The following is a 107,058-nucleotide window of genomic DNA, read 5'->3' as shown; positions in this document are numbered from 1 at the left end:
CAACAACACGTCCTCCGTGAAGACCTCTTCCGGGTACTCCAACGCGGCCGCGTAAATGGAACGAATCGCATCGGCCACGGCACCGCGCTCGACGCCGGCACCGGGCTTCGGGCCGGTCGCCGCGGCCCGGGGAGCGGCCTGGCCGGCGCCCTGGGCGCGCCCCGCGCGGAACTCCGCCAGCCGCTCCTTGCCGAGCCCGACGAGCTGGCCGCCGAAAGCGGCCCAGAACTCGGCGAACTCCGCCGCACCGGCGTCCGGGGCGAAGACGGCGGCGAGGGTCCGGGCCTTGCCCTCGTCGAGCTCCGCGGGGGTGCCGAGGTCCGCGAGCGCGGCGGTGAGGCCCAGCTTCCCGTCGCCGCCCAGGCTCAGCGTGGACCAGGTGGCCGGCCGGGCGCCGGAGCCGAGGACCTTGCCGACCAGCTTGGTCAGCACGGCCTTGCCGCCGACCTCGACGAACCGCTCGGCGCGGCCCTCGCCGTGCAGATGGCGCACGGCGGCGCTGAACCGCACCGGCTTGACGAAGTGCTCGGCCAGCAGCTCGCCGAGGGCGTCGTCGGGCTCGTAGTAGCGGCCGAGGACCGGGGAGTAGACCGGCGTCCGCAGCGGGCGCTGGTCCAGCTTGCCGACCAGACCGGCGAAGACCGGCACGGCCGGCGCGAGGATCGGGGTGTGGAACGGGAACGGCGAGCTGATGTCCGCCGTCGAGATCCCCAGCTGCCTGGACACGGCCAGGGCCTTCTCCATGGCGTCCCGCGGGCCGCTCACCACGGTCTGGGTGTCGTGGTTCTCGGTGGCGACGCTCAGCAGCTCGTCACCGATGAGGTCGATCAGGGCGCGCACCCGGTCGCCGTCGGCGCTCAGCGCGGCCATCCGGCCCGGTGCCAGGCCTTGCCGCTCGATGACCTGCACACGGTGGGCGACGATGCGGGCGCCGTCCGCCACGGAGAAGGCCTGCGCGGCGACCAGGGCGGCGATCTCGCCCAGGCTGTGGCCGACCAGGACGTCGGCCTCCGCGCCGCCGTCGGCCAGGATCTGCCAGGCCGCGAGACTGCTGCCGTAGATGGCCAGCTGCGACACCCAGGCGTCGTCCGCGAGCAGCTTCTCCATCTCCGGCGTCACATCACCGAAAAGCACCTTGCTGAGGTCACGGGAGAAGAATTCCCGGCTGACCGTGTCGATCTCATCGAAAACCCGCTTTATCTGCGGGTACTCACGATAGGCCGCGGCGAGTGCCGCGCCGTCAAATGCACCCTGGCCCGGAAAAAGGGCAATAACCTTGGCGCGCTCAACCATCGTACCGTCGCTCCCTCTTGGCTACCATGGTGTGTGGCGGAACTGAGTTCCAGGTTTCCGGAGGGCGGCATACGTATCCCACTGGCCGATATCTTGCCGATGACGAATTGCCGGAGTAATGAAACTCCGCGCCCCGCCAACGCCCCCTCACACAATCAGCTCGCCCGGGACGGAATACGAACGTTCCATCCCGCAGCATCGAAAAACTTAGCCAGAGCGGCCAGGAGCGTCAATTGTCCTTTGGGACACCGCAATACCCCCCGGGCGGCGGCGCGGGCGGCCGGTGCGCGGGCCCGCCATGGGATCCGACGGTTCGTGACCGATCGAACGTCAGTCAGAAAAACACACCGGCGGACCGGTTTTTTGTTCGGTGGGCCACGCGTTCCGGGATCCGGACCGGAGACCGGCCGAAGCCCTTGCGTGAACCGCCCCGCGGACGAGGTTGAATTTTTGAGGAGTGCCCGGAGCCGGACTTGAACCGGCACGGCCCGAAGGGCCAGCGAGGTTTAAGCTCGCCGTGTCTGCATTCCACCATCCGGGCAGGGCTCTCAAGCGCACAGTCGGAGAGAGGCGCGCGAGCCTCCCTTGTAAGGAGAGCAGGACGAGCCTAGCCCGGGAACGCCCCCCAAACAGCGGAACGAGGACCCGAGGTTGTCTTATTTTATGGGCAGCTGAGGGAACATCAGTACAGGTTCGGCGCCAAAGGCACATGCCACGGGCCGATACCCCCCGCTCATGGCCCCACCCGCTCACGACTGTGGAATTGTCGCAATCTCGCGCCTTCGGGACGGCCGGGGCGCCTGGGGGCTCCCCTCATACCAGAGGAGGAGACGGGGCCGGGCGGATACCTCCCGGGTCTCCCCCGGGAACGAGCACCAGGTCTGACACCCCCGCGCTCCGGGCCAGCGACGATGGAGGAAGTCCCCCTCGACCCCCGTCCCGACAGGAGCGCTCTCCCGTGACCACCACCCCCTTCGGCGTGCAGACCGCCGCCCCCCGCACCACCGCGGTGGCCGCCCGCGCCACGGAGCTCTCCAAGGTCTACGGGCAGGGCGAGACCCGGGTGGTCGCCCTGGACGCCGTCTCCGTGGAGTTCCGCCAGGCCGAGTTCACCGCGATCATGGGCCCCTCCGGCTCCGGCAAGTCGACCCTCACGCACTGCATGGCCGGCCTCGACAGCGTCTCCGGCGGCTCCGCCACCATCGGCGACACCGAGCTCACCGGCCTCACCGACAAGAAGCTCACCCGGCTCCGCCGCGACAAGATCGGCTTCATCTTCCAGGCGTTCAACCTGCTGCCGACCCTGACCGCCCTGGAGAACATCACCCTGCCGATGGACATCGCCGGCCGGAAGCCCGACAAGCAGTGGCTCGACATGGTCGTCGACACCGTCGGCCTCTCCGGGCGCCTCAAGCACCGCCCCAACCAGCTCTCCGGCGGCCAGCAGCAGCGCGTCGCCGTCGCCCGCGCCCTGGCCGGCAAGCCCGAGATCATGTTCGCCGACGAGCCCACCGGAAACCTCGACTCCCGCTCCGGCGCCGAGGTCCTCGGCTTCCTGCGCAACTCCGTCCGCGAGCTCGGCCAGACCGTCGTCATGGTCACCCACGACCCCGTCGCCGCCTCCTACGCCGACCGCGTCGTCTTCCTCGCCGACGGCCGCATCGTCGACGAGCTCCGCCGGCCCACCGCCGACGCCGTCCTCGACCGTATGAAGCGCTTCGACGCCAAGGGCCGTACGAGCTGACCCGCGCGGCCCCGCCCCGGGCCCGTACCGCATCCCCCGGACTCCTCCCCTCGCCCCGCGCTCGGCGGCGCGGGAACCCCACCCAGGACTGACATGTTCCGTACCGCCTTGCGCAATGTGCTCGCGCACAAGGCCCGGCTGCTGATGACCGTCCTCGCCGTCATGCTCGGCGTGGCCTTCGTCTCCGGCACCCTGGTCTTCACCAACACCATCTCGGACGCCTACCAGAAGAGCTCCCAGAAGGGCTTCACCGGCGTCGACGTCGCCGTCCAGCCGCACAAGCGGGACAGCGGCAAGAGCGACCCCGGCGCGGCCCCCCGGCTCTCCCAGGGCCTGCTCGACAAGATCGGCCAGGTTCCCGGCGCCGCGTCCGTCACCGGCTCGGTGCACGGCTTCGCCGCCGTCGCCGACAAGAAGGGCAAGCTCGCCGGCGAGGGCTTCAACTCCTCCGGCGCCAACTACTACCCCGGCACCGGCGGCAAGGACCCCCGCTACCCGCTCAAGAGCGGCCGCGCGCCCCACGGCGCCGGCGAGGTCGCGCTGGACGAGAAGACCGCCGAGCGCGCCGGGTACAAGGTCGGCGACACCGTCCGGATCTCCGTCGACGGCCCCGTCCTCCCGCACAAGGTCACCGGCGTCTTCACCACCGAGGACGGCAACGTCGCCGCCGGCGGCAGCCTCGCCCTCTTCGACACCGCCACCGCCCAGAAGCTCTACGGCATGCCGGGCGGATTCGACGAGATCGACGTCAAGGCCGCGGCCGGCACCTCGCAGGCCGCCCTGAAGTCCGCCGTCGAGAAGGTCCTGCCCAAGGACACCGAGGCCACCACCGGCAAGCAGCTCGCCGACGACGAGGCCAGGATCATCGCGCAGGGCATGGACGGCATGCGGACCAGCCTGCTGGTCTTCGCCGGCATCTCGCTGTTCGTCGGCGTCTTCATCATCGCCAACACCTTCACCATGCTGGTGGCCCAGCGCACCAAGGAGCTGGCGCTGATGCGCGCGGTCGGCGCCAGCCGCCGCCAGGTCACCCGCTCGGTGCTCATCGAGGCGTTCGTCGTGGGTGCCGTCGCCGGCGTCGCGGGCCTGCTCGCGGGCATCGGCATCGGCGCCGGTCTGCGCGCCCTCATCGGCGGCACCGGGGCCACCGTCCCCGACGGCCCGCTCGTCGTCTCCCCCGGCACGGTCGTCACCTCGCTGGTCGTCGGCATCGTCGTGACCATGCTCGCCGCCTGGCTGCCCGGCCGCCGCGCCGCGAAGATCCCGCCGGTCGCCGCGATGAACAGCGTCCACGCCGTGGCCACCACCAAGTCCCTGGTGGTCCGCAACTCCATCGGCGGCGTCCTCACCGCCCTCGGCGCCGCGGTCGTCCTGACCGCCTCCAGCTCGACCATGATGGGCCTCGGCGCGGGCCTCGTCCTCATCGGCGTGTTCGTGCTGACGCCGCTGCTGTCCCGCCCGGTGATCGCCGCCGCGGCGCCGCTCCTGCGCCCGTTCGGCATGCCCGGCAAGCTGGCCCGGCAGAACGCGGTCCGCAACCCGCGCCGCACCGCCGCCACCGCCTCCGCGCTGATGATCGGCCTCACCCTGATCACCGGCCTGACCGTGATCGCCGGCAGCGTGCAGCAGGCCCTCGACAAGATGGCCACGGGCTCCCTCAAGGCCGACTACGTCGTCTCCATGGCCGGCATGACCCCGCTGTCCACCGATGTGGAGAAGAAGCTCTCCGCCCACCCGGACGTCACCGCCACCAGCCCGCTGCGCGACTCCCCGTCCCGTATCGACGGCGACCACCAGCAGCTCAAGGGCGTCGACGGCCGGAACATCGGCAAGCTGACGAACCTCGAGTTCACCGCGGGCTCCTTCGGCGGCCTCACCGGCGACAAGGTCGTCGTCGACGACGCCACCGCCCGGGCGAAGCACTGGAAGCTCGGCACGTCCTTCCCCGTCACCTTCGAGGACGGCGAGCAGGGCAGGCTCACGGTCTCCGGCGTCTACAAGGGCAACGCCCTGATGGACGGCATCATGGTCGACACCAGGACCCTGACCCCGCATCAGAGCCAGGTCGACGACCGGCAGGTCATGGTCAAGACCAAGGGCGGCGTGAAGGAGACCACCGAGGACTCCCTGCGCAAGGCCCTCGGCGACAACCCCGCCATCCAGATCCAGACCAAGCAGGACATCTCCGACGGCATCTCCAAGATGATCGGACTGCTCCTGAACATGCTCTACGGCCTGCTGGCCATGGCCGTGGTCGTCGCCGTCCTCGGTGTCGTCAACACCCTGGCCATGTCGGTCTTCGAGCGCCAGCAGGAGATCGGCATGCTGCGCGCCATCGGCCTGGACCGCAAGGGCATCAAGCGGATGGTGCGCCTGGAGTCGCTGATCATCTCGCTCTTCGGCGGTGTGCTGGGCGTGGGCCTGGGCGTGTTCTTCGGCTGGGCCGCCGGTGACCTCATCAAGAAGGGCCTCAGCACCTACGAGCTGGTGCTCCCCTGGGGCCGGATGGGCGTCTTCCTGCTGCTGGCCGCCCTGGTCGGCGTGCTGGCCGCGCTGTGGCCGGCCCGCCGGGCGGCGAAGCTCAACATGCTCGCCGCGATCAAGGCCGAGTAGCCTCACCCCCTCCGATACGGGTCCGGCCCCGCAGCGCGTGCTGCGGGGCCGGACCCGTTTCCGTACCGGAAGGGGCGCGGGCCTCAGCGCCAGTCGCGCGGGCGCAGCGGCACCCCGGACTCCCCCGACACCGGGGTACGGACCGCGAGGACCTGGTTGACGCCGATCCGGTTGCGCTCGAAGGACAGCGCGGACGCCGCCATGTAGAGCCGCCAGACCCTGGCCCGGCCGGGCGAGGTGAGCTCGACGGCCTCGTCCCAGTGGGCCTCCAGGTTGGCCACCCAGCGGCGCAGGGTCAGCGCGTAGTGCTCGCGCAGCGCCTCCACGTCCCGGACCTCGAAGCCGGCCTCCTCCAGCTGGGCGGTGGTCCGGCCGACCGGGGCCAGCTCGCCGTCGGGGAAGACGTAGCGGTCGATGAACTCGTCGACCTCGTAGGCCTCCTCGTCCCGCAGCGGGCGGCGGGCGATCTGGTGGTTGAGCAGCCGGCCGCCGGGCTCCAGGAGGGCGTACAGGTCGGCGGCGTACTCGGCGTAGAGGGCGGAGCCCACGTGCTCGGCCATCCCGATCGAGGAGATGGCGTCGAAGGGCCCGTCGGCGATCTCGCGGTAGTCCTGGACCCGGATCTCCACACGGTCCGTCAGACCGGCTTCGGCGACGCGCTTACGGGCGTAGGCGGCCTGTTCCTCGGAGAGGGTGATGCCGACGGCGCTGACGCCGTACTCGCGGGCCGCGTGGAGCACCATCGAGCCCCAGCCGCAGCCCACGTCGAGCAGCCGCTGACCCGGCTCCAGGGCCAGCTTGCGGCAGACGAGGTCGAGCTTGGCCCGCTGGGCGTCCTCCAAGGTGCTCTGCGGACTCTCCCAGTAGGCGCAGGAGTAGACCATCGAGGGGCCGAGGACGCGCTCGTAGAAGGGGTTGCCGACGTCGTAGTGGTGGCTGATGGACGCCTTGTCGCGGCGCGGGGTGTGCAGCCGTCCGCCGGTCCTGCGGACCTCTTCGCGCGGGGGCCGGGGGCGGAGTCCGGGGCCGGAGAGCCTGACCAGCTCGCGGGCCGCGCCGCGCATCCGCGGGTCGCGCACGGCGGCCAGCAGGGCCGCGAGGCCCTTGGGGCCCGCGGTGTCCTCGTCGCGCTCCCAGAGGGAGCCGGCGAGCAGTTCGAGCGCCTCGTAGAGATCGCCCTCGACGTCGAGGTCACCCGCCACCCAGGCGCGGGCCAGGCCGAGTTCGCCGGGCTTCCACAGCAACCGGCGCAGGGCACGACGGCGGCGGACGACCAGGACGGGTGTGCCCGGGGGGCCGTACTCGCTGCGGTCCCAGGCGCGGAGCCGGATCGGGAGCGGAGCCCCCAGCACCTGTTCCGCGAGCGCGGTGAGCCGTCGAGCGGCGTCGGCCATGTCGCACACCTCCATGATGCAAGGTCAGGAGAAACGTTCAACTGACACCTAAACACCCGGAGTGGGTCCGGTAGTCCCGTTCCGTCAGACTAGATCGACTCTGCGCTTCCGAACACGCCGAAAGGCGCCCACCCCACGGATTGGTGGACGCCTTCCGGCTACGACGACCGCGGTAGCGCGAGCTCCGCGGATCGGACCAGCGGACTTCAGGAAGCCTTGGCCTTCTGCGAGGGCGCCGAGGCGTCCTGCGGCTTGGGGGCCGGCTTGGCCGCCTCGTAGAACTCCTCGCGGGGGTTCTCCATGGCGCCGAGCGAGACGACCTCGCGCTTGAGGAACATGCCGAGGGTCCAGTCCGCGAAGACGCGGATCTTGCGGTTCCAGGTCGGCATGGCCAGACCGTGGTAGCCACGGTGCATGTACCAGGCGAGACGGCCCTTGAGCTTGATCTTCATCTTGCCCATGACGATCATCGCGACGCCCTTGTGGAGGCCGAGGCCCGCCACCGCACCCTTGTTGGCGTGCTCGTACGTCTTCTGCGGGAAGCCGCGCATGCCCGAGATGACGTTGTCACCGAGGACCTTGGCCTGCCGCAGCGCGTGCTGGGCGTTCGGCGGGCACCAGGCGTTGGGGTTGCCGGCCTTGCGGCCGATCATGTCCGGGACCTGGGCGTTGTCGCCGGCGGCCCAGATGTAGTCGGTGCCCTGGACCTGGAGGGTCTCGGAGGTGTCGACGTGGCCGCGCGGGCCCAGCGGCAGGCCGAAGCGGGCCAGCGCCGGGTTGGGCTTGACGCCCGCGGTCCACACGATCGTGTTGGAGTCGACCTCGAGGCCGTTCTTCAGCACGACGTGGCCGTCGATGCAGGAGTCCATCGAGGTGGAGAGGTGGATCTCGACCCCACGGCTCTCCAGGTGCTCCTTGCCGTACGCGCCGAGCTTCGGCCCGACCTCGGGAAGGATCTTGTCCGCGGCGTCGACCAGGACGAAGCGCATGTCCTCGCGCTTGACGTTCGGGTAGTACTTCGCGGCGTCGCGGGCCATGTCCTCGACCTCGCCGACCGTCTCGGCGCCGGCGAAGCCGCCACCGATGAAGACGAAGGTGAGCGCCTTGCGGCGGATCTCCTCGTCGGTCGTGGAGTCGGCCTTGTCGAGCTGCTCGAGGACGTGGTTGCGCAGGCCGATGGCCTCCTCGATGCCCTTCATGCCGATGCCGTTCTCGGCCAGGCCGGGGATCGGGAAGGTACGGGAGACCGCGCCGAGCGCGATGACCAGGTAGTCGAAGGGCAGCTCATAGGCCTCGCCGACGAGCGGCGCGACCGTGGCGACCTTGCGGTCCTGATCGATGGTGGTGACGCGGCCGGTGAGGACCTCCGCCTTGGGGAGCACGCGTCGCAGCGGCACCACGACGTGGCGGGGGGAGATGCTGCCGGCAGCTGCTTCGGGCAGGAAGGGCTGGTAGGTCATGTACGAGCGCGGGTCGACGACTGTGACGGTCGCCTCCGCGTACCGCATCTTCTTCAGGATGCGGCGCGCCGCGTACAGGCCGACGTACCCGCCGCCTACTACGAGGATCCGTGGACGCTCCGTGGTGCTCATGTTTCGAGTATCCAGCACTCCCGACACGGGTGCTCGTGAGCCCCTTCACAAGGTGTGGGGGCCTGTCTGCTACACTCCGCCGCCTCCGTGACCCATGTCATGGTACGGAAAGGGAACCACCGCGTCCGGGCGTGCGTTGTGCACCCCCACTGAACTGGCCTTGTGGCGTGTGAGGCGACTGGACCACTGGTCCGGAGCCGCCTGCATAAACGTTCCTTTAACCCACCCGAAACCGGACCCATTCCGGTCGCGACAGCCCCCGGGACGGACAAAGGGGACCCAAAGGTCCCCTGCCGTGGCCCGTCGGCCATTTTTTCATGTGAAGGATTTCACGAACCTTTTTCCGCGGTGCCCGTCAGGCGACGCTCCAGGCGATCCCGTCGAGGATGTCGTGCTCGCTCACGACGACCTCCCGGGCCCCCGTCCGCTCCATGATCGAGCGCAGGACGAGCGCCCCGGCGGCGATCACGTCGACCCGGCCCGGGTGCATCACGGGGATCGCCGCACGCTGTTCGTGCGTCGACGTCAGCAGCTCGTCGGTGATCTCTTGCACCCGTTCCAGCGAGATACGGGAGTGGTGGATCACCGACCAGTCGTACTCCCGGAGGCCGAGGGCGATCGCGGCGACGGTGGTGACCGAGCCGGCCAGCCCCACGAGCGTCTTCGCCTCGCCCAGCGGAACGGTCTCCTCCGCGAGGTCGAGGGCGGCCTCTATGTCGGCCCTCATCGCGGCGATCCGGTCGGCCGCCGGCGGGTCGGACACCTCGCCGTCCACCACCAGATGACGCTCCGTCATCCGGACGCAGCCCACGTCCACGCTGCGCGCGGCCCGCACCCGGTCGTCGCCCACGACGAACTCCGTGGAGCCGCCGCCGATGTCGACCACCAGATACGGCTTCGCCAGGTCGTCGCGGCCGGTCAGCTCCTTGGTCGCGCCGGTGAAGGAGAACTCCGCCTCCTGGTCACCGCTGATCACCTCGGGCTCCACGCCCAGGATCTCCACGACCCCGCGCACGAAGTCCGCGCGGTTCTCCGCGTCGCGCGAGGCGGAGGTCGCCACGAAGCGGGTGCGCTCGGCCTTCAGCTCGCGGATGACCTCCGCGTACTCCCGGCAGGCGGCGAAGGTCCGCTCCAGGGCCTCGTCGGCCAGCCGGCCGGTGCGGTCCACGCCCTGGCCGAGCCGGACGATCGTCATCCGGCGGTCCAGCTCGGTGAGCTCCCCGGTGGCCGGGTCCAGGTCGGCGACCAGCAGCCGGATGGAGTTCGTGCCGCAGTCGACCGCGGCGACGCGGGTCACTTCTCGTCACCCCCGCAGGGGCTCACGCACGGACCCTTCGCCCACCACTCGGGCAGCATCGCGATCGCCTCGTCGCCCAGCGGGTTCACCCCCGGGCCGGCGGCCAGCGAGTGGCCGACGAGGACGTGCAGGCACTTCACGCGGTCCGGCATGCCGCCCGCGCTCGGGAAGCCCTCCAGCACCTCGATCGCGTCACGGCGGGTGATGTAGTCGTCGTGCGCGGCCTGGTAGGCGGCGGCCAGCTCCGGGTCGGTCTTGAGGCGCGCCGTCATCTCCTTCATGACGCCGTCCGCCTCCAGCGTGCCGATGGCGGAGGCCGCGCGCGGGCAGGTCAGGTAGTACAGCGTCGGGAACGGCGTACCGTCCTCAAGGCGCGGCTGGGTCTCGACGACATCGGGGTTGCCGCAGGGGCAGCGGTGGGCGATGGTGCGCAGCCCGCGCGGCGGGCGGCCCAGCTGCTCCTTGAACGCGGCGATGTCCGCGTCGGTGGGCTCGGTGGGCTCGGTCTTCGGAGGAGGGGTGTCCATGTGCTCGCTCGTGCTCGCTCGGTCTCGGATCGGGGTCGGGGGTGCGGCTCAGGGCGTGTCGGCGTCGGCGGTGTCCACGCCGTCCCAGAGGTTGCTGTACCAGGGGCGGTCCGCGGCGCCCTGGTCCTCGGGCCGCTTGGCGTCGCCGCTGCCGTCGACCACGCTGTAGCCGGTCTCGCCCTCGCGCACGTAGTGCAGGTGCTCGCGCGCCTGCTGCTCGACGTAGGCCGGGTCCTCCAGGCGCGCCTTGTGGTCCAGCAGCCGCTGCACCTGCTCGCGCGCCCGCTCGGACTGGCGCCGCTGGTCGGCGATGTCCGAGCGCTGGGTGACCCACTGGCGCATGGGGTAGGCGAGGGCGACGACCAGGGAGCAGACGACGAGCGCGAGGAGCGCGGCGCGGCCGGTGAGCCGGCTGCGGCGGGGCGGCTTGGCGCGGTAGGTCCGGGCCGAGGGCCCGTTGACGAGCACCGTGCCGAGCGCCTTGAGCTTGGTCGCGGTGGAGAACCGGTCAGCCACCACATCGCCTCCCCGTTACGAACGTACGTCCCCGGCCACGGTACGGGACCGTGGCCGGGGACGTAGTGAGGCTGTCGACTCTCCCGGGGGAGTTTCTCGGCTCCCCGGGGGAGATTCTCAGCCCTTGAAGCGCGGGAAGGCGCTGCGGCCCGCGTACACCGCGGCGTCGTCGAGGATCTCCTCGATGCGCAGCAGCTGGTTGTACTTGGCGACGCGCTCGGAGCGGGCCGGGGCACCGGTCTTGATCTGGCCGCAGTTGGTGGCGACGGCCAGGTCGGCGATGGTGACGTCCTCGGTCTCGCCGGAGCGGTGCGACATCATGCACTTGAAGCCGTTGCGCTGGGCCAGCTCGACGGCGTCCAGGGTCTCGGTCAGCGAACCGATCTGGTTGACCTTGACCAGCAGGGCGTTGGCGGCGCCCTCCTCGATGCCGCGGCCGAGGCGCTCGGGGTTGGTGACGAACAGGTCGTCACCGACGATCTGCACCTTGTCGCCGAGGCGCTCGGTGAGGGTCTGCCAGCCGGCCCAGTCGTCCTCGAACAGCGGGTCCTCGATGGAGACCAGCGGGTACGCGGCGACGAGCTCGGCGTAGTAGTCGGTCATCTCGGCGGCCGAGCGGGACTTGCCCTCGAACTCGTACGCGCCGTCCTTGTAGAACTCGGAGGCGGCGACGTCGAGCGCGAGCGCCACGTCCTGGCCGGGGGTGTAACCGGCCTCCTTGATGGCCTCGAGGATGAGGTCGAGGGCCTCGCGGTTGGAGCCCAGGTTCGGGGCGAAGCCGCCCTCGTCGCCGAGGCCGGTGGACAGGCCCTTGCGCTTCAGGACGGCCTTGAGGGTGTGGTAGACCTCGGTGCCCCAGCGCAGCGCCTCGGAGAAGGACTCGGCGCCGATCGGCGCGATCATGAACTCCTGGATGTCGACGTTGGAGTCGGCGTGCGACCCACCGTTGAGGATGTTCATCATCGGAACGGGCAGCAGGTGCGCGTTCGGGCCGCCGAGGTAGCGGAAGAGCGGCAGGTCGGAGGCCTCGGACGCGGCGTGCGCGACGGCGAGGGAGACGCCGAGGATGGCGTTGGCGCCGAGCGAGCCCTTGTTGTCGGTGGCGTCCAGGTCGAACATGGCCTGGTCGATCAGGCGCTGCTCGGTGGCGTCGTAGCCGACGAGCTCCGGGCCGATCTGCTCGATGACGGCCAGGACGGCCTTCTCGACGCCCTTGCCGAGGTAACGGTTCTTGTCACCGTCACGGAGCTCGATGGCCTCGAAGGCACCGGTCGAGGCACCGGACGGCACGGCGGCACGGCCCGTGGAGCCGTCGTCGAGGCCGACCTCGACCTCGACCGTGGGGTTGCCTCGCGAGTCGAGGATCTCGCGAGCTACGACGACGTCGATGGACGGCACGAGGGTCTCCTTCGTGTGTGTCTGGAGTTCTGGGCACGAGCCTAACGGGCTCCGGGGGCTCCCCCTGCCGTTGGACCGGTTTCCCGGGCCGGGAAGCCGGAAAAAACAACACAAACGCCGAGATCAGCGGACGAATGTCAAGGGTGTTCGCTCAGCGGTGAAGGGGTCGGGGAACTCCCCGGGGCCCGGAGGCAGCGGGCCGGGAAACGGCGGAAGCCCCGCTCCGGCCCGCGCCCGGGGGCGCGGCGGAGCGGGGCGACCGCTGCGTTCGGTGTCCGGGCCCCGGCCGGCAGGCGGTCGACGGGGGCCGGACGGCGGGGCGCGGTGCGCCCGCCGGGTCAGCGCAGGTGCAGCTGCTGACCGACGAAGATCAGGTCGGCGTCCTCGACGACGTCCTTGTTCAGCTTGTGGAGCTCCTGCCAGCCGCCCTTGACCTTCTGGGTCTCGGCGATCTTGGCGAGGGTGTCGCCTTCCTTGACCTGGTACTCGCCGTCGCCCTTCTTGAAGGAACCCGAGGCGGAGTGCTTCGGGGCGGCGGGCTTCGGCGCGGGGGCCTCGTCCTGGTCGTCGGCCTGCGGGGCGACGTACTTCGGGGCGCTCTGCTTCGGGGTGGTCCGCTTGGGCGCGGCCTGGCGCTCGCTGCGGTCGGCGTGCGACTTGGTGGAGGTGCCTCGCGAGGACTTGGTGGTGCTGCCGGAGCCGGACGTGTCCACGTCGGCCTTCGGGCCACCGGCGGTCAGGCCGCCCGGGCCGGCGCAGCCCCAGGCACCCGGGCCCTGCATGGCGAGCAGCTTCTCGGCGACGGCGATCTGCTGGCTCTTGGTGGCCTGGTGCGGGTACGCGGCGTACTGGCCGCCGCCCGCGGCGTCCCAGGAGGACTTCGAGAACTGGAGGCCGCCGTAGTAGCCGTTGCCGTTGTTGATGGACCAGTCGCCACTGGACTCGCACTGGGCGACCTTGTCCCAGGTGGAGACGGAGGCGGCGTTCGCGGAGGTGGCGATCATCAGCGGGGCGGCGACGGCCGCGCCGGTGACACCGGCGAGCGTGACGATACGGACGGCCTTGGACGGACGACGGTGCTTGCCCTTGGACATGAGTCGTTTCCTCACCGACGCCTACGAGGTGAGCTGTCGGGTTCGGGCTAGTGAGTTCGCCCGGCCGGTCGTGCGAGCACTCCCGGCTTCACCCCTAGCCGTTCCGGTCTCCCCCGGCCTTGGTCGACCGACGGAATCCGTCCCGGCACTTACCTGGTTCCCCCGCTCCTGCCTACGGCGCTCAACGCGACGACTCCGCCGGCCGCCGGCAGGATTCGGCGTGGCGACCGTGGTGCTCGCGGTGGCGAGCGGTCACGACGGTAAACACAGTCGGCCGGAGGGTTCAAACCCCTCTTTCCAGCCACAGTTGCCTCTAGTTACCCATGGGAACCCGACATTTCCGCAGGTGAGAGGCGGTGCGGAAAGTTCGGGAGGATGGCGTTCCGCCGAAAAGCAACGAGACCCATGTCTCACTTTCGACTGGGAACGGACATTCCCCCCGAACTGCCGCGCTATTTGCCCATCTCAAGCTTCTGACCAGGAAGGATCAGGTCCGGATCCTTGCCGACCACCTTCTCGTTGCGCTCGTAGAGCGAGTGCCAGCCACCCGTAACGGAGTGCTTCTCCGCTATCGCTGACAGATTGTCACCGGCTCGGACGGTGTAGTCGCCCGCCGCCGGCACCCCGGGGCGCGCCTCGTCGCCGCCGCGGGAGGGGCGCTCCCCGCCGTCCGAACGCGGCGGATCCGCGCGGTGCTTGCCGGTGCCCTCCCCGGCGGGGGTGCCGGGCGTACCGGAGTCCGCGGGGCCCGGGCTCGTGCCGGGGGTGCCCGTAGGCGGGTTGACGGGGCCCGGGGCGGACGGGCCGGAGCCCGTGGGGATTTCGGTGGGGTCGTCCGTGGGGGTGCCGCCGTGCCCGGCGTCCGGCCGCTCGCCCGCGGGGGCCGAGGGCGTATCGGAGGGCGTCCCAGACGGGGAGCCGGCGTCCTTGCCGGGCTTCGCGGAGCCGGAAGGGGTTCCGCTCGGGGCGGGTGCCGACGGGGACGGCGAGGAGGACGGTTCGGAGGGCTTCGCCGATCCGGACGGTTCCGCCGGCTTGGAGGGCTCCGTCGGACGCGCCGACGCGTCCGAATCCGGGCGGCCCGTCGACGGGGACGGGGAGTGCTCCGGCGCGCGCGGGGCGGAGGGCGCCTCCCGCGAGGGATCCTTCGTGCTGCCGGGGTTCACCTCCGGAGCCGGGCCGTTCTTGCCGAGCCCGGCCGACGTACCGCAGTTCCGCCAGGTGCCCGGGCCGCTGCCGTTGAGGATCTTCTCCGCGACGGCTATCTGCTGGGACCTGCTCGCGAGGTCGGGGCGCGGGGCGTACGTGCGGCCGCCGTTCTGCTCCCAGAGCTCCTGGGTGAGCTGGAGTCCGCCGTACGAGCCGTTGCCGGCGTTGGCGCTCCACATGCCTCCGCTCTCGCACTGCGCGACGCGGTCCCAGGTCGGGGCGTCGGCGGCGTGGGCGCCCGTGGCGGCGAGCAGCGGCATGGCGAGCGCCGATCCCGTCACCCCCGCGGCGACCACGATGGCGGGTGCCTGGCGGGGTCTGCGATGTCGACCGTTCCCGGAGCGCATGCGGTGGCCTCTCGTGTGGCGGCGGATATGGTCGTCGAAGATAGCGACGGCCCCCGGGAGTCACAAGCCGGTGTAGCGCAGGTCACGCGCAGATCACATGCGGGGCGCATGGTATGACATGGGGTCATTTTCCCTGTGCCGTGAACTCCACCGGAAGCGTGCGCAGTCCGCGCATGATGAGCCCTCCGCGCCAGCGCAGCTCCTCCGGGTCGGCGGCCAGCCGCAGGTCCGGAAGGCGGCGCAGGAGCGTCGCGAGCGCCGCCTGGCCCTCCAGCCGGGCGAGCGGCGCGCCCAGGCAGTAGTGGATGCCGTGGCCGTAGCCGAGGTGCTGGTTGTCGCGGCGGGCGAGGTCGAGGGTGTCGGGGTCGGCGAACCGCTCGGGGTCGCGGTCGGCGGCGGCGAGGACGACGAGCACGGGGTCGCCCTCGGCGACGCGCTGCCCGCCGAGCGTCAGGTCCTGGGTGGCGAACCGCCAGGTGGCGAGCTCCACCGGCCCGTCGTAGCGGAGCAGCTCCTCGACACCGGTGGCGAGCAGGGTCTCGTCACCCTCGGCCAGGGCCCGCTGGAGCCGCGCGCGCTGCTCCGGATGGCGCAGCAGGGCGTAGGTTCCGTTACCGATCAGGTTCACAGTTGTTTCGAAACCGGCGAAGAGGAGGATGAAGGCCATCGCCGCGGCCTCGTTCTCCGTCAGGTGCTCACCGTGGTCGCTCGCCCGGATAAGACCGGAGATGAGGTCTTCTCCCGGGTTCTCCCGCTTACGGTGGATCAGTTCCGCCAGATAGGTGCGCATCCGCTTGACCGCGCGGGCGACGCCGCCGCGCGGCCCGCCGCCGTGGCGGATCATCATGCCCGCCCAGTCGCGGAAGTCGTCCTGGTCCTCGCGCGGCACGCCGAGCAGGTCGCAGATCGCGTAGATGGGGAGGGGAAAGGCGAACTCGTGGATGAGGTCGGCCTCCCCTCTCTCCGCGAAGCCGTCGATGAGCTGGTCGGTCAGCTCCTGGACGCGGGGCGCGAACTCCGCGACCCGGCGCGGGGTGAACGCCTTGGAGACCAGCCGGCGCAGCCGGGTGTGGTCCGGCGGGTCGATGTTGAGCAGGTGCGTCATCAGATTGGCGCTGCGCTCGCCGGGGATGCCGACCTTGCCCTTGCCGTGGGCGGACTCGGAGTGGTGCACGGGGTTCTTCGAGAGCCGCTGGTCGGCGAGCGCCTGGCGGGCGTCGGCGTACCGGGTGACCAGCCATGCCTCGACACCGCTGGGGAGAGCGGTGCGGTGCACGGGGGCGTGCTCGCGCAGCCAGGCGTACGCCGGGTACGGATCGGCGGCGAACTCCCAGGTGAAGAGGGGAGGCGCGGGGGCGGGGGCGGGCGAGGCGGTCTTGTCGTGCACGCTCCGACGCTACTAGGAGGGCGGGGTGGGGGTGGGCGGGGTGAGCGGGGCCAGCGGGGTGGGAGGGGTGAGCGGGGCCACAGGGGTGGGCGGGGTGAGCAGGGCCACCAGGGCGGCCGGGGCCACCGGGGTGGCCGGGGCGACCGGTGGTCGGTACGGCCGTGCCGCCGACGTGGCGGGGGCGGTCAGGGAGCCGGAACGGGCGGGACGGCCGGGGCGACCGGGATGACCGGGATGACCGAGGCGACCGGGACAACCGGGACGGGCAGGGCATCCGAGGCGGCCGGGACAACCGGGACGGGCGGGGCATCCAAGGTGGCCGGGACGGGCGGGACGGGCAGGAAGGGCGGGGCATCCGAGGCGGCCGGGGTCACCGGCGCGGCCGGGACCGCCGGGCCTCGTCCGCTGCGGCCCGGTCACGCGGCGGAGCCGCGCGTCGCCCGCGTCGCCCGCGTCGGCAGGGGCGAGCGGGCCGAGGGGTCGCGGAGCGCGCGGCGGGGGCGGGCAGAGGGACCGTCCCCGCGCCGTGGCGCGACCCGGCGGCCTCAGTGGTGGCCGGGGCCGCCGCTGCCGAAGCCGCCGCTGCTGTTCGGGTTCCACTTCTTCCGCTCCTCCGACAGTTCCTCGGGGTGGCTCCCCGGGTTCTGCACCTCGTGCGGGAGCACCCGCTCCCCCTCCGCCTCGGGGTGCAGCTCGTGCGACTCGCGGTGCTCGGTGACATAGCCGACCACACCCTCCTCGTCGTTGTGCCCGGGCCCGTGGTCGGGCGACGTCGGCCCGGTCTCGTGCTCCTGGCGCGTCTGCCAGGCCCCCATCCGGCGCTGCGGCGCGGACGGCGGCGGCGGCTCCTGGTCCCGCTTCCGGAAGCCCTTGACGACGGCGACGATCAGCAGCGCGACCACGACGATGCCGACGATGAACTGGATGATGCCCCCCGCCCAGTGCGGGGCGGCGAGGACTGAGTACTCGATGCGCATGGATCTCGGGTACCCGGCGGCCGCCCGGACAAGTCGGCACCTAGGCCGAACGGGTGCCCGACCGGAGGCGAACCGGCCCCGAAGTCATACTTACGTTCGACATTCGGGTCATTTGATGATCTTGCCGCTCCGGCCGTTCCCCGGCCGGCCGCCGGATCCGTTTCCCTAAGGAACAACCGTGCACGTTCACCCCCGCCGGTTCGCGGTCGCCACCCTGGCCGCCTCGACGCTGCTGCTGGCCACCGCCTGCGACGGCGGCTCCGGCAGTGGCCCCGGCAGCGGCTCCGGCGCCGGAGCCACGTCGAGCCCCGGAAACAAGGCGAAGCCGAGCAGCGCCCCGGAGCACCTCACCGCCGCCCGGGCGAAGAACGCCCTCATCGGGACCGCGGACCTGCCGGCCGGCTGGAAGCTGGAGGAGAACGCGGTCATCGACAAGACCATGGGCGCCCCCGACGAGATCCTCGACAAGGCCCGCGCCCAGTGCGCGCCCCTGGTGACCCTCATCAACTCCGGCCGTCCCGAGGCGGACTACAAGGCGAACGTCCAGCAGGTCTTCGTCAAGCGGGGCGACGAGACCAACATCAGCCAGGACGTCAGCGGCTACACCCGCGAGCAGGCCGAGAAGGCCATGACCGCGCTGCGCACCGCCGTCGGCGCCTGCTCCTCCTTCACCAGCACCATGAACGGCAAGAAGGCCGCGGTGACGGTGCGGAAGCTCGACGTGGCGAAGGCCGGCGACGACTCGCTCGGCTACGCCGTCACCATCCTCGTCGGCGAGTACGCCATGGACTTCGACTTCGGCACCGTGCGCAGCCGCGGCGCCGTCACGACGGTCCGCAACAACTGGGGCGCCCACGGCGACCGCGGCAAGGAGGCGTTCACCAAGGGTCTCGCCAAGGCCGCCGAGAAGCTGACGGCGGCCGCGGCCGGGACGGCCTGACCTCAGCCGGCCGTGCCCCGCGCCGCCTCCGCGGCCACGATCGCGTCGCGGTAGGCGCGCGCGGCGGCGCGCAGGGCGGTCTCCGGCTCGACGCCCGACGCCTCGGCGCGCGCCGCCAGGGCCAGCAGTTCGTAGCCGAAGCCGGCCCCGTCCGGAAGGGCCACGTCCAGGCCCTCCGTACGGACCCGGGAGGCCAGCTTCGCCGCGAGAGCGAGCGCCGGCTGCCCCAGCGGGACGCCCTCGGTCACCGAGTCGCGGCCCTTCTCCTCCGCCTTGGCGCGCAGCCAGTGCGCCTTGACCTCCTCCGGGGTCTCGGCGCTCTCCTCGCCGAAGACGTGCGGGTGGCGGTGGATGAGCTTGTCGACGATCGTGCCCGCCACGTCGTCGATAGCGAAGGGCTCGTCCGGGTCGTCCTGGGCGATCCGGGCGTGGAAGACCACCTGGAGCAGGACGTCACCGAGCTCCTCGCGCAGCGCCTCCCGGTCCCCGGTCTCGATGGCCTCGAGCATCTCGTACATCTCTTCGAGCCCGTACTTCGCCAGGTCCTCGTGGGTGCGGATGCCGCTCCACGGGCAGGCGCGGCGGATCCGGTCCATCACCTGGACCAGGTCCAGCAGCCGGGCGCCGGGCAGATCGTACGAGCCGGGGAGCAGTTCCAGGGCGGGCATCGCCTCCCGGCCGGAGCCCGCCAGCCGGGCCAGCCCGTCGGTGAGGGCCGACTCGCCCTCGGCGGAGGTGAGCACGACCGCGCCACGGCCGGCCAGGCAGTAGTCGACCAGCTCGCGGGCGGTGGCCGAGCCGTGCTCGACCTCGATCCCGGCCTCCCGCAGATAGGGCAGCTGCGGGTGGCCGGGGTCGGCGCACAGCACCCGGTCGGCGGCGCGCAGCGCCTGCCAGGCGGGCCAGGACAGCAGGCCCGGGGCGACCCGGTGGCTGGTGGTGAGCAGGACGATGCGGCCAGGTTCGGACTCGTTCACACGGCCGAGCCTAGGCGACGCCGCGGACGGCGGCCCAGGCGCGCCGCGTCAGGCACCGTCCGGGCCCTGTTCCTGGCCCTGTTCCTGGCCCTGTTCCTGGCCCTGTTCCGGTCCCTGTTCCGGCACGGCCCGGGCGGGTGCGCCGGTACGGGCGGGCCCGGCACGGCTCAGGCCGGGCGCTCCGCGACGGGCGCGGCGGCGCGCAGCCAGGGCTCCCTGGCGGTCTGCGCCGTGCCCCGCTTGGAGTCCCAGGTGCCGTAGCGGGGGTTGACGTCGACGTGCAGGGCGTCGGAGGTGCGCATCAGGAGCTGGTTGGTCCGCTCGGTGCCGAACCTGGCGTCGAGCTTGGCGCGGACGAGCTCCACGGTCAGGGCCCGCTCGATCTGGTCCGGCGCGATCCCGAGCGCGAGGAACCTGTCGCGCACCGCCTCGGGGCCGCCGTTGGAGCGCTCGACCTGGGCGCGCTGCTCCTGGAGCTCGCGACGGGAGACGGTGACGTCGTTGTCCTTGCCCGCCTTCTCGACGATGCGGTACTGGATGAGCCGTACGAGGGTGTCCTGGCCGAGCCGGGCGCTGTTGGCCGCCGCCTGCTGCCCCTGCGGGGAGGACCGCTGTGCCTCCCGGACCTCCGCCACGCGCGCCTGGAGCTGGGAGACGGTGATCCGGTCGTGGCCCACGACGGCCGCGGCGCCCGGATGGGCGGTGGAGCCGCAGGCGGTGAGGGCCGGGGCCGCGGCCAGCAGGGCGACGGCGGAGACGGAGAGCGCGGTCCTTCGGCGGATCATGAAGCCTCCCGGCAAAGATCGTGCGACGGTTCCTCGATGTTAGGGAGTCGGTGTGACGCGGGCCACCGATTCGACCAACGATTCGCGATTCGCGGAGACGCGCGGCCGTACCGACGGACCGTCAGAACGTCGCCGGGGCAGGCGTCGACACGCCCGCATCCCCCGAGGGGGGAGCGGGCACGGGGCAGGTCGGCGCCGCCCCCGTCAGGCCCTCACCTGACCGAGCCACTGGAGGGTGTGCCGGATCTCGGCGGGCAGCGGGTGGTGCGGACCGTGCAGCCGCTCGGCGTCGTGGAGCAGGGCGACGAGCGTGTCGTGGGCGGCCTGCCGGTCGCCGAGGGACAGCAGCAGATGGCCGATGCGGCGGCGGATGTCCAGGGGGGTGGTGGGGTCGTCCGGGTAGCCCTCGAAGCGCGGGAGCAGTGCGCGGTACTCGGCGAGCGCCGCGACCGCCTCCCCGAGCTGCTCCAGGCACTGCGCGGCGTCGTACTGGAAGCGCAGCACCCGGCGCGCGGCCTGCGGGCCGCTCTCCATGGCGTAGTCCTCGGCGAGGTGGCGCAGTTCGGGCAGCGCGCGCCGGTACTGGCCGTCGTCCATCAGCGTGGCCGCGTACTGCCTGCGGAGGGTGCGCACCACCGTGGACCGCTCGCCGTGCTCGGCGGCGGCCGCGGGGAGGATCGAGCCGAGGAGGTCCACGGCCTGGGTGATGCCGCCCTGGTCGAGAAGGCGCTTGACCTCTTCCACCGCTTCCGCCACGTCGGGGCCGCTGGGCGCCTCCGGCGGCGGGCCGAGCAGCGCCGTCGCGGGGACGGGCGCGGGCTGGGCGGCGGTGGCGGCCCGGTCGGGCCAGGGGGCGTGCGGCAGAAGGAAGGGACGCGTGGGGTTCATGGGGCCCAGGGCCGGTCCGGCGGCGCCGCCCGTGGTCGTGCCGGGGAGCGGTAGCAGGGGCGCGAGCGCCTGGTACGCCTCCTGGGCGTCGGCGAGGCGGTGCAGCGGGTCCTTGGCCATCAGCCGCAGGACGAGCTCCTCCAGGGGCCGGGGCACCTCGGGCCGCAGCTGGCGGACGGGGACGGGCGGCTCGTAGAGATGGCGGTGGAGCACGCCCAGCGCCGTCGAGCCGGCGAACGGCACCTCGCCGACGAGCAGTTCATGGAGCAGCACGCCCAGGGCGTAAAGGTCGGTGTACGGACCGACCGCGCCGCCCATGGCCTGCTCCGGCGCCATATAGGCGGGGCTGCCGATGGGTGAACCGGTGCGGGTGAGGCGGGTGGTGTCGGTGTCCAGGACGGAGGCGACGCCGAGGTCGAGGACGAGCACCGAGCCGTCCGGGCGGACCATGACGTTCCGCGGCTTGAGGTCGCGGTGGACGATCGGCACGGCGTGCACCGCGGAGAGCACGGAGCACAGCTGCGCCGCCACGGAGACGGCCCAGGGCCAGGGGTAGGGGTCGTTCTCGGCGAGGTGGTCGGCGAGGTCGGCGCCCTCGACGTACTGCATGACGAGGTAGAGCTCCTCGCCGTCGCTGCCCGCGTCATGGACGGTGACGAGGCCGCGGTGGTCGACCTGGGCGGTGACCCGGCACTCACGGACGAAGCGGCGGCGCATCTCGTCGGCGCCCTCGGTGCCGGCCATCCGGTCGGGACGGAGCAGCTTCACGGCGACGCGGCGGTCCAGGCGGCGGTCGTAGGCGGTCCACACCTGGCCCATGCCGCCCTGGCCGATGACCGTGGCGAGTTCGTAGCGGTCGGCGATGACGCGGCCGTTCACAGGCCCCGCTCTCTACGGTCCCGGGGTTCCCTGCGCAGGAGGTCGCTCAACTCGTCCAGCTCCGCGCGCACTTCGTCGAGGCGCTGCGGCTGGTACGGCGTCGCGGCCTGGGGGCGGCGGTGCCGGCCCGGGGCCTGCGGCTGGGGCTGGCCGGGAGCCTGAGCCTGGGCGCCCGGCCACGGCGGGGGCGTGGAGACGGGCGGCGCGGGGGCCGGCGGGGGCTGGGGTATGTAGCCGTACGAAGGGGTCGGCGGCACCTGCGGGGCGTGCGGCGACTGAGGGTGGGACGGCGGGAAGGGCGACGTCCGGGACGGGGGCTGCTGAAGGTGGGGCTGCTGGGTTTGGGGCTGGAGGTGGGGCGGCCGGGGCCGGGACGGCGGCTGAGGCTGGGACGGCTGGGCGGGGAACGGCGCCCGGAAGGGCTGGGTCTCCGCGAAGGACTGGGCGGCGTGCGCGGAGCGGGCGTCCCGGAGGTCCGGCGCCGGGGGCGGCCCCGGCTGCCCGTACGACCGGGCATCGGCCGGGTAGGCGTGGGCCGCGTAGGCGTCGTACGGCCCGGCCGGGGCGGGGGCCTGCGGGAATGCGGGCACGAGCTGGGCGGCGAGGTCCTTCTGGTGCTTGATGTCGCCCCAGACATAGGAGGTGAGGGTGAGGCCGCCCATCGCTAGCAGCACGATGATCGCCACATTGGGCCAGACCGTGTCGGCGAGCGACGTCCGGAAGAAGGAGATGAGATAGAGGGAGAGGACCAGCACTCCCCAGAACCGCGCCCAGTCCTGGCCCCGCCGGCGGACGATGGCGAGCCTCAGCATCGGCACCCAGCACAGGATGCCGAGCGAGCACACGGTGAGGACGATGACGACCGCCCTGGTGGCGATCACCATCGTTCTGCCGGGTCGGCTGTTCTGCGGCGGTGCGAGGCCGGGGCCGTTCATTCCTGCTCCTGGAGTGCGGTTGTGCCTGAGCCTATCTACCGACCCGGACAACACCGCCCCAGTTGTACGGATCAGACGGTGTAACAGATCACTCCGGCCGGACCGTGCCGTCGGTCAGTCCGTCGTACAGCCCCTGGACGAGGCGCTCGCCCAGCCGCTCGGTGAGCCGCAGCGCCTCCTCGAACGCGGCGAGTTCGCGGAACCGGGTGCCGTAACGGCGCTGGTCGGCCAGGGGCAGCCGGGGCACCTGGAGCCGGCGCACGTCGAGCCGGGTGGCGGTGGAGGCGTAGCTGCTGGCCTGGCGCTGGTTGGCGCTGCCGCGCAGGAAGCCGGCGAGGAACCAGGCGTCGAGCGCGGCCGGGTCGGGCCGCAGGAGGAACAGGCCGCGGCCGAGGGCGGCCCCGGCGGTGGCCTCGTCGACCACGCGGGCGGCGGTGACGTCGCCGAGGACGGGCACCACGACGTCGCCGGCCTCGACGAGGACGGGCTCTTCGGCCGGGCCCTCGGGGAGGGTGCCGGAGGGGGCGCCGCCCGCCTTGACGTCGTAGTCGGTGAGGACGGGCGGGGCGGCGGCACCCGGCTCGGGGACGGCACCGGGGCCGCCGGCGCGCAGCACGAGGGCTCCGGCGCGGGCGAGTTCGCCGACGGTGGTGGCGGGCCAGCGGGCGGGGTCGGCGGGCTCGGCGGGCAGGGCCGGGGCCAGGTCGCCGGCCCGGCGCAGGGCGAGGGTGAGCCGGTCGTGCACATCGGCGAGCTCGGCGGTGCCACCACCGGCGGCGGGCGGCGGGAGGTGCCGGGCCGGGGCGAGGTCCACGTCGTCGTCGAGGAGGTCGATGACGGGCAGCGAGCGGCACCGGCCGGGCCGCTCGGCGACCGTGCCGTGCCGGTCGAAGTCCTCCCACGCCTCGAGGGCGGCGGTGCGCACGGCCTGCCAGGGGAGCTTGTCACGGCCCGCCGGGGCGGGGCCGGTGACACCGGCGGTGTCGACGAGCAGGACGTGGGGGCCGGCCGACTGCTGGGCGCCGGGCCGGCGCAGCACCCACAGGTGGAGGGGGATGCCGTAGGGCGGCGCGGCCCCGGCGGGCAGGGCGATCACGGCGCGCAGGGCGCCGCGGCGCAGGAGGTCGGCGCGGATCCGGCGGCCGGAGCGGCGGGAGGCGACGGCCGGCGGCATCAGCAGGACGGCGGTGCCGCCGGGGCGCAGGCGGGCGAGGGCGTGCTGCACCCAGGCGAGCTCGGATTCGGTGCGGGCGGGGAAGCCGTACTCCCAGCGCGGGTCGTAGGCCAGCTCATCGTGGCCCCAGTTGCGTTCGTTGAACGGGGGGTGGCACAGCACGGCGTCGGCAGCGGAATCCGCGAAGGCGTCGGCGCGCAGGCTGTCGCCGGCGCGCACCCGCACCCGGCCGTCGCCGTGCAGGGCGAGGCGGAGGGCGGTGAGGGCGGCGAGCTCGGGGTCGGCCTCCTGGCCGTGGACCTCGGCCGGGGTGGGGGTGCCCGTGGTGACGGCGGCGTGCAGCAGGCCGCCGGTGCCGCACGCGGGGTCGAGGACGGTGTGCGGCCGCCGGCGGTCCGCGGGGTCCTGGGCGGCTCCCGGGGGGAGGCCGAGGGCGAGGGCGGCCATCAGCTCGGCGGGGCCGGCCGGGGTCAGGGTGTACTGCCGGGGGTTGGCGTCGAGGTGCCGGCCGAGGAGGAATTCGTAGACCTGGGCGGCGCTCCGGCCCGCGGCGAGCTCGGCGGCGCCGCGGAGGAAGGCGGAGGAGACGGCCAGCTCGGCGGGGCCGGGCACGGTGACGGGGTGGTGCTCGCCGAGCCGGGCGGCGAGCACGGCCTCCAGGGCCGTGGGCAGCTCCTCGGCCAGCTTGAGGTCGGTGAGGGCGGCGAGCTCCAGCCACGTGGTGGGGCGGTCGTGGACGAGGAGGAGGACCGCGCCCGCGGTGCGCAGGGCGGCCGCGGCGCCGGCCGGGTCGCCGCTGAGCTGCTGCCAGACGCGCTCGCGCAGGGGCACCTCGGCGAGCTTGCCCTGGTGGCGCAGCCAGGTCTCGACGTCGCCGAGGGCGAAGGTCGGGCTGGTCTCGGTGCCCCCTATGGGCTGGGGGAAGTCGGAATGGCGCCGGCGCCAATTGCTGACGGCCGCGCGGCCCACTCCGGCCAGCCGGGCGATCCCGGCCGCGGTCACTTCCGCTGCGCTCTCCGGCACCGGGCTCCCCTCTCACTCGCACGCTCGTGGGCCTGCGTCGTCTCGCTGTGGTGCCGAGCATACCCGCGCACGCCGACCCGACCCCTTCACAGGCGTGAACTCACTCGTTCTCGTGAACCCTGTTGACTCGGTTCACAGCGTCTGTTGTTATTGCCTCATCGGTTCACGACTTTCCTCACGCCGAAAGGTGTCAGTCATGTCTCACCACGCCAACCCCCACAAGCAGCGGAGCTGGTTCGCGCGGCACAAGGTCCTCACCGGGGCCGGCGCGCTCGTCGTGATCGTCGGGATCGGCGCCGCGGTCGGCGGTGGCGGCGACGAGGGCGAGGACAAGCCCACGGCCTCGTCGTCCTTGGAGCAGGGCGGCGCGGGCAAGGGCGCGGAGAAGGACACGGCCAAGGGCGGCGCCCAGGACGGCAAGGACGGCAAGGACGGCAAGGCCAAGAAGAAGGCGGACATCTCCGGGAACGGCACGTTCCAGGTCGGTTCGGACATCAAGCCGGGCACGTACCGCTCCACCGGCAACAAGCTGGGGTGTTACTGGGAGCGCGCCAAGGACTCCAGCGGCGGCCTCGACTCGATCCTCGCCAATGACAACGCGCAGGGGTCCAGCTATGTGACGGTCAAGGCGGACGACAAGATCTTCAAGACGCGCGGCTGCAAGGGCTGGCACCGCGTCGCGGAGGACAAGACGGGGGCGGCCCCGCAGACCCAGGTGTCCGGCAACGGCATGTACCGCGTGGGTGTCGACATAGCCCCGGGTACCTACAAGGCCGAGGGCAACAAATCGGGGTGCTACTGGGAGCGCGACAAGGACGCCCTCCACGAGATGGACTCCATCGAGGCCAACGAGAACGTCACCGGCAGCGGCATCGTGACGCTTTCCCCCCAGGACGGGTACTTCAAGACCAACGGCTGCGCGGACTGGAAGAAGGCGGGCTGATCCGCCCCGGGGGCCGAGGCGGTCCGGACCAGACCGAACCGGTCCGGGCGACGGCCCGTCTCCTGAAGGGGGCCGGACACCCAGGGGCGCCGCGTATCTTTTCCGACAGTCGTCCCGTCCTCCCGGGCGGTCGCCCCACGCGTCCCCCGCAGCCCCAGAGAAAAGGACTCCCCATGGAACCGGCCGCAGCCGCCACCGCTCCGGCACCGGACCGGCGCGCGGCCGAGGCGGCGCCCGGGGACCGGCCCCGCGCCGCCCGCCTGCGCGCACCACGGCTCGATCCCTACTGGGTGGCGGGCGCCCTCTTCGTCCTCTTCACCACACTGTCGGTCTGCCGGCACCGCCGGATGCTCACCATGTCCTGGGACCTGGGGATCTTCGAGCAGGCCATACGGGGCTACGCCCACCTCCAGGCACCGGTGGCCGACCTCAAGGGCCCGGGCACCAACATCCTCGGCGACCACTTCAGCCCGGTCACGGCGCTCCTCGCCCCGCTCTACCGGCTCTTCCCGGGCCCGGTCGTCCTGCTCGTCGCCCAGGCCGCCCTCTTCGCCCTGTCCGCCGTGCCCGTCACCCGGCTCGCCGCCGGGCTGCTCGGCCGCAAGCGCGGCCTGGCCGTCGGCCTCGCCTACGGCCTGTCCTGGGGCGTCCAGCGCGCCGTCGACTTCGACTTCCACGAGATCGCCTTCGCGATGCCGCTGCTCGCCTTCTCCCTGGAGGCGGTGGTCCGGCGGCGCTGGCGGGCCGCGATGGCCTGGGCCCTGCCGCTCGTCCTCGTCAAGGAGGACCTCGGGATCACTGTGGCCGCGATCGGCGTGGTCGTTCTGATACGCCTGCGCGGCACCCGGCGCGAGCCGCACACCGCCGCGCTCGCCATCGGGCTCGTCTCCTTCGGGCTCGCCTTCGCCGCCCTCGCGTTCGGCGTGATCATCCCCGGCTTCAACAACGACGGCTCCTACGACTACTGGACCAAGCTCGGCGCCGGCGACGGACCCGCCCCGACCATCCCCGCCGACACCGCGATCCGCACGCTGCTCTGGCTGCTGCTGCCCACCACCGGGCTCCTCGCCCTGCGCTCCCCGCTGCTGATCGTCGCGCTGCCCACCCTCGGCTGGCGGTTCGCCTCCCACGACGACCACTACTGGGGCACCGACTGGCACTACAGCGCCGTGCTCATGCCCGTCGTCTTCATCGCCCTCATCGACGCCCTCACCCGGGCCCGCGAGAGCCGCCGCCCCTGGCTGCGCTCCTACGCGGACCACCTGCCCGGCGCCGTGCTCGCGGCGGCCCTGGCCCTGACCGCGTCGCTCCCGCTCTACGGCCTGACCGAGCCCGACACCTACCGGGTCCCCGCGAGCGTCCGTGCCGCCGAGCGGCTGCTCGACCGCATCCCCGACGACGCCACCGTCGAGTCCGACGTCGGGCCCATAAGCCGGCTGGCGGGGCGCTGCCGGGTGCTGTGGATCGGGGACACCCGGGGGCTGATACCGGAGTACGTGGCGATGCGGACGCCCGACGGCAAGGGGGCGGCGGACGTCGTGGAGGACGTCCGCCGGCTGCATCCCGGTACGGAGTACACGGTGCTGGGCAGCGAGGGCGGGTACACGGTGCTGCGGCGGGTCGCGGCGGGCACCCCCTGACGGAGAGTCCCGCCCCAAGCCGACCCGGCCCGTCCCGACCCGAGCAGACCCGATCCGTCCCGGCCTGACCCGTCCCGCGCCCGGAGGCTCACACCCCCGGGCCCGCGTGCCCGCGGCCCCGGCCCGCACCCCGGCCGTGGACTCCCCCGGCTACCGCCGGGCCGTCACGACCCCAGGATCGTCGTCAGGAACTCCCCCGTCCACGCCAGCAGCTCCCGGCCCACCAGCGGCTTCCCGCCGATCGGGCGGGTGGCCGGCCTCGGCACGAGGATCTGCTGGGTGGCCGGCTTCATGACCGTACGGGGGTAGAGCCGCTTGAGACGCAGCTCCTGGGACTCCCTCAGCTCGACGGGGCCGAAGCGGACGTTCGCCCCCTGGAGGGTGATGTCGGCGACGCCGCACGCCCGCGCGAGCATCCGGAGGCCCGCGACGAGCAGCAGGTTCTCCACCGGCTCCGGGAGCTTGCCGTACCGGTCGGTGAGCTCCTCCCGGACGGCCCGGATGTCCTCCTCGCTGTTGGCCGAGGCGATCGCCCGGTAGGCCTGGAGGCGCAGCCGCTCGCCCGGCGCGTAGTCGTGCGGGACATGCGCGTCGACCGGCAGCTCGATCTTCACCTCCAGCGGAGCCTCCGCCTCCTCCTCGCCGCCCTCGACGGACGCCCGGTAGTCCGCCACGGCCTCGCCGACCATGCGGATATAGAGGTCGAAGCCCACGCCCGCGATGTGCCCGGACTGCTCGCCACCGAGCAGATTGCCCGCGCCGCGGATCTCCAGGTCCTTCATCGCCACGTACATGCCCGCGCCCATCTCGGTGTGCTGGGCGATCGTGGCCAGCCGCTCGTGCGCGGTCTCGGTCAGCGGCTTCTCCGGCGGGTAGAGGAAGTAGGCGTAACCCCGCTCGCGGCTGCGGCCCACGCGGCCGCGCAGCTGGTGCAGCTGCGACAGACCGAAGTTGTCACCGCGCTCGACGATCAGGGTGTTGGCGTTGGAGATGTCGATGCCCGACTCCACGATCGTCGTCGAGACCAGCACGTCGAACTTCTTCTCCCAGAAGTCGACGACGACCTGCTCCAGCGCGCTCTCGCCCATCTGCCCGTGCGCGGTCCGGATCCGCGCCTCCGGGACGATCTCGCGCAGCCGCGCCGCGGCCCGGTCGATGGACTCCACCCGGTTGTGGATGTAGAAGACCTGGCCCTCGCGCAGCAGCTCACGGCGGATGGCCGCGCCGATCTGCTTCTGGTCGTACGGCCCCACGAAGGTGAGCACCGGGTGGCGCTCCTCCGGCGGCGTGGTGATCGTCGACATCTCGCGGATGCCCGTCACCGCCATCTCCAGGGTGCGCGGGATCGGGGTGGCGGACATCGTCAGCACGTCGACGTTGGCGCGCAGCTTCTTCAGCTGCTCCTTGTGCTCCACACCGAAGCGCTGCTCCTCGTCCACGATGACCAGGCCCAGATCCTTGAACTTCGTCTCGGACGAGAAGAGCCGGTGCGTACCGATGACGATGTCGACCGAGCCCTCGCGCAGCCCCTCCAGGACCGCCTTCGCCTCGGTGTCGGTCTGGAACCGCGACAGCGCCTTCACCACCACGGGGAACTGGGAGTAGCGCTCGGAGAACGTCCCGAAGTGCTGCTGCACCAGCAGCGTGGTGGGCACCAGCACGGCGACCTGCTTGCCGTCCTGCACCGCCTTGAACGCCGCGCGGACCGCGATCTCCGTCTTGCCGTAGCCGACGTCGCCGCAGACCAGGCGGTCCATGGGGACGGACTTCTCCATGTCCTCCTTGACCTCGGCGATGGTGGTGAGCTGGTCGGGCGTCTCCGCGTACGGGAAGGCGTCCTCCAGCTCCCGCTGCCAGGGGGTGTCCGCGCCGAAGGAGTGGCCGGGGGCCGCCATCCGCGCCGAGTACAGCTTGATCAGGTCGGCGGCGATCTCCTTGACGGCCTTCTTCGCGCGCGCCTTCGTCTTCGTCCAGTCCGCGCCGCCGAGGCGGTGCAGCGTGGGCGCCTCCCCGCCGACGTACTTGGTGACCTGCTCCAGCTGGTCGGTGGGGATGTAGAGCCGGTCACCCGGCTGGCCGCGCTTGGCGGGCGCGTACTCCACCAGCAGGTATTCGCGGGTCGCGCCCTGGACGGTGCGCTGCACCATCTCGATGTAGCGGCCGACGCCGTGCTGTTCGTGGACGATGTAGTCGCCCGCCTGGAGGGTGAGCGGGTCGATGGTCTTGCGCCGGCGGACCGGCATCCGGCCCAGGTCCTTGCTGGCGGACTTCTGCCCCGAGAGGTCGGTCTCGGTGAGCACCGCGAGCTTCAGACCGGGGTCGACGAAGCCGTTGTCGAGGCTCGCGCAGGAGACGTGGACGACGGACGGCGACAGCTCGGCCACGTCCGCGTCCAGGCGGGCGGCGATGCCCTCGCCGGAGAGGACCTCGACCGTGCGGGCGGCGGGGCCGTGCCCCTCGGTGACGAAGACGGCCCGCCAGCCGTCCGCGAGCCAGCCCTTGGTGTCGGCCAGGGCGCGGGCGGTGTCGCCGCGGTAGGTCTCGGGGGCGTGCATGCCCAGCTTGAGGGTGTCGCCGTCCGGCTCCTCGTCGGCGGCGAAGGGACTGACGGACCACCACATCATGCCGAGCTCGCGGGCGCGGTCGCGGACGTCCGCGATGCCCCACAGCGAGGCCGCGTCGACGTCGATGGGCGCCTCGCCGCCGCCGGCCGTGGCCGCCCAGGACGCCTGGAGGAACTCCTGGCTGGTGGCGACGAGGTCCGCGGCCCGGGTCCGCACCCGCTCGGGGTCGCAGACGACGGCCATGGCCCCGGCCGGGAGGACGTCGAGCAGCAGCTCCATGTCGTCCACCAGGGCGGGGGCGAGGGACTCCATGCCCTCCACCGCGATGCCCTCGGCGATCTTGCCGAGCAGCTCGCCCAGCTCCGGGTGCTCCTCCGCCAGCTCCGCGGCCCGCGCCCGCACGGCGTCGGTCAGCAGCAGCTCACGGCAGGGCGGCGCCCACAGGCCGTGCTCGGCGGCCTCCAGGGACCGCTGGTCGGCGACCTTGAAGTAGCGGATCTCCTCGACGTCGTCGCCCCAGAACTCCACCCGCAGCGGGTGCTCCTCGGTCGGCGGGAACACATCGAGGATGCCGCCGCGGACGGCGAACTCGCCGCGCTTCTCGACGAGCTCGACCCGGGCGTACGCGGCGGCGGCCAGCGCCTCCGTGACCTCCCCGAGGTCGGCGCTCGCCCCCGTGCGCAGGCTGACGGGCTCCAGGTCGCCGAGCCCCTTGACCTGCGGCTGGAGCACCGAGCGCACGGGCGCGACGACCACGCTCACCGGACCGGCCGCCGGGTCGTCCGCGCTCGGGTGCGCGAGCCGGCGCAGCACGGCGAGGCGCCGGCCGACGGTGTCGGAGCGCGGGGAGAGCCGCTCGTGCGGCAGCGTCTCCCAGGCGGGGAACTCCACCACGCCGTCGGGCGGCAGCAGCGAGCGCAGCGCGGCCGCCAGGTCCTCGGCCTCCCGGCCGGTGGCGGTCACGGCGAGCACGGGGCGCCCGGCGGAGCGGGCGAGGGCGGCGACGGCGAACGGCCGCGCGGCGGGCGGGCCGACGAGGTCGACGTGCGGGCGGTTGCCGTCGGCCGCGGCCTTGACCGCTTCGGCGAGCGCCGGATCGTTGACGACGGCGTCGAGCAGACCGTGCAGGCTCATGAAGGGCTTCCGATCCCGGGTTGGACGTGAGGGACAACGCGAATCGCCCGACACGTACGTACGGGCCGGGGTGCCCCCAGCCTACGACGGTGGAACAGCGGACACCGCTGGAACGATTCGCCCGGGGTGCCCCGCCGCCGGGCGGGGAAACGGCGGGGAACGGGAACGGCCCGGCCCGGGCGCGCACCCCCGTGGCGCGCCCGGGCCGGGCCGGGTCCGACGGACCCCTGGCGGGGGTCAGTCGGTGGCGATGGCCTTCAGGACGTTCATCCGGCCGGCCCGGAACGCCGGGACCAGCGCGGCCAGCAGGCCCACCACCGCCGAGCCCAGGAAGACCGAGACGATCGTCGGCCAGGGGATGTCCAGGACGCCGAGGCCCTGGAGGGCCAGCAGCTTCTGGGCCGTGGCGCCCCACGCCATGCCGAGGCCGAGGCCGAGCAGGGCGCCGAAGAGGGCGATGACGACCGACTCCAGGCGGATCATGCGGCGCATCTGGCGGCGCGAGAGGCCGATCGCCCGCAGCAGGCCGATCTCCCGGGTCCGCTCGACGACCGACAGGGCCAGGGTGTTCACGACGCCCAGCACCGCGACGACGATCGCGAGGGCCAGCAGGCCGTAGATCATGTTGAGCAGCTGGCCGACCTGGTCCTTGATGAGCTTCTTGTAGTCGGACTGGTCACGGACCTTGATCTGCGGGTACTGCTCCACGGACGCCTTGAGCGCGGTGGCCGCCTCCTTGGTCTGCCCGTCGGCGGCCTTGGCCAGCACCATGCCGGTCAGCGGCATCTTGTCGGCGGGCAGATAGGTCCGCGCGGTGGCGATGTCCGTGTACATCGCGCCCTTGTCGATGCTGGTGTCGTCCGAGGTGACGGCCTTGACGGTGAGCTGAGCCGGCCGCCCGTCGACCATGACGACCTTCAGCCGGTCGCCCAGCTTGATGCCGTGGTCCTTGGCGAAGCCCTCGGGCACGGACATGGCGTCCTTGGCGTAGGCGTCCTTCAGGCTGCCCTTGACCGTCTCGGCGCGCACGTCGTCGGCGTAGGTGGGGCTGACCGCGGACAGCCGCTGGGTGGCGCTCTTGCCGTCCGGCGTGGTGATCTTCGCCGTGACGACCGTGTACTCCGTGACGTGCTCGACGTGGCCGGCGGACTTGACCGCCTTGACCACGGCCGGGCTCAGCGGCTGCTGGTTCTCGGACTGGATGATGAAGTCCGCGCCCACCGACTTGTCGAGCTGCTCCGTGGCCGAGGCGACCATGGAGGAACCCACCACCGCCAGCGCGGCGACCAGCGCGAGGCCGATCATCAGGGCGGAGGCCGTGGCACCCGTACGCCGCGGGTTGCGCAGCGCGTTCCGCTCGGCGAGCCGGCCGACGGGACCGAAGACCCGCAGCACGACGGCGCTGAGCACCCGGACGACGAACCCGGCCAGCAGCGGCCCGACGACGATGAAGCCGACGAGGGACAGCAGCACGCCGAGGCCCAGCAGGCCCGAGCCCGCCTTCGCGTCGTCCGCCCCGGCGGCACCGGCCAGTGCCGCCCCGCCCGCGGCGGTCAGCACCAGGCCGATGGCGGCCCGCACCTTGCCGGCCTTGCTGTCGGCCGGGGTGCCCGCGTCGCGCAGCGCGGCCATCGGGGAGATCTTCCCGGCCCGGCGGGCCGGCAGATAGGCGGCGAGGACGGTCACGATCACACCGATGGCGAGACCGGTGAGCGGCGTGGCGGCCTTGATGGTCAGCTCGCCCGTGTCGAGCTTCATGCCCATGGACCCCATGAGCTTCATCAGCCCCACGGCGAGGGCCACACCGCCACCGATGCCCAGCACCGAACCGACGACGCCGAGCAGCAGCGCCTCGACCAGCACCGAACGGTTGACCTGCCGGCGGCTGGAGCCGATGGCCCGCATCAGGCCGATCTCCCGGGTGCGCTGGGCCACCAGCATGGAGAAGGTGTTGACGATCAGGAAGATGCCCACGAGGACGGCGATGCCGGCGAAGCCCAGCAGCGCGTACTTCATGACGTCGAGGACGGAGCCCAGCTCCTTCTTGTCCTCTTCCTTGGTCTCGGCGGCGGTGCGCACCGCGTAGTCCCCGGCGGAGGAGCCGAGGGCGGCGGTGACGCGCTCCTTGAGCCGCTCGTGGCTGACGCCGGAGGCGGCCGTCAGACCGTAGCTGCTGTACGCGCGGGTGCTGCCGAGCAGCTTGGCCTGCGCGGTCGGGGTGTCGAAGTAGAGGACGGCCGCGCCGGGGTTGGTCGTCTTGTACGTGGCGATGCCGACGACCTTCACGTCGAAGTCGCCGGGGACGGCGATCACCCGGAGGGTGTCCCCCGTCTTCACATGGTGCTTGTCGGCGGTGTCGGCGTCGAGGACGGCCTCGCCCGGGCCGTGCGGCTCGTGCCCGCTGGTGATCTCGACGGACTTCTTCTGGCTGTCGTCCCAGTTGGTGCCCACGGTGGGGGCGCCGGAGGTGGGGCTCAGGCTCTTCTTACGGCTGTCGGCGACCGTGATCTGCTGGCTGGTGGCGTGCGGCTCGACCTTGGCGACGCCGTCGACGGCGGCCAGCTTCTCCCGGAGCGACGCCGGGAGCGTCTCCGGCTTGCCGGTCTCCTGGGCGTCGTCCTTCTTCTCGGGGCTGACGCCCACGTCGGAGGCGGTGGACGCGAACAGCTTGTCGAACGTCGCCGTCATCGTGTCGGTGAAGACGAGCGTGCCGCAGACGAACGCCACCGACAGCATGACGGCCACGGCGGACAGCGCCATTCGCCCCTTGTGGGCGAGGAAGTTGCGCAGGGAGGTGCGGAGGACGGTCACGACACCCGCCCGCGCGCGTCGAAGTGCTTCATCCGCTCCAGGACCGCGTCCGCGGTCGGGCTGTACATCTCGTCGACGATCCGCCCGTCGGCCAGGTACAGCACCCGGTCGGCGTACGAGGCGGCCACCGGGTCGTGGGTGACCATGACGATGGTCTGGCCCAGCTCGTCCACGGAGCGCCGCAGGAAGCCCAGCACCTCGGCGCCGGCCCGCGAGTCGAGGTTGCCGGTCGGCTCGTCACCGAAGATGATCTCCGGCCGGGCGGCGAGGGCGCGGGCCACGGCGACGCGCTGCTGCTGACCGCCGGAGAGCTGGTTCGGACGGTGCTTGAGCCGCCCCGCGAGACCGACGGTCTCCACGACCCGGTCCAGCCAGACCCGGTCGGGCTTACGGCCGGCGATGTCCATGGGGAGCGTGATGTTCTCGAGCGCGTTGAGCGTCGGGAGCAGGTTGAACGCCTGGAAGATAAAGCCGATCCGGTCCCGGCGCAGCTGGGTGAGCTTCTTGTCCTTGAGGCCGGTTATCTCGGTGTCGTCGATGTGGATCTGCCCGGAGGTGACGGTGTCGAGACCCGCCAGGCAGTGCATCAGCGTCGACTTGCCGGAACCGGACGGGCCCATGATGGCGGTGAACTGCCCACGGGCGATGTCCACGTCCACGTGGTCGAGGGCGACGACCCGGGTCTCCCCGGATCCGTACGCCTTCACGACCTGACGCGCGCTCGCCGCGACGGCCGTATGCCCTCCACTGCCCCCGGTCCTGGGAATCGATACAGCGGTAGTCACGTGAGTCTCCTCTTACCTGTTCCGTCCGGTGCGTACGTGCCACCGGGCCATGTGCTCAGCCTGCGGGAATGCGGGTACCGGCCGCGATGGTGCTCATCCGTGTATGTGGGGTGGTGCTAACCCCACCCCCGCGCTCAGGCCGTCCGTAAGAAGGCTAAGGAGCGTCCCGGGAACCCTTCTCCTCCTCCGGGACGAGCCGCGCGGAGGAGATTGCGGGGAACGACCCCTAGGGGACGTGGCGTTGCCCGCGCCCCGCCCCGGGACCGCGCCGGACGCACCACCGCGCGCCCCGTCGCCCGCGCCGCGCCCCCACGGACGGCGCCCGCGCGGGGAACGAAGAGCGAAGAATGCGTGAAGCCGTTCCCCGGACAAGACAATTGGGGCCGGAGAGAATTAGTGTTCGGGTTCATGGCCGAGGGGGGCACCGTGCGACCCCCTTCGCACCGGCCGACGGTCTCCGGAGGAAGCAGCCTGTGAAGATACTCCGTACCCGCGCTGCCAGCGTTTCCCGGCAGGGCCTGTGCACAGCCCTGCTCGTCGCCAGCCTCACCGCCGCCGTCGGCGTCAGCCCCCCGCACAACATCGCCGACGCCGACGACACCAAGCCCGGCCCCGACAACCCCCAGGGCCTGCCGCACGGCACGCCGAACCTCACGCTGCCGGACCTCAAGCCCCGCTCCCCGGGCCCGCTGCCCCCGCCGGACCAGCGGGTCGACGGGGGCGACGCCGCCACGGGCATCCCCGCGACGGCCCTGGACGCCTACCGGAAGGCGGCCCAGGCCATGCGGACCGACCGGCCGGACTGCCACATCCCCTGGGAGCTCATCGCCGGCATCGGCAAGGTCGAGTCGCACCACGGCACGATGGAGGGCAGACAGCTGCTGCCCGACGGGCGCAGCGACCGGAAGATCCTCGGCCCCCGGCTGACGGGCGGGCAGTTCGCCACGGTCCGGGACACCGACGGCGGCCGCTACGACGACGACGCCGAGTACGACAGGGCCGTCGGCCCCACCCAGTTCATCCCGTCCACCTGGGAGAGCTTCGCCTCCGACGGCAACGGCGACGGGGTCAAGGACCCCAACAACATCTACGACGCCGCCCTCGGCACCGCGCGCTACCTCTGCGCCGAGGGCCGGGACATGAACAAGCCGCAGGACCTGGACAAGGCCATCCTGCGCTACAACCCCTCCCGCGAGTACGTCACCGCCGTCCTCGCCTGGATGCGGAAGTACCAGTCCGGCGATGTCGCCGAGCTGCCGAGCCTGCCCGGTGGCAGCGGCTCGCAGAGCCCCGCGCCCTCCGGCAGCGCCCCGGGCAGCCGCCCCACGCCGACCCCGCCGAACCGGAAGCCGGGGAACACCCCGGGCGGCTCCACCGGCGGGTCCACGGGCCCGGCCAAGCCCGCGCCGCAGAAGCCGGGTCCGCAGAAGCCGGGTCCGCAGAAGCCGGGTCCGCAGAAGCCCACGCCGGAAAAGCCCAAGCCGGAGAAGCCGGCCCCGGAGAAGCCGACGCCGGAGAAGCCCAAGCCGGAGAAGCCGGCGCCCGTCGCCCGTCTCGACCGCCACGAAGTCGCCGAGAGGTGGCAGACCACCGAGGGCGCGGTCTTCAACGAGAAGGCCGGCGTGCGCGCCACGGACCGCACCGGCAAGCCGGTCGCCGGCGCCCAGGTGACCTTCGAGATCATCGGCGACACCGACGCCCACTTCCCGAACGGCCCCAAGGTCATCAAGGTCACGGTCCCCACGGGCAAGGACGGCGTCGCCTCCGCACGGCAGATCACGGCGGGCGACCGGTCCGGCCCGTTCACCGTGCGGGCCACGACCGACGTCCGGGGCGTCAAGGCCGTCGACTTCTACGCCACGGTCGTGACCCCGCACGCCGACACCCTCACCCAGGTCGGCAACGAGAAGTTCAGGGCCACCCCGAACGGCTCCTTCGCCAAGCGCCTGACGGTCGTCGCCCTCAAGAAGGACGGCACGGCCGTCGACCACCTGCGCCTGACCGCCACGGTGACCACCTCCGACGGCAAGACGGAGGTGACCTCGGGCCCGTACTTCAAGGACGACCGGGGGAAGCCCACCCGCACGCTCGAACTCGGCCGGACCGGCAAGGACGGGCGGCTTCTCCTGCCCGAGCTGTTCACGGACAAGAACACGGGGGCGTACGCGCTAAAGGTGACGACGCCCGACGGAACGGTCCTGGTGGTCCACCTGAACGTCGAGCAGGAAACGGAGAAGGAGCCGGAGAAGGACGGTAAGGCGGGCGGTACGCCGTCCGCGCCGGCCCCGACCCAGTCGGCCCCGTCGGGCACACCGGCGAAGAAGGCGGGCGCCGCGTCCTAGCCTGGCGCCGCATCACAGCCGGGGGGCACCACGTCACAGCCGAAGCCCCGGCCCCCGGTCGCCGGACGGACGGCCTCAGCCGCCGTCCGGCGATCGGGGAACCCGCGCGGCGCCGCCGCCGGGAACCGTCACAGCTCCCCCGCGCCCAGGTCCTCCGCGACCGGCTTCCCCGTCAGCGCCGCGAGGCTGTGCCGCACGTGCGCCATGTGCGCCCGCAGCTCCTCCCGCCGCTCGTCGTGCTCCCGGAGCACCCGCTCCGTGTCCCGGGCCACCCGCTCCTCCCGCACCCGCGCGTGCGAGATCAGCGCCGCGGCCTGCGCCTCCGCGTCCTCCTGGCCGTGCCGCGCGGCCTCCTCGGCCTCCGCGTAGCGCCGCTGCGCCTCGGCCAGCGCGTTCCGCGCGTACTCCTCCATCGCGGCGATCCGCACGTCCAGCGCCGCCTCGCGCTCGGCGATCTCGCGGCCCGCCGTCTCCCAGCGCTCCGCGTGGCCCTTCTCCTGGTCCGCGAGGACGGCCGCCGTGCGCTGCCGCATCTCCTTCAGCGCCGCGAGGGCCTCCTCGCGGCGCTCCTTCACCTCACGGCGCGCCACGGCGCCCACGTCGTCGGCGACGGCCTCGGCCGCCTCCAGGGCCCGGCGCGACCACTCCTCCGCCTCCGCGCGCACGGCCACCGCGTGCTCGTGCGCGGCGTCCCGCACCGCGCGCGCGTGGCCCTCCGCCGCGTCCATCAGCTCGACGGACGCCGCCTCCGCGCGCTCCCGCAGCCCCGCCGCCTCGGCCTGCGCCGTGAACAGCAGGCCCTGGGCCCGGTGCCCGAGCTGCTCGTAGGTCTGCGGCGGGAGCTGGGCCACGACCTGCGCGAGGCGCGCGACCTCGTCCTCCATCTCACGCGCCAGCACGGTCAGCCGGGCGGCGCGCTCCCACGCGTCGTCCCGTCGGCGCGCGTGCTCGGCGAGGGCGCGCTCCACCTGATCAGGACGGTAACCACGGCCCCGTACCACGGAGAAACCGTCAGGAGATACCGATGCACTCATCCTTGAAGCCCCTTTTATCCCGGATATCCGGTATGTGACGCGGTCCGGCGCACATCATTCCTGGACGACGGAACTGCCCGAAACACGACACTCCGCCCGCTTCCTCTGTCAAGGATGCGCCGACCGACGACAGCAGGGCGTCCGACCCCCTCATCAAGGGTCGAACGCCCTGCGCCCTCAACACGCCGGTCGGCCCCCTAGAAGAGACCGTCCCACATCTGCTCGACCAGCAGGGCCCACCAGTTCTCCGGAGACGACAGCGCCGCCGGGTCCAGCGCCAGCAACTGCTCCTGGAAGTCCACGGTCCAGCGCCCGGCCTGCTCCGGCGTCAGCCCGTAGCGCCACCGCCACATCTTCCCGAGCAGAGCCAAAGAGCGTACGAACTGAGGAAGGCTCGTGTTGACGAACTGCGGTGGCACCGGCCCGCCGTCCGGCCCCGCCTCCATCGGAACCGCCACGATGTGCGCCGTGCCGTACTGCACGCACAGCTGCCGCCCGTAGTCGCTGCCCATCACCAGATACGAACCCGCGTCCGGGGCCGCCCGCACACCGCGCTCCGCCGCCAGCTCGCCCAGCGTCGGCACCGGCCGGCCGGGCTGCGCCTGACCCCAGAAGAACGGACCGAAGTCCACCGGCAGCCCCGCCCACACGAGCGTCTGCGCCACGACGTCCGGCACTCCCTGCCGCGACACCGCGCGCTGGTCGAACCGGAAGACACCCTGCGGACCGAACGACTCCGCCAGCTCCCGCGCGACACCCTCCGGACCCACCGGAGGCACCTGCCGCACCTGCTGCGGATGCGGCAGCGGCACCCGGTTCGGCGCCGGACGGGCCGGGCCGTCCGCCACCTGGTGCAGCTCGCCCTGGTGCTCCACCAGGTGCCGCACGCCCTGCTGCCGGGTCGCGTGGTCCCGCCCGTACGCGGCCGTGTGGCTCACCCGCACCTGCGGCCAGGTCTCCCGCACCATGCGGGCGCAGTAACCGCCCGGCAGATCGCACGACTCCAGCTCCGTGTGCAGCTCCAGCACCTGCTGCGGCGGTACGTTCATCGCCCGCAGCTCGTGCAGGATCTGCCACTCCGGGTGCGGCGTGCCCGGCGCGCTGCGCCGGATCAGCTGCTGCTCCGAACCGTCGGGGGCGCGGTAGCGCAGCACGGCCATATAGCCGGGCCCGACCGTCGGCAGCCCGGAGGGGGCTTGCGGATAGCCGTACGCGCCGGGCGCACCGGGCGGCACGGGAGCGGCGGGGGCGTGCGGAGCCGCCGGCGCGCCGGGTGCGCCCGGCGGCGTCGGGGCCCCGGGGGCACCGGGACCGGCGAGCATCGTCGCCGCGGCGTGCACCCCTCCGGGCCCCTGCGGGCCACCAGGGGCGCCCGGAGGCACGGAACCGCCCGTGGCGGGCCGGCCCGGCGCGCCGGGGGCACCCGGGGCGCCGGGCGCGTGCGGGGCTCCCGGCGCGTGCGGCGGCTGCCCCGGAGCGCCCGGGGCACCGAGGGCGCCGGGGTCCGCGAGCATCGTCGCCGCGTAGTGCACACCACCGGCCGGCGGGTTCGGGGCGGCGGGCGCGCCGGGCGCCTGCGGCGGCTGACCAGGGGCCGCGGGGCCCGTCGGAGGAGCCGGAGCGGCGGGCGCGCCCGGGGCGTTGGGGTCCGCGAGCATCGTGGCGGCGTAGTGCGCGCCACCGGGCGGCGGGGTGCCGCCCGCGGGCCGCGGAGGCTGCCCGGGAGCGCCGGGGGCGCCCGGCGGGCCCGGCGGCACGGGGGCACCCGCGCCGGGGCGGCCCGGGGCGCCGGGCGGACCGGGCGGAACCGGAGCCCCGGCTCCCGGAGCGCCGGGCGCGGCCGGGGCGCCGACGGCCTGCCCGGGGCCACCGGGAGCACCGGGCGGCACGGGTGCGCCCGGGGCACCGGCACCGGGAGCACCGGCCGGAGCGGGCGGGGCGAGGCGGCCCGTCGGGTCGTCGATGGCCGGCGCGATCGCTGTCGGCGGCAGCGCGCTGCCCGCGGCCATCAGCGCCGTCTTGGCGTCCGGCCGGACGCTCGGCGCGGGCGCGTCGTCCTCGTCGTCCGTACCCGACAGCGCGGGCGCCAGCACCGTGGCGGGCAGGCCCACGGAACGATCGGCGTCGTCGTCGGCCACGTTGGTGTCCGCGTCGGCCCACGAGACCGCGCCGAGGGGCTCCGCGGTGCCGTCCCCCGCACCGGACGGACCGGCCGGGGAACCGGCCTGCGGGTCCGCCCAGGGGCTCGCCACCGGGCCGGTCGCCGAGGCGTCCGTGCCCGGCCCCGAGGCCGTGTCACCCGTGCCCGAGGCAGCGGTGGACACCGCGAGGGAGCCTGCCGGACCGGTGGGCCCGGCCGACGCGTCCTCGCCCCGCACCTCGGCGGAGGGCACCGGAGCGGGAGCCGGAACCGGAGCGGCCGTACCCCCGGCGGGCGTCGCCCCAGAAGCTCCGGAAGCCCCAGAAGCCCCGGAAGCCCCGGGACCTCCGGAAAACCCGGAAGCACCCGAAGTCGCCGCGGCCCCGGACGTACCCGAAGCCCCCGGACGCCGGTCGGGGATCCCGATCGCGTCCGCCGCGTCCTGCAACCACTGAGGCGGACTCAGCAGGAACGACGTCGCCTCCAGGTCCAGCCGCTTCGGCGGTTCGTCCGCCACCGGCGCGGGCTCCTCCACGACTCCGTACTCCTCCTCGTACCGCCGGATCACCTCACCGACCGGAAGCCCCGGCCACAGCGTCGTCTCCCCGCTGTCCCGGGCGATCACCAGACGGGCGTTCCCGCCGTCCGACGTCGGCCCGTCCTCCCGGTCCTCCGCCCAGACCACGAAGCCCAGGTCGAACTCCCGTACCCGCACCTCCCGGTGCTGGTACGCCGGGACGTCACCGTTGACCCACCGCTCCGCGCGCTCCTGCGCCTGCGCGAACGTCACCATCCCGCGCTCACCCCTCCACCGGGACGGCGTACGCGAAGCCACCGTCGACCATCAGGTTCGCGACGGTCTCCAGCTCCGGCGGCCCACCGGCCAGCCGCGACAGAAACGCGTCGAAGTCCTCACCGCACGGCAGCAACAGCCGCTCCACCCGCTCGTGCACCGTCCATCCGTCCCGGTCCCGGGCGTCGTCGTACGGGCAGAACCACACCGAACCGATCGCCTCGCCCTTCACCTTCACCGCGAGGACGCCGCCCTGCACGAAGGCCACGCCCAGATAGTCCTTGGTGAAGTGGTCACGCAGACACTTGTTCACGTACACGAGGTCGTTGACCGCCGCCTCGTCCCGCACCGTGAAGAACGGCTGGTCCACCAGCAGGCCCAGCTCGGCGTCCAGCGCCGCGCCCACCGGGGCGCAGCCGCCCGCGGCCTTCAGGAACGCGCGGTAGGCGCCCGGCAGCCGGTAGCCGAGGTCCTCCTCGACGCCCTGCACCTGCTCCTCCGTCACCGCCAGGTCCCGGTGCGGCAGCGCGAAGTGCACCGGCCGGGTCTCCTGGAGCGGCCGGGTGCCGCGCTTGTCCTGGTCCACGGCGGCCGTCGCCAGCCCGCCGTGGTGCCGCAGCAGCGCCTTCACCTCGGCCGGGACCAGCTCCAGCCGGCGCGTGCCCGCCACGTGGTGCCAGGTCCAGCCGTGCGGCGTCGCCACCAGCGGCATGCTCGCCCACAGCTCGTGGCCCTCCGCGTGCAGGGCCGCGTTCGCCGACACGTAGTCGGTCAGCCGCAGCTCGTCGACACCGAAGCCCTCCGGCGGCTCGGCGATCTCCGCCGCGGCCCGCGCGTAGGGCGAGAAGTCCGGAAAGCCGTCGTCGTCCACCCGCACGCCCTTGGGGTAGCGGCCGGCCCTCACCGGATCCGGGAAGTGCACGACCTGCCCGGCATAGGCCGTGTTCGGTGGCGCGGCCTGCTGCCCGAGCCGACCTGTCGTCATGGCGGATGCCCCCTGCTGACTGTGTCCCCTGACGGCCCGGACAGGTGCGGCGGACGCCGCGGGCCACCAGACCCCGGCCGCGCCACGGGGCGGCCCGGCCCGTCGGTGTCCCCATGGCCGAGAACACTCCTGGTGCGGCACAGCCTATGCGGTGCCGCAAGGAGGACGACGCGCTCCGCGCCCCGTTTGCGGGCGCACTCGACAAGCCCGCCACGCCCGTGGTGCCACGGTCACCACGCGATGCCCCACAGTGATCACCCGACACATGAACACCACACGGCACTCACCCAACCCCGACCTGACTTCCACACCCGCCACCCCATTTGGCAGGCTGATCCCCGCAACAGGGGGATTGCACGGGAGGGAAGAACCACCATGCACACGACACAGGACCGCCAGACGGACGGCACCTCACCCGGCGACCCCCGGCTCAGCTGGAGCGCCACCGAGGACGCCGACCGTCCACCCGCCCTGCTCCACCGCCGCGACGGCATCCTGCCCGCCGTCGCCGCCGCGCTCTCCGTCCGCGGCGAGACCCTGACCTGCACCGGCGGCAAGGCGGAACAACCCCCCGCGCTCCACCCCCTCGTCCAGGACTTCCTCGACACCCTCACCAGCGACCGCCGCGAACGCTTCACCGGCCGCTGCCCCGAGGCGCTCCTCCTCACCCGCTACCTCACCGCCTTCGAAGGCGGCCGCAGCAAACGCGCCTCCCGCAAACCCCTCACCCACGGCGAGGCCCGGCGCGCCCTCAAGCACGCCAAGCTCACCGCCCGCCACATCCGCGAGGACGGCGACCCGCGCCACGGCGGTTACGCGCCCCCCTGCCGCTCCTGTACGGCACTCCTCACCCACTTCGGCGTCCGGGCCGTCGACCCCGCCGCCCCGAACAACGGCAAGGGCTGACCCGCATGCGCGCCTTCGACCGCACCGCCGCCACCCGCTTCCCCGTCGCCGTCGACGCCGCCCTCCGCGAGGCCGGCTGGCAGCCGGGCCGCTGGGACATCAAGGCCGCCGAACACTGGGCCGACGCCCTGCGCGCCCACACCTCCCCGGCCGGCCACCGGCACACCGTCTTCCCCGCCGCCGTCGAGGCGTGGGCCGAGTTCGGCGGCCTCCACATCGCCGCCTCCGGACCCGGCCGGCACATCGCCCCGACCCCCTTCCGGATCGACCCCCTCCACGGCCTGCACCTCGCCCGCACCGTCGCCGACCTGGGCCGCGCCCTCGGCACCGACGTCTGCCCCCTCGGCCAGGAAGCCGACGGACAGGCACTGCTCACCATCGACGCCCACGGCCGCGTCTACAGCCTCGACCACACCGGCGACTGGTACCTCGGCTCCGACATCGACCGCGCCATCGGCGCCCTCGTCACCGGCATCCGCCCCTCACGCCTCTCGGCGGGGCCGCGCGCGTAGGACACGCGACGCCCGTACGCACCTCCTCCGGAGCCACCCACAAGGGCGCCTACCAAGGGCGAGAACCAGCCAAAACCAGGGCGAAAACCGGTCGAATCACCAACCGGCCCCCTGGAGCCCGAACCGGACCACCCGCCCCGTCGTTAAACCGGCACCACACGCACCCCGCGCCGGATCCCTCCGCGGGCGGCACGTCAGGCGCGCACGCCACCACCCTCGGGAATCACCGCCGAGACCCGGAAGCCCCCCGCGTCCGTGGCCCCCGACACAAAGACCCCGCCCAGCGCCGAGACCCGCTCCCGCATCCCCACCAGACCGTTGCCACCACTCGGCAACCCGGCGTCCGCCGCCCCGCCTTCCGACGGGCCGTTCTCCACCTGAAGCGCCACCTCACCCTCACGGTGCGCCAGCCGGACTATCGCCTTCGCGCCCGGCGCGTGCTTGTGCACGTTCGTCAGCGCCTCCTGCACCACCCGGTACGCGGTCCGCTCCACCCGCGCCCCGTACCGCCGCTCCTCACCCTCCACACACAGCTCGACGACCATCCCCGCCGCACGCGACTGCCCGACCAGGTCCTCCAGACCGTCCAGGCACGGACCGTCACCCATCCGGCCGTCATCACCCACCGGCACCCCACCGGCACCGGCCACCGACACCCGCGCCGACGCCGCGGCCGCCACCTCCGCCAACCGCCGCGGACCCGCCGCGGCCGACGGACCCACCAGCGCCTCGCCGGAGGACGTCCGCAGCACACCGAGCATCTCGCGCAGCTCCGTCAGCGCCTGCCGCCCCATGTCCCCGACCAGCCCCGCGTTCTTCGACGCCTTCTCCGGATCCTTCAGCGCCACCGCCTGGAGCGCCGCCGCGTGCACGACCATCAGCGACACCCGGTGCGCCACCACGTCGTGCATCTCCCGCGCGATCCGGGTCCGCTCCTCGTTCCGCGCCCAGACGGCCCGCTCCTCGGCCCGCTCCGCCAGCAGCGACAGCTCCCGCTCCAGCCCGTCCGCCCGCTCCCGCAGACTCTCCACGAGCCGGCGCCGCGCCCCCACGTACAGACCCGTCAGCACCGGCGGAGCGGACACGCCCAGCGACATCAGCACGGCGAAGAACGTCACCAGCCAGGTGCCGGGCCGGTAACCGTCCTCCGCCAGATCCTGGTCGAACCGGACGAACACCACGATGAACGTCCCCACGACGGACGCCCCCGCCAGCACCACCGTCAGCCGCCGCGGCACATCGGACGCGGCCAGCGTGTACAGCCCCACGATCCCCAGCAGCAGCCCCATCTCGGCCGGCGTGATCGCGATCGCCACCAGCACGACGGCTATCGGCCACCGCCTCCGCAGCACCAGCGACGCCCCGATCGGCACCCCCAGCACCAGCCCCAGCGCCCCCGGCGCCCCGACCTGATGCGCGAACCCGACCCCCTCGGCCGCGCACTCCAACGCCGACAGCAGTCCCAGCACGACATCCAGCACCAGACTCCGCCGCCGCGCCCACCACCACGGCCCTTCGGGCGCGCCCCGCGCGCCCACTTCCGCGATTGCCCCCGTTGTGGTCATACCACCCAGACTACGGGCGGTCGCCACCGGTTTTCCTGTACGTGCGGCAGCACGGGACGCGTGCGATTGGGGGTGAAAGGCACCACTTTCCCTCGAACTATTGAATCGATTCGTTTTTCGTCATACATGCGTCCGTGCGCCACGAGCATGGACGCATGGTCCAAGCGAAGACAGAGCTCCGGGCTCGCGCCCGGGAGCTACGACTGGCAGGGAAGACGTACAACGAGATCGTCGCGGAGCTGGGGGTGGCGAAGAGTTCGGTGTCACTGTGGGTGAGGGACTTGCCGACGCCCGCGCCACGAGCGCGCGAGCACTGCCGCGCGATGGCGGAGGCCCGCTGGGCGCCGTACCGCAAGGCCCGGGACCTGGAGCGCCAGGCGACGAAGACCGCCGCGACGAACGAGATCGGCGAACTCACCGACCGCGAACTGTTCCTGCTCGGAGTCGGTCTCTACTGGTCCGAGGGCTCCAAGAGCAAGGCTCACCGCCCCCAGGAAGTGGTCATCTTCATCAACAGCGACCCCAGCATGATCGATGTCTACCTCGCGTGGCTCGGACTGCTGGGCGTCGAGCCGGAGCGCCTGCGGTTCCGCGTGATGATTCACGAGTCCGCCGACGTGGCAGGAGCGGAGCGGTTCTGGGCGGAGCGGGTCGGCGTCGAGGCCACCAGCCTCGACAGGACGACCCTCAAGAAGCACAACCCCAAGACCGTCCGCAAAAACGTCGGCGAGAACTACCGGGGCTGCCTCGTGGTGCGCGTCCTGGGCGGCGCCGACCTATACCGTCGCATCGAAGGCTGGTGGTGCGGCATAGTGTTGGGTGCCAAGCGGACCGCTTAGCGAAATGCCCCTTTTAGGGTGGCTTGCCATCCCCCATGGTGTAATCGGCAACACTGCTCACTTTGGATGAGTTATTCCAGGTTCGAGTCCTGGTGGGGGAGCTCAAAGTTCGAATCCTCGGGTCCTGACCTCCAGGTCAGGACCCGCCCGCGTTTCGGCGTGTAAACGCACCGGTATCCTTCGGATGTCCACCACCCGAAGCCGAAGGGCACACCCGTGAGCGCCAACCGCCCGGCAGCCGTCGTCGTCCTCGCAGCGGGTGAGGGCACCCGCATGAAGTCGGCGACCCCCAAGGTCCTGCACGCCATCTGCGGCCGCTCTCTCGTCGGACATGTCGTCGCCGCCTCCCGCGAGCTGGACCCCGAGCACCTCGTGGTGGTCGTCGGGCACGCCCGCGAGAAGGTCGTCGCGCATCTGGCGGAGACCGACCCCGAGGTCCGCACCGCCGTGCAGTACGAGCAGAACGGCACCGGCCACGCCGTACGCATGGGCCTGGAGGCGCTCGGTGACAGCGGGATCGTCCTCGACGGCACCGTGGTCGTCGTCTGCGGCGACACCCCGCTGCTGACCGGCGAGACCCTGCGGAAGCTCAGCGACGCCCACGCCGGCGACGGCAACGCCGTCACCGTGCTGACCGCCGAGGTCCCGGACTCCACCGGCTACGGGCGCATCGTGCGCGACGAGGCGACGGGCGCCGTGACGGCGATCGTCGAGCACAAGGACGCCACCGACGCGCAGCGCGCCATCCGTGAGATCAACTCCGGTGTGTTCGCGTTCGACGCCCGTCTGCTGGTCGACGCCCTCGGCAAGGTCCGCACGGACAACAGCCAGGGCGAGGAGTACCTGACCGACGTCCTGGGCATCCTGCGCGAGGCCGGTCACCGGGTGGGCGCGGCCGTGGCCGGGGACCACCGGGAGATCCTGGGCATCAACAACCGCGTCCAGCTCGCCGAGGCGCGCAAGCTGCTCAACGAGCGGCTGCTGCACACGGCGATGATGAGCGGTGTGACGGTCGTCGACCCGGCCTCCACCTTCGTCGACGTGACGGTGACCTTCGGGCAGGACGTGCTGGTCCACCCGGGCACCCAGCTGCTGGGCACCACCCACCTGGCGCAGGACGCCGAGGTGGGTCCGAACAGCCGGCTGAAGGACACGACGGTCGGCGAGGGCGCGGTCGTGGACAACACCGTCGCGGACGGTGCCGTGATCGGCGCGGGCGCGAACGTCGGCCCGTACGCCTATCTGCGGCCCGGCACCCGGCTGGGGGCGAAGTCCAAGGCCGGCGCGTACGTCGAGATGAAGAACGCCGTGATCGGCGAGGGCACCAAGGTGCCGCACCTCTCCTACGTCGGCGACGCCACGATCGGCGAGTACACGAACATCGGCGCGGCGAGCGTCTTCGTGAACTACGACGGTGTGAACAAGCACCACACGACGATCGGCTCGCACTGCCGGACCGGGTCGGACAATATGTTTGTGGCTCCGGTCACGATCGGGGACGGCGCCTACACGGCGGCCGGCTCGGTCATCACCAAGGATGTGCCCCCGGGTTCGCTGGCCGTCGCACGTGGGCAGCAGCGGAATATCGAGGGCTGGGTTGCGCGTAAGCGCCCCGGGAGCGCAGCCGCACAGGCCGCTTCCGCTGCTGGTCGAGACGGTCGCGACGAGTCCCCGGAGACCGACGGCGGACAGTGACCGTGACACGGGGGCGCCGTGCGGGGCGTACCGTGATAAGCGCACACAAAGCGACATCCAAGGAGACTGTGCTGTGACCGGGATCAAGACGACCAGCGAGAAGAAGCTGATGCTCTTCTCCGGCCGCGCCCACCCCGAGCTTGCCGAGGAGGTCGCGCACCAGCTGGGCGTAGGCCTGGTCCCGACCAAGGCATTCGACTTCGCCAACGGCGAGATCTACGTCCGCTTCCAGGAGTCGGCGCGCGGTGCCGACTGCTTCCTGATGCAGAGCCACACGGCTCCCATCAACAAGTGGGTCATGGAGCAGCTGATCATGATCGACGCGCTGAAGCGCGCGTCGGCCCGCTCCATCACCGTGGTCGTGCCGTTCTACGGCTACGCCCGTCAGGACAAGAAGCACCGCGGCCGTGAGCCGATCTCGGCCCGTCTGGTCGCGGATCTGTTCAAGACCGCGGGTGCGGACCGGATCCTCACGGTCGACCTGCACACGGACCAGATCCAGGGCTTCTTCGACGGCCCGGTCGACCACCTGTTCGCCCTGCCGATCCTCGCGGACTACGTGGGCGCGAAGGTCGACCGCGACAAGCTGACGGTCGTCTCCCCGGACGCCGGCCGCGTGCGCGTCGCCGACCGCTGGTGCGACCGTCTGGGCGCGCCGCTGGCGATCGTCCACAAGCGCCGTGACAAGGATGTCGCCAACCAGGTGACGGTGCACGAGGTCGTCGGTGATGTGAAGGGCCGCGTCTGCGTCCTGGTCGACGACATGATCGACACCGGTGGCACCATCTGCGCCGCCGCGGACGCGCTGTTCGCGAACGGTGCCGAGGACGTCATCGTGACGGCCACGCACGGTGTGCTCTCGGGCCCGGCGGCGGACCGTCTGAAGAACTCCAAGGTGAGCGAGTTCGTGTTCACCAACACCCTGCCGACGCCGGGTGAGCTGGAGCTGGACAAGATCACGGTGCTGTCGATCGCGCCGACGATCGCGCGCGCGGTGCGTGAGGTGTTCGAGGAGGGTTCGGTCACGAGCCTCTTCGAGGAGCAGGCGTAACAGCCCTCTTCTCCTCACATCCGATCGTCTTCTGATCGATTTCTGGGCGGCCTCCCCGCCGGGTACACTTCTCGAGTTGCTCGGCGAGGGAGGCCGCACTGGTGTGCGGCGGTCCGTTATCGACGCGCTCTTCGTAGCAGGTCTGTCGTGGGCCGGGTGACGGCCGTCAGATCTTTTCGCTTACGAGGAGTGCTCATGTCCGAGATCAAGATTCCCGCGCAGACCCGCACCGAGTTCGGCAAGGGCTTCGCCCGCCGCGCCCGCGTCGCCGGCCAGGTTCCCGCCGTCGTCTACGGCCACGGCTCCGAGCCGGTCCACGTCACCCTGCCGGGCCACGAGCTGATGATGGCGCTCAAGACCCCGAACGTCCTGCTCTCCCTGGACATCGAGGGCCGCGACGAGCTGGTCATCCCCAAGGCCGTCCAGCGTGACGCGCTCAAGGGCTTCCTGGTCCACGTCGACCTGCTGGTCGTCAAGCGTGGCGAGAAGGTCACCGTCGAGGTTCCGGTCCAGACCGAGGGTGACCTGGCCCCGGGCGGCAACCTGCTCGAGCACACCCTGACCGCCCTGCCGGTCGAGGCCGAGGCCACCCACATCCCCGAGGCCGTCGTCGTCTCCGTGGCGGGCCTGGGTGCCGGTGCCTCCGTCCTGGCCAAGGACGTCGTCCTGCCGGCCGGTGTCTCCCTCGCCGTCGACGCCGACGCCGTGGTCCTGCACGTCGTCGCCGGCCAGTCGGCCGCCGAGGAGACCGCCGAGAGCACCGAGGCCTGATCCTCGCCCTCACCGGCTTTTTCTTTGCGACCGCCGTCCCGCTCCACCGGAGCGGGGCGGCGGTTGGGCTATGAAGGAGATATGCAGATGACGGACGACTCCAGCCCCTGGCTGATCGTGGGTCTGGGCAACCCCGGTCCCGAGTACGCGGGCAACCGCCACAACGTGGGCTTCATGGTCGCGGACCTCCTCGCGGAGCGGCTGGGCGCGAAGTTCAAGACGCACAAGGCGCGGGCGCAGGTGGTCGAGGGGCGGCTGGGCGCGCCGGGGCCGTCGAGTCGGCGGGTCGTGGTGGCGAAGCCGATGTCGTTCATGAATCTGTCGGGCGGTCCGACGGCCGCGCTGCGGGATTTCTACAAGGTGCCGGTGGAGCGGATCGTCGCCGTCCATGACGAGCTGGACATCGACTTCGGGCAGCTGCGGCTGAAGCTGGGCGGTGGTGACAACGGCCACAACGGTCTGAAGTCGATCACGAAGGCGATGGGGCCGGACTACTGCCGGGTGCGTTTCGGCATCGGGCGGCCGCCGGGCCGTATGCAGGTCGCGGATTTCGTGCTGAAGGACTTCTCGTCGGCGGAGCGCAAGGAGCTGGCGTTCGAGGTCGACCGGGCGGCGGACGCGGTGGAGACGCTGATCGTGGACGGTCTGGAGCGTGCTCAGGGGACGTACAACTCCTGACGGTGTCGTTCCGTGTATGCCGAAGGGCCCCTCCGTGGAGGGGCCCTTCGGCATACGCGGTGGGGGTCAGCCTGTGTTGCGGAGGCCGGCGGCCACGCCGTTGACGGTGAGCAGGAGTGCCCGGGCGAGCAGCGGATCGGCGGGCTCGCCGCGCTCGGCGGCCTGTCGCTGGCGGTGGAGGAGGGTCACCTGGAGGTAGGAGATCGGGTCCAGGTAGGCGTCGCGGATGTGGAAGGTCTGCCGCAGGACGGGGCTGGCGTCGAGGAGTTCGGCCTCGCCGGTGATGCGGAGGACTTCCTGGACGGTGAGTTCGTGTTCGGCCTTGATGGCGTCGAAGACGTGCTTGAGGTCGTCGGGGACGAGGGTGTCGACGTAGTGCTGGGCGATGCGCAGGTCGGTCTTGGCGAGGGTCATCTCGACGTTGGAGAGGAAGTTCTGGAAGAAGTGCCAGTGCTCGTGCATCTCCTCCAGGACGGTGTCGAGGCCGGCCTCGCGGGCCGCCTTGAGGCCGGAGCCGACGCCGAACCAGCCGGGGACGATCTGGCGGGACTGGGTCCAGCCGAAGACCCAGGGGATGGCGCGGAGGCCGTCGAGGCCGGCGCCGCTGTCGGGGCGGCGGGAGGGCCGGGAGCCGAGGTGGAGCTCGGCGAGCTGGTCGACGGGGGTGGAGGCGAAGAAGTACGCCGGGAGGTCCGGGTCCTCGACGAGGCGGCGGTAGGCGTCGTGGGCGGCGTCGGAGACGGTGTCCATCGCGGCGTCCCAGCGGGCCAGGGCCTCGTCGGACTGGCGGGGTGAGGTGTGGAGGGCGGAGGCCTGGAGGGTGGCGGCGACCGTCAGTTCCAGGTTCTCCCGGGCGAGGGCGGGGATGAGGTACTTGTCGGAGATGACCTCGCCCTGCTCGGTGACCTTGATCTCGCCTTCGAGGGTGCCCCAGGGCTGGGCGAGGATCGCGTCGTGGGTGGGGCCGCCGCCGCGGCCGACGGTGCCGCCGCGGCCGTGGAAGAGGCGCAGGCGGACGCCGTAGCGGTGGGCGACGTCGCGCAGGCGGCGCTGGGCGCGGTGGATCTCCCACTGGCTGGTGGTGATGCCGCCGAACTTGGAGGAGTCGGAGTAGCCGAGCATGACCTCCTGGACGTCGCCGCGCAGGGCGACGAGGCGGCGGTAGGAGGGGTCGGCGAGCATGTCGTCGAGGAGGCGGTCGGCCTCCTTGAGCTCGTCGGTGGTCTCCAGGAGGGGGACGATGCCGATCTTGGCCCAGCCGGCGTGGAGGTCGACGAGGCCGGCCTCGCGGGCGAGGACGGCGGCGGCGAAGACGTCGTCGGCGCCCTGGCACATGGAGATGATGTAGGACTCGACGACCTCGGGGCCGAAGCGGGAGAGGGCTTCGCGGATGGTGTCGAAGACGCCGAGGGTCTTGGCGCCGTCGGCGTCGAGGGGTGCGGGCTTGGGGGCGAGCGGCCGGCGCGAGCGGAGTTCCTTGGCGAGGAGCTTGCGGCGGTAGTCGCGGGGCATGTCGGCGTAGCGCCAGGACTCCTCGCCGAGGCGGTCGAAGAGCTGGCCGAGTGCGTGGTGGTGGGCGTCGGCGTGTTCGCGGACGTCCATGGTGGCCAGGTGGAGGCCGAAGGCGGCGAGGGTGCGCAGGGCGCGCTCCAGGCGGCCGTCGGCGATGAGGGCGCCGCGGTGGGCGCGCAGTGAGTCCTGGATGAGCTGGAGGTCGGCGAGGAGGTCGGCGGTGCCGAGGTAGTCGCGGCCGGGCTCGTGGGGGGTGTTGCGGGCGAGGCGTTCGCGGGTGTTGACGAGCTTCTGGCGGACGCAGGTGGCCTTGAGGCGGTAGGGCTCCTCGGCGTTGAGGCGCTTGTACCGGGGGCTGATCTCGGGGAGGAGTTCCAGGTCGTGCTGGAGGGAGGTGAGGAGTTCCTCGGTGGCGCCGCTGTTGCGGATGGAGTTGGAGAGGGCGCTGCGGAGGAGGTCGACGAGTTCGAGGGCGTCCGTGATGCCGTGCTCGTGCTGGAGGATCAGGACGTCCCAGGTGACCTGGGGGGTGACGTTGGGGTTGCCGTCGCGGTCGCCGCCGATCCAGGTGCCGAAGGTCAGCGGGCGGGTGGTGGCGGGGAGGGTGACGCCGACGCGGTCGAGCTCGGCGGCGAGGTCCTCCAGGACGTCGCCGACGGCGTTGGCGTGCAGCTCGTCCAGGTAGTAGATGGCGTTGCGGGCCTCGTCGGTGGGCTCGGGGCGGGCGACGCGCAGCTCGTCGGTCTGCCAGAGCAGGTCGATGTTCTCGGCGAGGCGGAGGTCGGTGCGGCGCTTCTCGCCGCCGCCGGCGGCGGGGGTGTCGAGGAGCTCGGCGATGCGGCGGAGCTTGTTGAGAACGCTGCGGCGGGCGGCCTCGGTGGGGTGCGCGGTGAAGACGGGGCGCACATTGAGGTTCTCGACGGTCTGCCGGAGGTGGTCGGCGTCGGCGTCCTTGAGCTGGTCGGCGGTGCGGGCGAGGATCGAGCCCTCGGCGTCGCGCTTGGCGCGCAGCTCGCGGCCGCGGTGCACCTGCTCGGTGACGTTGGCGAGGTGGAAGTAGGTGGAGAAGGCCCGGACCAGCTTGGCGGCCGTGTCGGGGTCCGTCTCGCCGAGGAGGTGGGCGGCGGCCTCGCCGTCGGTGCGGGTGAGGGCGCGGACGCGCTCGACGAGGGCGAGGAGCTCCTCGCCCTCCTGGCGGACCAGGGTCTCGCCGAGCAGGTCGCCGAGGCGGCGGATGTCGGCGCGCAGGGCGGCGCTGCGCTGTGCTTCGTCCGCGCTCTGCCGGATCTCGTCGGCGGCGGGGCTGATGTGGTCGGCACTGCTCACAGGTGCGGCTCCTTGCAGAGTTTCTGAGCACGTCTGGAGGGGTTGCGGACCGCGCTGTCCGGCGTGCACCAGCATAGGTCGCCGTCCGACGCGCGGTTGTCCACAGCCCTCGTGCTCCGGGGCGCCTCCCTGCCATACTTACGAGGCCGTAGGTTACGGACCCGTAGCCATGCCCCGAACCCCCTGAGGGATCCCATGACTGCAAGCCCCGACGTGATCGAAGACGCGCCGAAGGCCCGGGAAGCACCGCTCCCCTCCGCCACGCTGGGTGGTGACAGCAAGCGTTCGGTGGAGCAGATCGCGCTGCTGCTGTTCATCACCGTGCCGTTCGTCGCGCTGCTGGCGGCGGTGCCGCTGGCCTGGGGCTGGGGGGTGAGCTGGCTGGATCTGGGCCTGATGGTGGCGATGTATTACATCGGCTGCCATGGCATCACGATCGGTTTCCACCGTTATTTCACTCATGGGTCGTTCAAGGCGAAGCGTCCGCTGCGGATCGCCCTGGCGATCATGGGGTCGCTGGCCGTGGAGGGGCCGCTGGTGCGCTGGGTGGCGGATCACCGCCGGCACCACCGGTTCTCGGACGCCGAGGGCGATCCGCATTCGCCGTGGCGTTACGGCGAGACGGTCCCGGCGCTGCTGAAGGGTCTCTGGTGGGCCCACATCGGATGGATGTTCGACGAGGAGCAGACGCCGCAGCAGAAGTACGCACCGGATCTGATCAAGGATCCGGCCATCCGCCGGGTGTCCCGCCAGTTCGCGCTGTGGACGTCGGTGTCGCTGCTGATCCCACCGCTGGTGGGCGGCCTGGCCACCTGGTCCTGGCAGGGTGCGGTGACGGCCTTCTTCTGGGGTTCACTGGTGCGGGTGGCGCTGTTGCACCATGTGACGTGGTCGATCAATTCCATCTGCCACGCGGTGGGCAAGCGGCCCTTCAAGTCGCGGGACCGCTCCGGCAATGTGTGGTGGCTGGCGGTGCTGTCCTGCGGTGAGTCCTGGCACAACCTGCACCACGCGGATCCGACGTCGGCGCGGCACGGGGTGCTGAAGGGGCAGCTGGATTCCAGCGCCCGGATCATCCGCTGGTTCGAGAAGGCCGGCTGGGCCTATGACGTGCGGTGGCCGGATGCGGGCCGCATCGACTCCCGAAGGAAGGAAGATGCCGTTCACGCGGCATGATTGACAGCGTGGCGATCGATAGCAATACCACCAGTAACAAGAACCGGGCCTCGGATTCGGGGCCGCGCCGCACCCGGAGGGTGCGGATGACCGGCGCGGAGCGCCGTGAGCAGCTGCTGGACATCGGTCGCACGCTCTTCGCCGAGAAGGGGTTCGAGGGCACGTCGGTGGAGGAGATCGCGGCGAAGGCCGGGGTCTCCAAGCCGGTGGTCTACGAGCACTTCGGCGGCAAGGAGGGGCTGTACGCGGTGGTGGTCGACCGCGAGATGCGCCAGCTGCTGGACCTGGTGACGGGCGCGCTGACGGCGGGACACCCGCGGGAGCTGCTGGAGCAGGCGGCCTTCGCCCTGCTGGACTACATCGAGTCGTACACGGACGGCTTCCGGATCCTGGTCCGGGATTCGCCGGTGGCCCAGTCGACGGGCACCTTCGCCTCCCTGATCAGCGATATCGCGACGCAGGTCGAGGACATCCTGGGCCTGGAGTTCAAGGCCCGCGGCTTCGATCCGAAGCTGGCCCCGCTGTACGCCCAGGCGCTGGTGGGGATGGTGGCGCTGACGGGTCAGTGGTGGCTGGACGTGCGCAAGCCGAAGAAGGCCGAGGTGGCGGCGCATCTGGTGAACCTGGCGTGGCACGGGCTGGACGGCCTGGAGCCGAAGCCGCGGCTGGTGGGGCACCGGCGCTCCTGACCGGGGTCCACCCCCGGGGTCACGGGCGGGGCGCCGCCCGGGCCGGTAGGCGCCCGGGCCGGCACAAGCCCGGGCCGGCACAAGCCCGGGCCGGTACGCGCCCGAGTCGGCATGCGCCCGAGCCCGCTCAGGCGGGCCGCCGCGCCACCACGAAGACCCTCCGGAAGGGGAAGACGGTGCCGTGCGGCCCCGCCGCGTAGGCCCCGCGGAGCAGCTCCGCGTAGCTCGCCAGGAATTCCTCGGTCGCCCCGGGGTCGCCGGACAGAGCCGTCAGGACGGGCCGCAGGGCCGTCCCCTTCGTCCAGTCGAGGACGGGGTCCGGGCCGGTGAGCAGATGGCTGTAGGTGGTCTCCCAGGCGTCCACCGTGAGGCCGAGGGCCGTGAGCCGGCCGAGGTAGTCGGCCGGTTCCAGGACGTGCCCGGTGCCGTGCAGGCCGCCGAGCCGGTCCCGCCAGCGCGCGCTCCCGCACAGCTCCCGGAGCAGGGTGTGGCTGGGGGCCCGGAAGTTCCCGGGGACGGTGAAGGCGAGGGTACCGCCGGGGGTGAGGGCGGCCGTCCAGGCGGGGAAGGACCCGGCGTGGCCGGGCACCCGCTGAAGGGTGGCGCTGGAGACGATCAGGTCCAGGGGTTCGGCGGGCGTCCAGTCGGTGAGGTCGGCGCGGGCGAAGTCGAGCCGGCCGCCGCCCGGGGTGGGGCCGGCGTGAGCGGCGGCCTCGGCGAGCATCTCGGGGGAGCTGTCGAGACCGGTGACGTGGGCCGTGGGCCAGCGCGCGGCGAGGAGCGCGGTGACGTTGCCGGAGCCGCAGCCGAGGTCGACGACGCGCGGTCCGCCGGGGCGGGGCGCCGGGTCGGGGATCCGGGCGAGCAGGTCGTGGAAGGGGCGGGCACGGTGGCCGGAGTGGCGGAGGTACTGCCGGGGGTCCCAGGTGGCGGCGGTGCGCATGGGGATGGGCCTCCTCGCGGGTGGGCAGGGGCGCGCCGAATACGACGGACGTGAACATTCCGTACGCTTCCGTTCCAGCATGACTCCGCCAATCTCTTGACGTCAAGAGACTTCATGTCGACAGACCCTCTACACTGATCGCCATGGAGGACGAGGTCGATCGGCTTGTCGCAGCATGGCGTCGCGAGCGCCCGGACCTCGATGTGGAACCACTCGAGGTGCTCAGCCGTGTCAGCAGACTCGCCCGCCACCTCGACCGGGCCCGGCGCCTCGCCTTCGCCGAGCACCAGCTCGAGCCCTGGGAGTTCGACGTCCTGACCTCGCTGCGCCGGGCCGGAGCGCCCTACCAGCTCTCCCCCGGGCAGCTCCTTACCCAGACCCTGGTCACCTCGGGCACCATGACGAACCGCATCGACCGGCTCGCCAAGAAGGGCCTCGTCGAGCGACTGCCCGACCCCACCGACCGGCGGGGCGTGCTGGTACGGCTCACCGCCGAGGGCCGGGACCGCGCGGACGAGGCACTGGCCGGGCTGCTCGCGCAGGAGCGCGCGATCCTCGGCGAGCTCTCCCACGCCCAGCGTGGCGAACTGGCCGGACTGCTACGCCAGTTGACCGCCCCGTTCGACAACATTCCCGGCTAGGTCCACCGGCCCCACCCCGGCCCGCCGGGCCAGGGCCACCGCCGCGAGCGTGGAGTGCACCCCGAGCTTGCCCAGCACGTTCTGCATGTGTGTGCGGACGGTGTGCGGGGAGAGATAGAGCCGCTCGGCCACGGCCTTGCGGCCCAGCCCGGCCACCATGCAGCGCAGCACCTCGCGCTCGCGCGGCGTCAGCGACTCCACCAGCCGCTCGCTCTCGGTGCGGTGCTTACGGGCCGCCGTGAGCTCCCGCAGCACGCCCGTGAGCAGCGCGGGCGGCAGATGCGTCTCGTCGCGCAGGACGCCCCGGATGACGGCCAGCAGCCTGGAGAGCGAGCAGTCCTTGGCCACCCAGCCGCCGGCGCCCGCCTGGAGCGCCGCGGCGGCTCGTCTGGGGTCGTCGCGCTCGGCGAGGACCACCGTCCGCACGGCGGGCTGGCCGCTGCGGACCCCCGCCACCAGCGAGATGCCGTCGACGACGCCCTCGCCCTGCCCCGGGCCGTCCTGGCCGCGGAGCTGCCCCGGCACCACGTCCGGAGCCACCGTGCCCAGGTCGGCGTCGACGAGGAGCACGTCGAAACGGCGCCCCTCGCCCGCCGCCCGCTCCAGCGCGCGCAGCGCCGCCGGCCCGCTGCCGGCCGCCGAGACGTCCACGTCCGGCTCGGCCGCAAGGGCGGCGGCGAGCGACTCGGCGAAGATGCGGTGATCGTCGACCACCAGTACCCGAATACGTGCCACAGCCACCCCCATATCCCGGGAGAACGGCCAGTGCGGGTACGGCGCCCGGTCGCGGGGCCGCCATTGCGCGCACGGCCGCCGCCGTGCCCTGACAGACCGCCCCGCCCCGGGCGTCGTACCTGACTGTCTCGCCCCCTGATCAGCGTCGGCCCCCACCGACGCTGTGCATCAGCGTACGGCCGGGGTCCGGTGTCGGAAGCCGATTGGCAAAACTGCTTGACCCGCCTGTTGATGGTGAGCTTTATGTTCAGTATTGGGGCAGTGAACGACATGGAACGACGTGATGTCGGCCATGAGCGGTCCGACTTGACCGGTCCGGGAGGGTACGGGCCGGGGCCGTGACGAGCCGGGCCGGCCCCGTCCGGTGCCGCCCGGCGTGGGGCCGGAACCGGGCCGCGCGAGGCCGGACGGCGGCCGGCCAGGGCCGCGCGGGGGCCGGCCGAGGACTAGCGGAGCCGCCGGGCGCCCTCCCCCGCGACAGCCGGAAACACCCGTGGCGCACGGTGCCCCGCCGCCGCGAACGCCCGGCCGGCGGCCTCCGCTACGGCCGTCTCGGCGCCCGATTCCACCAGCGCCACGGCCGAACCACCGAAGCCGCCACCGGTCATCCGGGCGCCCAGCGCGCCCGCGCCGTTCGCGACTGCGACGGCCAGATCCAGCTCCGGGCAGGAGACCGCGAAGTCGTCGCGGAGCGACGCGTGCCCGGCCGTCAGCACCGGCCCGACGGCGGTGACACGACCGGCCTCCAGATGATCGACAACCTGCCGCACCCGGTCGTTCTCGGTGACGACATGGCGCACCAACGCTCGTACGGCCGGATCCCGCACCCTTCCGAGGGCCGGTTCCAGCCCCTCGGAAGGGATGTCCCGCAGAGAGCGCACGCCCAGCGCGCGAGCTCCTGCCTCGCAACCGGCGCACCGGTCCGCGTACGCGCCGTCCGCGAGGGCGTGCCGCACGCGGGTGTCCACCACCAGCAGGGACAGCCCGGCGGCGGCCGGGTCGAGCGGTACGTGCCGGTGGGTGAGGTCGCGGGTGTCGAGGTACAGGGCGTGGCCCGCGACGCAGCGGGCGGAGGCGGTCTGGTCCATGATCCCGCAGGGGACGCCGACGAACTCGTTCTCCGCCCGGCGGCAGAGCGCGGCGATCTCCGCCCGGGACAGCCCGAGTCCGCCGACGCCGTCGAGCGCGAGGGCGACGGCGCACTCCATGGCGGCGGAGGACGACAGCCCGGCGCCGCGCGGGACATCGCCGTCCAGGTGGACGTCCGCGCCCGTGGCGGGGTGTCCGGCCGCCCGCAGCGCCCAGAGGACGCCTGCCGGGTAGCACGCCCAGCCCCGGACGCGGCCGGGCGCCAGGTCCGCCGCGGAGAGCTCCGCGCGGTCGGCCGCCGGGCCGTCGCCCAGGCACAGCCGCAGCCGTCCGTCGGCGCGCGGCGAGGCGGCCGCCCGGACCGTGCGCGGCAGCGCGAAGGGCAGCACGAGCCCCTCGTTGACGTCGGTGTACTCGCCGATCAGGTTGACGCGCCCGGGCGCCGCCCAGACGCCGTCCGGGGCGTGGCCGAAGGCCCGCTCGAAGGCGGCCGCGGAGGCGTCGGCCGCGGCCGTGTCGCCGGCGGTCATTCGACGGCCGTCCGGCGGGCGAACTCCCAGGCGTCGGCGATGATCCCGGCCAGGTCGGGGCGGGCGGGGCGCCAGCCGAGGGTCTCCGCGGCGCGCTCGGCGGAGGCGACGAGGACGGCCGGGTCGCCGGGCCTGCGCCCGGCCGCGAGCTGGGGGATCGGGTGCCCGGTCACCTTGCGGGCGGCCTCGACGACCTCGTGGACGGAGAAGCCGTTGCCGTTGCCCAGGTTGCAGACGAGGTGCTCGCCGTCGCGGGCGGCGGACAGGGCGCGCAGGTGGGCCTCGGCGAGGTCGGCGACATGGATGTAATCGCGCACGCAGGTGCCGTCGGGGGTGGGGTAGTCGTCGCCGTAGACGGAGATCGCCGCGCGGCCGCCCAGGGCGACCTGGAGGACGAGCGGGATCAGATGGGTCTCGGGGGCGTGCCGCTCGCCGTGACGCCCGTACGCGCCCGCGACGTTGAAGTAGCGCAGGGAGACGGCGGCGAGGCCGTGGGCCGCGCACTCGCCGCTGATCATGTGGTCGACGGCGAGCTTGGTGGCGCCGTAGGGGTTGGTGGGACGGGTGGGGGCGTCCTCGGTGATCGGGACGGTGTCGGGTTCGCCGTAGACGGCGGCGGTGGAGGAGAAGACCAGGGTGCGGACGCCGGCGTCGCGCATGGCGGCGAGGAGCTCGGCGGTCCCGCCGACGTTGTTGCGCCAGTACGGCTCGGGGTCGGCGACGGACTGGCCGACCTGGGAGAAGGCGGCGAAGTGCAGGACGGCGTCGTACGAACTGTCCAGCCAGCGGCCCGCGTCCTGGACCCGGCCCTCGATGAAGCGGGCGCCGTCGGGGACGGCGGCCCGGTGGCCGGTGGAGAGGTCGTCGAGGACGGTGACGGAGTGCCCGGCGGCCAGCAGGTGCGCGGCGACGACGCTGCCGACGTAGCCCGCCCCGCCCGTGACCAGGTAAGTGCTGCCGCTCGTTCGCTGATTCACGTGCTCGCTACCTCTCGCAGTCGCCGGGCCGCGGCCTCGGGCGGCACATCGTTGATGAACACACTCATGCCGGATTCGGAACCGGCGAGGAACTTCAGCTTTCCGGGAGCCCTGCGGATGGTGAAGAGCTCCAGATGCAGGGCGAATTCACTCCTGAGGGGATGCCGGGCGGGCGCTTGGTGCCAGGCGGAGATGTACGGGGTGGGCGGCTGCCCGGGGCCGAAGATCCGGTCGAAGCGGCGCAGCAGCTCCAGCAGGACGCCGGGGAGCTCCGCGCGGGCCGCGTCGTCGAGGGCCGTCAGGTCGGGGACGCGGCGCCGGGGGTGGAGGTGGACCTCGTAGGGCCAGCGGGCGGCGTAAGGGACGTGGGCGGTCCAGTGCGCGCCGTCGAGGACGGTGCGGCGGCCGTCGGCGAGCTCGGCGGCGAGGGTGTCGTCGAAGAGGTTCCGGCCGCCGGTGCGCCGGTGGTGGGCGGCGGCGTTGGCGAGGACGCGCTCGGTGCGCGGGGTGACGAAGGGGTAGGCGTAGATCTGGCCGTGCGGGTGGTCGAGGGTGACGCCGATCTCCGCGCCGCGGTTCTCGAAGCAGTAGACCTGCTCGACGGTGGGGAGCGCGGAGAGCTCCGCGGTGCGGTCCGTCCACGCCTCCAGGACGAGGGCCGCGTGCTCGGGGCCGAGGTCGGCGAAGGAGGCGTCGTGGTCGGGGGTGAAGCAGACGACCTCGCAGCGGCCGAGGTCGCCCGCGAGGGAGGGGAAGCGGTTGTCGAGGACGACGACGTCGTAGTCGGGGGCCGGGACCTCGGTCGGGGCGGCGCCGGGCCGGGTGGGGCACAGGGGGCAGGCGTCGGAGGGCGGGTGGTGGGTGCGGGTCTGGCGGTGCGCGGCGATGACGACGTCGTCGCCGAGTAAGGGGTCGTGGCGGATCTCGGGGGTGGTGGGGTCGGGGCGGAGGGGGCGCCGGTCGAGGGTGTCGTGCGGGATGTCGTCGCGGAGGTCGTAGTAGCGGAGAGTGCGGCTGTCCGCGAGGGTGATCGCCGTCTTTTTCACGGGGGGCTCTTCCCCTCGGGGTGCCGTCCCTTAACCGGAGGGGCCGCCGTGGGGTGGCGGGTGGGTGGGTGGGCCGCTGCGCGGGGCTTGTTCCCCAGCCCCGCCCCTTCCCGAACCGGGGCTCCGCCCCGGACCCCGGTCCTCAAGCGCCGGACGGGCTGGATTTTCCAGCCCGTCCGGCGCTTGAGGACACCGCGCGGTAGCGCGGAAAGGGGGCCCGGGGGCGAAGCCCCCGGTTTCGGGAAGGGGCGGGGTGGGGAAAGGCCGCCCGCAGGGCACCCTCGGCCGCGCAGCCGTCACCCGGCCCCGGCCAGGGCTACAGCGCCCCCGGGCCCGCAGGGCCCCTCGGTGGGGGAACAGCCGACGCCCCCGCCGCCGCCCGGTCCAAAAGCCCCGTACGCGCCGCGAGAGCCGCCGCCTCCAGCCTCGATCCGACCCCGAGCTTCATCAGGACCCGCTGGACGTGCGTCCGCGCCGTACTGGGCGCTATTCCCATCCCGGCCGCGATGAGCCGCGTGTCCTCGCCCTCGGCGACCCGCACCAGCACCTCGACCTCGCGCGGCGTCAGCAGCTGGAGCAGCCGGGCGCCCTCGTCGTCCGGCTGGGCGGCGGGGTTGAGGAGCTCCGTGAAGGCCCCCTGGAGCAGCTGGGGGTCGACCGCGGCCTCTCCGGCGCGGGCCTTCATCATGGCGCGCTCCACGCCCTCGATGCGCTCGTTGTGGCGGACGTAGCCGGAGGCGCCGGCGGCGAAGGCCGCGGCGATGCCGAGCGGGCTCGGCACCGGGCCGAGGACCACGACGGCGACCTGCGGCCGCTCCCGCTTGATCCGGACGACCGGGTCGAAGGCCCCCGGTTCGGCGGGTGTGGCGGTGCCCAGCAGGCACACTTCCGGAGCGCGGCTCACCACCAGGTCGGCCGCTCCCGCGCTCGGCGCGGCGGCGGCCAGCACACGGTGCCCGCGCAGCTTCAACGCCGAGGCGAGCGCCTCGGCCAGCAGACGGTGGTCGTCGACCACCATGAGCCGCACGCCCATGCGCTTGCCCCCTGTCGCCCGCGTACGTCTCTCCTCGGCCCCTCTTGCCCCCGGAAGCTACACGCTTGTTCGACGTCGCGCGCCCCTTACCGGTGAGAAGTCCCCCGGAATGCCGAAATCCCTGCCAATCACGTGTACTTCGAGACTGAAACGGATCGTTCAGGCACGAAGGCGTGGCGGGCAGGGATACGGACTTTCATGGTCCGCATCGAGCGGCAACCGGTCGGAAACGGCAACCGCGTCAACGCGGCGCGCGGGCCCGGAGGCCCGCGCGTCAACCTAGGGCGTCAGCTCCCGCCGTAGATCTGGAGGGTGTACTGCTTGCCCAGACCGGCGACGGTGACCTTACGGATGTAGTTCGTGCCCAGGAAGAGCCGGCCCTGGGCGTAGACGCCCTGCTGGTAGTTGGGCGAGAGCTCGTTCTCGGCGCGGGCCGTGTCGTCGGCGTTCTTCAGGAGGACATCGGCCTTGAACGTCTTGGGGTCGATGCGCAGCACCTGGCCGCCCCACCGGAAGGTCGCGTTGCGGTAGGCGATCGGGTAGCCGTCCTTGTCGACGCCGAGCGGGATCATCTCGGTGCCGGCGGTGCCGTCCGTCTTGCCCTTGGTCTGGCCGGTGGCCAGGTCGAAGGCGACGATCTCGTTGATGCGGCCGGGCTGGCTGCTGTTGCCGGAGGGGTGCTCCTCCGTCGGCAGGTACAGCGTGTCCTTGGTGACGGCCAGCTTGGAGCAGCCCTCGACCTCGGTGGCGGGGCACTTCGGCTCGTACTTGCCGGCCGTTGAGATCTTGCTGCGGAGCGTGCCGTCCTTGCCGCTGTCGTCGACGACGAGGAAGTCCGAGGCGCCGTTGCCCGTGGTGTCGCCCGCGGAGACCGCGACGACCAGCGGGTCCGTGGAGGCGATGTGCGGGTAGTTCAGGCCGGTCGGCACCTTGTAGGTGGACTTGACCGCGCCGGACTTGGGGTCGAGCGTCTGCACGGAGACCTGCGGGCGCTCGTAGTCGCCGCAGCGGCGCACGGCGACGAGCTTGCCGCCGCCCGCGTAACCGGCGTCCTTGCAGTTGGAGCTGTCCTCCTTGGGCTTCCACAGCTCCTGGCCGCCGTCGAGGCTCCAGGCGGCGCCGCCGCTGGTGCCGCCGGCCGCGACGGTGCCGGCGCCGATGGTGACCTCGTCGAACGTGACGTCCCGGTCACCGGCCTTGGCGGACTTCTGCCAGAGCTTGGTGCCCTTGTTCACGTCGAAGGCGATGACCTGGGTGCAGGGGCCGCCGTACTTCTTCTCCGAGCTGGGCTTGCCGTCGCTGACGAGGACGACGGCCTTGCCGTCGTCGGTCGGCTTCGGGTTGGCCCAGCAGACGGCGCCGTCGAGCGGGAGCTCCCACTTCTTGCCGCCGCTCAGGCCGTAGCCGACGATCTTGTAGACGTCGACCTTGGCGACGGCCTGGTCGCCGACCCACATGCCCTTGGCGCTGACGAGGTCGTCGACCTTCTCCTGCTCGACCTCGAAGAGCAGCTTGCCGTCGACGGTCTTGGGCTTGTCGCCCTTGGTGCCGCCCTGCTCGCCGCCGCCCTGCTTGCCGCCGGTGCCCTGGCTGGTGCCCTCGCCGCCCTTGGCCTGCTCCTCCTTGTCGTCACCCGACACGGCGAACCAGACGCCGCCGCCGACGAGGAGGACGAGCGCCACGGCGGCGCTGACGATGACGGCCATGCGCTTCTTGGCGCCGCCGCCGGAGCCGGGGCCGCCGGGCCCACCGGGGGCGCCGTAGGGGCCGGGCTGCTGCGGGAAGGCGCCGAACTGCGGCTGCGTGGGCGCGCCGAAGCCCTGGCCGGGCTGACCGGGCCCGCCGGGGTAGCCGTAACCGCCGGGCTGGGGCGCCTGGCCGGGGTAGCCGTAACCACCGGGCTGCGGGGCCTGGCCGGGGCCGGGGTAGCCGTAGCCGCCCGGCGGCGCCGCGGGCGGGGCCTGCGGTGGCGTGCCCGGCGGGGGCGGCGGCGTCTGCGGTGCCTGAGGGGCACCCGGGGGCGGGGGCGGCGTCTGCGGGGCTCCCGGCGGAGGCGGGGGCACCTGGGACGGCTGCGCCGGCACCTGAGGTGCCACCTGGGTCGGCTGCTGGTGCGGGTAGCCGTACGAGGGGTTCGGCGCGCCGAAGCCTCCGCCCGGCTGCGCCGGCGGAACCCCCGGCGGCTGGTTGGGCGGCTGGGGCGGCTGTGACATCAGCTTTCCTCTTCACGCGGGTCGGTGGCCCGGCCGGTCTCCCCCGCGATCCCGGTGGCCGAAAATCCACCAGGAAGGAGCGAATCGGGCAGGCAACCCGCCAGTCGGACGGCAGGCGAGCGGGTGTTCTTTCTATCACCCGACTTCCCATACCAACGGGCCGATCCCGGGGTTTACACCGCCTGAGACCGGCCCGTGACGAGACTGTTGCGACTTATGAGCCCTTGTACGACTCAGGCGTCTTCGGCCAGTTCCAGCCAGCGCATCTCCAGTTCGTCGCGCTCCCCGGCGAGTTCCCGGAGTTCGGCGTCGAGCTTGGCGACGGCCTCGAAGTCGGTGGCCTGCTCGGCGATCCGCGCGTGGAGCTTGGTCTCCTGCTCGCTGATGCGGTCGAGACGCCGCTCGATCTTCTGGAGTTCCTTCTTGGCCGCGCGGGCGTCACCGGCCGACTTCTGCTTGGCGGCGGCCTCCGGCGCGGCCGGGGCGGCAGCGGGCACGGCAGCCTCGATCACCCGCTGCCGCCGCTCCAGGTACTCGTCGAGACCGCGCGGCAGCATCCGCAACGCCTTGTCGCCCAGCAGGGCGTAGACCTTGTCGGTGGTGCGCTCGACGAAGTACCGGTCGTGGCTGATGACGACCATCGAGCCGGGCCAGCCGTCGAGGAGGTCCTCCAGCTGGGTCAGGGTCTCGATGTCGAGGTCGTTGGTGGGCTCGTCGAGGAAGAGGACGTTGGGCTCGTCCATCAGCAGGCGCAGGATCTGGAGCCGGCGGCGCTCACCACCGGAGAGGTCGCCGACGGGCGTCCACTGCTTCTCCTTGCTGAAGCCGAACTTCTCGCACAGCTGCCCGGCGGTCATCTCCCGGCCCTTGCCGAGGTCGACGCGGTCACGGACCTGCTGGACGGCCTCCAACACGCGCTTCTTCGGGTCGAGTTCCCCGACCTCCTGGGAGAGGTAGGCGAGCTTGACGGTCTTGCCGACGACGATGCGCCCGGCGGCGGGCTGCCGCTCGCCCTCGGTGCGGGCGGCCTCGGCGAGGGCGCGCAGCAGCGAGGTCTTGCCCGCGCCGTTGACGCCGACGAGGCCGACCCGGTCGCCCGGGCCCAGCTGCCAGGTCAGGTGCTGGATCAGGGCCTTGGAGCCGGCCTGGACGGTGACGTCCTCCAGGTCGAAGACGGTCTTGCCGAGGCGGGAGTTGGCGAACTTCATCAGCTCGGCGGTGTCGCGCGGCGGCGGCACGTCGGCGATCAGCTCGTTGGCGGCCTCGATGCGGAAGCGCGGCTTGCTGGTGCGGGCGGGGGCGCCGCGGCGCAGCCAGGCGAGCTCCTTGCGCATCAGGTTCTGCCGCTTGGCCTCCTCGGTCGCGGCGATCCGCTCCCGCTCGGCACGGGCGAAGACGTAGTCGCTGTAGCCGCCCTCGTACTCGTGGACGGTGCCGCGCTGGACGTCCCACATGCGGGTGCAGACCTGGTCGAGGAACCAGCGGTCGTGGGTGACGCAGACGAGGGCCGAGCGGCGCGCGCGCAGGTGGGCGGCCAGCCAGGAGATGCCCTCGACGTCGAGGTGGTTGGTGGGCTCGTCGAGGACGATGAGGTCCTGCTCGGCGATCAGCAGCTTGGCGAGCGCGATGCGGCGGCGCTCACCGCCGGAGAGCGGGCCGATGACGGTGTCCAGGCCCTGCGGGAAGCCGGGCAGGTCCAGGCCGCCGAAGAGGCCGGTGAGGACGTCGCGGATCTTGGCGCTGCCGGCCCACTCGTGGTCGGCGAGGTCGCCGATGACCTCGTGGCGGATGGTGGCCGCCGGGTCGAGGGAGTCGTGCTGGGTGAGCACGCCGAGGTGCAGGTGGCCCGCGTGGGTGACCCGGCCCTTGTCGGCTTCCTCCAGCCGGGCGAGGATACGGATCAAGGTGGTCTTGCCGTCGCCGTTGCGGCCGACGACGCCGATCCGGTCCCCCTCGTTGACACCGAGGGAGATGCCGTCGAGCAGCGCACGGGTGCCGTACACCTTGTCGACGGCTTCCAGATTGACGAGGTTCGTGGCCATTCCGCTCCTGCTCCTGCGCGCGGGCCGCGCTGCTTTTGTGATCGGCCTTCCAGGGTAGTCGGCGCGCGGCGCGGCCGGTCCCGTGGCCCGGGAGCGCCGCCGGGCGGCGGGGGACGCACCAGGTCACGGGGGTTCGAAGGCCGGGAGGGCGGGCTTTCCGGCCGCTCACCCGGCGACCGGCGGCTCAGGCCTTCGCCGCCACCACCGGACGGATCCGCAGCGCGGCCCACGTCGGGACCAGCGTCCCCACCAGTGTCAGTACGAGCGCCCCGGCCGCCGTCGTCAGATAGATCGCGGGCTGCCCCGAGGGCAGCCAGCCGTCCGTCGCGGCCAGGCTGAAGGGAACCAGGGCTGCGGCCGCCGCCAGCGTGCCCAGGGCGAGGCCCATGGCCGTGACCAGGGCGGCCTCCACGGTCATCATGCGCAGCACCTGGCCCCGGGTGGCCCCCGTGAGGCGCTGGAGGCCGAACTCCCGGCGGCGGTCGCGTACGGAGATCACCAGGGTGTTCACGACGGACAGGGCGGTGTAGCCGATGAGCATGCCGCAGATGAGGTAGTTGACGGACGCCTGGGCGCGGGTGTCGTGGGCGTGCCCGTCGATCACGCCGTCCCGGTCGGTGACGGCGAGGCCCGGGTGGGCGGCGGTCAGGGCGCGCAGGGCGTCGACGACGGTCCGGGGGTCGGTGCCGTCGGCGGCGCGCACCAGGATCTGGGCGGGCAGCCCGGAGGTGGTGTGCGGGGCGAGGAGGGTGACGGGGACGAGGGCCGTCGCGTAGCCGGGCCGGTCGGCGAGCAGGGCGACGACGCGGAGGCCCGCGGTGGAGCCGTCGCCGAGCCGCAGCCGCACGGTGTCGCCGACGCCGCGGCGCAGGCGGTGGGCGGTGGCCTCGGGCAGGGCCACGGTGTCGCCGCGCAGGGCGGTCAGGCTGCCCGCGGTCGCCGGGGCGGCCAGGGTGCGCGCGGCGGAGCCGGCGTCGACGCCCTGGAGGGCGAGGCCGCGCTTGTCCTGTCCGTGGTCGACGGGCCGCTCCAGCCAGCCGGTGCTGGTGACGTACGCGCCCGCGGCGCCGACGCCCGGCACCTCCCGCACCCGGTCCACGAAGGCGGGGTCCACGCCTCCGGCGGCCGAGGTGACGACGGCGTCGGCCTTGAGGCCGTCGGTGAACTGCTTGCCGGAGACGTCGGCGACGGTGGTCTGGAGGTAGAGCATGCCGGTGGTGACGGCGGTGGCGAGCATGATCGGGGTGACGGCGGCGGCCATGCGGATCGAGCGGGCCCGGCAGTTGCGGGCGGCGAGCCGGCCGGTGACGCCGCCGAGCAGGCGGGCGGGCCACTGGAGGACGGCGGCCGCCGCCTTGGTGAGGGCGGGGCCGATCAGGGCGAAGCCGATCGCGGCGCACAGGACGGTGGGGCCGGCGGTGGACGCCGCGACCGGGCCTTCGAGGACGAGGGCGGTCACCAGGCCGAGCGCCACCGTGCCCGCCAGGAACAGGGCGGCGAGGAGCAGCCGGGGCCAGGAGATCCAGCGCTGCCGTGCCTCGGCCTCGCCGAGCGCCTCGGCGGGCCGGACCCTGACGGCGCGCCAGGCGCCGAGGACGCCGCCGCCGAGGGCGGTCAGGAGGAGGGCGCCGCCCGCGGCGACGGCGGGTATCCAGCCCTGCCGGAACTCGACGGTCTCCGCGATCATGCCGGTGCCGACCAGCCGCTCGTACAGCCAGTGGCCGGCGAGCGGGCCGGTGAACCAGGCGACGGCTCCGGCGAGGGTGGTGACCATCAGGGTCTCGCCGAGCACGAGCCGGCGCAGCTGGCCGCGGGTGGCGCCGACGGCCCGGAGCAGGGCGAGTTCGCGGTGCCGCTGCCCGGCCGCCTGGGCGACGGTGGCGCCGACGACGAACACCGCCGTCTGGACGGCGAGGCCGCCGAAGGCCCCGGCGACCGCGATCAGGTTCTCGCCGCCCTCGACGACCTCGGGGTGCTCGACGGCGCCCCGGTCGTCGCCGGTCAGGACGGTGACGCCCTGCCCGTGGAGGGCGGCGGCGATCCGCTCGCGGAGGGCGGCGGTGCCGGTGCCGGGGTGGGCGGTGACGGCGATGTCGGCGACGGTGCCCGCGCGGGGCGCGAGCCGGGCGGCCTCGGCGGTGGAGAGGAAGAGGGTGGCCTGCGGCACGGCGCGGCCGGCGGCGGGCCGGACGATGCCGGTGACGCGGTACGGGGCGGTGGTGCCGCGCGCGGTGAGGGCGACCCGGTCGCCCGTCCGGACCCCGGCCGCGCGGGCGAGGCTCTCGTCGAGGGCGGCCTCGCCGGGGCCGGTGGGGGCCTCGCCCGAGGCGAGGGCGTAGGGGGTGAGGGCGGCGGACTCCCAGCCGTGGGCCTGGGCCGCGTTGGGCGCACGGGTGCTTCCGGCGACGGCGGTGACGGCGGTGTCGATGGTGCGCTCGCCGACCGCGGTGCGGACGCCCGGAACGGCGCGGACCCGCTCGACGAGGGCTTCGTCGAGCTCCACGCGCTCCGGGAACAGGCCCTTCGCCTTGTGCTTCTCGTCGTCGGCCAGGGAGTACCTAGGGTCGCCGGCGACGAGGAGCCGGGCGCCCGCGAGGCGTTCGGGCGGGGTGTTGTTGCGGATGCCGGTCTCCATCAGGCCGCCGCAGGCCATGACGATCGTCGCGCCGAAGAGCAGCGCGAGGAAGGTGGCGGTGAAGGAGGTGGTGCGGTGGCGCAGCGAGCGGCGCGCGAGCTTGCCGATCACGCGGCGGCCCCGGTTCGTCCGTGGCCCGTCGTACTGCGGTTCGCCGTACTGCGGCCCTTCGTACTGCGGTCCGCCGTTCTGCGGTTCACGCCCCACCCCTGTTTTCCGTCGTGCGGCCGCCGGTCGTGGCGACGGCTTCAACGCTAGGGACGGGGCGGGCGCGGTCCCATGGGACGGGCGGGCCTCCTGGGGGTGGGGACAGCCCTACCGGGGGCGTGGGGTTCCGCCCGCCTTCTCGACGAGCAGCCAGCCCACGGCGGCCATGAGGACGGCGGCGGGCGCGGTGACGCGGAAGGCGACGAGGACGGCGGTGCGGCCTTCGAGGAGCCCGGCGAAGCCGACCATGGAGAGCCCGAGGACGCCTAGGAGGGCGAGGGTGACGCCTGCGGCGGCTGCGGCTGAGGCTGTGGCGCGGTGTCGCTGCCGGGCCGTCGTCGAGTACGGCGCCGTATCCCGCTGCGCGGGGCTTCCCAAGTCCAGCGCCGCCTCAGGCTGCGCGGGCCGTGACCGCTGCGCGGGGCTGTCCGACCGCGGCACCGTCTCCCCCCGCTGCGCGGGCGGTATCCGCTGCGCGAGGCTATCCGGCCGCGGCGCCGTCTCCCGCTGCGCGGGCGGTATCCGCTGCGCGGGGCTGTCCGGCCGCGGCGCCGTGCCTCCGCGGGTCCTTGAGGGACTGCTTCGCTTTACGTCCCTCAAGGACCCGCTGCGGCCCGCCGCCTCCCGTGGGTGGGTGGAGGAAACCCTCTTGGGCACCGCCGGTGCCTCGGCCTTGCGGAAGACGGCCACCAGGAGCGCGGTCACCAGAGCCGCCGCCGCGATCCTCGGCGGCACTTGGACCCACCAGGCGGCGCTCGCGGGGGCCGGCAGCGGGACGTCGAGGGCGAGCAGGGCCCCGTAGACACCGAGCATCGCCGTGAGGTGCCACAGGAACGCGGTCATGGCGACGCCGTTGGCCGCGACGACGACGCGCCACACGCGGGGGCGGGCCACCAGGCGCGCCATGGGACGGCGCAGGAGTTCGACGGCGCCGACCAGCCACAGGCCGTGGCAGAGCAGGGCGAACGTCGGCGGCGCCATGTTGCTGATCTTCTCGCCGGGCATGCCGACCATCGACAGGGGGTACGGGCCGAGGGCCACGAGCGCGGTCGCCCCCGCCATGCCGGCGGCGGCCAGGGCGGCCGGGCGGCGCAGCCGGCCGTCGGCGCGGAGGAAGCCGAGCTGGTGGAGGGCGAGCCAGACGCAGGCGAAGTTCAGGAACTCGACGTACGGGACGTCGGCGGCGAACCGCAGCGCGTCGACGGCCGCGGCCGCGCCGGCCAGGGCGGCGAACGCGCCCCATCCCCACCGTTCGTGGAGCCGGAGCAGCGGCGGGGTGAGGGCGACCATGGCCAGGTAGATGCCGATGAACCACAGCGGCTGGGCGACGAGCCGGGCGGCCACGCCCGTCAGCGGGCCGTCCGCGCCGAGGAGTTGGACGGCGAGGGAGCCGGCGCCCCAGACGGCTATGAAGAGCATGGTGGGGCGCAGGAGGCGCTGGAGGCGGGCGCGGACGAACGCGGCGTAGACCGGTCCCTCGGTGCGGCGGGCGAGGGACCGGTAGGAGAGGGCGTGCGAGAAGCCGCCGACGAAGAAGAACACCGGCATGACCTGGAGGACCCAGGTGAGGAGTTGCAGCCCGGGCTCGACCGCGAGCAGGTTGCCGACCTCGGCCCGGCCGTCGTCTGCGGTCACGGCGGCCATCAGCCAGTGGCCGAGCACGACGGTGCCGAGCGAGACGACCCGGAGCAGGTCTATCGTCCGGTCGCGCCCGGCGGGGGTGGCCGCGGCGAGGTCGCGCGCGGTGGGAGTCGTAGCCATGCCCGCACCCTCGCGCGGCGGGGGCGGGCGTCGCCACGGAGGCGGTACTCAGGTGCGGCTGAGTACGGCTACTCAGCCGACCGCTGCTCGACGGACGTGGAGCGGGCCTCGAAGGGAAAGTGCGGGCCGTGCGGGGGGCCGCTGCGCGGGGCCTTTTCCCCTACCCGCCCCTTCCCGGAACCGGGGGCTCCGCCCCGGACCCCGGTCCTCAAACGCCGGACGGGCTGGATTCCGCCCGGATCACGGTCGCTCCCGGGGCCGCACCGGAGGTGACCCGTACCGAACGGCACGTCCCCGACGAGCGCAGCGCGTCCGCCACCTTCTCGCCCTCCGCCTCGTCGCGGACCAGGAACGCCGTGGTCGGGCCCGAGCCCGAGACCAGGGCGGCGAGGGCGCCGGCGCCGGTGCCCGCGGCGAGGGTCGCGGCCAGGGACGGGCGCAGGGAGACCGCGGCCGCCTGGAGGTCGTTGGTGACGGCCGCGGCGAGCGCGGTCGCGTCGCCGGTGCGCAGGGCGTCGAGGAGCGCGGGCGACGGCTCCGGCTCGGGCACGTCCGCCACGCCCGAGCCCCCGCCGGAGACCTCGCGCAGGCGGTCGCACTCGGCGTAGACCGCGGGGGTGGACAGACCGCCGTCGGCGACGGCGAAGACCCAGTGGAAGGTGCCGCCGACGGCCAGCGGGGTGAGGATCTCGCCCCGGCCCCGGCCCAGCGCCGCCACGCCGACCAGGCTGAACGGCACGTCGCTGCCGAGCTCGGCGCAGATGTCGAGCAGTTCCTCGCGCGAGGCCCCGGTGCCCCACAGGGCGTCGCAGGCCAGGAGCGCCCCGGCGCCGTCCGCGCTGCCGCCCGCCATGCCGCCCGCGACGGGGATGTCCTTGTCGATGTGGATGTGGACGTCCGCCGCGCGTCCGTGGCGGGCGGCGAGGGCGAGCGCCGCGCGGGCCGCGAGGTTGGAGGCGTCCAGCGGCACCTGGCCGGCGTCCGGCCCGGAGCAGGTGATCCGCAGTTCCTCGGCGGGTGTGACGGTCACCTCGTCGTACAGGCCGACGGCGAGGAAGACGTTGGCCAGGTCGTGGAAGCCGTCCGGCCGTACGCCGCCGACGGCGAGCTGCACGTTGACCTTGGCGGGGACGCGGACGGTAACGGACGGGCTCACGGAGCGGGCTCCTCGGGTCGTACGGGAGAGGGTCACGGCCGATCGTACGGGGGCGTGAGCCGTCAGCCGGAAGACGGCGGGAGGTGACGGGGGCGCAGGGGTGGGGGTCCGGGGCGCTGACGTGTATTTGCGGGCCCGATGTGGGGGTTCCCTCGCGGTTCGGAGCGAGGGGCCCGTAAATATACGGCCCCGGACCCCCGCCCCGGAGCCACCGGCACCGGCACCGGCACGAAACACCGGCACCGGCCGCGTAACGCGTCAGCCCTGCTTGTTCTCCGCGATCGCCACGAACTCGTACACCGTCAGCGACTCGCCACGGGCCTGCGGCGAAACCCCGGCGGCGACCAGCGCGGCCTCAGCGGCCGCGGCGGAACCGGCCCAGCCGGACAGGGCGGCCCGAAGCGTCTTGCGGCGCTGCGCGAAGGCGGCGTCCACGACGGCGAAGACCTCCTCGCGCGTGGCGGTGGTCTCGATCGGCTTGTCGCGGCGGACGAGCGAGACGAGGCCGGAGTCGACGTTCGGGGCGGGCCAGAAGACGTTGCGGCCGATGGAGCCGGCCCGCTTGACCTCGGCGTACCAGTTGGCCTTGACGGAGGGCACGCCGTAGACCTTGTTGCCGGGCCGGGCCGCGAGCCGGTCGGCGACCTCGGCCTGGACCATCACGAGCGTCCGCTCGATGCTCGGGAACTGCGCCAGCATGTGCAGCAGCACAGGGACGGCGACGTTGTACGGCAGGTTGGCGACCAGGGCGGTGGGCGGCGGGCCGGGCAGCTCGGTGACCTGCATGGCGTCGCTGTGCACGAGGGCGAAGCGGTCCGCGCGGTCGGGCAGCCGGGCGGCGATCGTCGACGGGAGGGCCGCGGCCAGCACGTCGTCGATCTCGACCGCGGTGACCCGGTCGGCGGCCTCCAGCAGGGCGAGGGTCAGGGACCCCAGGCCGGGGCCGACCTCGACGACGACGTCGTCGGGCCGCACCTCGGCGGTCCGCACGATGCGCCGGACGGTGTTGGCGTCGATCACGAAGTTCTGGCCGCGCTGCTTGGTCGGGCGTACCCCGAGGGCTGCGGCCAGCTCACGGATGTCGGCGGGACCGAGCAGGGCGCCGGAATCGTCTGTGCTGGGGCTGGAGCTCACCCGTGAAGTTTACGGCCGCACACGGGCCACGGGCTCGCCCCCCGGCTGACGTAGAGCTTCTTGGCCCGGAAGGTCTGCTCGGCGGCGGGCGCGTCCTGGGGCCGGCCCTTGCCGCCGAGCCCCTGCCAGGTGCGGACGTCGAACTGGTAGAGGCCGCCGTAGGTGCCCGACGGGTCGACCGCGTTCGGCCGGCCGCCGGCCTCGCACTGGGCGAGCCCGTCCCAGTTCAGCCCGTCCGCGCCCTGCACGGCCGTGGGCATGGCCTTGGTGCCGACCTTCACGATCTGGGTGGTGGGCCGGCGGACGGTCTCGGTGGAGATCTTCCGGGGCTTCTGCTTGACGCCGTTGACGGTCCGCAGGGCGTAGGTGACGCGCTCGACGCCCTTCTCGCCGCGCTGGGCGACGACCTCGGTGCCCTTGAAGAGGGTGGGGTCGTCGCGCCGCTCGGTGGTGAAGTCGATGGGCACCTCGCGGACCTCCTGGCTGCCGGTGATCCGCATGACGGAGATCGTCTGGCCCTCGCGCGGGAAGCTGTCGGGGTCGACGGAGGTGGTGTCCTGGCCGCGCAGGGTGATGCCGGCCTGGTCGATGGCCTCGTGGACGGTGGCGGCATTGGTACGGATGGTGCGCTCGCGCCCGTCGGCCATGAAGGTGACGGTCCGCTCGGTACGGACGTCCAGGTCCAGGCCCTCGCGCGCGATGGAGGCGGAGCGGGAGGTGGACAGGTACGCCCCCTCGGCGCGGACCCCGAGCTGGCGCAGGGCGCCGTCGACCGTGCGGGCGGTGGTCCATACGCGGCGGTGCTCGCCGTCGAGGGTGAGGGCGACGGGGCGCCCGTAGCGGACGGTGATCTCGTCGCCGGCGCTGAGGCCGTGGTCGTGGCCGGGGGTGACGGCGTCGTGGGCGCCGAGGGACATGTTCTCGTCGGCGAGGAGTTCCTCGACGTCGTCGGCGAAGGTGTGCAGCGTGCGGGAGCTGCCCTCGACGTTGAGCCGGACGGTCTTGTCGCTGACGATGAAGGCCGAGGTGCCGCCGGCGAGGAAGGCCACGACGAGGGCCTGCGGGACGAGCCGGCGCAGGGCGTCGGGCCGGTCGCCGGTCCGCTTGCGCCGGGCGGAGCGGCGGGCGCCCGCGCGCTCGCCCTCGGGTTCGCCGGCCGGGTCGGCGAGGGGCGCGAGCGGCTCGTGCGGGGTCTCCGTGAGCTCCTCGGCGGGGGTCGTGCCGGCGCCCTGGCGGGGCAGGTGCGGGAGCTCGTCCGGGTCGGCGGGGGGCGCGTAGGAGCCCGCTTCGCGCGGTTCGGGGAGGAACGGATCGTAGAGGCCCTGGGGTGGTTCGTATATCCCGTAGGGCTCGCCGGGGGTGGCGTAGGAGCCGTACGGGACGGCGGGGGCCGGGGGCGCGGCGGCGGGGGCGGCCTGCGCATACGCCCCGGACGTCCCGTACGCACCGTGCGCCTCGTAGGTCGCGTAGTGGCCGGAGGGCTCGTACGGGTCGTACGGACTGTATGCGTCGTATGGGTCAAATGCTGGGTAGAGCGGTACTTCCGCCGCACCGCGGCGTGCGGCGCGGGGGCTGCCCTGTGCATGCGTCACGCGACACTCCCCTGGGTCGAGCTGTCCGGCCCGGGACTGTAGCGGAGGGAGCGTCACTCTCCAAAGTCATATGATCACACGGTGTCGCGACGGGAGTGACTCAGTAGCCGAACGCCCTTGCGGTATTCGCGGCGACCGCCGTGGCCAGGGCGTCCTCGTCCACACCTCGGTACCCGGCCATCGCGCGCAACGTGACCGGAATGAGGTACGGCGCGTTGGGCCGTCCGCGATAGGGCACGGGCGTCAGGAACGGCGCGTCCGTCTCGACGAGCACCAGGTCGAGCGGGGCGACGGCGAGGGCGTCCCGCAGGTGCTGGGCGTTCTTGAAGGTCACGTTGCCCGCGAAGGACATGTAGTAGCCCGCCTCGGCGCACACCTTGGCCATCTCGGCGTCGCCGGAGTAGCAGTGGAAGACCACGGTCTCCGGGGCGCCCTCCTCCTCCAGCACCCGCAGGACGTCGGCGTGCGCCTCCCGGTCGTGGATGACCAGGGCCTTGCCGTGGCGCTTGGCGATGTCGATGTGGCGGCGGAAGGAGCGCTCCTGGGCGGCCATGCCCTCGGGGCCCGTACGGAAGAAGTCCAGGCCGGTCTCGCCGACGCCGCGGACGTGCGGCAGCGCGGCCAGGGCGTCGATCTCCTCCAGCGCCGCGTCCAGCGCGGCGTCGCCGCCCGGCTCGCGGGCGCCCTGGCGCGACCAGCCGTCGGGGTCGCCGAGGACGATGCGGGGGGCTTCGTTCGGATGCAGGGCCACCGTGGCCCAGACGCTCTCGTGCGCGGCGGCCGTCTCCGCCGCCCAGCGGGATCCGGCCAGGTCGCACCCCACCTGAACGACGGTGGTCACCCCTACGGAGGCGGCCTTGGCGAGGGCTTCCGCTACGGAGCCCTGCTGCATGTCCAGATGGGTGTGCGAATCGGCGACGGGCACGTTCAGCGGCGCCGGAAGGGGCGGGGGGACGTCCTTGTCGCTCTGACTCCGCGTGCCGCCGGGCTTGTCGCTGTTCGATGCTGTTGCCGCCATGGACGCGATTCTAGAGATCGCGCGGCCCCGCGCTCACTTGCGGTGCTGGAAGGGGTGCAGGAGGTCCGACAGGTGCCAGTGGTGGCGCGGGGTCTCCTCGCCGCTCCCGGCCTCCTTCGCGAGGGCGCGCCGGGAGGGGGCGGACCCGCTGGTGTGGAACGGCCCGGCGGGCGCCTGGTCCGTGGCGGGCACGGTCGTCCGGGAGTACTGGTGCAGGACGCCGGCTATCCGGGAGACCTGCCCGGACCGCATGATGCGGACGGCGTGACCGCCGCAGTTCATGCAGGTGGGGTGGGTCAGCGGGGAGGGGACGCGCTCCCCGTCGGCGTAGTAGACGACGAACGGCCGGCCCTCGGCGTCGGTGTGGTGCTGTATCTCGTACGACTGCTCCCAGCCGTGCCCGCAGCGCATGCACGCGAAGGCGTACGACTCGTGGGCGGCTTCCAGTGCGCCGGGCGCGGCGGCCGGGTGGCCGACGGCTGTCGGGCGGACACCGTTCGAGGTTCCTGCGATCTCGCTCATGGCAGCTCCTCTTGTCCTGAGGACAAGTCTCTCCGGGATCGGACGTCCCACATCCAGGGAACGCCCTTACCGGCGAAGTCGCAGCAGCCTCTCCCCCGAATTGGGACAAACTTGGCGTCGCGCTGCCCAAAATGCCAGGCTGCCAGGCCTAAGCTTTGCCTTTCACGATAGCCCTTTACCTGCGGATGGGCCTGGTAAATGAGGGCCGGGACGGGGCGTTCGCGCCGGGGGCGCGGGCGGGAGCGCCGGGGGGTGCCGACCGGGGGTTCCGGCGGAGTTCTTCCCCGGCCCGCCCCTTCCCGGATGTCCTCGCCGGACGGGCTGATTCCGGCGGGGCGGGCGGGCGAGCCGAGGGCCGGGCGGGGGCGCACGGCAGGGGCAGGAGGCGCGGGCCGGGGCCGGGCGGTGCGGCCGGCGAGGCCGGAAGAGCCGGAGTCGGGCCGAGGCCGGCCCAAGGCCGCCGCCGGAGCCGGACCGAGACCAGGGCCGTAGCCGGAGTCGGGCCATGGCCGGTCGGCCGTACGAGCAGGTGACCGCGGCCGGAACCAGGGGCCGGGACCGGGACCGAGGCCGGGCCGGGGCCGATGCCGGGGCCCGAGCCAGGGCTGGGACCCAAGCCGGATCCCGGGGCCCGGCAGGGCTGAGGTGGCCACGGCAGGGCCGAGCACCAGGCCCGGGCTGAGCCTGGGACCGGGGCCACGACCCGGCCGGGGGAACCGGGGCCCGGTCGGGAGTCCGGGCGGCGTTCGGGGAGGGGCGGGCAGGGGGAAGGCCCTCCCGCCGTTACTTGCCCGCGGCGTTCTTGGCCGCCACGACCGCGTCGAAGACCTCCCGCTTGGGCAGGCCCGCCTCGGCGGCCACCGCCGCGATCGCCTCCTTGCGGCGCTCCCCCGCCTCCTCCCGGACCTGTACCCGGCGCACCAGCTCCGCGGGGTCGAGGTCCTGCGGGCCGGCCTCGGGGGCGCCCTCCACGACGATGGTGATCTCACCGCGGACGCCCTCGGCGGCCCAGGCGGCCAGCTCGTCCAGGGGGCCGCGCTTGACCTCCTCGTACGTCTTGGTCAGCTCGCGGCAGACGGCGGCCCGGCGCTTCGGGCCCAGGGCCTCGGCCATGGCGGCGAGGGTGTCGTCCAGGCGGTGCGGCGCCTCGAAGTAGACGAGCGTACGGCGCTCGTCGGCGACCTCGCGCAGCCGGCCGAGCCGCTCCCCCGCCTTGCGTGGCAGGAAGCCCTCGAAGCAGAAGCGGTCCACGGGCAGCCCGGACACGGCGAGCGCGGTCAGCACGGCGGACGGGCCCGGCACCGCCGTGACCTTGATATCGCGCTCCACGGCGGCGGCGACGAGCCGGTAGCCGGGGTCCGACACGGACGGCATGCCCGCGTCGGTGACCAGCAGCACGCGCGCACCGCCGGCCAGCGCCTCGACGAGCTCGGGCGTACGGGCCGACTCGTTGCCCTCGAAGTAGGAGACGACGCGGCCGGTGGTGTGCACGCCCAGCGCCTGGGTGAGGCGGCGCAGCCGCCGGGTGTCCTCGGCGGCGATCACCTCGGCGGCGGCGAGCTCGGCGGCCAGCCGCGGGGGCGCGTCGGCGACGTCACCGATGGGGGTACCTGCGAGTACGAGCGTTCCAGTCACGGCCCCATCCTCGCAGGGTCGGGCGGTACGGCTCGCCGGGCGGGCCCGTACCCACCCGGCGCGGGGCGTCACCCCGCGTGCAGCATCAGGCCGATCCCCACCACCATGAGCCCCGCGGCGGCGATCCTCGGCGCCCCGAACCGCTCCTTCATGACGACGGCGCCGATCGCCGCCCCCACGATGATCGACGACTCCCGCAGCGCCGCGATCGGCGCCAGCGCGGCCCGGGTCTGGGCCCACAGGACGAGCCCGTACGCGAAGACCGACAGCAGTCCGCCGAGCAGGCCGCGCGCGGCGTGGGGGCGGAGCTCGGGGAGGAGCCGGTCACGGCGGGTGGCCAGCGCGTAGGCCGGGATGGCGAGCCCTTCGAGGATCATCAGCCAGGCGATGTAGCCGAGGGGCGAACCGGAGGCCCGGACGCCCAGGCCGTCGACGACCGTGTACGCGGCGATGGCCAGACCGGTGGCGAGCGCCGCGGTGATCGCCGGCCAGTGGGGCCGGGCGCCGGAGCCTCGGATGCCCCACAGCGCCAGGCCGACCAGCCCGGCCGAGGCCACCGCGACCCCGGCGAGCTGCCAGGCGTCCGGCAGCTCGCCGGCGAAGACCGCCGCGAGGACGGTGACGGCCAGCGGCGCGCTGCCACGGGCGATCGGGTACATCTGCCCGAAGTCGCCGAGCGTGAAGGAGCGCATGAGCAGGAGTTGGTAGACGACGTGCAGCACGGCGGAGGCGAGCAGGTACGGCCAGGCCGCGCCCGATATCCCCGGGGCGAAGGGCAGCAGCGCCAGCCCGCAGAGGGCGCCACCGCCGCCGACGAGGGTGAACGCCAGCAGCTGGTCCTTGATGCCGTGGGCGATGGCGTTCCAACTGGCGTGGGTGACGGCGGCGACGAGGACGGCGGCGGCGACGAGGGGGGTCATGAGGGTCGCTCGCGCGTGCGTATTCCTGACGGATGATCAGCGGGTGCGCTCATGCCGTGACGCTAGCGCTGTGCTGGTGGGGTGCGCTGTTGTGGCGGTCACCTGCGGGGGCTTCGCGCCGGGCGGGCCCGCGCCTGCGGCGGGCTTGTTCCCCACCCCGCCCCTTCCCGAAGCATCCGATGTGCGGCTCCGCCGCGTGGCGGGGCTCCGCCCCGGACCCCGGTCCTCAAACGCCGGACGGGCTGATTTTCAGCCCGTCCGGCGCTTGAGGACATTCGGGAAGGGGCGGGGTGGGTCACCCCGCCCGCAGCACCGCCGCCACGATCGGCCCCGCCGAATCCCCGCCGTGACCCCCCTGCGGTACGACCGCCGCCGCGGCCACGTCCCCCCGGTACGCCGTGAACCACCCGTTCGGCAGGGTCTGCCCGTCGATCTCCGCCGACCCCGTCTTCGCCCCGATGTCGCTCCCGAGCCCGGACATCGCCTTCCGCCCCGTGCCCGAGACCGCCGTGAGCCGCATCATCGAGCGCAGCTGCGCGGCGACGTCGGCCGGGAGGGCGCGGGAGGCGCGCGCGAGCTGCCGGCCGTCGACGGACGGGTCGACGAGGTAGGGCTGGTGGAAGGAGCCGGTGCGCGCGGTGGCGGCGACGGAGGCCATGTTCAGGGGGGACATCTGCACCTTGCCCTGGCCGATCATCGCCGCGGCCTTGCCGGCGCCGGACTCGACCGGGACGCTGCCGTCGAAGCTGGCGAGGCCGGTCTTCCACTCCAGGCCGAGGCCGAAGACGTCCCGGGCCTCGGCGGCGAGCGCGTCGTCGGGGACGCCGCCGGCGAGGGAGATGAAGGCGGTGTTGCAGGAGGCGGCGAAGTCCTGGGCGAAGGTGGCGCCGGGGTTCTCGCTCTCCTCGACGTTGTGGAAACGCATGCCGTAGGTCGCGTACTTGGGACAGGGCAGCGGCTTCCCGGGGGCGGCCTTGCCCTTCTCCAGGAGCATCGCCGCGGTGACGACCTTCATCGTGGAGCCGGGCGGGGTCTGGCCCATGAGCGCCGCGTTGAACTCCGTCTTCCGGGAGTTGGCGACCGCCAGGATCTCGCCGGTGCTGGGCTTCACGGCGACGACGGAGGCGTCGCTACGGCCGCTCACGGCGGTCTCGGCCGCGCGCTGCACCCGGGCGTCGAGCGTCGTCCTCAGCTGGGCGGGCTTGCCCTTGGAGAGGACGTGCAGGGTCTTCGGGGAGGCCTCGGGGCCGGCGCCGGGCGTGACGGCGCGCACCTCGACGCCGGGCTCGCCGCCCGCCTTCTCGGCGAAGCGCCTGCGCAGCTCCGGCAGGACGGGCGCGAGCGAGGGGTGGTCCTTGGCGTCGAGGACGGTGCCGTTGCGGTCGAGCGCGGTCATCTGCGGCGCGGCGGCGGCGTCGGTGCGCAGGGTCTCGCCCCGGGCGAGCTGGGGGTGGACGACGGCGGACTGCCAGTCGACGAGGGCCTTGCCGGTGCCCGGCCCGCGGACGACGTCGAGGGAGGACTCGTAGGTCCAGGTGCCGCGCTGCTTGCCGTAGCCGATCTCGGCGCTGACGGAGAAGGGCACCCGGGTGCCGGTCGCGGTGCCGGGCTTGAGCGTGACCTTCTGGACGTGCGCCTGGTCGCGGTAGCCGTTGAGGGCGGCGGTCGCCGCCGCGGCGTTGTCGGTCAGGGCGGCCGCCTCGGCCGCGTCGCCGTCCTGCCAGGCGGCGAGGAAGTCGCGGGCGGTATCGCCGATCTCCTTCTCCGTCGGCGGCCCGGTCCGCTGCGGGGCCGGTTCGCCGTGCGCGGAGTTGGTGCCCGCGACCGCGTCGATCACGTTGTACGCGCCGAGTCCGGCGGCCCCCACCAGCCCGGCGGTGACGACACCCACCGCGATCTTCGCACCCTTGTGCATAAGTTCAGCCCCCTCCAGGCCCCCACCCCAGGGTTTTAATCAGGTGATTAAAACCTTCGGTTCGGCACTGTACGGGACAGGAGGGGAGGAAGGGACCCCGATGGCCGGAACCGGTCTCTCCGGACACCTGGACATACGCCGCCTTCCGGGCCCGGCTCCGGGCCCGGCTCCGGGCCCGGACACACGGTCAGATCCAGGTGTCGAACCACATCCGGTTGCGCCACGCCTCCATCGGGATGGGGTGCCCGGTGTAGATCGGGAAGAAGTAGATGAAGTTCCAGGCGATGAGCAGCACCAGGGTGCCCGCCCCGACCGCGCCCACGACCCGGCGCCGCTCGGAGGACCCGGGCGGCCCCAGGATCGCCCCGATCATCATGGCCAGCGCGAGGCACAGGAACGGCACGAACACGACCGCGTAGAAGAGGAAGATCGTCCTCTCCTGCCACAGGAACCACGGCAGATATCCCGCGGCGACGGCGCACAGCACCGCTCCCGCGCGCCAGTCGCGCCGCAGCCCCCACCGGTAGAGCAGGTAGAGCAGCGCGAAACAGGCGGCCCACCACAGCAGCGGGGTGCCCAGCGCGAGGACCTCGCGGGCGCACTTGTCGGTGGCGTCCGCCGGGCAGCCGTCCTGGCCGGGCGAGGGGGACTCGTAGAAGTACGAGACCGGGCGGGACTGCACCAGCCAGCTCCAGGGGTTGGACTGGTAGGTGTGCGGCGAGGTGAGGGTGGTGTTGAACCTCCAGACCTCCTGCTCGTACGCCCACAGGCTGCGCAGCGGGTTGAGGATCCCGGCGAGGAAGCCGTCCGGGCCGTGGCCGCCCTCGGTCTCGGCCCAGTGCCGGTAGTAGCCGCTGTGCTGCCAGCCGCCCTTCTCGCTGTACGTACCGCTCTTGACGAACCAGCCGGTCCAGGAGGCGAGGTAGACGCCGAGCGCGACGGGGACGGTCGACAGGAACGCCCACGGCACGTCGCGGCGCAGCGTGGCGAGCGTGGGGCGGCGGGCACCGGCCAGGCGGCGCGAGCCCATGTCCCACAGGACCGTCAGCAGACCGAAGGCCGCCAGATAGACGGCTCCGTTCCACTTGGTGGCGCAGGCCAGGCCCAGGAAGACGCCGGCCGCGATCCGCCACGGGCGGAGCCCGAGCGGGAGCCGGTCGCCGACCGCGGCGTCGGGCCGGGCGGGCCCGTCATCACCGACCGGGAGGGCGGCGGCCAGCCGGGCCCGCGCCTTGTCGCGGTCCACGAGCACACAGCCGAAGGCGGCCAGCACGAAGAACATCAGCACGGAGTCGAGCAGCGAGGTGCGGCTCATGACGAAGTGCAGGCCGTCCACGGCCATGAGGGCGCCCGCGAGGCAGCCCAGGAAGGTGGAGCGGAAGAGCCGGCGGCCGATGCGGCAGAGCATCAGCACCGAAAGGGTGCCGAGGACGGCGACCATGAAACGCCAGCCGAAAGGGTTCAGCCCGTACAGCCACTCACCGAGGCCGATGACCCACTTGCCGGCCGGCGGGTGCACGACATACCCCGGGGCGTCCGGGACCGTGTCGAAGCCGCCGATGATCTTGTCGTTGATGTCGTCGGGCCACTTCGCCTCGAACCCCGACTTCCACAGGGCCCAGGCGTCCTTGGCGTAGTACGTCTCGTCGAATATCACCGCCTTGGGACTGCCCAGGTGCCAGAACCGGGTCAGTCCGGCGAGGAGCGCGACCAGCAGCGGGCCGATCCATCCCGACCACCGCGCCAGCACCAGGGCGGCCCCCGGCCGTGCCCCGAGCGCCGCCCACACCCGTGTCCCGGGCTCGGGGAACGCCGGTACGAGCCGCTCCCGGACGTCGGGCCGCGGCCCTCCCACATAGCCGAAGCGGCGGAGTCTGCGCTGCCACGGGGGCTGTCGCTCGTCCGCCGTCTGGCCCTGGCGTGCTCGGGTCGCGGTGTCACTGGTCACCGCGCCATCGTAGGGAACCAGCCTGTGGGAGTCCGGAGGGCGCCGCGCGGCCCCCCGTCCGGCGGGAGTGGAGGGGTGCCGTCCGGCGGGGGCGGCGGGGCACGCGGGCCGGTCCTCGGGCGGCGGCTCCTCGGAACGGCCGCGCTCCCCGGGCGGCGGGTCGCAGGGCCGGGGCGGCCGGTCCGCGGGCGGCCCCGGCCCGCCCGCCCGCGGCTCGCCCGCCCCGGCCCGCCCGCGGCTCAGTTCCCCGCCAGCGCTCCCCTCAGTCCCATGTTGCTCACCAGCAGCCCGCCGTCCACCGGCAGCGTCACCCCTGTGATCCAGGACGCGTCCTGGGACGCGAGGAAGGTCACCGCCGCCGCGATGTCCTCCGGGCGGCCGACACGGCCGAGGGGGTACTGGCCGGCCGCCCGGTCCAGGTTCGCCTCGCGGCCCGCCCAGTTCGGGGTGCGGACGGTGCCGGGCGCGACGAGGTTCACCCGGACCCCCCGGGGCGCGCAGTGGCCGGAGAGGGTGCGGGTGAGGCTCGCGAGACCGGCCTTGGCGGCGCTGTAGGCGTGATTGCCGTAGTCCTGTTCGCCGTTGACCGAGCCGATGTTGACGACGGCGCCGCGGCCGCCCGCCGCGGCCAGGTGCGGCACGGCCGCGCGCACGCAGCGGAAGGCGCCGGTCAGCGTGATGTCGAGGTCCCGGAACCAGTCGTCGTCCGCCTCGTCCTCGACCAGCGCCGGGTCGGGGTGGCAGGAGAGGGCGTTGTTGACCAGGACGTCGAGGCGGCCGAAGCGCCGGACCGCCGTGGCCACCGCCGCCTCGACGGCCGCCCGGTCGCCGACGTCGCAGGCGAGCGGCTCGGCGACGCCGCCCGCGGCCCGCACCTCGGCCGCCACCCGGTCCGCCCGCGCGCCGTCGAGGTCCGTGACGAGCACCCGCGCGCCCTCGGCCGCGAAGCGCCGCGCCGTGGCCTCGCCGATGCCGCGGCCCGCCCCGGTGATCAGTACCGCGTAGCCGTCGAAACGCGCCGCTGCCGCCATGCGGCAAGCACTACCCGGCGAGCGCCTTGCCAACCGCCCGTACGAGCGCCTGTGCGCGCGGGTCCGCCGTGACGTTCTTCTGCAGGCCGTTGGTGACGTAGCCGAAGGCGATGCCCGACTCCGGGTCCGCGAAGGCCAGCGAGCCGCCCCGGCCGGGGTGGCCGAAGGAGCCGGGGGCCAGCAGCGGGGAGGCCGCCCCGTGCAGCATGTAGCCGAGGCCGAAGCGGGTGTTCACCACCAGGACCCGGTCCGGGCCGACCGACTCCTCGGTACGGGCCAGGGTCAGGGTCGCGGGCGCGAAGAGCCGGCGGCCGCCCTCCACGTCCCCGATCAGCGAGGCGTAGAAGCGGGCCAGCCCGTCCGCCGTGGCGATGCCCGCGGAGGCGGGGAGCTCGGCGGCGCGGTACGCGGGGTCGTTCTCGTCGGCGAGCGGCGTGATCGCGGCGAACGCGCGGCGGGTGAGGGAGTCCGGGTCGTCGTAGGCGGCCGAGACGGACTGCTTGGGGCGCACCCGCAGGCCCGGGGTGGCGGGGGCGGCGGGCGGCTCGACGGGGGCGACCCGTCCGGCCCGGTCCCGCTCGGCTTCCGGCAGGCCGATCCACAGGTCGGCGGCGAGCGGCCGGGCTATCTCCCCGGCCACCCAGGTGCCTATCGTGCGCCCGGTGATCCGGTGGACCAGCTCGCCGAGCAGCCAGCTGTACGTCTGCGCGTGGTAGCCGTGGGCCGTGCCGGGCTCCCAGGCGGGGGCCTGGGCGGCGACGGCGCGCGGGCCGCTCACCCCGTCGACGGCCTCGGCCGGGGTCAGCGGCGCGTCGAGGACGGGCAGGCCGGCGCGGTGGGACAGCAGGTGGCGCACGAGGACGCGCTCCTTGCCGTTCGCCTTGAACTCGGGCCAGTACGTGCCGACGGGCGCGTCGAGGTCGACCTGGCCGCGCTGGTGGAGCAGGAGCAGCACGGCGGCGGCGACGCCCTTGGTCGCCGACCGCACGATCTGGGCGGTGCCGGGCGCCCAGGGGGCGGCGCCGGTGTCGTCGGGCGCCGCGTCGGCGTCCTTCGTGCCGCCCCACAGGTCGGCGACCTTCCGGCCGTCCCGGTAGACGGTGACGGCCGCGCCGCGCTCCCCGCGCCGGGCGAAGTTCTCCGCGAAGGCGTCCCGGACCGGCTCGAAGCCGTCCGTCACCGTGCCCTGGACGTCCACCACTGTTCTCCCGCTCCCACTGTGCCGATCGCGTGTGCCGATCGCTGTCAATACCTCCCACAATGGTGCAACGCCATGGTCAATGCGCGTAGACCGGGGCACCGGAACCGTCAGGTGCCGCCGGCACGCCGGGGACGCCACGACTCTCAGGCCCCGCCGGCCGGGGCCCGGCCCGGGACGGCCACCGCGCGCGGGTCGAAGCCGAACGGCAGCTCCAGCCGGTGCGCCCGCATCAGCGCCTCGTCGCAGAGCAGCTCCCGTGTGGGACCGTCCGCGACGATCACGCCGTCACCGAGCACCACCGCCCTGCCGCACAGCTCCAGGGCGTACGGCAGGTCGTGCGTGACCATCAGGACGGTGACGTCGAGGGCGCGGAGGATGTCGGCGAGCTCACGCCGGGAGGCCGGGTCGAGGTTGGAGGAGGGCTCGTCCAGGACGAGGATCTCGGGCTCCATGACGAGGACGGTCGCGACGGCCACCCGGCGCCGCTGCCCGAAGGAGAGGTGGTGCGGGGGCCGGTCCGCGAACCCCTCCATGCCGACGAGGGCCAGCGCCTTGCGCACGCGCGCCTCCAGCTCGGGCCCGCGCGCCCCGGCCGTCGCCGGGCCGAAGGCGACGTCCTCCCGGACGGTGGGCATGAAGAGCTGGTCGTCGGGGTCCTGGAAGACGATGCCGACCCGGCGGCGGATCTCGGCGAGGTTCCGCTTCTCCACCGGCAGCCCGCCGACCCGGACGCCGCCCAGCCCGCCGCCGAGGATGCCGTTGAGGTGGAGGACCAGGGTGGTCTTGCCGGCGCCGTTCGGCCCGAGCAGGGCGACGCGCTCGCCGCGGGCGACCTTGAGGTCGACGCCGTAGAGGGCCTGGTGGCCGTCGGGGTAGGCGTAGGCGAGGCCGGAGACTTCCAGGGAGTACGGGTGCGCGGGGGGTGTGGAGGGTCCGGGAGGCGTAGGGGTCATGGGTGGTCTCCGTCCGGCGTGCCTTGGTGGGCGGTGAGGTTTGAGGGCGGGTCCGGGTGTGGTGGTGCGCCTGCGGCGGGCTTCTCCCCTACCCGCCCCTTCCCGTAACCGGGGGCGAGCCCCCGGGCCCCCGTTCCGCGCTACCGCGGGGTGGCCTCAAACGCCGGCCGGGCTGAATTTGCCCGGTTCCGGGCAACATTTCAGCCCGTCCGGCGTTTGAGGACCGGGGTCCGGGGCGGAGCCCCGGTTACGGGAAGGGGCGGGTAGGGGAAAAGGCCCCGCGCAACGGCACCCTCGCCTCGCCCACCCGCTCACCCCGCCGCTCACCCCGCCGCATAAGCCCACCCGCCCGCGCACACCGCCACCGCCGCCACCGGCAGGGCCGCCGCCCGCGCCCACTGCGCCCGGGTCGCCGTCACCTCGTCGATGACCGGCATCGTCCCCGCGTACCCCCGGCTGAGCATCGCCAGGTGGACGCGCTCCCCCCGCTCGTAGGAGCGGATGAACAGCGTGCCCGCGGTCCGGGCCAGCACCCCCCAGTGCCGGACGCCGCGCGCGCGGAAGCCGCGTGAGGCGCGGGCGACGCGCATGCGCCGCAGCTCGTCGGTGACGACGTCCCCGTACCGGATCATGAAGGACGCGATCTGGACGAGCAGGGGCGGCAGCCGGAGTCGCTGGAGGCCCAGCAGCAGGGCGCGGAGCTCGGTGGAGGCGGCCAGCAGGACGGAGGCGGCGACGCCGAGGGTGCCCTTGGCGAGGACGTTCCAGGCACCCCAGAGGCCCGGTTCGCTGAGCGCGAGGCCGAGGACCCGTACGCGCTCCCCCTCGGCGACGAACGGCATCAGCACGGCGAACGCCACGAAGGGGACCTCGATCAGCAGCCGCCGGAGCAGGAGGGCGGCGGGGATCCGGGCGGTGCCGGCGACGGCGGCGAGGAGGGCCGCGTACAGCGCGAAGGCCCATACCGCCGTGCGCGGGGTGGAGACCACGACAAGGACGAAGCCGAGCACGGCGAGGATCTTGCAGTGCGGGGGCAGGGCGTGCACCGGGGAGCGGCCGGGCCGGTAAAGCCGGTGGGAGGCGTGGCCGGCGCCCATGTCAGACGGACCCGGCCGCCGGGGCCTCCGCGGCGGGCGTGGGCGCGTGGGCGCGGCGGCGGCGGACGACGAGGAAGACACCGGTGCCGGCGGCGAGGGTGACGCCGACGCCGATCACCCCGGCGAGGCCACCGGAGATCCGGGCGTCGGAGACGTCCTTGACCTGGTAGTCGGCGAGGGGGGAGCCCTTGGCGGCGTGTTCCTCGGTCCTGCTGTCGAGGCCCTTGTCGTGGGCGACCTTCTCCAGGCCGTCGGGGCTGGTGGAGGCGTAGTAGCTGACGCCGCCGGCGCAGACGAGAGCGGTGACGAGGCCGGCGGCCCACACCCGGCGGGCGGAGCGGCGGGCGGGGGCGGGCGTCCGCGCGGGCACGGGTTCCGGGGCGGGAGGGGACCCCGGGGACGTCCGCAACTCCAGCGGCCGTACGAGCCCGCGGGCGCCGTGTACGAGGTCGGGCCGTACGGCGAGCACCGCGCCGACCGTCAGGGCGGTGATGGCGGCCTCGCCGACGCCGATGAGGACGTGCACGCCGGCCATGGCCGTGAAGACCTTGCCGAGGGAGACGTCGGTGGTGCCGCCGAGGGCGTAGAGGAGGGTGAAGGCGCAGGCGGCGGCCGGTACGGAAACGAGCGCGGCGACGAACGAGGCGGCGGTGACGCTGGGCCTGCGGCGGGGCAGGAGGACGAGGAGCGCGCGGAAGGTGCCGTAGGCCACGAGGGTGGTGACGACGCCCATGTCGGTGATGTTGACGCCGAGCGCGGTGAGGCCGCCGTCCGCGAAGAGGATCCCCTGCATCAGCAGGACGACGGATATACAGAGGACGGCGGTGTACGGGCCGACGAGTATCGCGGCGAGGGCACCGCCCAGGAGGTGGCCGCTGGTACCGGCGGCGACGGGGAAGTTGAGCATCTGGACGGCGAAGACGAAGGCGGCGACGAGGCCGGCGAGCGGTGCCGCTCTGTCGTCGAGCTCGCGGCGCGCGCCGCGGAGGGCGGTGGCGACGGCCGCCGCGGCGAGGGCGCCGGTGGCGAGGGAGACCGGGGCGTCGATGAATCCGTCGGGGACGTGCATGGCGGGACTCCGCTCTGCGGGGCCGTGCGCGGTGGTGTGCGGCGCGGCTGTTCGTCACGGGTGGCCGTGACGGGCGGTCGTCACGGCTGAGGCTGAGGCTGGAGGGCACGGGCGCTGGTCACGGCTGGGCGTGACGAGCGCTCGTCGCGGCTGGAGGTCACGGACGCTGGTCACGGACGCTTGTCACGGCTGGAGGTCACGGGTGTTCGTCACGGCTGGGAGGCCACGGTCGTTCGTCACGACTGGTCGTCACGACTGGTCGTCACGGGCGGCGGGCCCGCTGTCCGGCGTGCGCGCCGCGTGGTGCCGGGCCCGCGTGGGGTCGCGGGCCCGTGGGGGTGCACCGGTCCGCACGCCGGCCAACGGGGGGAACCGCTCGATGATAGGCGCGTGTTGCGAACCCTTCGCAAGAGCGTGTGCGCCGCTTCTGCACGCCTCTCGCTCACCCGCGCGCCGCCAGCGGTGGCGGGAGACGCCGTCTGCCCGAATGCTGAATCACGGAGGACTTCGTTCCGCGGACTTCGGAGCTTCGGAGGTTGCCACATGGCCACGGCCGCCGCGCCCACCGCTGAGGCCCCCGCGACCCCGCCCGAGCTCAGCCGCCGCCGGATCAACCTCGTCTTCGTCACGATCGTCCTCGGCATGCTGCTGGCCGCCCTCGACCAGACGATCGTCTCGACCGCCCTGCCGACGATCGTCGCGGACCTGGGCGGCGGCGGGCACATGGGCTGGGTGGTGACGGCGTACCTCCTCGCCGAGACCGTCTCGACCGTCCTCGTCGGCAAGTTCGGCGACCTCTTCGGCCGGAAAGTGATCTTCCAGCTGAGCGCGGTGGTGTTCGTCGGCGGCTCGGTCTTCGCGGGCGCGGCGGGCTCCATGCTGATGCTGATCGCCGCGCGGGCCCTCCAGGGGATCGGCGGCGGCGGTCTGATGGTGACGGCGATGGCGCTGATCGCGGACGTCATCCCGCTGCGCGAACGCGGCAAGTACCAGGGGGCGCTGGGCGCGGTCTTCGGTGTGACGACGGTGGTCGGGCCGACGCTCGGCGGGGTCTTCACCGACCACGCGACGTGGCGCTGGTGCTTCTACGTCAACGTGCCGGTCGCCATCGTGATGGTGGTCATGGCGGCGCGGACGATCCCGGTGGTGCGGTCGGCGGTGCGGCCCGTCATCGACTACGCGGGCATCGCGCTGGTGGCGCTCGGCGCGTCCGGGCTGGTGCTGGGCCTGGAGTGGGGCGGCAACGAATACGCGTGGGGGTCGCCCGTCATCATCGGCCTGTTCGCGGGGTCGATCGTGCTGCTGGCCGCGTTCGTACGGGTGGAGCTGCGGGCCGAGGAACCCATGCTCCCCATGCACCTCTTCGCCAACCCCGTCTTCACGATCTGCTCGGTGCTCAGCTTCATCGTGGGTTTCGCGATGCTGGGGGCGCTCACCTACCTGCCGACGTACCTCCAGTACGTGGACGGGGTGTCGGCCACCATGTCGGGCGTACGGGCGCTGCCCATGGTCGCCGGACTGCTCGGCGCGTCCATGCTGTCCGGCGTGGCGGTCAGCCGCACCGGCCGCTACCGCGTCTTCCCGATCGCGGGGACGGCCGTGATGGCGCTCGGCCTGTTCCTGATGTCGACCATGGGCGCGTCGACGGGGCCGTGGCTGGAGTCGCTGTACATGTTCGTGCTCGGCATCGGCATCGGCCTGGCCATGCAGGTGCTGACGATCGCGGTGCAGAACACGGTGCCGTACCACGAACTGGGCACGGCGACCTCAGGCGTGACCTTCTTCCGCACGCTCGGCAGCGCCTTCGGCACGGCCATCTTCGGCACTCTGTACGTCAAGCAGTTGCGCCCCAACCTGGAGGAGGCGCTCCTGCGTTCCCCCGGCGTCCCGCCGGCCGCGGTGCAGAGCCCGCAGGACCTCGCCCGGCTCAGCCCGGAGCAGGCGCGTCCGGTCATCGACGCCTACGCGGAGACGATCAACTACGTCTTCCTGTGGGTCGTGCCGGTCGCGCTCGTCGGCTTCGTCGCCGCGTGGTTCCTCAAGCAGGTGCCGCTGCGGGACAGCGCGCGGGCCGGGGCGCAGGACATGGGCGAGGCGTTCTCGGCGCCCGACTCGGCGGAGGCGCAGCGCCAGCTGGAACGGGCGGTGGCGGGCGTGATGCGCAGGGCCGAGGGCCCGCCGGTGAGCCGCCAGGTCCTCGCGGCCTCGGGCAGCTCGCTGGGCCCGGCCGAGGCATGGACGCTGGGCCAGATCCACTGGCGGCTCCGCGTCCGCGGCGAGGCCCTCCTCTCGTCCGTCGCCACCGCCCACCGCATGCCCCCGGAGGCCCTGGAACCGGCCTTCGCCCGCACGGCGTCCGCGGGCCTGGCCCGGGTGGACGGCGACCGCCTGACCCTGACCCCGGCCGGCGAGGCGGAACTGGAACGCCTGGGCACGGCCTGGCGCACCTGGCTTGCCCACCACCTCGACGACTGGGACATCACGGACCCGAAGGACAGGGCGCTCCTGGACCGGGCGCTGGACACGATGGCGGCCCGGCTGCTGGAGGAGGACGAGAAGGGGCAGGAGCGGATCGGGGTGTGAGGGCTGTCGCACCGGGGCTGCGGTCCGAGGCGAGGGCGTCGGTTACGGCGGTGTTCGGGGGCGTACGCGGCACGAAGCCCGTGGCCCGTCCCGCGCCTCGGGAGGAGGCGCGTGGGCGGGCTCGCGGGTGGCTCAGACGGAGCCGACGCCGGCCTGGGCCTTGATGGTGTCCACGGCTTCGCCGGTGAGCCACCGAAGCGGCACGACGGTCCACCGGTCACCCTTGCGCATGATCACGGCGTTACCGTCCTTGGTCCGTCCGATGTGGACGAAGCCGTGGTCACGCCGCAGGTCCTTGGCCAGGTCCTCTCCGTGGATCACGCGCTACTTCCCTTCGCGCTCCTCGTCGTCGGCCATACTGCTGTAGACGCTACCGTTCCGGGAAACCTGTGTATCGGGGTCGGTGACCGCGTCCCTGTTCTCGTCCGGGTCCCACTCGTCGCCCTTCTTACCCACGCCGCGCTCCTTCCAGGGTGATGCCCCGCGCCGCGTCGATCAAGGCGACCCTCGCCCGCAGCACTTCCGTCCCGTCAGCCGGGCGCACGTCGCCTCGTTCGGCCTCCCACTCCAGGCCACCTCCGCCGGGGCGGAGATGGACACGGGTCGGCGTGAGGTCCATGACCACCCCGATCCGACCTTTGGCCATGTCCAGGGCCATGTCGCCTACAGCGACCGATGCCTTCGTTGAGTTCATGCCGTGATCGTCGCTGCTACTCCCCGGACGCAGGAACCTCGCTCAAAGGACAGTCCGGGACGTCTTGGTGCTGCTAAAACGTCCCAGGGGCATCCCCACGGATGGCAGGAGAAACGACGTGCCGAACGAACGACTTCGCGCCGCCATGGTCACCGCAGGCTGGACCTGCGCCACCCTGGCAGCCGAGGTAGGTGTCGACCCGAAAACCGTCGAGCGGTGGGTCAGCATCGGACGTACACCGCACCGCGTCACCGCCGTAAAGACAGCCGAGAAACTGGGAGAAGATGTCCAGGCGCTGTGGCCGGCGCTGGCTCATGCCAGGCGGGCACGCGCCGCAAATGCCGAGCTGGTCGCGCTCTACGGACAGCGAGCCGAACTTTCCGTCACCGCGTTCGTCGACTTGATCGCTCAAGCACGCGAGCATGTCGATATGTTGGTGTACGCCGCCGTCTTCCTGCACGAGGCGTATCCCGGACTCAACGACCTTCTGCGAGAACGGGCGACCAAGGGCTGTGCGATTCGGGTGGCGGTAGGAGATCCGAACAGCGCCAACATCCAGCAGAGGGGCCGTGAGGAACGATTCGGGGACGGGATCGAATCCCGGTGCCGTCTCGCCGCCATGCATTACAGCCCCATCGCACGAACACCGGGAATCGCGATCCGGCAGCACGGGACCACTCTCTACAACAGCCTTTACCGCGCTGATGATCAGATGCTGGTGAACTCCCATGTATGGGGCGTCAACGCGTACAGTGCGCCAGTGTGGCATCTGCGGCGCCATAGCAAAGGCGGAATGTTCGATACGTACGCCGAGAGCTTCGAGGCTGCCTGGGCTACGGCAGTTCCTGTCCGGGAGGGATGACCATGGCCCGTACCGAGTACTACGACGACCCCGCCGCCCCCGAGCCCAACTCCCTCGTCGTCGCCGCCTCGGCCGTCGTCACCGACGACGCAGGCCGTGTCCTGCTCCAGCGCCGCCGGGACAGCGGCCTCTGGGCACTGCCCGGCGGCGGGATGGAGATCGGGGACTCACTGCCCGGCGCGGCCGTGCGCGAGGTCAAGGAGGAGACCGGGCTCGACGTGGAGATCACCGGGCTCGTGGGAACGTACACCGATCCGCGTCACGTCATCGCCTATACGGACGGCGAGGTGCGCCGGCAGTTCAACGTCTGCTTCACCGCCCGGATCACCGGAGGCGCGCTCGCCGTCTCGGAGGAGTCCACGGAGCTCCGCTTCGTGACCCCGGACGAACTGGACGCGCTCCCCATGCATCACACGCAACGCCTCCGGATCGGCCACTACCTGGCCCACCGGGAGCAGCCCTACCTGGGCTGACGTCACCGCCGGCGCCGTGCCCCCGTCACAGTGCCGCCCGGCTCCCCGTGTCCACCGCCGTCGTGGCCGTGGCCGCCCGGGCCGCGGCCTCCGCGACCTGGTCGGCGGTCAGGACGTAGCCGGTCTCCGTGTCGGCGGTGGAGCGGGCGAAGACGACGCCGTAGACCTTGCCGGTGGGGGTGAGGAGGGGGCCGCCGGAGTTGCCGGGGCGGACGGTGGAGCGGACGGAGTAGACGGTGCGGGTGGTGATGCCGTCGCCGTAGATGTCCTGGCCCTTGGCGCGGACCTCGTTGGCGACCGTCGCGGCGCGCAGGTCGAGGCCGCCGTTCTCGGGGAAGCCCGCGACGACGGCCGCGTCGCCGCGCTTGGCGGTCTTGTCGAAGGGGAGGACGGGGGCGTCCAGGCCGGGCACGTTCAGGACGGCCACGTCGGTCTTCGGGTCGAAGAGCACCACCTTCGCCGGGTACGCCTTGCCGACGCCGCCCACCTTCACGGTCGGCCGGCTGACCCCGGCGACGACGTGGGCGTTGGTCATCACATGGCGGGACGCGTAGACGAAGCCGCTGCCCTCCTGGCCCCGGCGGCCGTCGCGGACGTCGGCGACGCCCTCGACCTTGACGACGCTCTCGCGCGCGGCGCGCGTCGCGGCGACGGTGACCGCGTCACCGGACGGCTTGGCGACACCGGTGGCCGGTTCGTTCTCGAAGGGGTTGAAGACCTGCGGGAAGCCGGCCCCGGACAGCGCGTCCGTCGTGCGGCTGAACCAGGTGGGCGCCTGTTCGGGCATCGCCTTCTGGACGGCCCCGAGCAGCGTGGAGTCCTTGATCTCCCTCGTCAGGAGGGTGGAGTTCGCCGAGACCAGGACGCTCGCCGCGACCCAGCCCACGAGGAGCACGGCCAGCGAGTTGACGGCCGCGCCGCCGATCCCGTCCACGCCGCGCACGGGCGCCCACGTCAGCCTGCGGCGCAGCTGCCAGGCCAGCCGTCCGGCCAGGGCGTGACCGGCCGCGGCGGGCAGCAGGACGACGAGGACGGCGACGACCGCGGCCGTCGAGGTGCCCGCCGTGAAGGGCTCCAGGGCGTACGGCAGCGCCAGCACGCCCAGCACCGCGCCGCCGAGGAACCCGGCGAGCAGGACCACTCCGGCGACCAGCCCGCGCCGGAAGCCCGAGACCGCGTAGGCGACGACGACCAGCATGAGAAGCACATCGAGCAGGTTCAACGTGGAGCCCTTTCCGTCACACGCGCCCCCGATCGCGCCCACAACGTGTGTGGACTTAAGAAAACGCCCGTTTGGGGACCAACGGTTCCCTCGCATGGCGTAGACCACAAAACCCGGCCACAAAACCCGGCCACAAAACCCGGCCACGAAGGACGGCCTCCGGAACGCGGACGGGCCCGGTGGGCCTCCCGTTCCCGGGAGGCCCACCGGGCCCTGTCATCCGTTCTCAGCCGGAGCTCAGACGCCGCTCGGCTCCCGCACCGGCTCGCGGTCCGCCGCCCGCTCCGGGGCGGTGTCCGTGAGCTGCTGCTGGAGCTTCTCGCCCTCGACGTCCACGTTCGGCAGCACCTTGCCGAGCCAGCCCGGCATCCACCAGGCGGCCTTGCCCAGCAGGGCGAGGACGGCCGGGACGATCGCCATCCGGACGATGAACGCGTCGAAGAAGACGGCGATGGCCAGGCCGAAGCCGATCATCTTGATCATCTGCTCCGAGGAGCCGATGAAGCCGGCGAAGACGCTGATCATGATGATGGCGGCGGCCGTGACGACCCGCGCGCCGTGCTTGAAGCCGGTCACGACGGCCTGGCCGGGACGCTCGCCGTGGACGAACGCCTCCCGCATCCGGGTGACGAGGAAGACCTCGTAGTCCATCGCGAGACCGAAGACGACACCCACCATGAAGATCGGCATCATGCTCATGATCGGGCCGGTCTCCTCGACCCCGAAGAGCGAGCCGAGCCAGCCCCACTGGAAGACCGCGACGACGGCGCCGAGGGCCGCGACGACGGACAGCAGGAAGCCGAGCGCCGCCTTCAGCGGGACGAGCACGGACCGGAAGACGATCATCAGCAGGAGGAAGGCCAGGCCGACGACGAGCGCCAGGTAGGGCAGCAGCGCGTCGTTCAGCTTCTGCGAGACGTCGATGTTCATCGCCGTCGCGCCGGTGACGAGCACCTTCGCGCCCGCGTCGGCGCCCGCCTCGGCGCCCTTGTCGCGGATCGCGTGGACCAGGTCCTCGGTCTCGACGCTGGTCGGCTTGGACTTCGGGACGACCAGCAGGGTGGCCGCGTCCCCGGCCTTGTTGAACTGCGCGGGCGTGACCGCCGCGACGTTGTCCAGGCCCTTCAGGGTGTTCTGGACCTTGTCCATCGCGCCCTTGGGGTCCTTGGCGCCGGCCACGTCGCCGACGACCATCAGAGGACCGTTGAAGCCCGGACCGAAGCCCTCGGACAGCAGGTCGTACGCCTTGCGCTGGGTGCTGCTCTTGGAGGCGGCGCCGTCGTCCGGCAGGCCCAGCTCCAGGGAGGCGGCCGGCACGGCCATCGCGCCCAGGCCCAGCACACCGATCACCAGGACCAGCACCGGCTTGCGCAGCACGAGCCGGGCCCAGCGGGTGCCCATGTTCGGCTTGTCCTCGGCGGCCGAGCCCGGCTTCGCCTTGCGGACCTTGCGGGCCAGCACCTGCTTGCCCGCGAAGCCGAGCAGCGCGGGGATGAAGGTGAGCGCGATGAGGACGGCGATGGCGACCGTACCGGCGGCGGCCATGCCCATCTCCGTCAGCACGGGGATGTTGACGACCGCGAGGCCGGCCAGCGCGATGACGACCGTGAGACCGGCGAAGACCACGGCGGAACCGGCGGTGCCGACGGCCCGGCCGGCGGCCTCCTCCCGCTCACGGCCCTCGGCGAGCTCCGCGCGGTAGCGGGAGACGATGAACAGCGCGTAGTCGATGCCGACCGCCAGGCCGATCATCATCGCCAGCGTGGAGGTGTTGCTGGAGAGGTTCAGGACCGGCGTCAGCGCGGCGATCGAGGAGACGCCGATGCCCACGCCGATGATGGCGGTCAGCAGCGGCAGACCGGCGGCGACCAGCGAGCCGAAGGTGATCAGCAGGACGACCGCCGACACCGCGATGCCGATGGCCTCCGAGCCGCCCTCGGGCATCGACTGGAGCACGCTGCCGCCGACCTCGACGGTCAGGCCCGCGTCACGCCCGTCCTGGGCCGCGGCCTTCAGCTCGTCGCGCGAGGACTCCTCGAGGTCCGTGGACTTGACCTTGTACGCGACGGACGCGTAGCCGGTGGTCCCCGCCGGGTTGACGGCGTTGCCGGCGAACGGGTCGACGGCCACGGCGACCTGCGGGCTGCGCTTGAGGTCGGCGATGACCTTCTCGACGGCCGCCTTGTTCTTCGCGTCGGCGAGCTTCTGGCCCTCCGGGGCCTTGAAGACGACGCGGGCGCTCGCGTTCTGCTCGTTGTTGCCCGGGAAGCGCTTCTCCAGCAGGTCGAACGCCTGCTGCGCCTCGGTGCCGGGTATGGAGAAGTCGTTGTTGGTGGACTTGGACGCCGTGGCGGCGCCGGCCCCGGCCAGCACCAGCAGCAACAGCCAGGTGAGGGCGAAGTACCAGCGGCGCCGATAGGCGAGCCGGCCTATTTTGTAGAGGAACGTGGCCACGAGAAGGTCGTGCTCCCGTCGGATCAGGTGGACGAACAGGGCATGGGGGGCCAGCCCGACGACGAGAGCGGCGCGTCAGGTGGGAGGTGTGGGGGTGGTGGGGAGGTAAGAAACCGGCGCTACAGACCGAGGGCGGGGAGGACCACGGCGTCGATGTAGCGGATCAGGTACGAGGGGTCGGCGTTCCGGTCCTCGACCAGCGGCCGGGTGAGGAAGGCGCCGAGCATCATGTGCGGGACGTAATCCAGCGCGGGGGTGTCCGCGGCGATCTCGCCCCGGTCGACCGCGCGGCGCAGCATGGCGTCCATGCCGGCCATCTCCGGCTCGATCAGCAGCTCGCGCAACGCGCGGTGGAGATCGGCGTTCGTGTGGATCGCGTGCCCCAGGCCCCGCATAAGAGCGGCGTCCTGTTCCATCTGCGCATCGTCGGCCTCGCACACCATGGCCAGGAGGTCACCGCGCACCGAACCGGTGTCGATGTCCGCCAGCTTGATCGGCTTCTTGTGGCGCAGGGCGCTCACCACCAGCTCCGGCTTGCCCTTCCACTGGCGGTAGAGGGTGGCTTTGCTGGAGTGCGTACGGGCCGCGACGGCGTCCATGGTGAGGGCGTCGTAGCCGACCTCACGCAGGATGTCGAGCACGGCTTCGTACAGCTCGGCCTCGCGCTCAGGGGTCAGCCGGGTGCGTCGCACCGCCGGAGTGGGTGATTCCGTCGACATGCCGCGCCCCCTTCCGGCTGACCGGTGAACCTACTGAACGAAACGGTTTCGTACACCTCGAGAGTAACGGCCGGGGAAAGCGAAACGACGGCGTTTCGATGGTGTTCTCCGTCACGATGACCGAGTTGCCGCGGCCCCCGGGGCCCGAAACCATGGGTGGGGTGAGAGAGGACCCTGGCGCGTATCTCCGCTTCCCGCATCTGCACGGCGATCTCCTCTGCTTCACCGCCGAGGACGATCTCTGGGTGGCGCCCCTGACCCCCGCGGGCGCCGCCGACGGACCCGGCGGGCCGGGCACCGCCGGCCGGGCCTGGCGGCTGACCGTCGACCGGACCCGGGTGGGACACCCCCGGTTCTCGCCCGACGGCCGGCACATCGCCTTCACCACCTGGCGCAGCCTCGACCCCGAGATCCACCTCGCCTCCGTGGACGGCGGCCCCGCCCGCCGCCTCACCTACTGGGGCAGCAGCGACACCCGGGTCTGCGGCTGGGCGCCGCCCGACGACCACGGCACCTGCGACGTCCTCGCCGTCTCCTCGCACGGCCAGCCCTTCTCGTACTTCTCCTGGGCCTACCGGCTGCCCACCGACGGCAGCCCCGGCGGCCGGCTCCCCTGGGGCCCGGTCTCGGACATCGCGACGCGCGGCGCGGACCACAAGACGCTGCTGCTGGCGGGCAAACCGCCGCACGAGCCCGCCGCGTGGAAGCGCTACCGCGGCGGGGCGACCGGGCGGCTGTGGCTGCACGGCACCCGGCTGGTCCCGGACCTCGGCGGCCACCTGGAGTCGCCGATGTTCGTCGGCGACCGGATCGCCTTCCTCTCCGACCACGAGGGCGTCGGCAACCTCTACTCCTGCCTCCCCGACAGCTCCGACCTGCGCCGCCACACCGACCACGACGCCTTCTACGCCCGGCACGCCTCGACCGACGGCACCCGCGTCGTCTACCAGTGCGCGGGCGAGCTGTGGCTCGTCGACGACCTCGGCCCGCGGGGCGTTCCGCGCCGGCTGGACGTCCGCCTCGGCGGGCCGCGCGCGGGCCGGCGCGCGTACCAGGTGCAGGCCGCCTCGCACGTCGACGGGCTGGCGGTGGACGCGACCGGCCGGGCCAGCGCCGTCCAGGTGCGCGGCAGCCTCTACTGGCTCACCCACCGCGACGGCCCGGCCCGGACGATCGCCGACACCCCCGGGGTCCGGGTCCGGATGCCGGAGATGCTCGGCTCGACGGGGCAGGTGGCCTATGTGACGGACGCGGAGGGCGAGGACGCGATCGAGATCGCGCAACTGCCGCGCGCCACCGGGCCCGGTGAGCCGCGCCGCCTGGCGGCGGGCCGGATCGGCCGGGTGCACGAGCTCCTCGCGTCGCCGGACGGCGAGCGGCTCGCGGTCGCCGCGCACGACGGGCGGCTGCTGCTCGTGGACACCTCGACGGGGGAGGCGGGGGAAGAGGGGGAGGCGGAGGGGGCCGGCCCGGAGGGAGAGGCCGCGGCGACGGGCGGTGGCAACGGCGCCTCCGATGCCGTCAGCGAACTCATCCGCTCCACCAACGGCCCCGTACGCGACCTCGCCTTCTCCCCCGACTCCGCGTGGCTGACCTGGTCGCACCCCGGCATCGGCCGCTCCCTGCGCCAGATCAAGATCGCCCGGCTCTCGGACCGGCTGATCGTCGACGTCACCAACGGCCGCTTCGAGGACGAACAGCCCGTCTTCACCCGCGACGGCCGCTATCTCGCCTTCCTCTCCTGGCGCGGCTTCGACCCCGTCTACGACGTGCACACCGGCGACCTCTCCTTCCCGCTGGGCTGCCGCCCCTACCTCGTACCGCTGTCGTCCGCGACGCCCTCGCCGTTCGCGCTGTCGGCGGAGGGCAGACCGGCGGCCGGCGGGCTGGACGCGGACGACAACGGCGGCGCGGACGGGGCGACGCTGGTGGAGGTGGAGGGGCTGGAGAGCCGGGTGACGCAGTTCCCGGTGGCCGCCTCGAAGTACTCGGCGCTCTTCCCGGTCAGCGGCGGCGGCCTGGTCTGGCTGCGCTGGCCGATCTCCGGCGCCCTGGGCGAGACATTCGCCAACCCCGCGGACACCTCCGGCCGCCCCACGCTCGAACACTTCGACCTGGCGAAGGCCAAGCGCTCCGAACTCACCAGCTCACTGGACTGGTTCGCGGTCAGCGGTGACGGCACCCGGCTGGTCGTCAACGACGAGGGCGAGCTGCGCGCCGTGCCCGCCACGGACGTCGGCGACCCCGACTCCACCGTCTACATCGACATGCGGCGCATCCTGCACGACGTCGACCCGGCGGCCGAGTGGCGGCAGGCCTACGAGGAGGCCGGGCGGATCGTCCGCGCGTACTTCTGGGAGCCGGGGATGTGCGGCGTCGACTGGGACGCGGTGCTGGACCAGTACCGGCCGCTGGTCGAACGGGTCGCCACCCCCGACGACTTCGCGGACCTGCTGCGCGAGGTCCTCGGCGAGCTGGGCACCTCGCACGCGTACGTCGTCCCGGCGCGCCGCAACGAGGGCCCGCCGCACTACCAGCGGGCCATCGGGCTGCTCGGCGCCAACCTGGTCCGGGGCAAGGACGGCTCCTGGACCGTGCGCCGCATCCTGCCCGGCGACTCCTCCGACTCCAAGGCGCGCTCGCCGCTGGCCGGTTCGGGCATCCGGGAGGGCGCGGCGCTCACGCACGTCGACGGCCGGCCGGTGGACCCGGTCGCGGGCCCGTACCCGCTGCTGTCGGCGGCGGGCGGCACCACCGTGGAGCTGACCTTCCGGCCGCCGGAGGGCGAGGGACCGGCCCGCCGGGTGGCCGTCGTGCCGCTGGTCGACGAGCGGCCGCTGCGCTACCAGGACTGGGTGGCCAAGCGCCGAGCGGTGGTACGGGAGCTCAGCGGCGGCAAGTGCGGCTATCTGCACATCCCCGACATGGGCGGCTCCGGCTGGGCGCAGTTCAACCGCGACCTGCGGATGGAGATGTCACGGCCCGCGCTGATCGTGGACGTACGCGGCAACGCGGGCGGCAACATCAGCGAGCTGGTGGTGGAGAAGCTGACCCGCACGATCGTCGGCTGGGACCTGACGCGGGACGCCCAGCCGGTGTCCTACGCGAGCAACGCGCCGCGCGGGCCCGTCGTCGCGATCGCGGACGAGATGACCTCCTCCGACGGCGACATGATCACCGCGGCCTTCCGGCTCCAGGGCATCGGACCGGTGGTGGGCCTGCGCACCTGGGGCGGTGTGGTCGGGATGACCGGGCGGCACCGGCTGGGCGACGGCACCGCGATCACCGTGCCCATGAACGCCGCGTGGTTCGACGCGTACGGCTGGGGCGTGGAGAACCACGGGGTCGAACCCGACATCGAGATCGACCGCACCCCGCTGGACTGGGCGGAGGGCCGGCACAAGCAGCTCGACGACGCGGTGCGGGTGGCGCTCGACCTGCTGGAGCGGCACGGGGCGGCGAACCCGCCGGACTACTCGGGGGTGCCGGACCTGAGGCGGCCGAAGCTGCCGCCGCGGCGGTGAGCCGCCGAGGGGCGGGGGCCGGGTAACCCGGTAAGGGGCACTCCCCATTGGGGAGTGCCCCTTACGTTTCCGTTTCCGCTACCGCTGCGCCCTACTTACGGTCGTCCATCTCGTCCTGGATGTCGTCGAAGGACCGCTGCCCCTGCTGACGGGCCTCGTCCGCGCGCTGCCGGAGCCGCTCCTGCTCGCTCTGGCCGCGCTGCTTCGCCTCGTCCGCCTTGCCCTGCAGCTTCTCCTTGGCCTGCTGGGCCTTGGCCTGCATCTCGTCCTTGATGCCCATGCTGGTTCACTCCTAGCGGGGTGGGGGGTGGGGCGGATGAGCGCCCCGGATCAGCGTGGCACGCACCCCCACACGACGCATATCGGACGATTACGGAACGCTACGCTCGTGCCTCGGCTGTTCGACGCGGGCCTTCTCGTCCGCCGCGCCGCCCGCGCCCACCAGCCTGCTCCCCAGCCCCTCGAGCCTCGGCCCGAAACGGCGCATCTCGCGCCCGGCGCCCAGCGCGAGGGGGCCGGGCAGCAGGCCGCGCACGGGCTGCATCCCGCGCAGCCAGCCCTGCGCGTAGACGTGGGCGGAGCGCCGTTCGATGCCGGCGACCAGGCGGTCGACGGCCGGGCCCAGCGGGTAAGTACGGTTCAGGGGCCACGGCAGGCGCTGCCGCATCTCGCGCATCACCTCCTGCTCGTCGGCGCCGCGCACCATGTCGGTGTCGGTCCAGGTGAGATAGCCGACGCCGACCCGTACGCCCTTGTGGCCGACCTCGGCGCGCAGGCAGTGCGCGTACGCCTCGACGCCCGACTTCGAGGCGCAGTACGCGGTCATCATGGGCGCCGGGGCGAGGGCGGCGAGGGACGCTATCTGGAGCAGATAGCCACGGCTCTCGGACAGGACGGGCAGGAAGGCGCGGCCGGTGACGGCGCTGCCTATGAGGTTGACCTCGATGACGCGCCGCCACACCTCGGGGTCGGAGTCGGCGAAGGGGCCGCCGCCGGCGACACCCGCGTTGGCGACGACGATGTCCACCTTGCCGAAGCGGGCCTTGACCTCGGCGGCGACCCGAGCCATCGCCTCGTGGTCGGTGACGTCGGCGTGCCAGTGGGCCGCGTCCTCGTGCAGCGAGCGGGCGACGCGGCCGAGTTCGTCGGGTTCCAGGCCGACGAGCGCGACCTTGGCGCCCCGGGCGGAGAGCTTGCGGGCGAGCTGTTCCCCTACCCCGCGCGCGGCTCCGGTGACCACGGCGACCTGGCCTTCCAGGGCGGTACGTCCTCTCATCGCGCTGCCTCCGTGGCGGGTGTGGTGGCGGGTGCGGATACGGGTGCGGATACGGGTGCGGTCGTACGGGCTCCGGGCGCCCGGAGCAGCTGATACTCGGCGAGGTCGACGCGGCGGGTGGCGCGGCGGAACGCGGAGGTGGTGTCCGGCCAGAGGGTGGTGTTGCGGCCGTCCGCGTCCAGGTACCAGCTCCGGCAGCCGCCGGTGCTCCAGACCGTGCGCTTCATACGCGACTGGAGTCCGCGGTTCCAGGCACCCATGGCGGAGCGGCGGGCGTCGAGGGCCGCGCGACCGCCGAGGGTGTCCAACTGCCGCATGTAGTCGGCCAGGTAGTTCAGCTGGGACTCGATCATCAGGATCATCGAGCTGTTGCCGAGACCGGTGTTGGGGCCGAGGATCATCAGGAAGTTGGGGAAGCCGTGGATGCTGGCGCCGCGCAGGGTGGCCATGCCGCCCTTCCACGCCTCGGCGAGGGTGACGCCGTCGACGCCGGTCACATGAGCCGCCATCGGCACGTCCGTCACACGGAAGCCGGTGCCGAAGACGAGGGCGTCGGCCTCCGTCTCCGTGCCGTCGGCGGCGATCAGCGTCGAGCCGCGCACCTCGGCGAGGCCGGAGGTCACGACGTCCACATTGGGCCGGGTGAGGGCCGGGTAGTAGTCGTTGGAGAGCAGGATCCGTTTGCAGCCGATGCGGTAGTCGGGGGTGAGCGCGGCCCGGAGCGCGGGGTCCTTGACGGCCTTGCGCAGATGCGCCCTGGCGACGTTCTCGACCAGACCGAACCGTTCCGGGCGCTTGGTGAACACGCTGACCTGGGCCTCGCGGACGCCCCAGAGGAACCCGCGGCGCACCGTGCGCGTCGGGGGCACATGGGTGTGCAGCCAGCGTTCGACGGCGGTGATCTGCCGGTCGGCGCGGGGCAGCACCCAGGGCGCGGTGCGCTGGAAGAGGGTCAGCCGGCGCACGTCGGGCTGGACGGCCGGGACGATCTGGATGGCGGAGGCTCCGGTGCCGACGACGGCGAGGCGCTTGCCGCGCAGGTCGTAGGAGTGGTCCCAGCGGGAGGAGTGGAAGACCGTGCCGGGGAAGGTGTCCAGGCCGGGGACGTCGGGGACGCTGGGGTCGGAGAGCGGGCCGCAGGCGGAGACGACGACGTCGGCGGTGCGCGGGCCGGCGGCGGTGTCGATCTCCCAGAGCAGCCGCCCGGCGTCCCAGCGCAGGCCGCGCACCTCGCAGCCGAGGCGCAGGTGCGGGCGGATCCCGAAGGTGTCGGCGACGTGCTCCAGGTAGGCGCGGATGTGCGGCTGGCCGGAGAAGTTGCGGGGCCAGCGGGAGTTGGGGGCGAAGGAGAAGGAGTAGAGGTGGGAGGGGACGTCGCAGGCGCAGCCGGGGTAGGAGTTGTCCCGCCAGGTGCCGCCGATCGAGTCTGCCCGCTCCAGGACGACGAAGTCGGTGATGCCCTCGCGGCGCAATCGCACGGCCGCCCCGAGGCCGCCGAATCCGGACCCGATCACCGCCACCCGTGTGTGCTCGTGCTCGTGCTCGGCCATGCCGCCGCCTTCCGGTCTCTCGCGTCGACCGCGCCAGTGATTGCTGGCACGGTGGGAGCGTAGGACAGCGGACGGAGGAGCGATAGGGGCCCGGGGCAAGGAAGTTACCGGCGGTTCGGAAGGGCTTCCCTCGTGGACGTAAAGGCATAGGCTGCGGGCGTGGCGAGTGACGAGGGCGCCCCCGAGGCCGTGGCGGCGAGCGGTGCCGCCGGGCCCGAGCGGCGCGAGTACCGGGTCGCGGAGCTGGCCGAGGCGGCCGGGGTCTCCGTCCGCACGGTGCGCTTCTACCGCGAGCGCAGACTGCTCCCGCCGCCGCGCCGGGAGGGCCGCATCGCGTGGTACGGCGGACACCACCTGGCCCGGCTGCGCGCGATCGCGGCGCTCCTGGAGCGCGGCCACACGCTGGGCGGCATCGCCGAGCTGCTCACGGCGTTCGAGTGCGGGCGGGACGTCGGGGAGCTCCTCGGCCTGGCGGGCGCCGCGATCACCGTCCCGTGGTCGGAGGAGACCGCGGTCCGGCTCACCCCGGCGGAACTGGCCGACCGCTTCCCCGGCGAGGTCACCCCGGAGAACCTCACGGCCTCCGTGGACATCGGCTACCTCCGGCCGGAGGGCGACGAGCTCGTCCACATCAGCCGCCGGCTGCTCGACGCCTCGACGGCCCTGGTGGCCCACGGCGTCCCGCTGGCCGCGGTGCTGGCCGCCGGCCGCGAGGTCCGCGCCCACGCCGACGCCCTCGCGGAGACCTTCACGACCCTGATCCGCACCCACGTCCTGGCGGACGCCCTCGCCCGCGCCGCGTCGGGCCGCCCCGTACCCCCCGCCGAACTCGCCCGCCTCACCGAGACCCTCCACCAGCTGCGCCCCCTGGCCAACACGGTCGTGGAGGCGGAGGTGGCCATGGCCATGGACCGGCGCGTGCGCACCGAACTCGACGAATGGCTCGGTGCGCACGGCGCCGCCGACGAACCGGGACCTGCCCGGCCCGGCTGACGACGGCGGCGATCGTGTGGGCGGACCCATGCCGTAAGTACGACCCACACGACGGGGGTGGCCGGGTGTGCGGTGTGCGGTGACGGCTCCGGCGCCCGGATTTCCGGGAACGGGCGCCGTGCGCAAGGCGATTGAAGCAACAAGTGGCGTGGCGCCGCAGAAGAAGCCGAATATCGCCCGATCAAACGCTTTATTTGCGCCGAAGGCGGGGCGACTCAGCGTCGGTGGGTACCGAGCCGCCCATGACCACCAAGGCCGTGGACCGGCCACGGCGCACAGGGGCCGCGAGCAGCACGCTCACGGGCTTTTCGCACTTCTCGCAGGGGGTCAGGCCGTCCAGCCAGAGGACGATGCGGTCGCACCCCTCGCACTTCGCGATCTCACCTCCGGATTCGGCGGCCACGGTCACGCCCCCCTATCGACGCGGTCGGGACTCGGCGCACCGACTTCGGCTGCTCTGTTCATGACGGGCGCCTCTCGGTTCGGTCGTATGTCGTCACCCCGAGCATGCGGGCCCTTGCGGGACGTATCAGTGGCATTCCAGGGACAGTTGGATCGTCAGGGCGGTAGCTTGGAAACGTCCTAAACGTCCGAGGGGGAGCCCTTGAACACTGCCCTGCGGTCGGCTACGGCTGACGCCGGCCTCTCGCCACGGCAGCTGGCCCTGCGGGTCGGAGTGTCGGGCAAGACCGTCGAGCGCTGGATCAGCGACCCGGAGCTGACTCCGCATCCGAGGAATCGCCATGACGCCTGTGCAGCGTTGGGAGTTGACGAAGACATGTTGTGGCCCAAGGCCGTCAAGGAGCGCATCAAGGCGGGAACCGACAGGGAGATCGTCCACAGCTACCCCTACCGGTCGGCCTGCCCGTCCACGGTATGGGGCGAACTGGTCGACGGGGCGACCGAGGAGCTGTTCTTCGCCGGCTTCACGAACTACTTCCTCTGGCTCGACCAGCCCGACTTCGTCGGCACGCTGCGCCGCAAGCTGAAGCAGGGCTGCCGGGTCCGCTTCCTTCTCGGCGACCCCGCCGGGGAGGTGGCCCGGCAGCGCGAGAGGATCGAGGACGTCGCCCTCCAGGTCTCCACCCGTATCAGGATCACCCTGGAGCATCTGGAGAAACTCGGCCCGGCGGAGAAGCTGGAGGTCCGCTTCTCGTCGGCGACGGACGCGACCAACCATGTCTCGCTGTCCGTCTTCCGCTTCGACGACCAGGCGCTGGTCACGCCGCACCTGGCCCGGCTGGTCGGCCACGACTCGCCCCTGCTGCACCTGCGCCGCCACGGTGAGGCCGGAATGTTCTCCCGCTTCGCCGAGCACAGCGAGGAACTCTGGTCGCGGGGTGTGCGGGTGCCTGCCGTGGTCAGCGGAGGATGACCTCCACGCGTCTCTCCGTCAGTTCGAGCACCATCTCGTCGAAGTAGCTGTACCGCTCGCCCTGTGGGCTCAGCACCCGGGCCAGGCCGCGCCGTGCGACGTCGGAGTCCTCCCAGACGAGGGTGAAGGGAGCGGTAGCCCCGAAGTTTCCCCTCAGGCAGTCGTGCACCGCCCCGAAGCAGCCGCCGAAGTACCCGCCGGGGCCGTTGACGGCCTCACCGAGGGCCAGGTACAGGCCCGGCACGTCCGTGATGTGCCGCCCGTCCATGCGGTAGACGGTCCCGGCCGGGCGGTCCGGGGTACTGCGGCCTCGGCAACCATGTTCCCGTACGAGGTCGAGCCACGCCTGGCGGTCGGCGGTTCCGTACCCGGCCCAGGCGTTGGGCTCCCTGGGGCAGCCGTCGATACGGCGCTCCCAGAGCGGCCGGGCGAACACCGGGACCGTCTCCCGGAGCGCTTCGGTGAGGTCGATGTCGATCAGCCCGGGGCCGAGGGCCGACGGGCGCCACGCGGCCACCTCGGCGTTGACGTGGCGGTCGGTCAGCTCGGCGCCGGTCCGGTCCAGGGCGACCAGGAGCGCCTCTCCGAGGCGCAGCGCGCTCTTGGTGCCGGTGGCGAGGGCCTCCTGGAGCGCGGCGCCGGGGGCGCAGCCGATCAGCCGCAGGGGGGCGGGGGCCGGCTCGTCGTCCGGCGGGTCGAGCTCGGTGAAGTCCCCGCAGGTTCCGAGTGGTTCGCGCTCGTCGTGCAGCATCAGGCCCGCCCCGAAGTACGGGTCGTCGGGCGGGTCCACGTAGCCGTCCGCGCCTTCGATGACGATGTCCCACAGCGCGGCGTCCCCGGCGTGCGGCCGGTGGTCGACCACCCGCACGTCCGCCAGGTGCCAGGCGTCGATCCGCTCCGACCCCGCCGGATGCAGCTCGTCGGGCCGCGGCGCCACCCAGATGTCACCGAGCCGGTTCGCGCCACCCGTCAGCGCTTCCCGCAAGGGCCCGGAGGGGGCGCATCCGGTCAGCCGGTATGCCGCGCGGCAAGGGTCCGCGAACAGCCCGGAGACGTCCGCGCAGACGCCCCATTCCGTCTTGTCCTCGGTCCTGACCAGGGCGAACGCGGGGGTGTCGGTCCGGCCGGCCGGCTCGGGCCATATGTGCTTCGGTACGGGGTCCTCCCAGGTGGATGTGCTGGGTCGGATCGTAGACGACCGTCACAAGAGCGAGTGACTCATTTACGTACCTGCGCGGCGACCACGCAGGCCTCGGGCCAGTGGGCATTCCAGTTCAGAATGCGCGCGGTTGGGCGAGCAGGCCACCACGGCGAGGCTGAGGAAGAGCGGGCGCCGTAGGTAGTGGCCGAGGGAGATGTCCCCGCCCCACCCGAGGGTCGCGACCGCGTGAGCGGTCCTCCCGGCGAGCC

At 72.9% G+C, this 107,058-nt stretch carries 81 protein-coding genes, 2 tRNA genes and 1 riboswitch (1 of these 84 only partly in view); of the genes, 23 read left to right on the top strand and 60 right to left on the bottom strand.

All coding sequences use genetic code 11. The annotated features are described in order from the left end of the window. Together LUZ64_RS18645 and LUZ64_RS18640 are read right to left on the bottom strand one after the other, a co-directional pair. Positions 1-1,293: ACP S-malonyltransferase (locus tag LUZ64_RS18645; protein WP_232398590.1), on the bottom strand; the 1,293-nt coding region annotated here is incomplete at its 3' end. Between the two features lie 458 nt (positions 1,294-1,751). Next, positions 1,752-1,834: transfer RNA gene (locus tag LUZ64_RS18640), tRNA-Leu, on the bottom strand. A gap of 417 nt (positions 1,835-2,251) precedes the next feature. On the opposite strand from LUZ64_RS18640, the gene LUZ64_RS18635 reads away from it, so the two are divergent. Both LUZ64_RS18635 and LUZ64_RS18630 read left to right on the top strand, forming a co-directional pair. Beyond that, a complete protein-coding gene (locus tag LUZ64_RS18635; protein ID WP_095584551.1) occupies positions 2,252-3,037 on the top strand; it encodes an ABC transporter ATP-binding protein in 786 nt (261 codons plus the stop codon). Positions 3,038-3,130: 93 nt separating this feature from the next. Then, on the top strand, positions 3,131-5,650 hold the full coding sequence (locus LUZ64_RS18630; RefSeq protein WP_095584552.1) for an ABC transporter permease: 2,520 nt from the start codon (positions 3,131-3,133) through the stop codon (positions 5,648-5,650). Positions 5,651-5,733: 83 nt separating this feature from the next. Here LUZ64_RS18630 and LUZ64_RS18625 read toward each other — a convergent pair whose 3' ends face one another. From LUZ64_RS18625 to LUZ64_RS18580, 10 genes are all read right to left on the bottom strand, one after another. Beyond that, entirely contained in the window at positions 5,734-7,044 is a 1,311-nt protein-coding gene (locus tag LUZ64_RS18625) for an SAM-dependent methyltransferase (RefSeq protein WP_095584553.1), read from the bottom strand. 206 nt (positions 7,045-7,250) lie between these two features. Continuing rightward, on the bottom strand, positions 7,251-8,636 hold the full coding sequence (locus LUZ64_RS18620) for an NAD(P)/FAD-dependent oxidoreductase (RefSeq protein WP_095584554.1): 1,386 nt from the start codon (positions 8,634-8,636) through the stop codon (positions 7,251-7,253). A 355-nt stretch (positions 8,637-8,991) separates the two neighbouring features. Then, positions 8,992-9,933, bottom strand: a complete 942-nt coding sequence (locus LUZ64_RS18615) for a Ppx/GppA phosphatase family protein (RefSeq protein ID WP_095584555.1) — start codon at positions 9,931-9,933, stop codon at positions 8,992-8,994. Continuing rightward, complete coding sequence (locus tag LUZ64_RS18610) at positions 9,930-10,460, bottom strand: DUF501 domain-containing protein (protein ID WP_095584556.1); 531 nt, start codon at positions 10,458-10,460, stop codon at positions 9,930-9,932. Before LUZ64_RS18610 ends, LUZ64_RS18615 begins: the two co-directional genes overlap by 4 nt. A 48-nt stretch (positions 10,461-10,508) precedes the next feature. Continuing rightward, on the bottom strand, positions 10,509-10,979 hold the full coding sequence (locus LUZ64_RS18605; RefSeq protein WP_095584557.1) for an FtsB family cell division protein: 471 nt from the start codon (positions 10,977-10,979) through the stop codon (positions 10,509-10,511). A gap of 114 nt (positions 10,980-11,093) precedes the next feature. Then, complete coding sequence (eno, locus tag LUZ64_RS18600; protein WP_095584558.1) at positions 11,094-12,374, bottom strand: phosphopyruvate hydratase; 1,281 nt, start codon at positions 12,372-12,374, stop codon at positions 11,094-11,096. A 338-nt stretch (positions 12,375-12,712) separates the two neighbouring features. Further along, positions 12,713-13,468 carry a LysM peptidoglycan-binding domain-containing protein gene (locus tag LUZ64_RS18595; RefSeq protein WP_095584559.1) on the bottom strand — a complete coding sequence of 252 codons (756 nt, stop codon included), beginning with the start codon at positions 13,466-13,468 and terminating at the stop codon, positions 12,713-12,715. Between the two features lie 3 nt (positions 13,469-13,471). Continuing rightward, positions 13,472-13,658: riboswitch (cyclic di-AMP (ydaO/yuaA leader) on the bottom strand. Between the two features lie 262 nt (positions 13,659-13,920). Next, the gene (locus LUZ64_RS18590; protein ID WP_308251430.1) at positions 13,921-14,958 is read right to left on the bottom strand and encodes a transglycosylase family protein; all 1,038 of its coding nucleotides are present in this window, start codon (positions 14,956-14,958) and stop codon (positions 13,921-13,923) included. A 190-nt stretch (positions 14,959-15,148) separates the two neighbouring features. Next, positions 15,149-16,411, bottom strand: coding sequence for a cytochrome P450 family protein (locus LUZ64_RS18585; protein ID WP_095584561.1), 1,263 nt, complete (start codon positions 16,409-16,411; stop codon positions 15,149-15,151). A gap of 545 nt (positions 16,412-16,956) precedes the next feature. After that, positions 16,957-17,388 (bottom strand): DUF6479 family protein, encoded by a 432-nt coding sequence (locus tag LUZ64_RS18580; protein WP_095578374.1) that lies wholly within the window; start codon positions 17,386-17,388, stop codon positions 16,957-16,959. 178 nt (positions 17,389-17,566) lie between these two features. Between LUZ64_RS18580 and LUZ64_RS18575 the strand changes: the two genes are divergently transcribed. Beyond that, positions 17,567-18,328 carry a hypothetical protein gene (locus LUZ64_RS18575; RefSeq protein ID WP_095578373.1) on the top strand — a complete coding sequence of 254 codons (762 nt, stop codon included), beginning with the start codon at positions 17,567-17,569 and terminating at the stop codon, positions 18,326-18,328. Positions 18,329-18,330: 2 nt separating this feature from the next. Here LUZ64_RS18575 and LUZ64_RS18570 read toward each other — a convergent pair whose 3' ends face one another. The 5 genes from LUZ64_RS18570 to LUZ64_RS18550 form a co-directional block, all read right to left on the bottom strand. After that, positions 18,331-19,305 carry a nucleoside triphosphate pyrophosphohydrolase gene (locus LUZ64_RS18570; protein WP_095578372.1) on the bottom strand — a complete coding sequence of 325 codons (975 nt, stop codon included), beginning with the start codon at positions 19,303-19,305 and terminating at the stop codon, positions 18,331-18,333. 167 nt (positions 19,306-19,472) lie between these two features. Beyond that, positions 19,473-20,090 carry a SurA N-terminal domain-containing protein gene (locus LUZ64_RS18565; protein ID WP_095578371.1) on the bottom strand — a complete coding sequence of 206 codons (618 nt, stop codon included), beginning with the start codon at positions 20,088-20,090 and terminating at the stop codon, positions 19,473-19,475. Positions 20,091-20,294: 204 nt separating this feature from the next. Further along, complete coding sequence (locus LUZ64_RS18560; RefSeq protein ID WP_095578370.1) at positions 20,295-21,857, bottom strand: serine/threonine-protein kinase; 1,563 nt, start codon at positions 21,855-21,857, stop codon at positions 20,295-20,297. After that, positions 21,854-22,792 carry a hypothetical protein gene (locus LUZ64_RS18555; protein ID WP_232390161.1) on the bottom strand — a complete coding sequence of 313 codons (939 nt, stop codon included), beginning with the start codon at positions 22,790-22,792 and terminating at the stop codon, positions 21,854-21,856. The genes LUZ64_RS18560 and LUZ64_RS18555 overlap by 4 nt, the downstream gene beginning before the upstream one ends. Positions 22,793-22,880: 88 nt before the next feature. Beyond that, positions 22,881-24,989, bottom strand: coding sequence for an N-6 DNA methylase (locus LUZ64_RS18550; protein WP_095580607.1), 2,109 nt, complete (start codon positions 24,987-24,989; stop codon positions 22,881-22,883). A gap of 196 nt (positions 24,990-25,185) precedes the next feature. Here LUZ64_RS18550 and LUZ64_RS18545 point away from each other — a divergent pair, with 196 nt between their 5' ends. Together LUZ64_RS18545 and LUZ64_RS18540 are read left to right on the top strand one after the other, a co-directional pair. After that, positions 25,186-25,932, top strand: a complete 747-nt coding sequence (locus tag LUZ64_RS18545; RefSeq protein WP_095580605.1) for an Rv1352/Rv1906c domain-containing protein — start codon at positions 25,186-25,188, stop codon at positions 25,930-25,932. 173 nt (positions 25,933-26,105) lie between these two features. Further along, on the top strand, positions 26,106-27,572 hold the full coding sequence (locus LUZ64_RS18540) for a DUF2079 domain-containing protein (protein ID WP_095580603.1): 1,467 nt from the start codon (positions 26,106-26,108) through the stop codon (positions 27,570-27,572). A 164-nt stretch (positions 27,573-27,736) separates the two neighbouring features. Here LUZ64_RS18540 and mfd read toward each other — a convergent pair whose 3' ends face one another. The 3 genes from mfd to LUZ64_RS18525 all read right to left on the bottom strand — a co-directional run bounded on the left by mfd (position 27,737) and on the right by LUZ64_RS18525 (position 34,866). Then, positions 27,737-31,270, bottom strand: a complete 3,534-nt coding sequence (mfd, locus tag LUZ64_RS18535) for a transcription-repair coupling factor (protein ID WP_095580601.1) — start codon at positions 31,268-31,270, stop codon at positions 27,737-27,739. Between the two features lie 237 nt (positions 31,271-31,507). Continuing rightward, a complete protein-coding gene (locus tag LUZ64_RS18530; protein ID WP_095580599.1) occupies positions 31,508-34,081 on the bottom strand; it encodes an ABC transporter permease in 2,574 nt (857 codons plus the stop codon). Further along, positions 34,078-34,866: an ABC transporter ATP-binding protein gene (locus tag LUZ64_RS18525; protein WP_095580597.1), complete on the bottom strand. Its 789-nt coding sequence runs from the start codon at positions 34,864-34,866 to the stop codon at positions 34,078-34,080. Before LUZ64_RS18525 ends, LUZ64_RS18530 begins: the two co-directional genes overlap by 4 nt. Positions 34,867-35,339: 473 nt before the next feature. On the opposite strand from LUZ64_RS18525, the gene LUZ64_RS18520 reads away from it, so the two are divergent. Continuing rightward, positions 35,340-37,208, top strand: coding sequence for a lytic murein transglycosylase (locus tag LUZ64_RS18520; protein ID WP_095580595.1), 1,869 nt, complete (start codon positions 35,340-35,342; stop codon positions 37,206-37,208). Positions 37,209-37,336: 128 nt separating this feature from the next. On the opposite strand, the gene LUZ64_RS18515 is transcribed toward LUZ64_RS18520, so the two are convergent. The 3 genes from LUZ64_RS18515 to LUZ64_RS18505 form a co-directional block, all read right to left on the bottom strand. Then, complete coding sequence (locus tag LUZ64_RS18515) at positions 37,337-38,242, bottom strand: coiled-coil domain-containing protein (protein WP_095580593.1); 906 nt, start codon at positions 38,240-38,242, stop codon at positions 37,337-37,339. A gap of 197 nt (positions 38,243-38,439) precedes the next feature. Continuing rightward, a complete protein-coding gene (locus LUZ64_RS18510; RefSeq protein WP_232390162.1) occupies positions 38,440-41,175 on the bottom strand; it encodes an SUKH-4 family immunity protein in 2,736 nt (911 codons plus the stop codon). Positions 41,176-41,182: 7 nt separating this feature from the next. Further along, complete coding sequence (locus LUZ64_RS18505) at positions 41,183-42,160, bottom strand: SMI1/KNR4 family protein (protein WP_095582854.1); 978 nt, start codon at positions 42,158-42,160, stop codon at positions 41,183-41,185. 375 nt (positions 42,161-42,535) lie between these two features. Here LUZ64_RS18505 and LUZ64_RS18500 point away from each other — a divergent pair, with 375 nt between their 5' ends. Further along, positions 42,536-43,066 (top strand): YwqJ-related putative deaminase, encoded by a 531-nt coding sequence (locus tag LUZ64_RS18500; protein WP_095582853.1) that lies wholly within the window; start codon positions 42,536-42,538, stop codon positions 43,064-43,066. A 5-nt stretch (positions 43,067-43,071) separates the two neighbouring features. Beyond that, complete coding sequence (locus LUZ64_RS18495) at positions 43,072-43,578, top strand: SUKH-3 domain-containing protein (protein ID WP_095582852.1); 507 nt, start codon at positions 43,072-43,074, stop codon at positions 43,576-43,578. 194 nt (positions 43,579-43,772) lie between these two features. On the opposite strand, the gene LUZ64_RS18490 is transcribed toward LUZ64_RS18495, so the two are convergent. Next, complete coding sequence (locus LUZ64_RS18490; RefSeq protein WP_095582851.1) at positions 43,773-45,143, bottom strand: histidine kinase; 1,371 nt, start codon at positions 45,141-45,143, stop codon at positions 43,773-43,775. A 155-nt stretch (positions 45,144-45,298) separates the two neighbouring features. On the opposite strand from LUZ64_RS18490, the gene LUZ64_RS18485 reads away from it, so the two are divergent. The 6 genes from LUZ64_RS18485 to pth all read left to right on the top strand — a co-directional run bounded on the left by LUZ64_RS18485 (position 45,299) and on the right by pth (position 50,177). Beyond that, a complete protein-coding gene (locus LUZ64_RS18485; RefSeq protein ID WP_095582850.1) occupies positions 45,299-45,982 on the top strand; it encodes a hypothetical protein in 684 nt (227 codons plus the stop codon). Positions 45,983-46,011: 29 nt separating this feature from the next. After that, positions 46,012-46,083, top strand: a tRNA-Gln gene (locus LUZ64_RS18480). A 115-nt stretch (positions 46,084-46,198) separates the two neighbouring features. After that, positions 46,199-47,677, top strand: a complete 1,479-nt coding sequence (glmU, locus tag LUZ64_RS18475; RefSeq protein ID WP_095582849.1) for a bifunctional UDP-N-acetylglucosamine diphosphorylase/glucosamine-1-phosphate N-acetyltransferase GlmU — start codon at positions 46,199-46,201, stop codon at positions 47,675-47,677. 73 nt (positions 47,678-47,750) lie between these two features. Continuing rightward, entirely contained in the window at positions 47,751-48,728 is a 978-nt protein-coding gene (locus tag LUZ64_RS18470) for a ribose-phosphate diphosphokinase (RefSeq protein WP_087927776.1), read from the top strand. Positions 48,729-48,923: 195 nt separating this feature from the next. Continuing rightward, positions 48,924-49,499, top strand: coding sequence for a 50S ribosomal protein L25/general stress protein Ctc (locus LUZ64_RS18465; protein WP_095582848.1), 576 nt, complete (start codon positions 48,924-48,926; stop codon positions 49,497-49,499). An 87-nt stretch (positions 49,500-49,586) separates the two neighbouring features. Further along, on the top strand, positions 49,587-50,177 hold the full coding sequence (gene pth, locus LUZ64_RS18460) for an aminoacyl-tRNA hydrolase (RefSeq protein ID WP_095582857.1): 591 nt from the start codon (positions 49,587-49,589) through the stop codon (positions 50,175-50,177). Positions 50,178-50,243: 66 nt separating this feature from the next. Here the strand turns inward: pth and ppc are convergent, their stop codons facing one another. Continuing rightward, a complete protein-coding gene (gene ppc / locus LUZ64_RS18455) occupies positions 50,244-52,976 on the bottom strand; it encodes a phosphoenolpyruvate carboxylase (RefSeq protein ID WP_095582856.1) in 2,733 nt (910 codons plus the stop codon). Between the two features lie 234 nt (positions 52,977-53,210). Between ppc and LUZ64_RS18450 the strand changes: the two genes are divergently transcribed. Next, the gene (locus LUZ64_RS18450) at positions 53,211-54,191 is read left to right on the top strand and encodes an acyl-CoA desaturase (RefSeq protein ID WP_211305093.1); all 981 of its coding nucleotides are present in this window, start codon (positions 53,211-53,213) and stop codon (positions 54,189-54,191) included. Beyond that, positions 54,188-54,880, top strand: coding sequence for a TetR/AcrR family transcriptional regulator (locus LUZ64_RS18445; RefSeq protein WP_184743493.1), 693 nt, complete (start codon positions 54,188-54,190; stop codon positions 54,878-54,880). Before LUZ64_RS18450 ends, LUZ64_RS18445 begins: the two co-directional genes overlap by 4 nt. Before the next feature lie 127 nt (positions 54,881-55,007). Here LUZ64_RS18445 and LUZ64_RS18440 read toward each other — a convergent pair whose 3' ends face one another. Further along, positions 55,008-55,823 (bottom strand): trans-aconitate 2-methyltransferase, encoded by an 816-nt coding sequence (locus LUZ64_RS18440; protein WP_095582846.1) that lies wholly within the window; start codon positions 55,821-55,823, stop codon positions 55,008-55,010. 143 nt (positions 55,824-55,966) lie between these two features. Here LUZ64_RS18440 and LUZ64_RS18435 point away from each other — a divergent pair, with 143 nt between their 5' ends. Continuing rightward, on the top strand, positions 55,967-56,464 hold the full coding sequence (locus tag LUZ64_RS18435) for a MarR family winged helix-turn-helix transcriptional regulator (RefSeq protein ID WP_095582845.1): 498 nt from the start codon (positions 55,967-55,969) through the stop codon (positions 56,462-56,464). Here LUZ64_RS18435 and LUZ64_RS18430 read toward each other — a convergent pair. The 23 genes from LUZ64_RS18430 to LUZ64_RS18320 form a co-directional block, all read right to left on the bottom strand. Next, a complete protein-coding gene (locus LUZ64_RS18430; protein ID WP_095582844.1) occupies positions 56,423-57,199 on the bottom strand; it encodes a response regulator transcription factor in 777 nt (258 codons plus the stop codon). The genes LUZ64_RS18435 and LUZ64_RS18430 overlap by 42 nt on opposite strands. A gap of 446 nt (positions 57,200-57,645) precedes the next feature. Then, positions 57,646-58,818, bottom strand: a complete 1,173-nt coding sequence (gene galK / locus LUZ64_RS18425) for a galactokinase (protein ID WP_095582843.1) — start codon at positions 58,816-58,818, stop codon at positions 57,646-57,648. Further along, a complete protein-coding gene (galE, locus tag LUZ64_RS18420) occupies positions 58,815-59,795 on the bottom strand; it encodes a UDP-glucose 4-epimerase GalE (protein ID WP_095582842.1) in 981 nt (326 codons plus the stop codon). Before galE ends, galK begins: the two co-directional genes overlap by 4 nt. Continuing rightward, the gene (gene galT / locus LUZ64_RS18415) at positions 59,792-60,841 is read right to left on the bottom strand and encodes a galactose-1-phosphate uridylyltransferase (protein ID WP_232390163.1); all 1,050 of its coding nucleotides are present in this window, start codon (positions 60,839-60,841) and stop codon (positions 59,792-59,794) included. The genes galE and galT overlap by 4 nt, the downstream gene beginning before the upstream one ends. A gap of 316 nt (positions 60,842-61,157) precedes the next feature. Next, a complete protein-coding gene (locus LUZ64_RS18410) occupies positions 61,158-61,874 on the bottom strand; it encodes a response regulator transcription factor (protein WP_095579354.1) in 717 nt (238 codons plus the stop codon). A gap of 287 nt (positions 61,875-62,161) precedes the next feature. Then, positions 62,162-64,087, bottom strand: coding sequence for an outer membrane protein assembly factor BamB family protein (locus LUZ64_RS18405; RefSeq protein WP_232390164.1), 1,926 nt, complete (start codon positions 64,085-64,087; stop codon positions 62,162-62,164). Between the two features lie 233 nt (positions 64,088-64,320). Then, positions 64,321-66,129 (bottom strand): ABC-F family ATP-binding cassette domain-containing protein, encoded by a 1,809-nt coding sequence (locus tag LUZ64_RS18400; protein WP_095582791.1) that lies wholly within the window; start codon positions 66,127-66,129, stop codon positions 64,321-64,323. Between the two features lie 184 nt (positions 66,130-66,313). After that, the gene (locus LUZ64_RS18395) at positions 66,314-68,971 is read right to left on the bottom strand and encodes an FtsX-like permease family protein (RefSeq protein WP_232390165.1); all 2,658 of its coding nucleotides are present in this window, start codon (positions 68,969-68,971) and stop codon (positions 66,314-66,316) included. 108 nt (positions 68,972-69,079) lie between these two features. Next, positions 69,080-70,732, bottom strand: a complete 1,653-nt coding sequence (locus tag LUZ64_RS18390; RefSeq protein WP_095582792.1) for an acyltransferase family protein — start codon at positions 70,730-70,732, stop codon at positions 69,080-69,082. A 208-nt stretch (positions 70,733-70,940) separates the two neighbouring features. Then, a complete protein-coding gene (locus tag LUZ64_RS18385; RefSeq protein WP_095582793.1) occupies positions 70,941-71,888 on the bottom strand; it encodes a 4-(cytidine 5'-diphospho)-2-C-methyl-D-erythritol kinase in 948 nt (315 codons plus the stop codon). A gap of 258 nt (positions 71,889-72,146) precedes the next feature. Next, on the bottom strand, positions 72,147-73,022 hold the full coding sequence (gene rsmA, locus LUZ64_RS18380; protein WP_095580539.1) for a 16S rRNA (adenine(1518)-N(6)/adenine(1519)-N(6))-dimethyltransferase RsmA: 876 nt from the start codon (positions 73,020-73,022) through the stop codon (positions 72,147-72,149). After that, positions 73,019-74,614, bottom strand: a complete 1,596-nt coding sequence (locus LUZ64_RS18375; protein WP_232390166.1) for a resuscitation-promoting factor — start codon at positions 74,612-74,614, stop codon at positions 73,019-73,021. The genes rsmA and LUZ64_RS18375 overlap by 4 nt, the downstream gene beginning before the upstream one ends. Positions 74,615-74,714: 100 nt before the next feature. Further along, a complete protein-coding gene (locus LUZ64_RS18370; protein ID WP_095584665.1) occupies positions 74,715-75,632 on the bottom strand; it encodes a TatD family hydrolase in 918 nt (305 codons plus the stop codon). Between the two features lie 33 nt (positions 75,633-75,665). Next, positions 75,666-76,154, bottom strand: coding sequence for a hypothetical protein (locus LUZ64_RS18365; protein ID WP_095584666.1), 489 nt, complete (start codon positions 76,152-76,154; stop codon positions 75,666-75,668). A 783-nt stretch (positions 76,155-76,937) separates the two neighbouring features. Next, positions 76,938-77,789, bottom strand: coding sequence for a 16S rRNA (cytidine(1402)-2'-O)-methyltransferase (rsmI, locus tag LUZ64_RS18360; protein ID WP_095581097.1), 852 nt, complete (start codon positions 77,787-77,789; stop codon positions 76,938-76,940). Positions 77,790-77,857: 68 nt separating this feature from the next. Further along, positions 77,858-78,709, bottom strand: a complete 852-nt coding sequence (locus LUZ64_RS18355) for an EamA family transporter (RefSeq protein ID WP_095581098.1) — start codon at positions 78,707-78,709, stop codon at positions 77,858-77,860. A 295-nt stretch (positions 78,710-79,004) separates the two neighbouring features. Next, positions 79,005-80,624: a penicillin-binding transpeptidase domain-containing protein gene (locus LUZ64_RS18350; RefSeq protein ID WP_095581099.1), complete on the bottom strand. Its 1,620-nt coding sequence runs from the start codon at positions 80,622-80,624 to the stop codon at positions 79,005-79,007. Between the two features lie 187 nt (positions 80,625-80,811). Next, a complete protein-coding gene (locus tag LUZ64_RS18345) occupies positions 80,812-82,572 on the bottom strand; it encodes a dolichyl-phosphate-mannose--protein mannosyltransferase (protein WP_095581100.1) in 1,761 nt (586 codons plus the stop codon). A gap of 239 nt (positions 82,573-82,811) precedes the next feature. Then, positions 82,812-83,603: an SDR family NAD(P)-dependent oxidoreductase gene (locus LUZ64_RS18340; RefSeq protein ID WP_095584944.1), complete on the bottom strand. Its 792-nt coding sequence runs from the start codon at positions 83,601-83,603 to the stop codon at positions 82,812-82,814. Positions 83,604-83,613: 10 nt separating this feature from the next. Continuing rightward, on the bottom strand, positions 83,614-84,804 hold the full coding sequence (locus LUZ64_RS18335) for a serine hydrolase domain-containing protein (RefSeq protein ID WP_095584943.1): 1,191 nt from the start codon (positions 84,802-84,804) through the stop codon (positions 83,614-83,616). A 143-nt stretch (positions 84,805-84,947) separates the two neighbouring features. Next, positions 84,948-85,757, bottom strand: a complete 810-nt coding sequence (locus LUZ64_RS18330; protein WP_095584942.1) for an energy-coupling factor ABC transporter ATP-binding protein — start codon at positions 85,755-85,757, stop codon at positions 84,948-84,950. Between the two features lie 323 nt (positions 85,758-86,080). Then, the gene (cbiQ, locus tag LUZ64_RS18325) at positions 86,081-86,854 is read right to left on the bottom strand and encodes a cobalt ECF transporter T component CbiQ (RefSeq protein ID WP_232390167.1); all 774 of its coding nucleotides are present in this window, start codon (positions 86,852-86,854) and stop codon (positions 86,081-86,083) included. Position 86,855: 1 nt separating this feature from the next. Further along, a complete protein-coding gene (locus LUZ64_RS18320) occupies positions 86,856-87,923 on the bottom strand; it encodes an energy-coupling factor ABC transporter permease (RefSeq protein ID WP_232390168.1) in 1,068 nt (355 codons plus the stop codon). A gap of 543 nt (positions 87,924-88,466) precedes the next feature. On the opposite strand from LUZ64_RS18320, the gene LUZ64_RS18315 reads away from it, so the two are divergent. Then, positions 88,467-90,506, top strand: coding sequence for an MDR family MFS transporter (locus tag LUZ64_RS18315; RefSeq protein ID WP_095579353.1), 2,040 nt, complete (start codon positions 88,467-88,469; stop codon positions 90,504-90,506). Between the two features lie 132 nt (positions 90,507-90,638). On the opposite strand, the gene LUZ64_RS18310 is transcribed toward LUZ64_RS18315, so the two are convergent. From LUZ64_RS18310 to LUZ64_RS18305, 3 genes are read right to left on the bottom strand one after another with little or no spacing between them, the layout of a single operon-like run. Further along, complete coding sequence (locus LUZ64_RS18310) at positions 90,639-90,827, bottom strand: hypothetical protein (RefSeq protein WP_095579352.1); 189 nt, start codon at positions 90,825-90,827, stop codon at positions 90,639-90,641. 3 nt (positions 90,828-90,830) lie between these two features. Continuing rightward, positions 90,831-90,962 (bottom strand): hypothetical protein, encoded by a 132-nt coding sequence (locus tag LUZ64_RS37175; RefSeq protein ID WP_267897156.1) that lies wholly within the window; start codon positions 90,960-90,962, stop codon positions 90,831-90,833. After that, positions 90,955-91,200, bottom strand: coding sequence for a hypothetical protein (locus tag LUZ64_RS18305; protein WP_143593028.1), 246 nt, complete (start codon positions 91,198-91,200; stop codon positions 90,955-90,957). The genes LUZ64_RS37175 and LUZ64_RS18305 overlap by 8 nt, the downstream gene beginning before the upstream one ends. A 118-nt stretch (positions 91,201-91,318) precedes the next feature. Between LUZ64_RS18305 and LUZ64_RS18300 the strand changes: the two genes are divergently transcribed. Continuing rightward, positions 91,319-92,062, top strand: a complete 744-nt coding sequence (locus LUZ64_RS18300; RefSeq protein ID WP_095579350.1) for a DUF5919 domain-containing protein — start codon at positions 91,319-91,321, stop codon at positions 92,060-92,062. Positions 92,063-92,064: 2 nt separating this feature from the next. Then, positions 92,065-92,535 (top strand): NUDIX hydrolase, encoded by a 471-nt coding sequence (locus LUZ64_RS18295; protein ID WP_095579349.1) that lies wholly within the window; start codon positions 92,065-92,067, stop codon positions 92,533-92,535. A 25-nt stretch (positions 92,536-92,560) separates the two neighbouring features. Here LUZ64_RS18295 and LUZ64_RS18290 read toward each other — a convergent pair whose 3' ends face one another. The 3 genes from LUZ64_RS18290 to LUZ64_RS18280 form a co-directional block, all read right to left on the bottom strand. Beyond that, positions 92,561-93,757 carry a MarP family serine protease gene (locus LUZ64_RS18290; RefSeq protein WP_095579348.1) on the bottom strand — a complete coding sequence of 399 codons (1,197 nt, stop codon included), beginning with the start codon at positions 93,755-93,757 and terminating at the stop codon, positions 92,561-92,563. A 237-nt stretch (positions 93,758-93,994) separates the two neighbouring features. Beyond that, positions 93,995-96,211, bottom strand: coding sequence for an MMPL family transporter (locus tag LUZ64_RS18285; protein WP_095579347.1), 2,217 nt, complete (start codon positions 96,209-96,211; stop codon positions 93,995-93,997). A gap of 119 nt (positions 96,212-96,330) precedes the next feature. Next, positions 96,331-96,903, bottom strand: coding sequence for a TetR/AcrR family transcriptional regulator (locus LUZ64_RS18280; RefSeq protein WP_095579346.1), 573 nt, complete (start codon positions 96,901-96,903; stop codon positions 96,331-96,333). A 179-nt stretch (positions 96,904-97,082) separates the two neighbouring features. Between LUZ64_RS18280 and LUZ64_RS18275 the strand changes: the two genes are divergently transcribed. Next, complete coding sequence (locus LUZ64_RS18275; protein ID WP_232390169.1) at positions 97,083-100,454, top strand: S41 family peptidase; 3,372 nt, start codon at positions 97,083-97,085, stop codon at positions 100,452-100,454. Between the two features lie 91 nt (positions 100,455-100,545). Here the strand turns inward: LUZ64_RS18275 and LUZ64_RS18270 are convergent, their stop codons facing one another. The 3 genes from LUZ64_RS18270 to LUZ64_RS18260 all read right to left on the bottom strand — a co-directional run bounded on the left by LUZ64_RS18270 (position 100,546) and on the right by LUZ64_RS18260 (position 103,280). After that, positions 100,546-100,734, bottom strand: a complete 189-nt coding sequence (locus LUZ64_RS18270; protein WP_095585116.1) for a hypothetical protein — start codon at positions 100,732-100,734, stop codon at positions 100,546-100,548. Between the two features lie 90 nt (positions 100,735-100,824). Beyond that, positions 100,825-101,730 carry an SDR family oxidoreductase gene (locus LUZ64_RS18265; protein ID WP_095585117.1) on the bottom strand — a complete coding sequence of 302 codons (906 nt, stop codon included), beginning with the start codon at positions 101,728-101,730 and terminating at the stop codon, positions 100,825-100,827. Continuing rightward, a complete protein-coding gene (locus LUZ64_RS18260; RefSeq protein ID WP_095585118.1) occupies positions 101,727-103,280 on the bottom strand; it encodes a flavin-containing monooxygenase in 1,554 nt (517 codons plus the stop codon). Before LUZ64_RS18260 ends, LUZ64_RS18265 begins: the two co-directional genes overlap by 4 nt. Positions 103,281-103,469: 189 nt before the next feature. Between LUZ64_RS18260 and LUZ64_RS18255 the strand changes: the two genes are divergently transcribed. Together LUZ64_RS18255 and LUZ64_RS18250 are read left to right on the top strand one after the other, a co-directional pair. Then, the gene (locus tag LUZ64_RS18255) at positions 103,470-104,273 is read left to right on the top strand and encodes a MerR family transcriptional regulator (protein WP_095585131.1); all 804 of its coding nucleotides are present in this window, start codon (positions 103,470-103,472) and stop codon (positions 104,271-104,273) included. A 778-nt stretch (positions 104,274-105,051) separates the two neighbouring features. Then, on the top strand, positions 105,052-105,648 hold the full coding sequence (locus LUZ64_RS18250; RefSeq protein WP_232390170.1) for a DUF5919 domain-containing protein: 597 nt from the start codon (positions 105,052-105,054) through the stop codon (positions 105,646-105,648). Here the strand turns inward: LUZ64_RS18250 and LUZ64_RS18245 are convergent. Together LUZ64_RS18245 and LUZ64_RS18240 are read right to left on the bottom strand one after the other, a co-directional pair. Continuing rightward, positions 105,635-106,633, bottom strand: coding sequence for a barstar family protein (locus LUZ64_RS18245; protein ID WP_095585121.1), 999 nt, complete (start codon positions 106,631-106,633; stop codon positions 105,635-105,637). The genes LUZ64_RS18250 and LUZ64_RS18245 overlap by 14 nt on opposite strands. Before the next feature lie 237 nt (positions 106,634-106,870). Next, a protein-coding gene (locus LUZ64_RS18240) for a hypothetical protein (protein WP_095585122.1) crosses the window boundary here: on the bottom strand, positions 106,871-107,058 show its final stretch. Its footprint extends 310 nt past the window's final position; 188 of the gene's 498 nt are visible here — the last part of the coding sequence; its start codon lies beyond the right edge, outside the window; its stop codon occupies positions 106,871-106,873.

The sequence above is a fragment of the Streptomyces albireticuli genome (assembly GCF_021228125.1).
Taxonomy (GTDB): Bacteria; Actinomycetota; Actinomycetes; order Streptomycetales; family Streptomycetaceae; genus Streptomyces; species Streptomyces albireticuli.
The sequence above is the reverse complement of the archived record's forward strand: the minus strand, read 5'-3'. Positions and strand labels throughout refer to the sequence as shown.

What these genes read in the sequence shown, in the direction of transcription:
- LUZ64_RS18630 (WP_095584552.1), top strand. Translation starts at nt 3,131, where the DNA reads ATGTTCCGTACCGCCTTGCGCAATGTGCTCGCGCACAAGGCCCGGCTG.
- LUZ64_RS18625 (WP_095584553.1), bottom strand. Translation starts at nt 7,044, where the DNA reads ATGGCCGACGCCGCTCGACGGCTCACCGCGCTCGCGGAACAGGTGCTG.
- LUZ64_RS18620 (WP_095584554.1), bottom strand. Translation starts at nt 8,636, where the DNA reads ATGAGCACCACGGAGCGTCCACGGATCCTCGTAGTAGGCGGCGGGTAC.
- LUZ64_RS18610 (WP_095584556.1), bottom strand. Translation starts at nt 10,460, where the DNA reads ATGGACACCCCTCCTCCGAAGACCGAGCCCACCGAGCCCACCGACGCG.
- LUZ64_RS18595 (WP_095584559.1), bottom strand. Translation starts at nt 13,468, where the DNA reads ATGTCCAAGGGCAAGCACCGTCGTCCGTCCAAGGCCGTCCGTATCGTC.
- LUZ64_RS18580 (WP_095578374.1), bottom strand. Translation starts at nt 17,388, where the DNA reads ATGCGCATCGAGTACTCAGTCCTCGCCGCCCCGCACTGGGCGGGGGGC.
- LUZ64_RS18565 (WP_095578371.1), bottom strand. Translation starts at nt 20,090, where the DNA reads ATGATCCGCCGAAGGACCGCGCTCTCCGTCTCCGCCGTCGCCCTGCTG.
- LUZ64_RS18555 (WP_232390161.1), bottom strand. Translation starts at nt 22,792, where the DNA reads ATGAACGGCCCCGGCCTCGCACCGCCGCAGAACAGCCGACCCGGCAGA.
- LUZ64_RS18545 (WP_095580605.1), top strand. Translation starts at nt 25,186, where the DNA reads ATGTCTCACCACGCCAACCCCCACAAGCAGCGGAGCTGGTTCGCGCGG.
- LUZ64_RS18540 (WP_095580603.1), top strand. Translation starts at nt 26,106, where the DNA reads ATGGAACCGGCCGCAGCCGCCACCGCTCCGGCACCGGACCGGCGCGCG.
- mfd (WP_095580601.1), bottom strand. Translation starts at nt 31,270, where the DNA reads ATGAGCCTGCACGGTCTGCTCGACGCCGTCGTCAACGATCCGGCGCTC.
- LUZ64_RS18515 (WP_095580593.1), bottom strand. Translation starts at nt 38,242, where the DNA reads ATGAGTGCATCGGTATCTCCTGACGGTTTCTCCGTGGTACGGGGCCGT.
- LUZ64_RS18510 (WP_232390162.1), bottom strand. Translation starts at nt 41,175, where the DNA reads ATGGTGACGTTCGCGCAGGCGCAGGAGCGCGCGGAGCGGTGGGTCAAC.
- LUZ64_RS18505 (WP_095582854.1), bottom strand. Translation starts at nt 42,160, where the DNA reads ATGACGACAGGTCGGCTCGGGCAGCAGGCCGCGCCACCGAACACGGCC.
- LUZ64_RS18500 (WP_095582853.1), top strand. Translation starts at nt 42,536, where the DNA reads ATGCACACGACACAGGACCGCCAGACGGACGGCACCTCACCCGGCGAC.
- LUZ64_RS18495 (WP_095582852.1), top strand. Translation starts at nt 43,072, where the DNA reads ATGCGCGCCTTCGACCGCACCGCCGCCACCCGCTTCCCCGTCGCCGTC.
- LUZ64_RS18490 (WP_095582851.1), bottom strand. Translation starts at nt 45,143, where the DNA reads ATGACCACAACGGGGGCAATCGCGGAAGTGGGCGCGCGGGGCGCGCCC.
- LUZ64_RS18485 (WP_095582850.1), top strand. Translation starts at nt 45,299, where the DNA reads ATGGTCCAAGCGAAGACAGAGCTCCGGGCTCGCGCCCGGGAGCTACGA.
- LUZ64_RS18465 (WP_095582848.1), top strand. Translation starts at nt 48,924, where the DNA reads ATGTCCGAGATCAAGATTCCCGCGCAGACCCGCACCGAGTTCGGCAAG.
- pth (WP_095582857.1), top strand. Translation starts at nt 49,587, where the DNA reads ATGACGGACGACTCCAGCCCCTGGCTGATCGTGGGTCTGGGCAACCCC.
- LUZ64_RS18450 (WP_211305093.1), top strand. Translation starts at nt 53,211, where the DNA reads ATGACTGCAAGCCCCGACGTGATCGAAGACGCGCCGAAGGCCCGGGAA.
- LUZ64_RS18445 (WP_184743493.1), top strand. Translation starts at nt 54,188, where the DNA reads ATGATTGACAGCGTGGCGATCGATAGCAATACCACCAGTAACAAGAAC.
- LUZ64_RS18440 (WP_095582846.1), bottom strand. Translation starts at nt 55,823, where the DNA reads ATGCGCACCGCCGCCACCTGGGACCCCCGGCAGTACCTCCGCCACTCC.
- LUZ64_RS18435 (WP_095582845.1), top strand. Translation starts at nt 55,967, where the DNA reads ATGGAGGACGAGGTCGATCGGCTTGTCGCAGCATGGCGTCGCGAGCGC.
- galK (WP_095582843.1), bottom strand. Translation starts at nt 58,818, where the DNA reads ATGACCGCCGGCGACACGGCCGCGGCCGACGCCTCCGCGGCCGCCTTC.
- LUZ64_RS18410 (WP_095579354.1), bottom strand. Translation starts at nt 61,874, where the DNA reads ATGGGCGTGCGGCTCATGGTGGTCGACGACCACCGTCTGCTGGCCGAG.
- LUZ64_RS18405 (WP_232390164.1), bottom strand. Translation starts at nt 64,087, where the DNA reads ATGTCACAGCCGCCCCAGCCGCCCAACCAGCCGCCGGGGGTTCCGCCG.
- LUZ64_RS18400 (WP_095582791.1), bottom strand. Translation starts at nt 66,129, where the DNA reads ATGGCCACGAACCTCGTCAATCTGGAAGCCGTCGACAAGGTGTACGGC.
- LUZ64_RS18390 (WP_095582792.1), bottom strand. Translation starts at nt 70,732, where the DNA reads ATGGCTACGACTCCCACCGCGCGCGACCTCGCCGCGGCCACCCCCGCC.
- LUZ64_RS18370 (WP_095584665.1), bottom strand. Translation starts at nt 75,632, where the DNA reads ATGGCGGCAACAGCATCGAACAGCGACAAGCCCGGCGGCACGCGGAGT.
- LUZ64_RS18365 (WP_095584666.1), bottom strand. Translation starts at nt 76,154, where the DNA reads ATGAGCGAGATCGCAGGAACCTCGAACGGTGTCCGCCCGACAGCCGTC.
- LUZ64_RS18355 (WP_095581098.1), bottom strand. Translation starts at nt 78,709, where the DNA reads ATGACCCCCCTCGTCGCCGCCGCCGTCCTCGTCGCCGCCGTCACCCAC.
- LUZ64_RS18350 (WP_095581099.1), bottom strand. Translation starts at nt 80,624, where the DNA reads ATGCACAAGGGTGCGAAGATCGCGGTGGGTGTCGTCACCGCCGGGCTG.
- LUZ64_RS18340 (WP_095584944.1), bottom strand. Translation starts at nt 83,603, where the DNA reads ATGGCGGCAGCGGCGCGTTTCGACGGCTACGCGGTACTGATCACCGGG.
- LUZ64_RS18330 (WP_095584942.1), bottom strand. Translation starts at nt 85,757, where the DNA reads ATGACCCCTACGCCTCCCGGACCCTCCACACCCCCCGCGCACCCGTAC.
- cbiQ (WP_232390167.1), bottom strand. Translation starts at nt 86,854, where the DNA reads ATGGGCGCCGGCCACGCCTCCCACCGGCTTTACCGGCCCGGCCGCTCC.
- LUZ64_RS18320 (WP_232390168.1), bottom strand. Translation starts at nt 87,923, where the DNA reads ATGCACGTCCCCGACGGATTCATCGACGCCCCGGTCTCCCTCGCCACC.
- LUZ64_RS18315 (WP_095579353.1), top strand. Translation starts at nt 88,467, where the DNA reads ATGGCCACGGCCGCCGCGCCCACCGCTGAGGCCCCCGCGACCCCGCCC.
- LUZ64_RS18305 (WP_143593028.1), bottom strand. Translation starts at nt 91,200, where the DNA reads ATGAACTCAACGAAGGCATCGGTCGCTGTAGGCGACATGGCCCTGGAC.
- LUZ64_RS18295 (WP_095579349.1), top strand. Translation starts at nt 92,065, where the DNA reads ATGGCCCGTACCGAGTACTACGACGACCCCGCCGCCCCCGAGCCCAAC.
- LUZ64_RS18275 (WP_232390169.1), top strand. Translation starts at nt 97,083, where the DNA reads ATGGGTGGGGTGAGAGAGGACCCTGGCGCGTATCTCCGCTTCCCGCAT.
- LUZ64_RS18270 (WP_095585116.1), bottom strand. Translation starts at nt 100,734, where the DNA reads ATGGGCATCAAGGACGAGATGCAGGCCAAGGCCCAGCAGGCCAAGGAG.
- LUZ64_RS18265 (WP_095585117.1), bottom strand. Translation starts at nt 101,730, where the DNA reads ATGAGAGGACGTACCGCCCTGGAAGGCCAGGTCGCCGTGGTCACCGGA.
- LUZ64_RS18260 (WP_095585118.1), bottom strand. Translation starts at nt 103,280, where the DNA reads ATGGCCGAGCACGAGCACGAGCACACACGGGTGGCGGTGATCGGGTCC.
- LUZ64_RS18250 (WP_232390170.1), top strand. Translation starts at nt 105,052, where the DNA reads ATGTTGTGGCCCAAGGCCGTCAAGGAGCGCATCAAGGCGGGAACCGAC.